At 55.4% G+C, this 111198-nt stretch carries 118 protein-coding genes, 1 tRNA gene and 3 pseudogenes (2 of these 122 running past the window's edge); 53 read left to right on the forward strand and 69 right to left on the reverse strand.

Annotated features, from left to right (window positions below):
• The 3 genes in view from ACXAET_RS20310 to ACXAET_RS20320 are tightly spaced (each overlapping or abutting the next) and all read right to left on the reverse strand, a layout consistent with a single transcriptional unit that may run on beyond the window.
• On the reverse strand, positions 1 to 370 hold the 5' portion of the coding sequence (locus ACXAET_RS20310; protein WP_475189722.1) for an ABC transporter permease. It extends 776 nt beyond the left edge of the window; the window shows 370 of its 1146 coding nt (coding positions 1-370); the start codon lies at positions 368 to 370; its stop codon lies beyond the left edge, outside the window.
• Positions 367 to 1293, reverse strand: a complete 927-nt coding sequence (locus ACXAET_RS20315; RefSeq protein ID WP_475189727.1) for an ABC transporter ATP-binding protein — start codon at positions 1291 to 1293, stop codon at positions 367 to 369. The genes ACXAET_RS20310 and ACXAET_RS20315 overlap by 4 nt, the downstream gene beginning before the upstream one ends.
• Entirely contained in the window at positions 1290 to 2243 is a 954-nt protein-coding gene (locus ACXAET_RS20320) for an HlyD family secretion protein (RefSeq protein WP_475190182.1), read from the reverse strand. Before ACXAET_RS20320 ends, ACXAET_RS20315 begins: the two co-directional genes overlap by 4 nt.
• Before the next feature lie 140 nt (positions 2244 to 2383).
• Between ACXAET_RS20320 and ACXAET_RS20325 the strand changes: the two are divergent.
• Positions 2384 to 3090, forward strand: a pseudogene (locus tag ACXAET_RS20325) (IS6 family transposase).
• Between the two features lie 385 nt (positions 3091 to 3475).
• On the opposite strand, the pseudogene ACXAET_RS20330 reads toward ACXAET_RS20325, so the two are convergent.
• A pseudogene (locus ACXAET_RS20330) lies at positions 3476 to 3622 on the reverse strand (transposase); the annotation flags it as partial.
• Positions 3623 to 3762: 140 nt separating this feature from the next.
• On the opposite strand from ACXAET_RS20330, the gene ACXAET_RS20335 reads away from it, so the two are divergent.
• The 3 genes from ACXAET_RS20335 (at position 3763) to ACXAET_RS20345 (ending at position 8535) form a co-directional block, all read left to right on the forward strand.
• Positions 3763 to 4041, forward strand: coding sequence for a sigma factor-like helix-turn-helix DNA-binding protein (locus ACXAET_RS20335; protein WP_475189731.1), 279 nt, complete (start codon positions 3763 to 3765; stop codon positions 4039 to 4041).
• A 207-nt stretch (positions 4042 to 4248) separates the two neighbouring features.
• Positions 4249 to 6093, forward strand: coding sequence for a dihydroxy-acid dehydratase domain-containing protein (locus tag ACXAET_RS20340; RefSeq protein WP_475189736.1), 1845 nt, complete (start codon positions 4249 to 4251; stop codon positions 6091 to 6093).
• A gap of 381 nt (positions 6094 to 6474) precedes the next feature.
• Positions 6475 to 8535: an adenylate/guanylate cyclase domain-containing protein gene (locus ACXAET_RS20345; RefSeq protein WP_475189740.1), complete on the forward strand. Its 2061-nt coding sequence runs from the start codon at positions 6475 to 6477 to the stop codon at positions 8533 to 8535.
• A gap of 207 nt (positions 8536 to 8742) precedes the next feature.
• Here ACXAET_RS20345 and ACXAET_RS20350 read toward each other — a convergent pair whose 3' ends face one another.
• On the reverse strand, positions 8743 to 9870 hold the full coding sequence (locus ACXAET_RS20350; RefSeq protein WP_475189745.1) for a linear amide C-N hydrolase: 1128 nt from the start codon (positions 9868 to 9870) through the stop codon (positions 8743 to 8745).
• Between the two features lie 461 nt (positions 9871 to 10331).
• Between ACXAET_RS20350 and ACXAET_RS20355 the strand changes: the two genes are divergently transcribed.
• Positions 10332 to 12278, forward strand: a complete 1947-nt coding sequence (locus tag ACXAET_RS20355) for a DUF3604 domain-containing protein (protein ID WP_475189749.1) — start codon at positions 10332 to 10334, stop codon at positions 12276 to 12278.
• Positions 12279 to 12687: 409 nt separating this feature from the next.
• Complete coding sequence (locus tag ACXAET_RS20360) at positions 12688 to 13095, forward strand: (R)-mandelonitrile lyase (RefSeq protein WP_475189754.1); 408 nt, start codon at positions 12688 to 12690, stop codon at positions 13093 to 13095.
• 186 nt (positions 13096 to 13281) lie between these two features.
• Here the strand turns inward: ACXAET_RS20360 and ACXAET_RS20365 are convergent, their stop codons facing one another.
• A complete protein-coding gene (locus ACXAET_RS20365) occupies positions 13282 to 13605 on the reverse strand; it encodes a hypothetical protein (RefSeq protein WP_475189761.1) in 324 nt (107 codons plus the stop codon).
• Between the two features lie 431 nt (positions 13606 to 14036).
• Here ACXAET_RS20365 and ACXAET_RS20370 point away from each other — a divergent pair, with 431 nt between their 5' ends.
• From ACXAET_RS20370 to ACXAET_RS20380, 3 genes are all read left to right on the forward strand, one after another.
• Entirely contained in the window at positions 14037 to 15242 is a 1206-nt protein-coding gene (locus ACXAET_RS20370; protein WP_475189766.1) for a TCR/Tet family MFS transporter, read from the forward strand.
• A gap of 371 nt (positions 15243 to 15613) precedes the next feature.
• Positions 15614 to 16390: an AraC family transcriptional regulator gene (locus ACXAET_RS20375; RefSeq protein ID WP_475189770.1), complete on the forward strand. Its 777-nt coding sequence runs from the start codon at positions 15614 to 15616 to the stop codon at positions 16388 to 16390.
• 90 nt (positions 16391 to 16480) lie between these two features.
• Positions 16481 to 17335: a class I SAM-dependent methyltransferase gene (locus tag ACXAET_RS20380; RefSeq protein WP_475189773.1), complete on the forward strand. Its 855-nt coding sequence runs from the start codon at positions 16481 to 16483 to the stop codon at positions 17333 to 17335.
• Between the two features lie 442 nt (positions 17336 to 17777).
• Here ACXAET_RS20380 and ACXAET_RS20385 read toward each other — a convergent pair whose 3' ends face one another.
• On the reverse strand, positions 17778 to 18545 hold the full coding sequence (locus tag ACXAET_RS20385) for a VOC family protein (RefSeq protein ID WP_475189778.1): 768 nt from the start codon (positions 18543 to 18545) through the stop codon (positions 17778 to 17780).
• 4 nt (positions 18546 to 18549) lie between these two features.
• The gene (gene rsgA / locus ACXAET_RS20390; protein WP_475189783.1) at positions 18550 to 19632 is read right to left on the reverse strand and encodes a ribosome small subunit-dependent GTPase A; all 1083 of its coding nucleotides are present in this window, start codon (positions 19630 to 19632) and stop codon (positions 18550 to 18552) included.
• Positions 19633 to 20345: 713 nt separating this feature from the next.
• Here rsgA and bchE point away from each other — a divergent pair.
• The 7 genes from bchE (at position 20346) to ACXAET_RS20425 (ending at position 26813) form a co-directional block, all read left to right on the forward strand.
• Positions 20346 to 21998 carry a magnesium-protoporphyrin IX monomethyl ester anaerobic oxidative cyclase gene (bchE, locus tag ACXAET_RS20395; RefSeq protein WP_475189788.1) on the forward strand — a complete coding sequence of 551 codons (1653 nt, stop codon included), beginning with the start codon at positions 20346 to 20348 and terminating at the stop codon, positions 21996 to 21998.
• A complete protein-coding gene (gene bchJ / locus ACXAET_RS20400) occupies positions 21973 to 22635 on the forward strand; it encodes a bacteriochlorophyll 4-vinyl reductase (protein WP_475189793.1) in 663 nt (220 codons plus the stop codon). The genes bchE and bchJ overlap by 26 nt, the downstream gene beginning before the upstream one ends.
• A 92-nt stretch (positions 22636 to 22727) precedes the next feature.
• Complete coding sequence (locus tag ACXAET_RS20405; RefSeq protein ID WP_475189795.1) at positions 22728 to 22979, forward strand: hypothetical protein; 252 nt, start codon at positions 22728 to 22730, stop codon at positions 22977 to 22979.
• Positions 22980 to 23180: 201 nt separating this feature from the next.
• Positions 23181 to 23609, forward strand: coding sequence for a hypothetical protein (locus ACXAET_RS20410; RefSeq protein ID WP_475189800.1), 429 nt, complete (start codon positions 23181 to 23183; stop codon positions 23607 to 23609).
• Positions 23602 to 23880, forward strand: coding sequence for a hypothetical protein (locus ACXAET_RS20415; RefSeq protein ID WP_475189804.1), 279 nt, complete (start codon positions 23602 to 23604; stop codon positions 23878 to 23880). Before ACXAET_RS20410 ends, ACXAET_RS20415 begins: the two co-directional genes overlap by 8 nt.
• Positions 23881 to 24345: 465 nt before the next feature.
• Entirely contained in the window at positions 24346 to 24966 is a 621-nt protein-coding gene (locus ACXAET_RS20420; protein ID WP_475189809.1) for a sulfotransferase family protein, read from the forward strand.
• A 74-nt stretch (positions 24967 to 25040) separates the two neighbouring features.
• A complete protein-coding gene (locus ACXAET_RS20425) occupies positions 25041 to 26813 on the forward strand; it encodes an adenylate/guanylate cyclase domain-containing protein (protein WP_475189814.1) in 1773 nt (590 codons plus the stop codon).
• Between the two features lie 550 nt (positions 26814 to 27363).
• Here ACXAET_RS20425 and ACXAET_RS20430 read toward each other — a convergent pair.
• Complete coding sequence (locus tag ACXAET_RS20430) at positions 27364 to 28602, reverse strand: L-rhamnose isomerase (protein WP_475189819.1); 1239 nt, start codon at positions 28600 to 28602, stop codon at positions 27364 to 27366.
• 12 nt (positions 28603 to 28614) lie between these two features.
• On the reverse strand, positions 28615 to 30717 hold the full coding sequence (locus ACXAET_RS20435; RefSeq protein WP_475189825.1) for a bifunctional rhamnulose-1-phosphate aldolase/short-chain dehydrogenase: 2103 nt from the start codon (positions 30715 to 30717) through the stop codon (positions 28615 to 28617).
• A gap of 187 nt (positions 30718 to 30904) precedes the next feature.
• On the opposite strand from ACXAET_RS20435, the gene ACXAET_RS20440 reads away from it, so the two are divergent.
• The 8 genes from ACXAET_RS20440 to ACXAET_RS20475 all read left to right on the forward strand — a co-directional run bounded on the left by ACXAET_RS20440 (position 30905) and on the right by ACXAET_RS20475 (position 39231).
• Positions 30905 to 31705, forward strand: a complete 801-nt coding sequence (locus tag ACXAET_RS20440) for a DeoR/GlpR family DNA-binding transcription regulator (protein ID WP_475189829.1) — start codon at positions 30905 to 30907, stop codon at positions 31703 to 31705.
• A gap of 38 nt (positions 31706 to 31743) precedes the next feature.
• Complete coding sequence (gene rhaS / locus ACXAET_RS20445) at positions 31744 to 32742, forward strand: rhamnose ABC transporter substrate-binding protein (protein ID WP_171097125.1); 999 nt, start codon at positions 31744 to 31746, stop codon at positions 32740 to 32742.
• Positions 32743 to 32809: 67 nt separating this feature from the next.
• Positions 32810 to 34342 carry a sugar ABC transporter ATP-binding protein gene (locus ACXAET_RS20450; protein WP_475189835.1) on the forward strand — a complete coding sequence of 511 codons (1533 nt, stop codon included), beginning with the start codon at positions 32810 to 32812 and terminating at the stop codon, positions 34340 to 34342.
• An 11-nt stretch (positions 34343 to 34353) separates the two neighbouring features.
• On the forward strand, positions 34354 to 35337 hold the full coding sequence (locus ACXAET_RS20455; RefSeq protein WP_475189840.1) for an ABC transporter permease: 984 nt from the start codon (positions 34354 to 34356) through the stop codon (positions 35335 to 35337).
• Positions 35334 to 36317, forward strand: coding sequence for an ABC transporter permease (locus tag ACXAET_RS20460; protein WP_475189845.1), 984 nt, complete (start codon positions 35334 to 35336; stop codon positions 36315 to 36317). Before ACXAET_RS20455 ends, ACXAET_RS20460 begins: the two co-directional genes overlap by 4 nt.
• Complete coding sequence (gene rhaM / locus ACXAET_RS20465) at positions 36317 to 36631, forward strand: L-rhamnose mutarotase (RefSeq protein WP_475189850.1); 315 nt, start codon at positions 36317 to 36319, stop codon at positions 36629 to 36631. The genes ACXAET_RS20460 and rhaM overlap by 1 nt, the downstream gene beginning before the upstream one ends.
• The gene (locus tag ACXAET_RS20470; protein WP_475189854.1) at positions 36628 to 38010 is read left to right on the forward strand and encodes an FGGY-family carbohydrate kinase; all 1383 of its coding nucleotides are present in this window, start codon (positions 36628 to 36630) and stop codon (positions 38008 to 38010) included. The genes rhaM and ACXAET_RS20470 overlap by 4 nt, the downstream gene beginning before the upstream one ends.
• Before the next feature lie 510 nt (positions 38011 to 38520).
• Positions 38521 to 39231, forward strand: a complete 711-nt coding sequence (locus ACXAET_RS20475) for a M48 family metalloprotease (RefSeq protein WP_475189857.1) — start codon at positions 38521 to 38523, stop codon at positions 39229 to 39231.
• A 248-nt stretch (positions 39232 to 39479) separates the two neighbouring features.
• Here ACXAET_RS20475 and ACXAET_RS20480 read toward each other — a convergent pair whose 3' ends face one another.
• A complete protein-coding gene (locus tag ACXAET_RS20480) occupies positions 39480 to 39734 on the reverse strand; it encodes a DUF6552 family protein (RefSeq protein ID WP_475189863.1) in 255 nt (84 codons plus the stop codon).
• On the reverse strand, positions 39724 to 40428 hold the full coding sequence (locus tag ACXAET_RS20485) for an SDR family oxidoreductase (protein WP_475189870.1): 705 nt from the start codon (positions 40426 to 40428) through the stop codon (positions 39724 to 39726). Before ACXAET_RS20485 ends, ACXAET_RS20480 begins: the two co-directional genes overlap by 11 nt.
• A gap of 98 nt (positions 40429 to 40526) precedes the next feature.
• Here ACXAET_RS20485 and ACXAET_RS20490 point away from each other — a divergent pair, with 98 nt between their 5' ends.
• Positions 40527 to 41405 carry a LysR substrate-binding domain-containing protein gene (locus ACXAET_RS20490; protein ID WP_475189874.1) on the forward strand — a complete coding sequence of 293 codons (879 nt, stop codon included), beginning with the start codon at positions 40527 to 40529 and terminating at the stop codon, positions 41403 to 41405.
• Between the two features lie 976 nt (positions 41406 to 42381).
• Here the strand turns inward: ACXAET_RS20490 and ACXAET_RS20495 are convergent.
• Positions 42382 to 42999 (reverse strand): response regulator, encoded by a 618-nt coding sequence (locus tag ACXAET_RS20495; protein ID WP_475189878.1) that lies wholly within the window; start codon positions 42997 to 42999, stop codon positions 42382 to 42384.
• A gap of 155 nt (positions 43000 to 43154) precedes the next feature.
• Between ACXAET_RS20495 and ACXAET_RS20500 the strand changes: the two genes are divergently transcribed.
• The 3 genes from ACXAET_RS20500 to ACXAET_RS20510 are packed head-to-tail and all read left to right on the forward strand — an operon-like array spanning position 43155 to position 45351.
• On the forward strand, positions 43155 to 43649 hold the full coding sequence (locus ACXAET_RS20500) for a putative pterin-binding protein (RefSeq protein WP_475189884.1): 495 nt from the start codon (positions 43155 to 43157) through the stop codon (positions 43647 to 43649).
• A gap of 43 nt (positions 43650 to 43692) precedes the next feature.
• A complete protein-coding gene (locus ACXAET_RS20505) occupies positions 43693 to 44856 on the forward strand; it encodes a PAS domain S-box protein (RefSeq protein WP_475189889.1) in 1164 nt (387 codons plus the stop codon).
• 27 nt (positions 44857 to 44883) lie between these two features.
• Entirely contained in the window at positions 44884 to 45351 is a 468-nt protein-coding gene (locus ACXAET_RS20510) for a dienelactone hydrolase family protein (RefSeq protein ID WP_475189895.1), read from the forward strand.
• A 158-nt stretch (positions 45352 to 45509) separates the two neighbouring features.
• Here ACXAET_RS20510 and ACXAET_RS20515 read toward each other — a convergent pair whose 3' ends face one another.
• From ACXAET_RS20515 to ACXAET_RS20525, 3 genes are all read right to left on the reverse strand, one after another.
• Positions 45510 to 45863, reverse strand: a complete 354-nt coding sequence (locus ACXAET_RS20515) for a hypothetical protein (protein ID WP_475189901.1) — start codon at positions 45861 to 45863, stop codon at positions 45510 to 45512.
• A 247-nt stretch (positions 45864 to 46110) separates the two neighbouring features.
• Positions 46111 to 47106 carry a TniB family NTP-binding protein gene (locus tag ACXAET_RS20520; RefSeq protein ID WP_475190185.1) on the reverse strand — a complete coding sequence of 332 codons (996 nt, stop codon included), beginning with the start codon at positions 47104 to 47106 and terminating at the stop codon, positions 46111 to 46113.
• Positions 47099 to 47446: a hypothetical protein gene (locus ACXAET_RS20525; protein WP_475190219.1), complete on the reverse strand. Its 348-nt coding sequence runs from the start codon at positions 47444 to 47446 to the stop codon at positions 47099 to 47101. The genes ACXAET_RS20520 and ACXAET_RS20525 overlap by 8 nt, the downstream gene beginning before the upstream one ends.
• Between ACXAET_RS20525 and ACXAET_RS20530 the strand changes: the two genes are divergently transcribed.
• From ACXAET_RS20530 to ACXAET_RS20540, 3 genes are all read left to right on the forward strand, one after another.
• Positions 47357 to 47719 (forward strand): GFA family protein, encoded by a 363-nt coding sequence (locus ACXAET_RS20530; RefSeq protein ID WP_475189906.1) that lies wholly within the window; start codon positions 47357 to 47359, stop codon positions 47717 to 47719. The genes ACXAET_RS20525 and ACXAET_RS20530 overlap by 90 nt on opposite strands.
• 31 nt (positions 47720 to 47750) lie before the next feature.
• Positions 47751 to 48287 carry an AAA family ATPase gene (locus ACXAET_RS20535; RefSeq protein ID WP_475189912.1) on the forward strand — a complete coding sequence of 179 codons (537 nt, stop codon included), beginning with the start codon at positions 47751 to 47753 and terminating at the stop codon, positions 48285 to 48287.
• A 579-nt stretch (positions 48288 to 48866) separates the two neighbouring features.
• Entirely contained in the window at positions 48867 to 49550 is a 684-nt protein-coding gene (locus ACXAET_RS20540; RefSeq protein ID WP_475189917.1) for an IS6 family transposase, read from the forward strand.
• Positions 49551 to 49599: 49 nt separating this feature from the next.
• Here ACXAET_RS20540 and ACXAET_RS20545 read toward each other — a convergent pair.
• From ACXAET_RS20545 to ACXAET_RS20595, 11 genes and pseudogenes are all read right to left on the reverse strand, one after another.
• Positions 49600 to 49851 (reverse strand): annotated as a pseudogene (locus tag ACXAET_RS20545) (IS6 family transposase); the annotation flags it as partial.
• A 251-nt stretch (positions 49852 to 50102) separates the two neighbouring features.
• On the reverse strand, positions 50103 to 51434 hold the full coding sequence (locus ACXAET_RS20550) for an aspartate aminotransferase family protein (RefSeq protein WP_475189924.1): 1332 nt from the start codon (positions 51432 to 51434) through the stop codon (positions 50103 to 50105).
• The gene (locus tag ACXAET_RS20555) at positions 51435 to 52493 is read right to left on the reverse strand and encodes a phosphotransferase (RefSeq protein ID WP_475189929.1); all 1059 of its coding nucleotides are present in this window, start codon (positions 52491 to 52493) and stop codon (positions 51435 to 51437) included.
• A 123-nt stretch (positions 52494 to 52616) separates the two neighbouring features.
• Positions 52617 to 52997 (reverse strand): tautomerase family protein, encoded by a 381-nt coding sequence (locus ACXAET_RS20560; protein ID WP_475189933.1) that lies wholly within the window; start codon positions 52995 to 52997, stop codon positions 52617 to 52619.
• A 117-nt stretch (positions 52998 to 53114) separates the two neighbouring features.
• Positions 53115 to 54098 carry a branched-chain amino acid ABC transporter permease gene (locus ACXAET_RS20565; protein ID WP_475189939.1) on the reverse strand — a complete coding sequence of 328 codons (984 nt, stop codon included), beginning with the start codon at positions 54096 to 54098 and terminating at the stop codon, positions 53115 to 53117.
• Positions 54095 to 54982, reverse strand: a complete 888-nt coding sequence (locus ACXAET_RS20570; protein ID WP_475189944.1) for a branched-chain amino acid ABC transporter permease — start codon at positions 54980 to 54982, stop codon at positions 54095 to 54097. Before ACXAET_RS20570 ends, ACXAET_RS20565 begins: the two co-directional genes overlap by 4 nt.
• Positions 54983 to 55047: 65 nt before the next feature.
• Positions 55048 to 56250, reverse strand: a complete 1203-nt coding sequence (locus tag ACXAET_RS20575; RefSeq protein WP_475189950.1) for an ABC transporter substrate-binding protein — start codon at positions 56248 to 56250, stop codon at positions 55048 to 55050.
• Positions 56251 to 56274: 24 nt separating this feature from the next.
• Positions 56275 to 57003 (reverse strand): ABC transporter ATP-binding protein, encoded by a 729-nt coding sequence (locus ACXAET_RS20580; protein ID WP_475189956.1) that lies wholly within the window; start codon positions 57001 to 57003, stop codon positions 56275 to 56277.
• Positions 56996 to 57766 carry an ABC transporter ATP-binding protein gene (locus ACXAET_RS20585; RefSeq protein WP_475189960.1) on the reverse strand — a complete coding sequence of 257 codons (771 nt, stop codon included), beginning with the start codon at positions 57764 to 57766 and terminating at the stop codon, positions 56996 to 56998. Before ACXAET_RS20585 ends, ACXAET_RS20580 begins: the two co-directional genes overlap by 8 nt.
• 186 nt (positions 57767 to 57952) lie before the next feature.
• The gene (locus ACXAET_RS20590; protein ID WP_475189962.1) at positions 57953 to 58735 is read right to left on the reverse strand and encodes an SDR family NAD(P)-dependent oxidoreductase; all 783 of its coding nucleotides are present in this window, start codon (positions 58733 to 58735) and stop codon (positions 57953 to 57955) included.
• A 94-nt stretch (positions 58736 to 58829) separates the two neighbouring features.
• Positions 58830 to 60320 (reverse strand): NAD-dependent succinate-semialdehyde dehydrogenase, encoded by a 1491-nt coding sequence (locus ACXAET_RS20595; protein ID WP_475189965.1) that lies wholly within the window; start codon positions 60318 to 60320, stop codon positions 58830 to 58832.
• A 109-nt stretch (positions 60321 to 60429) separates the two neighbouring features.
• On the opposite strand from ACXAET_RS20595, the gene ACXAET_RS20600 reads away from it, so the two are divergent.
• The gene (locus ACXAET_RS20600; protein WP_475189972.1) at positions 60430 to 61287 is read left to right on the forward strand and encodes a LysR family transcriptional regulator; all 858 of its coding nucleotides are present in this window, start codon (positions 60430 to 60432) and stop codon (positions 61285 to 61287) included.
• A gap of 192 nt (positions 61288 to 61479) precedes the next feature.
• Here the strand turns inward: ACXAET_RS20600 and ACXAET_RS20605 are convergent.
• Positions 61480 to 62161 (reverse strand): IS6 family transposase gene (locus ACXAET_RS20605; RefSeq protein ID WP_475189977.1). Its coding sequence is split into 2 segments (ribosomal slippage): positions 61480 to 61953 and positions 61955 to 62161, totalling 681 coding nucleotides; the frame shifts between segments, so codons are not numbered across the junction.
• A gap of 223 nt (positions 62162 to 62384) precedes the next feature.
• Positions 62385 to 63269, reverse strand: a complete 885-nt coding sequence (locus ACXAET_RS20610) for a LysR substrate-binding domain-containing protein (RefSeq protein WP_475189981.1) — start codon at positions 63267 to 63269, stop codon at positions 62385 to 62387.
• A gap of 94 nt (positions 63270 to 63363) precedes the next feature.
• On the opposite strand from ACXAET_RS20610, the gene ACXAET_RS20615 reads away from it, so the two are divergent.
• The 6 genes from ACXAET_RS20615 to ACXAET_RS20640 all read left to right on the forward strand — a co-directional run bounded on the left by ACXAET_RS20615 (position 63364) and on the right by ACXAET_RS20640 (position 68652).
• Entirely contained in the window at positions 63364 to 63789 is a 426-nt protein-coding gene (locus tag ACXAET_RS20615) for a tautomerase family protein (protein ID WP_475189985.1), read from the forward strand.
• A 4-nt stretch (positions 63790 to 63793) separates the two neighbouring features.
• Positions 63794 to 64990: a glycine C-acetyltransferase gene (locus tag ACXAET_RS20620; RefSeq protein ID WP_475190188.1), complete on the forward strand. Its 1197-nt coding sequence runs from the start codon at positions 63794 to 63796 to the stop codon at positions 64988 to 64990.
• A 44-nt stretch (positions 64991 to 65034) separates the two neighbouring features.
• Positions 65035 to 66039, forward strand: coding sequence for a DctP family TRAP transporter solute-binding subunit (locus tag ACXAET_RS20625; RefSeq protein WP_475189988.1), 1005 nt, complete (start codon positions 65035 to 65037; stop codon positions 66037 to 66039).
• Between the two features lie 78 nt (positions 66040 to 66117).
• On the forward strand, positions 66118 to 66810 hold the full coding sequence (locus ACXAET_RS20630) for a TRAP transporter small permease (RefSeq protein ID WP_475189994.1): 693 nt from the start codon (positions 66118 to 66120) through the stop codon (positions 66808 to 66810).
• Between the two features lie 3 nt (positions 66811 to 66813).
• Complete coding sequence (locus tag ACXAET_RS20635; protein ID WP_475189997.1) at positions 66814 to 68208, forward strand: TRAP transporter large permease; 1395 nt, start codon at positions 66814 to 66816, stop codon at positions 68206 to 68208.
• Positions 68209 to 68262: 54 nt separating this feature from the next.
• Entirely contained in the window at positions 68263 to 68652 is a 390-nt protein-coding gene (locus ACXAET_RS20640) for a hypothetical protein (protein ID WP_475189999.1), read from the forward strand.
• A gap of 188 nt (positions 68653 to 68840) precedes the next feature.
• On the opposite strand, the gene ACXAET_RS20645 is transcribed toward ACXAET_RS20640, so the two are convergent.
• The 4 genes from ACXAET_RS20645 to ACXAET_RS20660 all read right to left on the reverse strand — a co-directional run bounded on the left by ACXAET_RS20645 (position 68841) and on the right by ACXAET_RS20660 (position 72537).
• Positions 68841 to 68917: transfer RNA gene (locus ACXAET_RS20645), tRNA-Arg, on the reverse strand.
• A 64-nt stretch (positions 68918 to 68981) separates the two neighbouring features.
• The gene (locus tag ACXAET_RS20650) at positions 68982 to 70364 is read right to left on the reverse strand and encodes a sensor histidine kinase (protein ID WP_475190001.1); all 1383 of its coding nucleotides are present in this window, start codon (positions 70362 to 70364) and stop codon (positions 68982 to 68984) included.
• An 18-nt stretch (positions 70365 to 70382) separates the two neighbouring features.
• A complete protein-coding gene (locus ACXAET_RS20655; RefSeq protein ID WP_475190003.1) occupies positions 70383 to 71801 on the reverse strand; it encodes a dihydrolipoyl dehydrogenase family protein in 1419 nt (472 codons plus the stop codon).
• A gap of 4 nt (positions 71802 to 71805) precedes the next feature.
• The gene (locus ACXAET_RS20660) at positions 71806 to 72537 is read right to left on the reverse strand and encodes a TVP38/TMEM64 family protein (RefSeq protein WP_475190006.1); all 732 of its coding nucleotides are present in this window, start codon (positions 72535 to 72537) and stop codon (positions 71806 to 71808) included.
• 295 nt (positions 72538 to 72832) lie between these two features.
• Between ACXAET_RS20660 and rpmH the strand changes: the two genes are divergently transcribed.
• The 14 genes from rpmH to ACXAET_RS20730 all read left to right on the forward strand — a co-directional run bounded on the left by rpmH (position 72833) and on the right by ACXAET_RS20730 (position 85232).
• The gene (gene rpmH / locus ACXAET_RS20665) at positions 72833 to 72967 is read left to right on the forward strand and encodes a 50S ribosomal protein L34 (protein WP_005980833.1); all 135 of its coding nucleotides are present in this window, start codon (positions 72833 to 72835) and stop codon (positions 72965 to 72967) included.
• 25 nt (positions 72968 to 72992) lie between these two features.
• The gene (gene rnpA / locus ACXAET_RS20670; RefSeq protein WP_475190008.1) at positions 72993 to 73418 is read left to right on the forward strand and encodes a ribonuclease P protein component; all 426 of its coding nucleotides are present in this window, start codon (positions 72993 to 72995) and stop codon (positions 73416 to 73418) included.
• Positions 73415 to 73654, forward strand: a complete 240-nt coding sequence (gene yidD, locus ACXAET_RS20675) for a membrane protein insertion efficiency factor YidD (protein WP_475190011.1) — start codon at positions 73415 to 73417, stop codon at positions 73652 to 73654. The genes rnpA and yidD overlap by 4 nt, the downstream gene beginning before the upstream one ends.
• Before the next feature lie 67 nt (positions 73655 to 73721).
• Positions 73722 to 75338, forward strand: a complete 1617-nt coding sequence (locus ACXAET_RS20680) for an acyl-CoA dehydrogenase family protein (RefSeq protein WP_475190016.1) — start codon at positions 73722 to 73724, stop codon at positions 75336 to 75338.
• Positions 75339 to 75381: 43 nt separating this feature from the next.
• The gene (ttcA, locus tag ACXAET_RS20685; protein ID WP_475190019.1) at positions 75382 to 76275 is read left to right on the forward strand and encodes a tRNA 2-thiocytidine(32) synthetase TtcA; all 894 of its coding nucleotides are present in this window, start codon (positions 75382 to 75384) and stop codon (positions 76273 to 76275) included.
• Positions 76276 to 76345: 70 nt separating this feature from the next.
• The gene (locus ACXAET_RS20690) at positions 76346 to 77890 is read left to right on the forward strand and encodes a putative bifunctional diguanylate cyclase/phosphodiesterase (RefSeq protein WP_475190191.1); all 1545 of its coding nucleotides are present in this window, start codon (positions 76346 to 76348) and stop codon (positions 77888 to 77890) included.
• A 123-nt stretch (positions 77891 to 78013) separates the two neighbouring features.
• Positions 78014 to 79843: a membrane protein insertase YidC gene (gene yidC, locus ACXAET_RS20695; protein WP_475190022.1), complete on the forward strand. Its 1830-nt coding sequence runs from the start codon at positions 78014 to 78016 to the stop codon at positions 79841 to 79843.
• Positions 79840 to 80577 (forward strand): MOSC domain-containing protein, encoded by a 738-nt coding sequence (locus ACXAET_RS20700; protein WP_475190024.1) that lies wholly within the window; start codon positions 79840 to 79842, stop codon positions 80575 to 80577. Before yidC ends, ACXAET_RS20700 begins: the two co-directional genes overlap by 4 nt.
• The gene (gene yihA, locus ACXAET_RS20705) at positions 80574 to 81227 is read left to right on the forward strand and encodes a ribosome biogenesis GTP-binding protein YihA/YsxC (RefSeq protein WP_475190025.1); all 654 of its coding nucleotides are present in this window, start codon (positions 80574 to 80576) and stop codon (positions 81225 to 81227) included. Before ACXAET_RS20700 ends, yihA begins: the two co-directional genes overlap by 4 nt.
• Positions 81224 to 81592: a DUF2946 domain-containing protein gene (locus ACXAET_RS20710; RefSeq protein WP_475190028.1), complete on the forward strand. Its 369-nt coding sequence runs from the start codon at positions 81224 to 81226 to the stop codon at positions 81590 to 81592. Before yihA ends, ACXAET_RS20710 begins: the two co-directional genes overlap by 4 nt.
• Positions 81593 to 81659: 67 nt before the next feature.
• Positions 81660 to 83063 (forward strand): PepSY-associated TM helix domain-containing protein, encoded by a 1404-nt coding sequence (locus ACXAET_RS20715; protein WP_475190029.1) that lies wholly within the window; start codon positions 81660 to 81662, stop codon positions 83061 to 83063.
• 114 nt (positions 83064 to 83177) lie between these two features.
• Positions 83178 to 84041: an acetylglutamate kinase gene (gene argB, locus ACXAET_RS20720; protein WP_475190033.1), complete on the forward strand. Its 864-nt coding sequence runs from the start codon at positions 83178 to 83180 to the stop codon at positions 84039 to 84041.
• 19 nt (positions 84042 to 84060) lie between these two features.
• Positions 84061 to 84738, forward strand: coding sequence for a ferredoxin (locus ACXAET_RS20725; RefSeq protein ID WP_475190037.1), 678 nt, complete (start codon positions 84061 to 84063; stop codon positions 84736 to 84738).
• A complete protein-coding gene (locus ACXAET_RS20730) occupies positions 84735 to 85232 on the forward strand; it encodes a SixA phosphatase family protein (protein WP_475190039.1) in 498 nt (165 codons plus the stop codon). Before ACXAET_RS20725 ends, ACXAET_RS20730 begins: the two co-directional genes overlap by 4 nt.
• Positions 85233 to 85278: 46 nt before the next feature.
• On the opposite strand, the gene ACXAET_RS20735 is transcribed toward ACXAET_RS20730, so the two are convergent.
• The 30 genes from ACXAET_RS20735 to rpmC form a co-directional block, all read right to left on the reverse strand.
• On the reverse strand, positions 85279 to 86070 hold the full coding sequence (locus tag ACXAET_RS20735) for an amino acid ABC transporter ATP-binding protein (protein ID WP_068340703.1): 792 nt from the start codon (positions 86068 to 86070) through the stop codon (positions 85279 to 85281).
• A 12-nt stretch (positions 86071 to 86082) separates the two neighbouring features.
• Positions 86083 to 87381, reverse strand: a complete 1299-nt coding sequence (locus tag ACXAET_RS20740; RefSeq protein WP_475190043.1) for an amino acid ABC transporter permease — start codon at positions 87379 to 87381, stop codon at positions 86083 to 86085.
• 3 nt (positions 87382 to 87384) lie between these two features.
• Positions 87385 to 88617 (reverse strand): amino acid ABC transporter permease, encoded by a 1233-nt coding sequence (locus ACXAET_RS20745; RefSeq protein WP_475190046.1) that lies wholly within the window; start codon positions 88615 to 88617, stop codon positions 87385 to 87387.
• A gap of 124 nt (positions 88618 to 88741) precedes the next feature.
• Positions 88742 to 89758 carry an amino acid ABC transporter substrate-binding protein gene (locus ACXAET_RS20750; RefSeq protein WP_475190049.1) on the reverse strand — a complete coding sequence of 339 codons (1017 nt, stop codon included), beginning with the start codon at positions 89756 to 89758 and terminating at the stop codon, positions 88742 to 88744.
• Between the two features lie 208 nt (positions 89759 to 89966).
• Positions 89967 to 90674 carry an ATP12 family chaperone protein gene (locus ACXAET_RS20755; RefSeq protein ID WP_475190051.1) on the reverse strand — a complete coding sequence of 236 codons (708 nt, stop codon included), beginning with the start codon at positions 90672 to 90674 and terminating at the stop codon, positions 89967 to 89969.
• A 4-nt stretch (positions 90675 to 90678) separates the two neighbouring features.
• Positions 90679 to 91350 (reverse strand): HAD-IA family hydrolase, encoded by a 672-nt coding sequence (locus ACXAET_RS20760; RefSeq protein WP_475190054.1) that lies wholly within the window; start codon positions 91348 to 91350, stop codon positions 90679 to 90681.
• The gene (locus ACXAET_RS20765; RefSeq protein ID WP_475190056.1) at positions 91347 to 92390 is read right to left on the reverse strand and encodes an RluA family pseudouridine synthase; all 1044 of its coding nucleotides are present in this window, start codon (positions 92388 to 92390) and stop codon (positions 91347 to 91349) included. Before ACXAET_RS20765 ends, ACXAET_RS20760 begins: the two co-directional genes overlap by 4 nt.
• A 107-nt stretch (positions 92391 to 92497) precedes the next feature.
• A complete protein-coding gene (locus ACXAET_RS20770; RefSeq protein ID WP_475190059.1) occupies positions 92498 to 93304 on the reverse strand; it encodes a crotonase/enoyl-CoA hydratase family protein in 807 nt (268 codons plus the stop codon).
• Between the two features lie 75 nt (positions 93305 to 93379).
• Positions 93380 to 94690: a replication-associated recombination protein A gene (locus tag ACXAET_RS20775; protein ID WP_475190062.1), complete on the reverse strand. Its 1311-nt coding sequence runs from the start codon at positions 94688 to 94690 to the stop codon at positions 93380 to 93382.
• 4 nt (positions 94691 to 94694) lie between these two features.
• Complete coding sequence (locus tag ACXAET_RS20780; protein ID WP_475190064.1) at positions 94695 to 96080, reverse strand: trypsin-like peptidase domain-containing protein; 1386 nt, start codon at positions 96078 to 96080, stop codon at positions 94695 to 94697.
• Between the two features lie 299 nt (positions 96081 to 96379).
• Positions 96380 to 96802 carry a 50S ribosomal protein L17 gene (gene rplQ / locus ACXAET_RS20785; RefSeq protein ID WP_475190066.1) on the reverse strand — a complete coding sequence of 141 codons (423 nt, stop codon included), beginning with the start codon at positions 96800 to 96802 and terminating at the stop codon, positions 96380 to 96382.
• A 130-nt stretch (positions 96803 to 96932) separates the two neighbouring features.
• Positions 96933 to 97949 (reverse strand): DNA-directed RNA polymerase subunit alpha, encoded by a 1017-nt coding sequence (locus ACXAET_RS20790; protein ID WP_068340717.1) that lies wholly within the window; start codon positions 97947 to 97949, stop codon positions 96933 to 96935.
• 115 nt (positions 97950 to 98064) lie between these two features.
• Positions 98065 to 98454 carry a 30S ribosomal protein S11 gene (rpsK, locus tag ACXAET_RS20795; protein WP_475190073.1) on the reverse strand — a complete coding sequence of 130 codons (390 nt, stop codon included), beginning with the start codon at positions 98452 to 98454 and terminating at the stop codon, positions 98065 to 98067.
• Positions 98455 to 98469: 15 nt separating this feature from the next.
• Positions 98470 to 98838 (reverse strand): 30S ribosomal protein S13, encoded by a 369-nt coding sequence (rpsM, locus tag ACXAET_RS20800; RefSeq protein ID WP_068340723.1) that lies wholly within the window; start codon positions 98836 to 98838, stop codon positions 98470 to 98472.
• A 201-nt stretch (positions 98839 to 99039) separates the two neighbouring features.
• The gene (locus tag ACXAET_RS20805; RefSeq protein ID WP_475190076.1) at positions 99040 to 99684 is read right to left on the reverse strand and encodes an adenylate kinase; all 645 of its coding nucleotides are present in this window, start codon (positions 99682 to 99684) and stop codon (positions 99040 to 99042) included.
• On the reverse strand, positions 99681 to 101045 hold the full coding sequence (secY, locus tag ACXAET_RS20810) for a preprotein translocase subunit SecY (protein ID WP_475190078.1): 1365 nt from the start codon (positions 101043 to 101045) through the stop codon (positions 99681 to 99683). The genes ACXAET_RS20805 and secY overlap by 4 nt, the downstream gene beginning before the upstream one ends.
• 109 nt (positions 101046 to 101154) lie before the next feature.
• Positions 101155 to 101628 carry a 50S ribosomal protein L15 gene (rplO, locus tag ACXAET_RS20815; RefSeq protein WP_475190081.1) on the reverse strand — a complete coding sequence of 158 codons (474 nt, stop codon included), beginning with the start codon at positions 101626 to 101628 and terminating at the stop codon, positions 101155 to 101157.
• Between the two features lie 144 nt (positions 101629 to 101772).
• Positions 101773 to 102633: a hypothetical protein gene (locus ACXAET_RS20820; protein ID WP_475190086.1), complete on the reverse strand. Its 861-nt coding sequence runs from the start codon at positions 102631 to 102633 to the stop codon at positions 101773 to 101775.
• A gap of 172 nt (positions 102634 to 102805) precedes the next feature.
• On the reverse strand, positions 102806 to 103021 hold the full coding sequence (locus ACXAET_RS20825) for a DUF1127 domain-containing protein (protein WP_475190090.1): 216 nt from the start codon (positions 103019 to 103021) through the stop codon (positions 102806 to 102808).
• Positions 103022 to 103322: 301 nt separating this feature from the next.
• Positions 103323 to 103511 carry a 50S ribosomal protein L30 gene (gene rpmD / locus ACXAET_RS20830; protein ID WP_008757946.1) on the reverse strand — a complete coding sequence of 63 codons (189 nt, stop codon included), beginning with the start codon at positions 103509 to 103511 and terminating at the stop codon, positions 103323 to 103325.
• Positions 103512 to 103523: 12 nt separating this feature from the next.
• Positions 103524 to 104102, reverse strand: a complete 579-nt coding sequence (gene rpsE, locus ACXAET_RS20835; RefSeq protein WP_068340735.1) for a 30S ribosomal protein S5 — start codon at positions 104100 to 104102, stop codon at positions 103524 to 103526.
• 172 nt (positions 104103 to 104274) lie between these two features.
• Entirely contained in the window at positions 104275 to 104634 is a 360-nt protein-coding gene (gene rplR / locus ACXAET_RS20840; protein ID WP_068340737.1) for a 50S ribosomal protein L18, read from the reverse strand.
• 11 nt (positions 104635 to 104645) lie between these two features.
• Complete coding sequence (gene rplF / locus ACXAET_RS20845) at positions 104646 to 105179, reverse strand: 50S ribosomal protein L6 (RefSeq protein WP_475190098.1); 534 nt, start codon at positions 105177 to 105179, stop codon at positions 104646 to 104648.
• 11 nt (positions 105180 to 105190) lie between these two features.
• The gene (gene rpsH, locus ACXAET_RS20850) at positions 105191 to 105583 is read right to left on the reverse strand and encodes a 30S ribosomal protein S8 (protein ID WP_039523381.1); all 393 of its coding nucleotides are present in this window, start codon (positions 105581 to 105583) and stop codon (positions 105191 to 105193) included.
• Between the two features lie 13 nt (positions 105584 to 105596).
• On the reverse strand, positions 105597 to 105902 hold the full coding sequence (gene rpsN / locus ACXAET_RS20855) for a 30S ribosomal protein S14 (protein ID WP_068340744.1): 306 nt from the start codon (positions 105900 to 105902) through the stop codon (positions 105597 to 105599).
• Positions 105903 to 105921: 19 nt separating this feature from the next.
• Entirely contained in the window at positions 105922 to 106482 is a 561-nt protein-coding gene (gene rplE / locus ACXAET_RS20860; protein ID WP_475190110.1) for a 50S ribosomal protein L5, read from the reverse strand.
• Entirely contained in the window at positions 106475 to 106786 is a 312-nt protein-coding gene (gene rplX, locus ACXAET_RS20865) for a 50S ribosomal protein L24 (RefSeq protein WP_068340764.1), read from the reverse strand. Before rplX ends, rplE begins: the two co-directional genes overlap by 8 nt.
• A gap of 2 nt (positions 106787 to 106788) precedes the next feature.
• Complete coding sequence (rplN, locus tag ACXAET_RS20870; RefSeq protein ID WP_068340767.1) at positions 106789 to 107157, reverse strand: 50S ribosomal protein L14; 369 nt, start codon at positions 107155 to 107157, stop codon at positions 106789 to 106791.
• Positions 107158 to 107233: 76 nt separating this feature from the next.
• Entirely contained in the window at positions 107234 to 107464 is a 231-nt protein-coding gene (gene rpsQ / locus ACXAET_RS20875) for a 30S ribosomal protein S17 (RefSeq protein WP_068340771.1), read from the reverse strand.
• 4 nt (positions 107465 to 107468) lie between these two features.
• The gene (rpmC, locus tag ACXAET_RS20880; RefSeq protein ID WP_010437082.1) at positions 107469 to 107675 is read right to left on the reverse strand and encodes a 50S ribosomal protein L29; all 207 of its coding nucleotides are present in this window, start codon (positions 107673 to 107675) and stop codon (positions 107469 to 107471) included.
• Positions 107676 to 107964: 289 nt separating this feature from the next.
• Between rpmC and ACXAET_RS20885 the strand changes: the two genes are divergently transcribed.
• On the forward strand, positions 107965 to 108285 hold the full coding sequence (locus tag ACXAET_RS20885) for a hypothetical protein (RefSeq protein WP_475190125.1): 321 nt from the start codon (positions 107965 to 107967) through the stop codon (positions 108283 to 108285).
• A 107-nt stretch (positions 108286 to 108392) separates the two neighbouring features.
• Here the strand turns inward: ACXAET_RS20885 and ACXAET_RS20890 are convergent, their stop codons facing one another.
• From ACXAET_RS20890 to rpsS, 6 genes are all read right to left on the reverse strand, one after another.
• The gene (locus ACXAET_RS20890; RefSeq protein ID WP_475190130.1) at positions 108393 to 109013 is read right to left on the reverse strand and encodes a 2OG-Fe(II) oxygenase family protein; all 621 of its coding nucleotides are present in this window, start codon (positions 109011 to 109013) and stop codon (positions 108393 to 108395) included.
• Positions 109014 to 109089: 76 nt separating this feature from the next.
• Positions 109090 to 109491: a YybH family protein gene (locus ACXAET_RS20895; RefSeq protein ID WP_475190132.1), complete on the reverse strand. Its 402-nt coding sequence runs from the start codon at positions 109489 to 109491 to the stop codon at positions 109090 to 109092.
• Positions 109492 to 109618: 127 nt separating this feature from the next.
• Complete coding sequence (gene rplP / locus ACXAET_RS20900) at positions 109619 to 110032, reverse strand: 50S ribosomal protein L16 (protein WP_058283513.1); 414 nt, start codon at positions 110030 to 110032, stop codon at positions 109619 to 109621.
• A gap of 12 nt (positions 110033 to 110044) precedes the next feature.
• A complete protein-coding gene (gene rpsC, locus ACXAET_RS20905) occupies positions 110045 to 110755 on the reverse strand; it encodes a 30S ribosomal protein S3 (RefSeq protein WP_008758042.1) in 711 nt (236 codons plus the stop codon).
• Entirely contained in the window at positions 110755 to 111135 is a 381-nt protein-coding gene (gene rplV, locus ACXAET_RS20910; protein WP_039538267.1) for a 50S ribosomal protein L22, read from the reverse strand. Before rplV ends, rpsC begins: the two co-directional genes overlap by 1 nt.
• A 3-nt stretch (positions 111136 to 111138) precedes the next feature.
• Positions 111139 to 111198, reverse strand: the 3' portion of a protein-coding gene (rpsS, locus tag ACXAET_RS20915; protein ID WP_005980699.1) for a 30S ribosomal protein S19. The gene runs 219 nt beyond the window's last position; the window shows 60 of its 279 coding nt (coding positions 220-279); its start codon lies beyond the right edge, outside the window; it ends in the stop codon at positions 111139 to 111141.

A 111198-nucleotide genomic window follows, 5' to 3' on the forward strand; every position in this document is an offset into this window, starting at 1 on the left:
CATTAGGCAGTCCCAGCCCAACGGCAGGGCTGCGAGCAAGCCGCTGGCTTACATCGGTCGGGATAATCAACGCGGCACGCACTCGGGACTCGGTAATCGCGCGCTCGGCCTGCTGCGGCGTAGTCAGTTCTTCAGTGATTGTTACAACCTGCGTGGCCTGAACAATCTGAGCTAACGTGCGGGAAAGCTCACTTCTGGACTGATCCACCAATGCAACAGGCACGTTACGCAGATTGGTGTTGATCGCATAGCCAAAAAGCAAAAGCTGAATGAGCGGGATCATAATGACCATTGCAAAAGTCATTCTGTCCCGCCGCAACTGTAGCAGTTCTTTCTTCAACACGGCAGCGACGCGGCGCAGAGAGATCATTGTTCCGGGCCTCGCGTTGCACTGACAAAAACGTCCTCCAAATTCGGGCGTTGCGGCGTTAGCGACAGGCCAGCAAACGCGTCAAGCCGGGTTCGCAACATGTCCACAGGCTGAGGCTCGGACTTGTCTACGAGCACGCGCAGCCTAGAGCCGACCTGCGCGGTCGAAAGCACCTTGAGTTGGTTATCCAGCTCATGTTTGACTTTTCGCAGTTCTGGCCCTTCCACCTCCACCACATTGGCTTGTAAGTCTTCCATCAATTGACGCGGCGAGCCGTCCGCCTTTTTTACACCATGCTGCAAAATTGCCAGCCGGTGGCAGCGTTCGGCCTCATCCATGAAATGAGTGGATACGATCATGGTCGCACCTTGGTCGACAAGATCAAACAATTGTTCCCAGAACGTGCGGCGGGTCTCTGGGTCAACGGCAGATGTCGGTTCGTCCAGAAACAGCAGTTTCGGTTTGTGCATGACAGTTGCCGCAAGGGCCAGCTTTTGCCGCTGGCCGCCACTCATACTACCGCTGAGCTGGTTGACGTTGGTGATCAGATCGTATGTGTGCAACAGCTCGTCGATCCGAGTCATGGCTGTTTTTGTGGGAATTCCGTAGATTTCTGCAGCAAACCTTAGATTTTCCAGTACCGTCAGGTCTCGGTAATACGAGAATATCTGGGTCATATACCCGATCTCGTTTTTCAGCGGTTCAGCCGCCTCGGGCATAGACCGCCCCAGAACCGAAATCTTTCCGCTGCTTGGTGTCAGCAAGCCGGTCAGCATACGCATGGTGGTCGTCTTGCCGCAACCGTTGGGACCTAGAAACCCGTATATCTGGCCCTTTCGGATTTCGAGGTCCAGAACATTTACAGCCGTGTTTTCTCCGAACCGCCGGGTCAGCCCGTGCGTCGAGACAACAACATCACTCATGGAATAGGGACTTGCACTGGAACGCCGGCAGGCAAGTCAGGTGACGCGGCAGGCAGGTCAATTTCGGCCAGATAGACAAGCCGGGTTCTGTCGTCCTTGTTCAAACCATAATATGGAGTGAAAGACGCGTCGTCGCTGATCCACCTGACGATGCCATCCAGTGGCGTATCGAGGCCATCCACATGTACTTCTAGCGTGTCACCCGGTTTTAGGTTCACACGATGGGGCTCGGGCAAATAGACGCGCGCGTAAGGGGTCTCGCCCGTAACCATCACAGCAACCGGGCTGCCAGACACGACCCGCTCGCCAAGGTTCCAGGGTAAGGAATCAAGAACGCCGTCGCGGGTTGCTACAACCGTCAGGTTATCCAGAACGGTCTGCTCGGCTTCAACCAGTGCTTCAGCTGCTCGCACATTGGCTTCTGCGACCGCCAAGTCTTCGGGACGGGTTCCATTTTGAAGTTCCTTCAAGGATTCCCGAGCGCTCGCTACTTCGGCCCTTGCCGAATCTCTCAGAGCCAAATCATTTGCCACCTGCGCCTCAGTCACGACCGAGTTTTCTACCAATCTGACGTTCCGGATGTAAGTGGCCTCAGCATCGGCTAGACGTGCGACAGCGCCTGAAACCTTGGCCTCGGCGATCGCAATCTCTTCCTTACGTGGTCCAACTTGCAACTTCAAAAGCGTGGCCTGCGCTTTTTCAAGCTCGGCCTGTGCCAGACTAAGTTTTGCGCTCTGCAAGGTGGGATCGAGTTGAACCAGCGTATCGCCCGCTTTGACAACAGTCCCTTCAGCAACAGGTAAATTCACAACTATTTCGCTGGCAGTTGCGGTCAATGCTACTCGATCTCGTGCCAGAACGCCCAAGGCCACGCTGGTATCGGACCCAGAGCATCGATCCAAAAAGGCGGGAATAACTGCCGCCAGTATCAAAGGAAGCGTGATCGTCATACTCGACAAGGTTTCTCTCCGATTGCTGACCGTATGTCGCGTCTGTCCGGTCCTTTAAGCATACAATCGAAAAATCTAGTTTGTACACATTGTGGCATTGCCAAGTTGAACGCGCTTTCCCTTTCGGACAGCGCGGTACCATGACCAAAAAGACCTCACTGCCGCGAATGAAGGGCTTCCGTTTTCCTCGCGATTAATGGCCTATGCGGTGTGGGCATATCATCGATTTGCTCTCAGCACGGCGTATGTCGAAGAGCTCCTGGCGGAGCGTGGCGTCATCGTCAGTCGTGAAGCGGTCCATCTCTAGTTGAACCGTTTCGAGTCTCAGCTTGCGGTTTGCATCCGATGCGTCCGGCCCCGGCCGCACGATAAATGGCTTATGGACGAAGTAGGCGTCCCGATCAACGGCGTAAAAAATTGGCTGTGGAATGCAATCGATGGGAATGGAAATGTACTCGACATTTTGATCCAGCCTCACCGCAATGCAAAGGCTGCAAAGCGTTTCTTTGGCCGACTGGTTGCGGTCTACGATGAACCGCGTGTGGAGATCACGGACAAGCGGCGAAGCTATACCAAACCGATCAAGGCCAACGCGCCGGGCGACGATCGGGCGCACAAGGGGCTCAACAACCGGATCGAGGGGTCGCTCCGGCCGACGCAAAAGCGGGGAAAGATGACGGGTCGGTTCAAGTCACCGCGCCACGTGCAACGATTCCTCGGCGCCCACGACCAAATCAATACGATCTTTCGTCCCCGCCGCTATCGCCTTCCCACTCTCTCCTACCGCCATGCCAGAGTAGACGCGTTCAGGCTGTGGGACGGTCTTGCTGCCGAAATATCGGCCTGATTGCGCGGTCTCACGTTTAATCCAATCCACGTCTGACGACTTGGCAATACCCTCTGCATCCTATGGCCGGATATACTGCTGTGCCGGAATCTTTATATCCAGCATTCTCGAAATAGCTTTGCCCGGGACATAACAATCCAGCTGAAAGTAGCTTCGGTGTTTTAGAAAACGAAGCAATCTCACCAACTCCTGAGAAATTGACGTGCTTCGGCTCTAACTTCATTGATTCACAACCAGAACAGCACGGCGGCCGCCAGAGCGATGGCCGACAGGAAGACTTTGGGCATCCGTCGTATCGGGAGGCGACGCGCCGCCAATCCTTCAGGCGTCCGAACATGATCCGAGCGAATACACCCATATCGCTCCATCGTTTCCAGCGATTTTAAAACGTCTTTGACGGCCCATATTCACGCGGCGCATAGGACCATTATAACCCGTTGCGGTTGATGTAAATAATCCTACTCAGCACGCGACGATCATCAACTCTCGGCTTGCTTAGACTCTTTGGAAGGTAAGGCTGAAGGCGCGCCATCTGTTCGTCGGTGAGCCAGAATAGACTGCTCGTTATGAACCCCCCTGCATCTCGGGGGCTTGAACCAGGTCGCCGAGATGAAGACAATCAAATTGACGGGTCTAGAACTAGGTGTTTCTGGTGACTAACGGATTGCTAAATTGGTTGATCTGAAAGGTCTTAAAGATCTGACGTCTTTGCAGAAGTTGGAAACTGAAAGCCTACGCCGCAAATTTGTCGACCCATTGTCGGACCTACCAGTACCCAAGCGCGACATTGTTATCGCGACTCAATTGCGCGACCCGCCTGCGACGCAGGAAGTTCTTGGCAAACGGTATGGCATTTCAAAGGAACGGGTTCGCCAGTTGCGTGAACGCGGCTTCGAACGACTGCGGGAGAACTATTCTTTGAAGGACCTCGGCGCAAACTATTTCTCTTAGTTACCTACCCATAGCCTGTGTGACAGCCGTACAAATCCAAATCTCGTGTGACGGCCGGTTTATGCCGCATTCTTTTGACATCAAAAGCAGACTTCGCTTCTATCCTTCTGAAGACCAGACCAGGAAACCCCAACCTATCAATCCTCCGCCACGCCTGCCCTAAGTCGCGCACGCAAGGATGGCAGACAGACAATTTGGAAAAACGACATGTCAAAGAATCCCGTACTGCTAGACGAACATCCAGGGCGCAACTCACAGGCCTATGGAATTGCCCGCGAACTTGGCACCGACTTAGACCTTATTCATGCGCCATCCATCGGCGTCGTCGGCACCAAAGGGGACAGTCAGTGCTATCTTGGCGTCCAGCCCAAGGTTGAAGCCATCCATGCAACGCTGCGTGAACAGATCGGCAAGGAACCCGGCAAGATTGCCATGCGTCTTATTCAGCCCGAATACTCTGTTGCCACATCGGACGGGATCCGCAACGGGACGAAAGAGATGCGGTATTCACTGATCGGCCGCGAAGTCACCAATGACGGGTTCTGCGAGCATCTGTCCGCATCAGGTCTGGGTGGAACGATTGCTGTTGTAGCCTGCGACAAACCTCCGGTCGGTACGCTCGCAGCGCTGCTGGAACACAATCAGCCTGCCATCATGATGTCTGACGGGTCGATCCATCCGGCGCGTGATCCGGATTCGAATGAGCGGATCGACATCATCTCGGCCTATCAGGTTGCCGGCAATGAAGACGCCGAATACCGCCAGCGCATCGCGTGTCTTGCCTGCCCGGGCTATGGTTCGTGTGGTGGGATATTCACCTACAACACAATGCAGACCTTCATCGGTGTTGCTGGTATGCAGCCGTTACACATGGTTGCGCCACCTTCTGACGACCCTCGACGTATGGAGGAGTTTCCCGCTCAGCTCGTCGGCTACCTTGCCAAGATGATCGAAAACCAGACGCGTCCCCGCGACATTGTTGGACGGGACTCGCTGCGCAATGCTTTGATCGTTGCCATGGCAATCGGAGGATCAACAAATGTGGTTCTGCACGCACCGGAAATTGGCCGCGCAGCAGGTTTCGGGAACTTTTGGCGCGATATCGTCACACCGGAAGAGTTCAACGAATGGTCCCAGAAAATCGTGCCTGTCCTGACTGATGCGCGCCCCTATGGACGGTACTCGATGGTCGATATCGACCGCGTCGGCGGCGTGCAGGTGATTGTCAAAGAGTTGATGGACGCAGGAATGGTCAATGGCGACGTTCCGACCTGCACTGGTGAAACGCTGGCGGCGCAGATCGAACGGCTCGAAACCCGTGCGCCAGATGGAGACGTTATTTATCCTGTTTCGACCCCCTTCAAGGAAACAGGCGGTCTACGCCTGCTCGGTGGCAATCTGTCACCCGAATTCAGTGCTATCCTGAAGCTGGCGGGTGTCGAAGGTGGTTTGAAAAACAACGTGTTCAGCGGCAAGGCCCGCGTCTTTGAAGGTGAAGCCGGCCTGCTGGACATGCTTGATACCAATCCAATGGGATTTGATGACGGCGATATGATCATCGTTCGATATGAGGGTCCGGCCGGAGCGCCGGGAATGCCCGAGATGCTCGACCCGACTTCCCGCATCACGACGATCTGCCGCGAACGCGGGATCACCGTGGGTCTGATGACGGATGCCAGGTTCTCTGGTGGCTCGGTTGGGTTGGTTATCGGCCATGTCGGGCCAGAGGCTGCGCTTGGTGGACCGATCGCACTGATCGAGGACGGCGACGAAATTGTTGCGGATCTGAACGTCAATGAGTTGAACGCACCGGTCCTTGACGATCCTCAGGTCGTGTCCGCACGAAAAACCAAATGGGAGGCGGAAGTAGCTGCGAATGGAGGTGTTCACCCGAATTGCGGACTGGCCGATACGCGGCTGCTATACCGCATGCGCCAATCGGCGGTTTCCGCCGTCAAGGGCGCTGGCATTCACCCTGGCCGGGAGTTGTGGGTGAACTCACCCCGCGAACCGGAGTTGACAGGTTTCACACCACAAAATCGCTTTAGATAATGAGCTGAGAAGGTTTCCGTCGCGAAGTTCACTTCCGACCTTGGAAATTTCTTTGAGCTAACGGTTTAGACGGTCAATTTCACGATTTTCTGAAACGGGCAGATCCCGGGCGTGAATTGACCTTTTCAGATCATGATCAGGCAGTCGCTGGTTTTGCGCTCGCAGCGAATGGCAGGTTCGACGGGCTGCGCCGCAGGATGGAGATTATGAGATGAAGGTCCGGAAAGGGCCGCAGATACTGTTATGGTGTCTGCTTCGACGAAATTCTTGGCCTGCATCTAACAGTTGCGTGAGATATCGACGTTAGGCCTAAGAATATTTTGCCCTCCCCGCAGTCTCAACTCAATACTAACGCATAAGAGGTTTTTGTCGGAGACTTAGTTGCGGTTAAGCGTGGGCATCGCTGTGTCAATCCTGGTGGCTGTGTCCATCGGGGTATCGACGTTTATCGTTCATTTCCTGTGGTGGACAACAGCGCGCGACAATAGCCGTATGCTGGCGGCTGAAATCAACGGCCAGATTGCAAATACTGTGCGCATTGAAGTGGGCCTGACCCTCAGGTCGGCCGAAGCCGCCTGGGCAGCCGTGCGCACTATCTTCGTACAGAACGTTATAGCGACACGACAGGCCGACAAGCGAGAGTTTGTCTTTCTGTCACAATTGCAGGCGCAGCCAAATATCTCATGGATTTTTTTCGGCTGGCCCGATGGAAATTTTTTCGCGTCACATCGCCTGGGTGACGGCGGGCTTGAGATGATTGAAATCGACGAGGGTATTCGGGACGGAATGTTACGGAAAGACCGCTACATCTTCATTCCCGGTGACATCCAGTTCGAAGAAAGGACCTTTACCGAAACATCCTATGATCCGCGCGAACATGCCTGGTTTGAAAACTTCATGGGCCTCAACTCCGCCGGGTGGATCGAAGCGAGCGATCTTCCGGATAGTGACAAAACCATTTACGCCTTCGCCGGGCCAATAGATGTCAACCGAACGCGGCAAGGGATTCTGGCCGTTGCGATCGAAACGGACCGTTTGTCCCGCTTTCTTGCCACACTTGCACCAGGCGAGTTTGGCGCGGCATTTATTCTGAACTCTGATGGCAAGGTCATTGCAGTACCCGACGCTGAAGCGGATGAGATTACTCCGGCGCGCATGGGTGAGGGCAAGCTTTTCGAAGCCGCCATGATATCGGGCGAAAAGCTGTTGGCCGACCCCCAAACGAATACCTCGGGCAATTTGACGAAACGTATCGTCATCGACGGTGTGCCTTATGCGGTGGCGTTGACGCCCCTTGGGTTTTACGGTTGGCGCGTTGCAACAGTCATACCCGAAGCGGCCTTTCTTTCGGGCATCGATGAAACGCTGATTGACCTGATTTACGTGTTGATCGTTGTGGTGGTTTTTGCAACTGGGCTGGCGATCTGGCTGATCCGCAGAGTTGTGGCAAATCCGTTGGCTCGCATCGCTGAAGATCTAGGCAAAATTGAACGCTTTGACGTCGAACGGATTGCGCGCAGACCCTCCAACCTGTCTGAGCTGGCCAATCTTTCTGCGGCGACCGCCAGTATGGCGGCAGGTTTGTCTGCGTTCCGAAAGTACGTGCCCACGGATCTCGTGCGTATGCTGGTTGCTGAGGGCATCAAGATACAACCAGGCGGAGAAATTAAACAAATTTCCGTTTTGTTTTGTGATGTTACGGGGTTCACTGGTCTGTCCGAAAAACTTGGTCCCAAGATTGTCCAACTCATGGAGCCCTTTTTCAGTGCGGCCTCTTTGGCCATTACTCAAAACAGCGGAACGATCGATAAGTTCATTGGCGATGCAGTTATGGCGTTTTGGGGCGCACCGCGCAAAGATACCAACCACGCTGAAAATGCCTGCCGCGCAGCGTTGGACCTTGTCGCTGCCGTGGATGCGTCCGAAATTAAAGATGAGGCCGGCAACACCCTGCGCGTCAGGATCGGGCTCAACAGCGGTGAGGCTCTGGTCGGAAATATCGGCTCAGAACAGCGTCTGAATTATACCGCGATTGGTGATGTCGTGAACGTTGCCAGCCGGTTAGAAAGTGCAAATAAAGACTTTGGTACGCTTATCCTGATCGGAGAGGAGACGAGACGTCAGGCCGCCGGCTCGATTGTGGTCCGTGAACTGGACACGCTTGCCGTGTTCGGACGCACCGAAGAACTGATTGTCTATGAACTGATCGCGATGCAGGATGGGTTTGATGGATCCGTTGCTTGGATTGAGCTGTATGAACAGGGACTTGCACATTACCGGGCGGGGCAGTTCGAAAAGGCCGTTGCAGCATTCGAGGCCGCAGATCAGGCCCGAAACGGGGATCCCGCCTCAGTCGCAATGATGGCCAACGCCCAACGTTTGCTAGACAGGCCACCAATCGAGGACTGGCGTGCTGTAACGAGAACCAAAAAAGATATTTAGATTGCATTCGATCAAGTTTGAGCGTTTCGATCTCGGCGTTTTACGCACATTTTATATCTAGGGTCAGGATTCATCACCTAGTAGATAAAGAAAGCGGCGACACGCTGTGACCGATCTCCAAAGGTGTTCCTCTCGGCCATAGCGTGTCGCCGCTTTCTTCATTTACTGGCTGTGAGTCCTGAGCCTAGGACAGTCAGACTGAAATTCTCAACTGCCTGTGAGATCAATCGCCTCGACGGACGGGTCGCGGGAGCTATCCAACGGTATCCTGGTCACCGCGAGATCTGTGATTGAGAAATCAATGGCGCCGACATCGACCATACGTACATTCCGGTTCCATTGCGTGTGATAATATATCCGTTTGTTTGTTAGATCACTGGCTGCTGTCCATTGTGTTGCGCTGTAAATCAGGTCGTCAGTTCCGTCTGTAGCGGCATCGCCTTCAGCGGCAGTTATCGGAACGTTGAAGTTGTCGAGAATTCGAAATGCTTCGCGCACCGTATCAAACCCACCCTCGGTGTCCCGAGCGGTCTGACTGAAGGCAACGGCTCGGACAAATCGGGACGGGGGCGTGAAGTCTCCGGGCAGACCCAGCATGCCACTGCCAGCACCAAGCGGTGCAAAGTTTTGACCCGCTGCCTCCACTGGTGGGAGAGCCACAGCCGACAGGTTTAAGTAATTGTTCAGATTGGTGACGTGCCAGTCATAATTCGGAGCATTGGTGATTACCCCCAAAGGGGCTTCAAAAATCGTCGGCTTACCTGAGATATACTGAATAACGATCGCTTCGCCGCTCGGATCTGACACCATGAAATGGAGTGGCGGTGGAATACCAATTGCTGGTTCCACAATTGGCACAACGCGTATCCCATCAAGAGCGGACCGTACATCAGCAACAGTGCTATACTGCGTCGCGATAAAACCCGCAAAGTCAGACGAACTCATAGAGATTGAAGCAAATCCCGGTTCATAAGTCTGATACTCGGTGAAACCCGGTAGATAGAATGTGCCTACAACCAGGCCTTCTTCGTTCATCACATCACCGAACAGTGGCTTTCCGAGTGCGGTGATGCCCGCGACCCCATAGGTCGTGGTCCACTGATGGCCTGGCGCGCCATCAGGCATCGCGGAGGCCTTCATGTCAGTCCCTCGAGGAATAACAAGTATTTCAGGGGTAAGATCGAAGGTTCCCCATTCGAGAGTACGCGCGAAAACTGTAGTACCGTCCGCGCCTGTGAGGGTGATGCCTGTGCAGGCGTATCCAGAAGATACAAATAGGCATGAAACAGTGATTGCGTTCAAAACGACATGCTTCACTCGGGCAAAGGACCACACGGTGTCTACTCCTTTTTTCAGAATGGGATTTTCGGATCAAACTTAGTCCCATCACATTCGCAGCAGAGCAGCGGCAAAGCGAGTCAAATTCGCTTTTGGGGCTCCTCGGGTTGAGCTCTAACAACGCAAAGAAAACCCACACAAATTCGTATTGGCCAATTTGGCTGCACAGGTCGAAAAGAAGTCATTCAAATCTGCGAGCCAAGTGGTCCTTTTGTCCGCAGAACGGTCATCGGCAAACCACAGCCAACGACGACAGCGAGCCCACCGTGACCAATGCCACGGCCTGGACGAACACGTGGCCTGCTGACGTTGCGGACATCCTTCGAAATGACGCGGAGGACCGCGTGTGCCGATTAGCTGTGTTTACGTCAGTTATCTCGGGCGATGATCGTTGCCACATCGACTTGCCGCAAGGTAATCTGCTGCCATCACCTTTTTCTGCTTTTGGGAGGAAAGTCATGAGAAAGCGTATCCTGACCCATTTGGTCATCATACCTGCCCGAACGCTTACGCCGCTTGCTGCCTCGGTCGTAATTGCCAGTCTGATTTCCGGTGGTCCGGGGGCCGCGCAGGAATACACCACGGAGCAGGCGGACACGGAGGCCGTTCTCGCACCAGACGCATTCTCGCCTTATGCGGGCCGGCATTTCCCACAGCGGCCGCTTTGGGGCGACTCGCACCTGCACACGATGGTCTCGGTGGATGCCGGCACCATGACCCGCCTCTCGCAGGAAGATGCCTATCGTTTCGCGCGTGGAGAGGAAGTCACGACTACCCACGGGTTGCGGGCAAAGCTGTCCCGCCCGCTGGACTGGCTCGTGGTCTCCGACCACGCTGAAATGTACGGGCTGATGCCGCAGCTTCTTGCTGGCGATGCCGAGGTGCTGTCGACAGATCAAGGCAAGGCCTGGTACGAGGCGCTGACCTCAGGTGATGCCCAGCAAGCCTTCGATACCGCGATGGAGATTGTCGCGTCTCTGTCTGACGACGAACCGCCGATCGACAACCCCAAGGCGATCCGGCACGCTTGGGAAGACTACACTGCGCTGGCGGACCGCTACAACGAGCCGGGCGTATTCTCGGCGATCATCGGCTATGAATACACAACCGAGGGCGCCAACAACCTACACCGCAACGTGCTGTTCCGCGACGGCGCGATCCGAGCGAACCAGACCCGTCCCTTCTCTCAATATGACAGCAAGAACCCCGAGGATCTCTGGAGATACCTGGCCGACTACGAGGCGCGAACCGGGGGCGAAGTGCTCGCGATCCCGCATAACGGCAACCTTTCAAATGGCCGGATGTTCTCGATGGCTGCCTACGACGGCTCGCCGCTGACCAAAGAGATCGCGCAGGCACGTGCCCGTTTCGAGCCGCTCTACGAGGCCACCCAGATCAAAGGCGACGGTGAGGCACACCCGTTCCTCAGCCCCGACGACGAATTCGCCGATTTCGACAGCTGGGATGCCGCTAATCTCAACGGAACCGAGGTGAAGGAACCAGAAATGCTCGCCGGAGAATATGCTCGCGAAGCCCTGAAACGCGGCCTTGCGATCGAAAAGACTCTCGGCATAAATCCGTTCAAGTTCGGTATGGTTGGCTCGACAGATTCCCACACCGGCATGGCCACTGCACAGGAGGACAATTTCTTCGGCAAGCATTCGGGCGTAGAACCAGAGCCAAATCGCTGGGAACATGTCGTAATCGAGGCGCCGGACCCGGATCTGACGATCTATGGCTGGAAACAGGCCGCCGGCGGCCTAGCCGCGGTCTGGGCGCAGGAAAACACCCGCGCGGCGATCTTTGACGCGATGATGCGCAAGGAAACCTACGCCACGACCGGTTCGCGCATGATGGTTCGATTCTTTGGTGGATTTGCTTTTACCGAGGAAGATGCCGCAAGCCGCACACCGGGCGACGAGGGATACGCTAAAGGCGTCCCAATGGGTGGCAACCTCTCAACCGCGCCCGAAGGCAAGGCGCCGAGCTTCCTCGTAGTCGCGCTAAAGGACTTCCTGTCCGGCAATCTCGACCGCATCCAGATCGTCAAAGGCTGGATCGACGCCGAGGGCGAAACGCAGGAGAAGGTCTACAATGTGGTCTGGTCCGGCGACCGTGTGCTGGACGAGGACGGCAAGCTGCCTGATGTCGGTAACACCGTCGATGTCGCAAACGCGACCTGGACCAACACAATCGGTGCCTCGGAACTCATCGGCGTCTGGGAAGATCCCGATTTCGACCCAACGCAATCGGCCTTCTATTACGCGCGGGTCATTGAGATACCGACGCCGCGCTGGACGGCCTATGAGGCGGTTCGCTTTGGAATTGAGATGCCTGAAGAGGTGCCGATGATTACCACCGAGCGCGCGTACACTTCTCCGATCTGGTACACGCCTGCGGACTGATATCTGACTTCATACGGAAATTCTGAGGGCCACTGGCGACAGTTTCCCCAAGATCGTGCTTCCTCGATCTTTGAGATGTACCAGTCGCATCACGACGTCGGCAAAGCTTGCAATACAGTCATTGCCCGAGCAAGCCGAAAGACCAAAATGCGAAGTTTGCAGCAGCTGCCCGCCGAGGTGCTAGCGGCTGCATTGTCCCGCTCCTCGTTAGTCGGTTGTGGTTGCAGCGAAGGGGCGGTTCGAATTTCGCGCCTCGGACGTAGTTCCTGTTCAAATCAATGACTGGCTCCAGTCGCTTTGTGGACATCCGACGGTGGCGCTCAGGTGACCGCGTCGACCCGGCGCGCCTCTGGGGTTGAAATCGGAAATCTGCTAAGTCCCCAGGTGCAACGCAACGAGGGAGCACATCATGGAAATTCACCGCGCCGGGGACCGGCCTTCTCAATTTCCCGGCAATGAGTATTTCACCGGTACGGTCCGCTTTGATCCCGTTGTGACAGGAAATGACCCCTCGCCGGTCAAGATTCTTACAGTGACTTTTGAGCCCGGCGCACGGACAGCTTGGCACACGCACCCTGCCGGTCAAACGCTGCATGTTTTGTCGGGCCTGGGCCTGGCTGCGTCTGAGGGGCAGCCAGTGCAGGTGTTGCGGCCTGGCGATACGGTGTGGTTCGCGCCGGGAGAGCGGCACTGGCACGGCGCGTCGCCAGACTGTGCGATGACCCATTTGGCTGTGCAGACGTCTGTCGAGGGCAAGACTGCGGATTGGATGGAGCATGTCTCAGACGAGGAATACAGAGCAGCGCGCGCAAAATGAAGCGCGTGAGCCCTACCGCGCAAGTCGCAGCAGAATAACGCCTCTAGAATCCGTCCTGACTCATTCTTCACCCATTCAAAGGGGTACGAATTTTTCTTGTGACAAGCGCGGTCCTCGTTTTGTTTCTGAGAGGCCCGCACAGCGCATTTTCACTTTTTTGGGTTTTGAGCCTCCTCAGCCACCCATTTACCCTGCAAAATCCCATCGCTGCAGAACGTCTCTCGCTCGCGCCATTTTCTGCGCGTTGGCCACAACCTCATGCGCTCCGTCGCGCACCGCCCCATTGAGCAGAAAAAGCTCCTCGTGCCCACATGCCTTGCAGGCAGCTTTCTCACCCGTAATCACCGTATCCGGCGATCCACATTCCGGGCATCGTGCCTGGACGTCATCGTTGAACATATCGCGACCTCTCTTCCGTTTACCGATTGCCAGAACCGGGTCCGCCCGCCAGCATCGCCGATTGGCGCATCCGCTTGAACTCGTCTGGGGTGACGGTTCCGCTGCTGACATCGATACCTCTTGGGATCCGGGCTCTCTTGTGCCCGATCGCGCGAACGCTGCCCCTTGTGATCTCCAGACAAGTCGACTCGTAGCATGTCAGCCCGCTTGTATTGATTTGGATGGCAGTCTGACCGTTCGCGTCAGTGACCAATGGAGCTTGGGGCGGTGGGCTGCACGCTGAAACCAGCAACGCGAACCCAAAATAAATCCATCTGTTCATTCCAAATTCCCTTTTTCTCTAAAATAGGCCGGTCGCTGTTCAGTCAAGTCTGTCGGGTGTCAGCTTCGAGCGCATAGAAGACGCTCACGAAATATCATTGGATGACCGCACTGAACCCAAAGCAGCGGCTCACTCCTTTGCAGTTTTTTGGTGGGATCTACATCTAACATAGAAAACTGTTTTAGCTTGCTTTGCCTGTGTTCCCGTTCGATAGGGCGGTATGTTCAAAAACCGTGCTATTGTCTTCATTCTACTAACACTGCTGATCGACGCCATCGGCATCGGTATAGTGTTCCCGATTATGCCTGACTTGATGAACCGGGTTGGCGCGGGTGATACTGGGCAAGGTGCGCTCTGGGGTGGTTTGCTGATGGCTGCCTACGCAGGAGCGTTGTTCCTGTGTGGCCCAATTGTCGGCAGCATTTCAGATGCAGTTGGCCGCAGGCCAATATTGATCACCGCGCTTGTCATGCTGGCACTGGATTATGTGATCATGGCTATGGCGGACAGTTTTTGGCTTCTTCTTCTCGGGCGGACCCTCGCAGGCCTTGCAGGGGCGACCTATATCACTGCGACGGCTTACATTGCCGACATATCTTCTCCTCAGGAAAAGGCGGCGAATTTTGGCCTTATCGGCGCGGCGTTTGGGATCGGCTTTGTACTAGGACCAGCTGTGGGTGGCATCGCTGCAGAAATCAGCATCGCGGCACCGTTTTGGATTGCGGCGGTTCTATCGGCAAGCAACGCCTTGTTTGGTTTCTTCGTGCTACCAGAAAGCCTGACGCCGGACAAACGCCGCGCATTTGGAAAACGCGACCTCAACCCATTCAAGTCGATTTTCGATGCTTTCCGCTTACCAGGCCTAGCTGTGCCCCTCCTTTGTATTTTTATCTTTGAGTTTGCCAATATGGTCTACCCAACGCTTTGGGCATTCTGGACGCGCGAAGTATTCGACTGGCCGACACTCTATATCGGACTGTCGCTTGCGGCCTACGGCGTGCTGCTAGCTTTGGTCCAAGGGGGGTTAATGCCTATTTTTATCAGGTGGATCGGAGATTTCCGCACGCTGATGTTAGGCATGATTTCGGCGCTGATCGGGATGATCGGCTTTGGCTTCACCAGTTCGATTGTGGCCCTGATCATCTTCCTTGTTCTTGCGGCGTTATCTGACCTTGTACCAGCGTTGATGACAGCGATGGCATCGAACCAAGTAAATGAAGATCGGCAGGGCGTCGTGCAGGGCGTTATTGCTTCGCTGTCATCCGTTGCTGCAGTTTTATCTCCCTTGGTGATGACCGGATTGTTTCAGAAATCCGTTGATGCAACAGGTTTTTACTTCCCTGGTGCACCGTTCCTTTTCGCGGCCGCACTGGTTCTGCTTATGATGCCGCTGGTGATCCGATTGCGGGGGCATGCATCCGTTTGAAGGTCAATCATTTCAGACCAAGTTTGCTTCGGCGCGTCAAAACGGCTTTGTCCGCGTTACGGCCATTGGCGCCTCTAGGGCAAAGGGCCGGTTCCACCGTGTGCGACCGCGGCAAGCACATAGACCTTGCGAATACCGCAGTGCACCCGAGGTCGACAACGAGCCCATATTGTCAGGTGCTGAACTTTGAACAAGTGTCGGCTATATCAATTTCCTCGCAAACAGACCGTGTTTGGATGATGGAATCCCTTCTGCAATTGGGATGTCTGCCTTGAGACCTTGTTGCCTGACCAGTCGCCAATACTGACTGCACTGGGTTGTAGGCACGATCCAAGTGGTCCAAGAACAATTCGCGAAAAGGAGAATGGACGTTGGACTTGTACCATGGTTTCCACGAAATCGAAAGCGACCTTCAGGAGAGCAAAGCAGTCGACGCGGTTTGGACGTTTTTCGGCTCCAAAACCAGCTGTCATTGCATCGTGCCGGACGGGCGCGCCGACTTAATTCTAAGCTTTGATGTTGGTTCCACAGGATTGATCAGAAATGTTGTACCGATCATTGCACCACCTTTTATGATTACGCATTCCGTCTTTTCGCGTGCGCATCAAGGCTATGTTGGGATTAGGTTTAAGCCTGGTTCCGGCGGAGCATTTTTCACCAAGTCTCTGCGTTCAATGATGGGAGGATTGTTTGAAGGGCAGTCTGCGCTAAGCCGTGTGCCTGGACTGCGCGACCTTCAGGTTGAATACCAGAATGTCAAATGCCTGTTGGACTTTCTCAACCTGAGCCTAGCTAAGCAGTCTATTGGCGTCATATCCTCAGACGTTGCAGAGACGCTCACATTTATTGGTGAAAACCCCGGAGAGGCGCGCTTAGGCAACCTAGCGAAAGCGTTGGGCACGCCGGTGCGCACACTCAGTCGTCGGTTCACCCACAGTGTGGGCCTATCTCCGAAGCAATATGCGCAGATCGTGCGCCTTCGGCAAGCCGTTGACATGTTGTCCAAAGATGGAGCCGTATTTGCCGATGTGGCTGTGAACTGTGGATTTGCTGATCAGGCTCACATGACCCGAGAGGTGAAGCGCTTCATGGGCCACACGCCACGACAACTTGCTAGTCTGGCACGAGACGGCGCGCTCTTGAGTTGACCGATTTGTTCAAGACAGTCGCGCCAGCCGGAGGTTAGTGAACTGGTCAATGAGGCATTCAGGGCATGTTCCCAGCAAAGTGAACGAGAGATGAAACTCCTATTTGAAGAACTGTCCGAAATCTATCAAAAGCCAGAATTGTTTTCCGCCTACACGGCGGAAACTCTATGGACTGAACCACATCTGGCGCAGCAAATGCTCAAAACGCATTTAGACCAGAATACACCGCTGGCGTCCCGTACGCTTCCTGTTGTCGATCAAACCGTCGCCTGGCTGGATGATCGGATTGGTCTGGACGGTAAAAAGGTCTGTGATTTGGGCTGCGGTCCCGGCCTTTATGCGGAACGATACGCGCAAAGTGGAGCGTTTGTAGAAGGGCTCGATTTTTCGGCAAATTCCATAGCATATGCGATCAAAAACGCCACTTCAGATCGCGGTTCGCTGTCGTTTCGACGAGCGAACTATCTCATTGACGAACTGCCTTCCGGGCAAGATCTGATAACATTGATCTATTGCGATTTTTGCCCTCTTTCACCATTTCAAAGAAGCATTTTGTTGAGCAAGGTCCGGAATGCCCTTTTGCCGAATGGCGCGTTTGTTTTTGATGTGTGCTCAACAATGGCCTTTGAAGAGGTTTCTGAAGGCACCGTGCTCTCGCGCAGTCAAGCGAATGGCTTCTGGACTGCGAATGATTGTTTTGTTTTCCAGAGCACATGGTGCTATCCGACCGATGCCGTGTCGCTCGATTTATTCACGATCGTGGAAGAGGGTAAGATCTGGCGCATCTACAATTGGTTACAGTACTTTTCTCCGGAGAGCATACAGGCCGAGTTGCAGGCACATGGTTTTAAGGTTGAAAACATGAGTAGCGGAATTGGTGCAAACGATGAAACTGCCGACACAATAACCATCGTGGCTAGACCATTGCAGACTTGGATTGGTTAGATGTGGCACCACTACTATTGGCAAATCGAAATGGCGCCGGCATCTGAGTTGATATGTATCAATCTCATCTACTAAGACCGGCTTATTTTTTTGATGTTCGAAGCGTACGTTAAGGAGTATCAGTATGTCCATGTCCCCAATGCTTTTTGTTTGCTTTTTCTTTGCAGGCTTCGGTGTGTTCCTTCTGGGCGCCGCTGCTATTTGGTGGGTGTCGATTCAAGCCACATCTGCCAAAACCAGCGCGCGCGTGCAGAGCCGAGGGCATTCAGAACAACAACCGTCTTGAAGCATCCAGCGCCCTGTTTGCTATTGGTTTCGACCGCACAGACCCTGTGTCGGCACCGGTCCTTTTCTATCGGACTTGTAGTGCAGGGATTGATACGCTCTGCAACATTCGTTGCTTTGGACTTACATCTGCAGTTTCTCGCAAAAAGGCGAGCAACTAGAAAGTGGTTGTCTGCTCGACTCCGAGAGCAAACGGCGCGCCGTCTGGATCACACAGGATTGGGTCATGGGATTGAACAGTTTCATTCACATCCACAGAAGCCGGACGCGCCCCTTCGGTCTCCGCCACACGGCGGGCATCGGAGACTGAAGAAACCTTGATGCACGGGACCCAAGCCGCGTTTGAACCGGTTGACCAAGACGCGGTATCTTGGATTGCAACAAGATCTCCCCGAGGTCCGAAAAGAGCGACGCAATCTTTGTGTCGACCGGGCGAGGCCTGCCATTCGAAGAGTTCGGCATAGAATGCCTGCGGGAAGTCATCCCCGTTGCCAACATACACTTCAGGGCCGAACTGCCGACGCGGCACAGGGAAGCTGTGCCGTGACAGCGAAATCCCCAATAGAGCGCCGAGTGGATCGCGGACGAGTGCATTGCGCCCGACGCCCGGCACCTCGAATGGCTCCCGAACGACACTGCCGCCGAGCGTGCCGACGCGCTTGACCGCCTCGTCTACATCGGGGACTTCGATGTATGCGATCCAGCCATTTTCTTGCTCCGGAGGTGTCTCGGCCAACCCGGCGCCAGCTTCGTCACCGGAAAGGGCAAGGATGAAATCCTTCTCACCGCCACCCCAGGTAAAATCCGTTGCCCGCTCGACCTGATATGTCCAGTTTGCAACCTGTTCATAAAATGCCATCGAACACGCCCTGTCCGATGTAAAGAGATCGTGCCATACGACTTGACCTGCTTTCGGCTGTGACATCGTCTTACCTCCTGACATCTTTGAGCTTTTTAACGCCGCGAACCATCTTCCCGAACGCTTTGTCGCGCGACCTGCGTTCCGCAAGGCTCGCGGAATTGAACGCGTCTTCGACCATGAGCTTGCGCCATCTGCCAAGTCGAACGGCATCGAGAACGCCGTCATCAATAGCCTTCAGAACAGCGCATCCCGGCTCGGTCTCGTGCTGGCAGTCGTTGAATCGACATCGCGCGGCCAACTCCTGAATATCGACAAAGAGATCATTAATCCCGTCTGCTGCATCGGTAAGCTGCAATTCCCGCATGCCTGGAGTGTCCAGGATCAGACAGCCATTGGGCATCGCATGAAGCTCGCGCCGCGTCGTCGTATGCCGACCCTTTGCGTCGTCCTCGCGAATAGTCTGGGTCTCAATGGATTGGCTCTCGAGCAACGCATTGGCCAATGTCGATTTCCCAACGCCGGACGAACCGAGGAATGCCACTGTCCTGCCGGGTTTGCACCAGGCCGCCAGCTCTGTCCGGGGCGCGTCTCCGCGGGCATCAAGCGCGACCACGTCGATTATGTCCGATACCGCGCGGGCCGCGTCGATGTAGCTTTGCGGGTTCGTCACGAGGTCGGTCTTTGTGACAACGATGACGGGCGTGATCCGTGCTTCCAACGCCAAGGCGGCATAGCGTTCCAGCCGGGCCATTTTGAAGTCCTGATTGCAGGACGTGACGATAAAGGTCGTATCAATGTTCGCCGCGATCAGTTGTTCCTGCCGGTTGGTTCCGGGTGCGCGCCGTTTGATGAGGCTTATACGCTCGAGAACCCTGCTGGATCGGGGGCGCGAGGGGTCCAGCATCAGCCAGTCCCCGACAGTTACATCGGCTCTAGGTGGAAGTATCGTATCGATGCTGTCACCGACAACGTGCAGCCCATTGCGATGCACTTCGACAACGCGAACGGGAGGTGTCAAAGCCAAGTCTTCCACACTGATCTGTTGGGCGAAAAAGGGTTGCCATCCCAGTGCCTGAATAGGGCTGAGATTGGCGTGTAATCCGGCGTCGCGCGCGCGATTTGGAAGGAAGTCTGAGTAGTCCCTTGTCATGGGGTGTTCACTTTCATGTCTTTGGCCCAAGTAAGAATCGGGCGCTGGTGGTAGGGAATGAATGCGCACATCAACACTGCCGTCAGCTATAGAGTGACGGCATTGCTTCAGATGTTGAATGTGCTACGGGAGGCGCGCTGCCTCCCTTCCTTACCAGGACATGAAATCTCCATTTCAGCTGATGTGTGCATAGGATGAACCCGTGCACAACACAACAGTTGACGGCTGAATTGGAACTTTTCTTCAATTAGCTTTAGCGACCATTCAGCGGGGAAAAAGGGTATGTCCGCTCTGTCCGCTCGGCCGTCGTTCGAGCGAATTGTAGCGAATGACAGGTTCGAGCCCAACTCGGTCGTCGCTGTTCCATGCTGTGAGCGCACGACGCACGATGTTCGCTGCGGATGCGGCTGGCTAATTGCTGTGTGCCCGAAGAAGAAAGTTGTCATAGAATCGCCATGCGGCAATACTCCTGTACCCAAATCCACCGATTTCTGCGCAAAGCCAGCATTGGCGCTTCATTTTTGAAGTCTGAAATTGAACACTTGGACAGTCATATACCTTTGCGCTGGTACGCGCTTCCAGGACCCGGAAAAGTTGGCCAACCGAATAGGCTCGACCGGCACTGCAACAAATAAATTGCCCGTCCTTGATTTATGTCAATTACAATAGACATAAAATGTGTAACAAAAAATTGACACTTCTTGTGAGGCCACATGCGGATTCTATTTGTTCACCCGAACTACAGATCAGGCGGAGCCGAAATCGCTGGAACATGGCCACCTGCTTGGGTTGCCTATCTGTCCGGCCACCTGCGGCAAAGCGGTTTCCACGATGTCCACTTTGTTGATGCAATGACCGATGACCTCTCTGATGCTGACCTTGCAGAAAAGATGGAGGCCCTAAAGCCTGATGTCGTTGGCGTCACCGCCATTACACCATCAATCTACCGTGCTGAAGAGGTCCTCAAGATTGCACATGACATCGTCCCCGATGCAGTTCGGGTGATGGGGGGCGTTCATGCGACGTTCATGTATAAACAGGTCCTGTCCGAAGCCCCTTGGATCGATGTCATCGTCCGCGGTGAGGGAGAGGAGATCTGCACGGAACTGATGTTGGCCATCGAAGATGGCCGCTTTCCGGCGGATCGCCACAAGATCAATGGCCTTGCGTTCATCGAAGGCGACCAGATCGTCGCGACGCAGGCCGCGTCGACGGTTAAGGATCTGTCCAAGATAGTACCGGACTGGACAGTTTTGGAATGGTCGAAATACACCTACATCCCCCTTGGGACGCGCGTTGCGATCCCCAATCTGGCGCGCGGCTGCCCATTTACCTGCTCTTTCTGCAGCCAATGGAAATTCTGGCGCGACTACCGTGTGCGCGACCCCAAGGACGTCGTAGATGAAATCGAAGACTTAGTCGAAAATCATGGCGTCGGTTTCTTTATCCTCGCAGACGAGGAGCCGACCATCAACAAGAAGAAATTCGTGGCCTTCTGCCAGGAATTGATCGACCGGGGCCTTCCAAAAAAGGTCAAATGGGGCATCAACACTCGCGTCACTGACATCTACCGCGACCGCGACTTGCTGAAATTCTACCGCGAGGCGGGTCTGGTCCATGTGTCCCTTGGCACTGAGGCCGCCGCCCAGATGAAGCTGGATATTTTCAACAAGGAAACCAAGGTTGAAGAAAACAAAGAGGCGATCCGTCTGCTGCGCGAGGCTGACATCCTGATCGAAGCGCAGTTCATAGTGGGACTGGACAACGAAACACCCGAGACGCTGGAAGAGACTTACAAAATGGCATGGGATTGGCAGCCCGATCTGGCCAATTGGTCCATGTATACGCCTTGGCCTTTCACGCCGCTGTTTCAGGAGCTTAAGGATCAGGTCGAGGTTTTCGACTTTAGCCGCTACAACTTCGTCACCCCCATCCTGAAGCCCGCCAAGATGGAACGCGGCGAACTGCTGGACGGGGTCATGAAAAACTACCGCCGCTTTTATATGAAAAAGGCATTGTTCCACTATCCATGGAGGGGCACCGGGTTCCGGCGGCGGTACCTGCTGGGGTGCCTCTATGCCTTTCTCAAGGCCGGGGTGGGCCGGACCTTCTACGACTTGGGCAAGGTCGGCTACACCGGCCCACAATCGAAAAACAAATTGAATTTCCACTTTGATGAAAGCCGCACCATCGCCGAGGCGCAAATGGAAGACTGGGAGGCCAGCGCGGACAAAGCCGCCCGAGCGAAGGAACGTCGCGCCGCCGTGAAGGCACAGACGATTGAACGCAAGCGCGACTTCAAAATGCCCAACGGTGCTGAGGTAAAAGCCTGCGGTGGTGGTGATCAGCAAATGGAGGACGTCTAAGGAAGTCCGGACCAGAACGGGGCTGATCGGCCCCAACGCGGTGCTTCAACTGCTGCCTGTGCTGGAACGTCTGGGCGGGCGTGAGCGGCGCGATCAGATTTTGGCGCGAGCAGGCATTTTTGATATTCCTGATGGGAGCGACATGATCCCAGAAGCCATGGCGGCGCGGCTTCACCGACAACTGCGGTTGGAAGAGCCGGAATTGGCCCCGGCGCTTGCGGCTCATGCGGGGATGGCCACGGCAGATTACATTCTGGCCAACCGGATTCCCCGGCTCGTGCAAATTGTGCTCAAAGCCAGCCCCCCCGCTTTTGCCGCCCGGACACTGGCTAAGGCCATCGCGCGTCATGCCTGGACGTTCGCGGGGTCGGGCGCGTTTACTGTCTTGGACCCGATGACATTCGAGGTGACTGACAATCCCCTGATTGCGGGTGAACGGTCTGATGTTTGTCTGTGTCACTGGCATTCGGCGGTTTTTGAACGGCTCTATCAGACTTTGGTGGCCCCGGATGTGACCTGCCATGAGGCAACATGTCATGCACAGAACCCGGAATTGCCTTGCCGCTTTGTGCTGCGTCGGAACACAACAGCGGCGCGTTTGGCCGAAATCAAATCATCCAGCGCTACGGCGCAGTAGAACGATACCAAGAAAGACCGAGACATCCTTGCCCCTACCGCGCGCGCAACGTGCCGTTCTGCCGCCAGTTATGCTGGTATTGCGGCTGCAACATGAAGATGGCCTCGCGGGATACCCCGACTGTGCAATATGCCAAGACGTTGAAGCAGGAAATCGCGCTGATGGAGGCGCACTTGCCTGGGCGCATGACGATCTCCCATTTGCATTGTGGCGGGGGAACACCGACGGCGCTGCTGCTGCAAGACCTCGACGGCCTGATGAGCGCGGTCGCACGGCATTTCACGATTCAGCCGGATGCGGAACTCGCCATCGAAGGCGACCGCGCAGCCTGTCAGATGAGATGATCACGACGATTGGAGAACTCGGCTTTAACCGTGCCAGCTTTGGTGTGCAGGAATTTGACCCGGGCGTGCAAAAAAGCGATCAACCGTATTCAGCCGCCTGCCATGGTGGCCCATGCGGTCGAGGTGCTCCGCTAGGCAGGGGTAGCTGGGATCAACTTTGATCTGATCTACGGGCTGCCGCATCAGTCTACTGACACATTGATGAATACGATCCGCCTGTGTAATGAAATCACGCCAGACCGGATTGCCCTGTTTGTCTACGCCCATGTGCCGTGGATGGCCAAGAAACAGCGTCTGATTGATGAGGCCGCTTTGCCTGATGTACCCGCGCGCCACGAGCAGTCGGAAAAGGCTAGCGCGGCCTTGAAAGACGCGGGCTATGTCGCGATTGGACTTGATCACTTTGCCCGCGAGGCCGATCCGCTCGCGGTAGCGGCGCGGAACGGGACTATGCGGCGGAATTTTCAGGGTTACACGACGGATCAGGCGGGGGCGATGCTTGGCGTCGGCACCACGTCCATCGGTTGCACACCAGGCGCCTATGTCCAGAATATCACCGAAACGGGGGCTTGGGCGCGTGAGGTAAAGGCCGGGCAATTGCCCACAGCAACGGGGGGTGGAGTTGACTAAGGACGACCTGTTGCGTGCCGAAGCTATCGAAGATCTGATGTGCAACGGAAAGGTTGACCTAGCGGAAATTGCAGGCAGGCATGGCGCATCGCTCGACACCTTCGCTGATGCACAGATTGCTCTCTCAGCGTTCGCAAAAGACGGGTTGATAAAACGTTTCGGTGCCAAAGCGATTGTGACATCTCTGGGCTTGCCGCTCATCCGTGTGATCGCATCGACCCTTGACGACTATCTGCAAACACAAAAGGCGCGCCACGCTGTTGCGGTTTAGGAAATCAAGTTTGGAACGCTGATTCCTTCGGCTTTGGTGGTCCATTGGTTCGGGAAACCGAATGCGATATTGTTGACTTTATCGGCAGCTTGGTCGTTGGCTCCGACTGCGACGCATGAAGTATTGCGGAGATACCCAGAAGCCGCTAGCGCAAAGGATCAGACTGGCAGTCATTGTGATGACCGGGCACACAGCTGGGTCGCTTACGGCTGGGGGCGAAATAGTACGTTAACGCCGGACCGATCATTGGTGCGCTACGCAGAGAAGGTCGGCAAAGAGCCCACCTTGCACGTCGTAACAGATGGCCGTGGACGCTTATCTTTGAAACTATTGCTAGAACCGCCATAGTTCTACGCAAAGGACAGGTTTGCCTTTTTTAAAGTTGAACCGTTGGTGGTTTTGCCTCAGGCTGATTTAACATCTAGCGCAGCTGCAGTGTTGCGGGCAATCTGCGGGGAACCTGCCATGTCCTTGAAAGTTGTGGGCGCCGGAATCGGACGCACAGGCACTATGTCTCTGAAACTCGCACTGGAGCGGCTGGGGCTTGGGCCGTGTCACCACATGGTTGAAGTTCTGACGCACATGCCTGTGCAGTTACCGTTGTGGCAAGCGGCTGTTGCAGGACAACCTGATTGGGATGCGATTTATCGTGGTTATCAAAGCGCCGTCGACTGGCCAACCGCCCGTTTCTATCGTGAGCTGCACATAGCCTATCCAGACGCGAAATTCGTTCTCGGTTATCGCAGTCCCAAGAGTTGGGCCGATAGCTTCTCGCACACCATATATTTGGCTCTGTCCGACATCAGCAAAGCCCCGGAAGAACAGCGCGACTGGCTGCGAATGGTCACCGAGCTTCTGATACAAAACGGCATACCTCCTGGCCTCGATGTCGCCGAGCTGGAAGCGGCGTTTAAAGCGCATGTAGACGCAGTCAAAGCCGCAATCCCAGCAGAGCAGTTGCTGTTATTTCAAGCGAAAGATGGTTGGGATCCACTGTGCAGTTTTCTCGATCGTCCAGTTCCTGATGAGCCTTATCCCAAAACTAATGATCGAGCGGAATTCTGGGAGCACATTAAGGGGAACTAGCTGACCGGCGAGGTCGGCTCTTGTGCAGCATTTGCATTGGACAGTACTCTGCATCATCGATACGCAGCATGCACATGACTGAGAACAGGAAGCTAGCAGCCATAATGGTTGCCGACATTGTCGGCTTCAGTCGCCTCACTGGCGCTGACGAAGATGCCATGTTGGCAAGATTACGCACTCTGCGAAGCGATGCTATTGACCCGACAATTTCGGTGCATAGTGGACGCGTGGTCAAACGAACCGGCGACGGCGCACTTGTGGAATTCCGCAGCGTCGTTCAGGCGGTGCGCTGCGCTATCGAAATCCAGGAGATCATGGCTGAACGCAACGCAGGTGTGCCTTTAGACCGGCGGATCGAGTTTCGCATCGGGATTCACCTCGGTGACGTGGTCGAAGAAGGTGACGGCGACCTTATGGGCGAAGGCGTCAACATCGCAGCCCGACTCGAGGGGATCGCGGATGCTGGGGCGATCTGCATCTCAGAAGATGCCTATAGGCAGGTCCGCTCTCGGCTCGACCTGTCCGTTACTGATATGGGCGACCAGAGACTTAAGAATATTGCCGAACCTCTGAAGGTCTATGCTTTGAACGTGGGAAGCGCGAGCAAGCTGCTTGGTCCCCAGACTGACACATTGACCCCGCCCAAGCCGCAGGACAAGCCGTCCATTGCGGTTCTGCCCTTCACCAATATGTCCGGCGATGCGGACCAAGAGTACTTTGTTGACGGCATGGCCGAGGACATTATCACGGCATTGTCCAAATTCGAACAACTCTTCGTAATCGCGCGCAATTCCAGTTTCGTTTACAAGGGGCGCGCTGTCGACATAAAGCAGGTCGGGCGCGAGCTTGGGGTGCGCTACGTTCTTGAAGGCAGTGTGCGCCGCGCGGGTGACCGCGTGCGCATTACGGGGCAGCTGATTAACAGCGAGACTGGCAGTCACCTATGGGCGGACAAGTTCGATGGCCGACTTGATGACGTTTTTGACTTGCAGGACAAAATCACGGAAAGCGTCGTTGCCGTCATCGAACCCACGGTTCGCAAGGCGGAAATCGAACGCGCTCGCGGCAAACACCCAGATAACATGGGCGCCTATGATCTTTTGCTACAAGCACTGCCTCATCTTTACCTCGTTCATCCGCAAAGCAACCTCGAAGCGCTCGATTTCCTGATGCGAGCGATCGATCTTGACCCCGAATATGCGCCGGCGCTGGCGCATGCTGCTTGGGGTCTCGTGCAGCGCATTACCCGCCCATGGGAGAGTTACGGTGCCGACGACACGAAACTGGCCGTAGAGTTGGCACGGCGGGCACTCGCTGCAGGCAGTGATGACGCACAGACTGTGGTTCTGGGCGGGTTCGCACTAACCATGTTGCGCGTGGACTACCTTGCTGGCCTTGACGCTGTCCGACGTGCGGTGGACATGAATCCTGGGTCAGGTTTCGTGAACGCGATGGCCGGCTGTGCGCTGGTTTTTGGTGATGACAACGAAGCTGGTCTGCGACTGCTCGACCGTGCAATGATGCTTGGCCCTAAAGACCCCAGTTTCTTCAGTCACTTGCTTGTGGCAGCCTTTGGGCATCTGTCTATGGAACGGGCTGAGAAAGCCCTCGACTTGGCGCTACGATCGATTGCTCTGAACGCGAACTGGGATTCGACATATATTGCACTGATCACTGCGTACATAATGCTGGGGCGCTCGGAGGATGCCAGAGTTGCCGCCGGCAAACTACTTGCTATTTACCCGGAAGCGCGCGCCTCGGGTTATGATCGTTCCTTGCCGGTCCGAAACGATGCGTTTCGTGCCAAGGTCGTCACCAGCCTCAAGCAGGCAGGTATACCTGAGTGACAGTTTTGGGATGAGGCGGCGGGAAAGCCGCATTGCCTTGGATGGCCGCTGTCATTCAAAAAAACCAGTCGGTTATTCCTCCAAATCAAGGGGCGGGCTCGTCCCGCATGTGAGACATCGAAAACCTGCGTGGCGAACGACTGGTTAAGACTCGGCTCATTCGGTGCAAATCGAACGACAGCTTTTGGGAAAATTGAGCTGCGCCACAGCGACGAGGTGGCTGTCGGCCCGGCAACTAAACGATAACCTATGCTCCGGGTGCATCAGTCCGGTTCGCCCCGCGACACGGACATAGGCGTCGAGCAACGGAAGTTCCAGTTCCCGCAAAACGACCGTTACCAGAGATCGGGCCAGTTGCTTTCGGTGTTGCTGCGAATGACGGCATTTCACCCCGTATGGAGAAACGCGGACGGCCCACACCGGACGCTCAGCGCATCGTCCGGATGCTGCAGTGGCAGCCCGCATAGCCGCCATTCGCTATGGTCGCTCGATTTCGGTCGTATTGGAGGTCCGCATGGCAGACGAAGCTGCCTTTGGGCACAGACATAACTTATCCGCGTCCGCTCACGCTCGCCTGATAGGTCTCCAACGAGCCTGAAAGGGCCAGGCCGTAAGGCGCGTCGTGCCTTTCGCAGAACTCCTGCCAGACTATTCCATAAGGCAGGTCTTTGAGCTCTTCGGTAAAAATGAGACGCTTTGTAAAATTCAGCGTTGCTTCCGCGTCTTTGAGCTCAGCCTGCGGCATGAGCAGGGAACGCAGCAAAGCTTTCTGCATATTCCGTGTCCCGATCACCCAAGCAGCCGTTCGACTGATCGTTGCGTCGAAAAAGTCGAGCCCGATGCGTGTCCGGTCAAGCAGGTCGGCGAACACGAGTTCGTTCGCCATTGCTTGAATGTCATCATTCAGCAGGATCACATGATCGCTGTCCCAACGCATGGGGCGCGAGACGTGAAGGAGGATTTCATCAAGCGAGAGGGCGACCGCACTGAGTTTGTCCGCGATGTTCTCGGTGGGATGGAAATGCCCCATGTCGAGGCAGAGAAGCGTGCCTTTGCGGATCGCATAACCCATGTAGAATTCGTGGCTGCCGACCGTACAGGCCTCGACCCCGATCCCGAAGAGCTTGCTTTCGACCGCGTCGACCATCTTTGCGGGCTCTTGTTTCTCATCGCACATGGCGTCGAGCGATGCCTCGAGGCGCGCACGCGCTGCCATACGGTCCACAGGGATGTCTTTGTAGCCGTCTGGTACCCAGATGTTGTTAACAGCCGAAGAGCCAAGCTCCTCCCCCATCTTTGCCGCGATGTTGCGCGTGCGACGGCCATGCTCGACCCAGAAGTCGCGGATGCCTTTGTCAGGGTGGCTTAAGGTGAGATTGTCGTCGGCTTTCTCATGCGCGAAGAAAGTCGGATTGAAATCGAGACCAATGCCCTGATCCTTGGCCCAATCGACCCAAGAGGCGAAGTGGTGGTATTCGATTTCGTCGCGGTCGGGCGTTTCGTCCGTGTCGAGGTAAATGGAGTGCAGGTTAAGCCTGTGTGTGCCGGGGATTTGACCGTAAGCAAATTCGAGGTCAGCTCGGAGTTCATCCGGTGTTCGGGCGCGGCCCGGGTGGTTGCCTGTCGCCTGAATACCACCTCCAGAGGTGCCGCTACGGGTTTCGAACCCCACCACGTCGTCACCTTGCCAGCAATGCATCGAGATCGGGATCGTAGCAAGCCGGTCAAGCGCTGCTTCAGTATCGGTGCCCCAATCGGCAAAAACTGCCTTTGCGCTTTCGTAGGTCATAAGATTCTTCTCCTAGCGCGTAAAGGCCTGAACGTTGCCGGCGTCGACATTGACGATATTGCCAGTTGATTTCGCGGACTTGTCCGATGCAAAGAAATAGGCCGCCTCGGCGATGTCCTCAGGCAGGACCGAACGCTTTAGCATCGAACGCTGGCGATACATCTCTTCCAGACCACCCTTGTCGGTGCCGTAGGTCGACGCGCGTTGGTCGAGCCACTCACCCTCCCAGATGCGCGACCCACGAAGGACGGCGTCAGGGTTGACGACGTTGACACGGATGCCGGCCTCAGCGCCTTCAAGCGCAAGACAGCGCGCCAGATGGATTTCGGAAGCCTTAGCGGTGCAATAGGCTGACGCATTCGGGCTGGCTGCGAGCCCGTTCTTCGAAGCGATGAAGACGATCGAGCCGCCAATACCCTGAGTCCGCAGAACCTTGAACGCCTCGCGACTGACAAGGAAATAGCCCGTGGACAGGATTTCCATGTTCTTGTTCCAAAGCGCGAGCGAAGTATCTTCAACCGGGGCAGACGAAGCGATACCAGCGTTCGAGACGAGGATATCGATGCCGCCAAACTCGACGGCTGTCTCGGCGAAGGCCGCGAAAACGGCGTTCTCATCAGTGACATCCATCCGGACGCTACGAACGACATCATCGGAGTAGCGGGATTTCAGGTTCTCTTCGACGGACCCGAGGGCGTCCGCGTCGATATCGGCCAGGACGACACAGGCCCCCTCGGACAGGTAGCGTTCCGCAGTAGCCGCACCAATGCCGCCGGCTCCGCCAGTGACGAGCGCAATGCGTCCGGCGAGCGATTTCGGCGTGGGCATACGCTGTAGCTTGGCTTCTTCAAGCAGCCAGTACTCGATATCGAAGGCTTCCTGTTCGGGCAGGCCAACGTATTCACTGACAGATGACGCGCCGCGCATCACGTTGATGGCATTGACATAAAACTCCCCCGAAATGCGCGCAGTGGCCTTGTCTTTGGCAAACGTGATCATGCCGACGCCGGGAACCAGGTAGACGACCGCATTCGGATCTCGGATCGCCGGGCTGTCGTCGTGCTTGCAGCGTTCGTAGTAGGCGGCGTAGTCGTCTCGATAGGCGGCGACCTGAGATGGCAGGCCTTCAAGAACGGCGTCCACATTGTTCTCTGCCGGGTCAAAGTCCACGACCAGCGGACGAATTTTCGTCCGAAGGAAGTGGTCGGGGCACGACGTGCCGAGCGCAGCATGCGGTCGCATATTCTTGGCATTCACGAATTCGAGGACGGTTTCGCTGTCATCGAAATGGCCAACCATGTGCTGTTTGCCTGAAACCATTCCGCGGATCGCGGGCATCAGGCGCGCGGCTACGGCCCGGCGGTCAGCTGGCGCAAGGCTGTTGTGAACCGCTCCGCCGAAAGCCGCGACATCAGCCGTTTTGGCCTCGAACCAGTCCGTCGCTTTCTGAATGATCGCGAGAGATAGCTCGTAACACTCCTTGGCGTCATCCGCCCAAGTGAAAAGGCCATGCGATTCAAGCACCACGCCCTTGGCATCTGGGTTCTTCTTGCAAAAGTCTTCCAGCCAGAGCCCGAGTTCATAGCCCGGTTTTTTCCATGGTAGCCAGCCGATCTCGTCGCCGAATATCTCTTGCGTCAGTTCTTTTGAGTTCTTCGAAGCGGCGATGGCGATGATCGCATCCGGGTGCAGGTGGTCGACGTGCTTCTGCGGGACATAAGCGTGGAGCGGTGTATCGATCGAGGCCGCGCGCGGGTTGAGCCTGAACGTGCAGTGCGGGAGGTATCCGACCATCTCGTCTTCGAACTCGACGCCGCGGTAGAGACCTTTCAACGCGACCAGCTTATCCATGTAAAGCGTCGCGAACCCGTCCATCTTGATGGAACCAATGTCACCGCCCGAGCCTTTGACCCAGAGGACTTCGACATCCTCACCAGACAACGGGTCCTGCTCCATCACCTTGGCCGACGTGTTGCCGCCGCCGTAGTTGGTGATGCGCTTGTCCGAGCCCAAGAGATTGGAGCGATAGAGAAGCTTTTCCGACTCGCTCATCGTTGCTGCTGCACAGTTGTCCCAGAGGTTCTCAAGTGGTTGTTTCTCTAAGGTCTTCAACATCTGGCCCTCCCGGCTGCGTCCAAAATTCGGATGTGCGTTGTCGATGAGGGTGAGCGAGATGCGTTGTTTTGTCAATCATTAACGATCAATTTCAATCATGCTGCATTGCAGAATGACTGAAAGTGATTGAAATTGATTGACAGATGATGCGAATCTGGACATCGTGGAGTACCAAGGGAGGCGAAAATTGCACGAAACTGAGCGTCATACTGTAATCTTGTCGGCGGTTCAGGATCGCCCATTCGCCAGCGTTGTCGATCTTTGCGGGCTAACCGGCGCGTCCGAGGCCACCATTCGTCGCGACATTTCCACGCTTCACATACAGAAAAAGCTGCGCCGTGTTCGCGGGGGTGCCGAAGCGATTGCACCGCCACAATTCGTCGGCCTCGCGGGGCGGACGTTTGCAGTGAATGAAACAATACGAATAGACGAAAAGCAGGCGATCGCACAAGCTGCGGTCGAACTTTGCAAAGATGGCGACCCGATCATCATCAACGGGGGCACCACGACCTTCCAGATGGTGCACCCGCTGGCCAACAGGCGGATGCAGGTCTTCACCAACTCGTTTCCGATTGCCGAGCACCTGCTCAAGCACTCGAAGAACACGGTCATGCTGCCAGGTGGTGCGATTTACCGCGAGCAAAACATCATTCTTTCCCCGTTTGAAAATGACGTCACGCGCAACTTCTATGCGCGTCGCATGTTCATGGGTGCTCAGGGCATTGGCCCACTGGGTCTGATGGAGGGCGATCCGTTGCTCATCCAGGCTGAGGAAAAATTGATGGGGCAAGCGGACGAGCTGATCGTTCTGGTCGACAGCAGCAAGTTCGACGCTCGCTCCAGCCTCGTGCTCTGTCCGCTGGATCGAATTGACACTGTCATCACCGATGCGGGGATCTCGGATCGCACTGCTGCGATGCTGGAAGCCGCTGAAATCAAACTGATCGTGGCGGAAGGGAATGCCGCGGCCGAAACCGGTTCGACTTAAGCGAACCATTCACTATCGCTCGACGGGGAGGATTATCCATGAGCATTACCAGAAGACTGTTTGGCGGCACCGCGATAGCAGCCGCAATGCTGGCCGGAAGTGCTGTGCACGCACAAGACGATATGCGTATCGCGCTCGTGGTTAAGGCACTGGGTATTGGCTTTTTTGAAGCAGCTGCGGAAGGCGCTGAGGAAGCGGCGGCTGAGCTTGGCAACGTCGAGATCATCTATACCGGGCCGACCGACACCACCGCTGAAGGCCAGATTGAGGTCATCAACTCGCTGATCGCCCAAGGTGTCGACGCCATCGCGATTTCCGCCAATGACCCAGATGCTGTCTCGCCCGCGCTCCAGCGGGCTATGCAGCGCGGCATCACGGTTATCTCGTGGGACTCGGGCGTCAACGAAGAAGGTCGGATGATGCACCTGAACCCGTCTTCGACCCCGCTGATCGGAAACACAATCATCAAGCTTGCCGCCGACCACATGCCCGATGGTGGCCAGGTGGCTATCCTGTCGGCATCTGCAACCGCGACAAACCAGAACGCCTGGATTGCAGCCGCGGAAGAGGTGCTCCCGAACTACGAGGGGATCGAGCTGGTCGCCACGGTTTACGGCGATGACCTGTCCGACAAGTCCTACCGTGAAGCACAGGGCCTTATGGCATCCTATCCGGATCTCAAAGCTATCATCGCGCCAACCACGGTCGGCATTCTTGCGTCGTGCCAGGCCGTATCTGACGCTGGCAAGATCGGAGAGATCAACGTCACCGGACTTGGCTTGCCGTCCGAGATGGCTGGCTGCGTCGAGTCTGGTGCGACGGAGAGCTTCGCCATCTGGAACCCGATCGACCTTGGCTATTCGGCAACGATGATCGCGCACGCTCTTGCCGCGGGTGCCGCGACGGCTGAACCGGGCGCGGAAATCCCGACGGGTCGTATGGGTTCTGTCACGCTCGATGACACGAACGCCGCCGCGATGTCGGATCCGTTCACCTACGACGCGTCCAATATCGATCAGTTCAAAGACATTTTCTGATCGTCGAAGTTGATCGGCGCAGCATGACCGCTGCGCCGACATTCCTCCGAAATGGCAGCTGACCCTGATGTTGATGGAAGCAGAGAAAAAGTCCGAGCCCGCCAGCGCTGAAAACGATATGCCGGCACTTGCGCTGAACGGAGTGACAAAGACGTTTCCGGGCGTCACCGCATTGTCTGAGGTTTCGCTAGAACTCTTCCCGGGCAAGGTCACGGCATTGGTTGGAGAGAATGGCGCCGGAAAGTCCACCGTCGTCAAGATCCTGACCGGCATCTATCAGCCGAACGGCGGCCAAATCGAAATCGATGGATCGCCCATTCGGTTTCCGACGGCACAGGACGCTGGCGACGCGGGTGTCACCGCAATCCATCAGGAAACGGTCCTCTTCGACGAATTGTCGGTGGCAGAGAACGTGTTTCTCGGCCACGCACCACGAGGGCGCTTCGGCTTAATCGATACCTCTGTGATGATGGACAGGGCCCGCGAAATTCTTGAGGGCATCGGCGCCAACATCGATCCCAGAACGAAACTCAAAGACCTTGGCATCGCGAACAAGCACCTCGTGGCAATTGCCCGTGCGCTATCGATCGACGCACGTGTGGTGATCATGGACGAGCCGACCGCCGCGCTTAGCCAGAAAGAAATCGAAGAGCTTTATGAGCTGGTCGAGGAACTGAAATCTCAGGGCAAAGCCATTCTCTTTATCAGCCACAAGTTCGATGAAATATTCCGTATCGCCGACGATTACACGGTTTTCCGGGACGGTGCGCTCGTCGGGAACGGCGCGATCGCCGATGTGACCGAGGCCGAGCTCGTCAAGATGATGGTGGGCCGGGATGTCAGCCAGATTTTTCCCGACCGGGAGCACAATACCGGTGACGAGATTCTCCTGGTCGAAGGCTATGAACACCCCACCGAGTTCGCGGACATCAGTTTCAGTCTGCGCCGTGGAGAGATTTTGGGCTTTTACGGTCTTGTGGGCGCGGGGCGTTCAGAGTTCATGCAATCGCTCTTTGGCATAACCCGTCCCTCGGCCGGTGAAGTGACCATCGACGGCGAGCGAGAAATCATTCGCTCCCCTGCCGACGCGGTTGGTAAGGGCATTGTCTATGTGCCAGAAGATCGGGGCCGACAGGGCGCCATTACAGCGCTTCCGATTTTTCAGAACGTCACGCTCCCATCGCTTGGCCGTACTTCCAAGAATGGTTTTCTGAAGCTGGCTGAGGAATTCAAGCTTGCGCGGGAATACACTGAACGGCTCGACCTGCGTGCAGCCTCGCTGGACACCGACGTGGGCAATCTGTCCGGCGGCAACCAACAGAAGGTTGTGATCGCAAAGTGGCTCGCCACCCAGCCAAAGGTCATCATCCTTGATGAACCAACCAAGGGCATCGACATCGGGTCCAAGGCCGCGGTGCACGAGTTCATGGCGGAACTGGCCGCTCAAGGGTTGGCGGTCATCATGGTCAGCTCTGAAATCCCCGAGGTTCTAGGCATGTCTGATCGCGTCATCGTCATGCGCGAGGGCCGGATTGCCGCGGAACTTTCGGGCGACGACATGGCCCCGGAAACACTCGTGCGGCACGCGGCCGGAATCTAAAGGTGCGAACCATGCCGAAGCAAATCCTCATGTCCCGCGAAGTGCTGCTGACCGGCGCAATCGCCCTTCTTCTCGCGATCATCGCCACGCGCTTCCCCGCGTTCATTACGCCATCGAACCTGGCCAATGTTTTCAACGATACCGCGCCGCTGATCCTGTTGGCCATCGGCCAGATGATCGTGATCCTGACGCGCTGTATCGACCTGAGCGTCGCGGCAAACCTCGCCCTGACGGGGATGGTCGTTTCAATGATCAACGTCGCCATGCCGGGGCTGCCTGTGCCGATAATCATCTTCGTCGCGGTTGCCTTCGGTGCACTGCTTGGAATGGTGAATGGTGTCCTTGTCTGGAAGCTGGCGATCCCCCCGATCGTTGTCACCCTCGGGACGATGACAATCTTTCGTGGCACGATCTTTCTCTTGTCCGATGGCAAGTGGATCAACGCGCACGAGTTCAGCGATCCGTTCAAGGCTTTCCCCCGGGCAGAACTTCTTGGTCTGCCGCTGATGAGCTGGATCGCCATCGCAGCAGTCATTTTCTTCTCCATCGTAATGTCCCGAACCACCCTTGGCCGGGCGTTCTATGCCGCCGGGGGCAACCCGCACGCGGCGACTTACGCCGGGATAGATGTCGGTCGTACCCAGTTCTGGGCTTTCACCATTTCGGGCGCGCTTGCGGGTTTGACCGGATATCTCTGGGTGTCTCGCTTCGCGGTCGCCTTTGTCGATCTCGCCGGAGGGTTCGAGCTCAGCGTCGTTGCAGCCTGTGTTATCGGCGGAGTCGCCATCATGGGAGGTATCGGCACGGTTGTCGGAGCAATGCTCGGTGCGTTGTTCCTCGGCATCATCAGCAACGCGTTGCCGGTCGTAAACATCTCTCCTTTCTGGCAACTCGCAATTTCCGGAGGCGCGATCATCATCGCAGTCGCCCTGAATGCACAGGCGAACCGTGAGAAGGGCCGGATCATCCTCAAGCGCGCGGAGCATGCGACATGACCGACACCACCCGCTTTATTCCGGATCGTCTGCAATCGCCGCTGGAACGGCGTCTGAAGAGCTGGGAGACTCTGCTGCTGGCTGTCGCCATCGCGATTTTCATCGTGAACAGCTTCACATCGCCCTATTTCCTGAACGCTTGGAACCTAAGCGATATGACGTTCAACTTCACGGAAAAGGCGATGATCGCTTTCGCGATGGCGCTTTTGATCATTGCCGGCGAGATCGACCTTTCCGTGGCCTCGATAATCGCGCTGGCGTCGACGGCCATGGGCGCCGCGGTGCAGGTTGGCGTGGGCACGCCGGGGCTGGTACTGATCGGTCTCGGTGTCGGGTTGATCTGCGGGGCTTTCAACGGCTTTCTTGTCACAAAGATGGGACTGCCATCCATCGTGGTGACCATTGGCACGATGAGCCTCTTTCGCGGCATCAGCTACATCGCTCTCGGTGATCAGGCCTATCGAGGTTACCCGTCGGATTTCTCGTTCTTCGGACAGGGCTACGTGTTCTGGGTGATCTCGTTTGAGTTCGTACTCTTCGCCATCATCGCCCTCATATACTTTGTCATTCTTCACAAAACGAACTTCGGTCGGGCGGTTTATGCCATAGGAAACAACGCGATCGGCGCAGAGTTCTCGGGCATTCGCGTCGCCCGTGTGAAATTCATCCTGTTCCTGTTGACCGGGCTCATGTCCGGTGTTGCTGCCATCTGTCTGACCTCGCGACTGGCTTCGACCCGCCCATCCATTGCGTTCGGTTGGGAACTAGAGATCGTGACGATGGTGGTACTGGGTGGGGTCAGCATCCTTGGCGGATCCGGATCGATCCCAGGTGTCGTGATCGCGGCTTTCGTAATGGGGCTGGTCACCTTCGGCCTTGGCCTGCTCAACGTACCAGGCATCGTGATGTCTATTGTGATCGGACTCCTCCTGATCGGGGTCATTGCATTGCCGCGCCTTTGGGAAAAGTGGAGAGCGTGATGGAGAAATATGCGTTCAAGATGCACCTTAATCCCGGGATGAAGGCCGAGTACAAGACGCGCCACGACGAGATATGGCCAGAGCTTGTGACCCTTCTGAAAGAGGTGGGGGTCTCGGACTATTCCATCCATCTCGACGAAGCGACGAATATCCTTTTTGGCGTTCTCTGGCGCACAGACGATCACGGAATGGATGATCTTCCGTCCCAAGACATCATGAAGAAGTGGTGGGCGCACATGGCCGATATCATGGAAACACATGATAACAATGAGCCGGTCACTGTTCCGCTCACAAACGTCTTTCACATGTCATGACCAGCGGACACGTCGCGGTTATCGATATCGGCAAGACAAATGCCAAACTGGCGCTCGTGCGGCGTTCAGACCTGTCCGAAGTTGCCGTCGTCACCAGGCCAAATACCGTCCTGCCGGGCGCGCCGTATCCTCACTTCGACGTCGAAGGCCATTGGCAATTCCTCTTGGATAGGCTCGCGTCCTTCCATGCGGAGTACGGGATCGAAGCCATCACGATCACGACACACGGCGCAGCGGGCGCTTTGATCGCTGCGGATGGATCGCTTGCGGCGCCAATTCTCGACTACGAGCACACAGGTCCGGACGAATGCGCGAAGGCTTATGACACGATCAGGCCGCCTTTTTCAGAAACAGGGTCGCCCCGTTTGAAAATGGGTTTGAATCTGGGGGCGCAGCTTCATTGGCAGTTTGCACGCGATCCACTGCTAAAGGAGCGCGTCTCTCACGTCGTGACCTATCCTCAGTTCTGGGCGCACAGACTAACCGGCGTCTTCGCTACTGATTTCACGTCGCTGGGCTGCCATACGGACCTATGGAATCCCTACAAAGGCCAGTTTTCATCTTTGCCGGCCAAACTGGGTATCGCGGACAAGATCGCGCCACCGCGCAAACCCGGTGATATTCTGGGCAGTGTTACTGCGGAGGTCGCGCAACATACAGGTCTGCCTGTGGAAACACCTGTCTATTGCGGCATTCACGACTCGAACGCCTCTCTTCTCTCGCATCTCGTCGCTCAAGAGTCCCCTTTCAGCGTGGTCTCGACCGGCACTTGGGTGATTGCTATGGCAGTGGGGGGGCGATCGGTGACCTTGGACCCGTCATTCGACACACTGGTCAACGTGAACGCATTTGGTGATGCCGTGCCTTCCGCCCGCTTCATGGGGGGACGGGAACACGATATTGCTCTCGGAGGATCAGCTGTTCAGGCTGTGGAGTCTGACATGTTAGAGGTGCTGGGAAGCGGCAGCATGCTTTTGCCTGCTGTCGTGTCCGAGACAGGCCCGTTTGCCGGGACTCGTGCAAGGTGGGTGGGGGACGAGCCGTCGTTGGGGACAGGGAAACGAAGCGCCGCCGTCGGCTTTTATCTTGCCTTGGTCACGTCCTATTGTCTTGAGCTCATTGGTCACGACGGCCCAGTAATTGTTGAAGGACCGTTCGCTCGAAATGTGGCGTATCTGACGATGCTTGGAGCGGCATCGCATTCGTTCGTGGTGCCCATGAATAGTGCAACGGGAACGAGCCAAGGAGCAGCCCTTCTCGTGGCGCCGGGTGATTTTCCACAAAACCAAATACCCGTAGTTCCAGTCACTGACTCACGGATGAGCGAGGCTCTTTCGAGTTATGCGGCCACGTGGAATCACAGGCTTGCTAAAGTCTGACCGGGCGATGTGCGCTCCGGGCTAAAGAATAAGACCTTCGATGCGACTGGTGCAAATGGCGGCTTTGGGCCGTCCTCATCTGAACAACACGGATCTGCCGCCTAAATGCTGCGCTTGCTCCGATGTCGGGAGCAACAGCTTCTTTTGCGCCGAAGCATTCGGGCGAAGAGCCGAAAGAAGAGGTTCGCCTCAAACCACTTGTTCCAACATGGACTAGGAAGCCGAATACAGATTTGAAGCCGTCGTCCAGCCGAAATAGCGGCCTTTGATGCGGCGTTCAATGCGGTTCAGATCGTTAGTGGTGGGATCGTGGACCGGTTGGGCGTTCGGCCCAATGTCATTTGCGGTTCTTACCATTTTGGCGGTATCTGAAGCGTGGTGTCATCGTACTCAACCCCCTCTGTTATTGAATAACAATTTGGACAGGCCCTAAGGTTCGGACCTGGGTGTCGATGTATCGACAACTACGAACTCTATTCCGGCTCTCAAAAAGGGTAGTAACGTATGTCAATGAAGCGGGTTGTCTTGGTATTGGCTATTTTGTTGCTGGCGGGATGCGTGTCACCGGCGACTCCGCCATCGGCACCCATCCCAAATCCGGGTCGCGCGAGTGCACAAGTTAGTTCACAGCAGGCACAAGTGAGATTTCAGCAGGTCGCCTCTCGAATTGAACCCGTCGCAGAAAGAGAATGTCGCCGCCAAACTCGGGGAGTGAATTGTGACTTTTTGATCCGGATTGATCCAAACAAAAAAGCACCCTCAAACGCGTATCAGAGTTTGAGCAAGTCTGGACGCCCCGTTATCACAATGACCCAAGCGCTGACACGTGATGTGAACAATGCCGATGAACTTGCATTTGTTATGGCGCATGAAGCCGCGCACCATATTCAAGGCCATTTGGCGCGCCGTGCTCAAAACGCAGCCGCAGGTGCAGTTATTTTGGCGGGTCTGGCAACAATTGCCGGGACTGGACCGAATGACATTGCCGCAGCACAAGACCTTGGAGCCTTTGTCGGTGGTCGCAGCTATTCGAAAGACTTCGAGCTGGAAGCTGATCGGCTAGGCACGATTATAGCCTACAAAGCGGGATATGATCCACTCAAAGGTGCGCTCTACTTCGCACGAGTTCCTGATCCTGGTGATCGGTTTCTCGGGACGCATCCTCCCAATGCTCAACGATATTATGCGGTGCAAGACACAATGGCCCAGATCGGTCGTTGACCAATTTGAGTTTATGACTTGCACGGCCGTCAAGCGCGAGTACGAGCAATCTACTCTCTCGCACAGGCAGCGAATGGCAGGTTCGATCAGCTGCACTACAGCATTCACATGTCGCGTTTAACGGCAGGAAAGGCCACTCCTCACCGTTGGCCCGTCAGGCCTGGCTTTGATCGATGCCGCACCACCATATGACCGTTTCGAGCCCAATTTCGCAGAATACTACACAATGCTCGAATGGCTGCTTTTGCTCATCTGCCGCCAACCATACCAGCAATCATTGCGCCCAGCGCGACAAGGTGGACAAGCATAAGCGCCTTGTCATTCCATAGTGCGCCAACGGCGAACCAACCAACGACACCGACAAGAAACATGTATAGGTTCCATGGTGCCCAGCCAAACCCCGTTGCAGTGTATCCCATGATCTGAACGGCGGATGCGCCCCACTTGACCGCGAAGACAAGGCGCTCGCGCGGCGATCCAAGGACCAAGGCATCAGACTGCACGGGTCAAGCCTCCGTCGATACGCAGGTTTTGTCCCGTCATGTAGCCACCACCTTCCGAGGCGAGCCACGAAATAAGAGAAGACACTTCCGACGCCAACCCGTAACGCCCCATGGGAATACGCGCTTTGCGGTCTTCGGTTTCGGGCAGGCTGTCGATGAAGCCCGGAAGGACGTTGTTCATGCGAATGTTCTCTGACGCATATTTGTCCGAGTAGAGCTTCGTGAATGCAGCAAGACCGGCCCGGAATACCCCCGACGTTGGGAAAAGAGGGTCGGGTTCGAATGCCGCGAAGGTTGAGATATTGATGATTGCTCCGCCGCCCTGCGCCTGCATTGTAGGTGTGACAAGCCTTGTCGGGCGGATCACGTTCATCAGGTAGACTTCCATCCCTTTATGCCATTCGTCGTCGCTGATTTCGAGAACCGGACCCTTCGGTCCGTGGCCAGCAGAGTTCACCAAGACGTCAATACGGCCCCAACGATCCTTCGCGCCTTCGAGCAAAGCGTTCAGCGCTTCTCCGTCTAGGTTAGAGCCGGTCACGCCAAAGCCGCCGAGTTCGCCGCCGAGCGCCTCACCCTTGCCGGACGAGGACAGGATGCCAACCTTGAACCCATCTTCCGCCAATTTGCGGGCTGCATCCGCTCCCATGCCGCTGCCGCCCGCTGTGATCAGAGCTACTTTTTCTACTGACATAACTAGTGCCCTTTCATGATTAGACTTTATATGGCTCGCTCAATGAGAAAGTTCGATTGAGAATTGATGTTACATAACAGTAGAAATACTATTGCAAAATGACTGACCTTCCCCCGCTCAATAGTTTGCGTGCTTTCGATGCAGCAGGCCGTCGCCTTAGTTTCCGAGCCGCCGCTGATGAATTGGGCGTCACGCAAGGGGCCGTGGCACAACACGTGCGTCAGCTCGAAGCGCATCTTGATGTGGCCTTGTTTGAACGGGTGCCGAAGGGCCTGCGGTTTACATCGGTCGGACGCAGCTTTCACAAACGGATCGCTGACGTGTTCGCAGACCTTCGATCCGCAACGGCCGAATTGAAGCCAGAGCCGAACAAAGTCCTTATCAGCGTCACCCCGACTTTCGCTGCAAAATGGTTGATCCCCAACCTGCCGGATTTTTCGGCAGCACACCCGAATATTGATTTGCGGATCATGGCCACTGAGAAAGTCTCGAGCTTTCATAGCGACGGGATAGAACTTGCAGTGCGCCAAGGGTCGCCACCCTTCGGCGCTTCACTGGACGTAACGCTTTTGTTCAAGCAATCGCTCATCGCGGTAGCCGCGCCAAAATTCGCGGCCAAAGACGGTAATCTTCTTGATCCAGAAACCCTCACTAAACTGCCGAAGATCCATGACACCCATGATCTATGGCCCAGCTATCTTGCGCAATTAGGCGTCGAGGACCAGTCTCCCCGTGACCTCCGCTTGAGCCAAACGTCACTTGCGGTCGACGCAGCCATCGCTGGACAAGGCGTGGCCTTGGTAAGCCGGTTTCTCGTAGCTCATGACATTGAAGCCGGACGCTTGGTCGAGGTTGGCGCAGCCTGGGACGTGGGCAGAAATGACTTCTATGTCCTCATGTCGCGAGCCACTAAAAACCATGAGTCGGTGGCCAACGTTGTGGCGTGGCTCAAGTTGCGCTCTGCCGAAGATACCTAAGTGCCTTGAATGTAAAGCAGTCATTCGCATCATTCGGGCGAATGGTAGCTTTTTCCGCATGTGAGACGATCAACAGCAGTGCAGCGAACATCCGGTTCGGATTTGGGCGTAGTCGGCCGACCCTAACGGCCGCTTCTGTTGTTTCGGTTTGTTCTTTTTGCGCTTGCAGCGAACGACTGGAACCAGCCCGATTCATTAGAATAACAACGCGTTCTGGCGCAATAAGTACCGGCGCGGGCTGCACTGCCGTGCTTATTTTTGGGGCCAGCGGGATTTAGACAAGCCAAACGCCTCTGGCCATCAGGGTGAGGGCGCTGCCCTCCCCCTCGGGCAACCCTATTAGACAACACCGTGTCCTCGGCTGAGCCTGCGGGCCGCACCACCCCTGTCGAATAGCATTGCCTCGCCCGCTCCCGCGTTCGCCACGTGGCAGATCAGCAGAAACAGGCAGCTTCGCTGTCTGATCTGCAAATCAGCCCTGATTTCCCAAAAGGGAAGCCAGATCAAACGAAACTCTTAGCGGGAGAATTAAAATGGGAGATTTGGGTCAGTTTGAGACGCAAAGGTCAAATTCAACTGATGTCCAACATCGGGGGTGCCTTCTAATGTCGAACGTTCACCCCGTTTCTAGTCCAACTGTGACGGTTGGGTCAGGTTCGTGTGACGTTCAACAGGAATGTCGGGCGACACATAGTTTTGCCATTAGGCAAAATCTAAGCTATTGAATTTGCTAATTCTTGGTTGTTTCTTTCGCGTAACCCTTACCATTTGCGACTCAAAGATCTGCCATAAAACCCGAGTGTCCTTTTCAACCGTCGTTGCTCTCCTTTTATTGGTCGGCAGGACAAAGCTCGAAGTCTATTTAGACTCCGCGCGCAACACAGGGCACTTTTAGTGGAATGAGAAATTCGCCAAGCAACCAAATGCGAGTTTGAAACAGAAAAGATAGAACCTGTTGTGGCGTTTGTTCTGCCGTTTAGAACAACTGCTTCTCTTTCGCCAGTAGCGCGGCTTGCGTTCGATTGGAAACGCCCAATTTTGCCAGCACGTTTTTTACATGCAGCTTTACCGTAACCTCTTGGATTCCTAGGTTTCGGGCAATTTCCTTGTTGGAGAGGCCGATGCAGAGCTGTTCCAGCGTCTGCATCTCCCGGCCGGACAGGGTGGCAAAAACGCCAGATGACACCACTGGCTCATCTGCCTGTCCGAAATCAAAGGGAAAATACCGTTCGCCTGACAGTACAAACTTGATGGCGTTGACCAGCGACACGGCTTTCAACGACTTGGGAATAAACCCGTTTGCACCGTTCTCCATTGCCTTGTTGGCAACCTCCCGGTTGGCGACACCTGACATCAGTGCAACCTTAGTCGCAGGAAAGGCCTGACGAGCGCGACTGAGGCCATTCAAACCGTCCATTCCCGGCATGTGATAGTCGAGGATCAGCAGATCGATGGAATCCAGACCGCGCATCAATTCCAACGCTTCTTCCAAATTGGCAGCGGTTTGAACTTTGAAGTCGTCTACGGTTTCCAGATAGGCCGCGATTGTGTCGCGGACCAGATCATGGTCGTCAGCTAAGAGGATATTAGGCATGTCCACAGTGTCCTTACGCTGAACGCATTCACAACCAAAAAATCAGGCCAAATCATGACGGAACTATACTTTGGTATAGTTGCCTATGCCAATGCTCTGATGACCGTGGGGGATCAATAGTTATAACCTAGTTTACCTGACCCGGAGTCTATTCAATGGCACAAAAACACTACTCGCGAATTTACGTCGTGCTGTTCATGCTATTGCTGAGTTTAGTCACTCCGGCCACAGCTCGGGCAGAGATGACGTTGGCAGTAACAACATCAGGCTCTAACTCCGCAACCGTCGAATTCAGCCTTCAAGATCTTGACGCAATGGACCAGGTGACATTCAGCACCTCAACGATCTGGACAGATGATAAAGTTACGTTCTCGGGTGTGCCGCTAAAAGCCCTGCTTACCGAATTGAACACAGACGGCACCAGTATCGAGATAGTGGCCTTAAACGATTACAAGGTCACGATGCCACTGGCTGAACTTGAAAACGACGCTCCGATCATCGCCACTCGCATGGATGGCGAGACGATGTCTGTTAGGGATAAGGGGCCGTATTGGGTTGTTTTCCCATACGATCAGGATCCCAAATACCGGGCTGAAACGATCTACACGTTCAGCGTATGGCAGCTTAAGCATTTGAAAGTCGTAGATTAGCAAGCTGAGTGTGCTTACGGTGACCTCAAGCAGGAGGTTGCAATTGAAGCCAGAGTTGAACCGATACCGTCTCTTGGTATTGGCAGGCATCTGCCTGTTGATCATCTTGTTCGCAACAATGGTCTCGAACCTGTTAACACAGGTACGCGACTTGTCGAGTGCTGATGAAGACAACATACAGTGGAGCATTTCGCAGCTTGATATCGAGTTTGCGAACCTCGACGCCGTTCTAACCGAGCAAATTGCTGCACAGACAGGCTTCTCTGACCAATTACAGTTGCGTGCAGATATTGCCTTAAGTCGTTTGAACGTTGTCAATTCTGGGCGGGCTCGCGAAATCTATGGTGACATTAGCGAAGCGGCAGAATTGATTGAGCAAATCGAGGTCTTTGGGGACGATGCCGTTGCAATTTTGGATTCGTCCGAGCCACTGGACAAAACTGATCTACTTGAGCTGAAACGCTTGGTTCGTGACGTTCGCCCTGTTGTTCGAGAGCTCGCATTGCTGGGTGTCCGGATAGTTGCCGAGCGTTCCGAAGCCCGTCGCGCTGAATTGGCCGGCCAATTGTCTCGAACCGGGGGAATTGCAGTCGCTTTACTGATCCTTATGGCACTCCTGTTACTCTTCATGGATCGACTTTTGCAGCGCTCCGTTCGCAGGGACGCGGCTCTATCTGCATCGTCAAAGCAACTTGCATCGACCGTCGCTGCATCACTAGATGCGATTGTAACTTCAGATAGCTCCGGACGTATTATCGAATTCAACGCTTCGGCCGAGCGTGTTTTTGGTTGGACCCGAGACGAAATTGTTGGGTTGACGATGGAGGACACCTTCATCCCACAGCGTATGCGCGATGCGCACCACAATGGCATGAAGCGTTACCTAGAAACGGGCGCGCCACGTGTCGTTGATGCCGGCCGTATCGAGCTTGCCGCTTTGCGCAAAAGTGGCGAAGAGTTCCCGGTCGAATTAAACGTTACAACTACTCATGATGGTGATGACACCAAGTTCATTGCCTACATCCGTGACATCAGCGAGCGTAAGATCAACGAGCAGAAGCTGATTGATGCCCGCGACCGAGCCGAGAAGACGGACAAGGCCAAATCACAATTCATGACAGTGATGAGCCACGAAATGCGCACCCCCCTGAACGGTATCCTGGGTGTGCTTGATCTGCTTAAGACTATGGCCGCAGATCGGTCATAAGGATACTCGCCGGAAACACGGTTATCGATGGCAGGCGCTGAGCGCGCCTTAATCGATGCAAACGCCGCTCTGAGGGCTTTGCGGCAACGATCTGATGTGAGTTCAGGACCGATCCTTCTAACAGGTTACTCTCGCGGGGGCGTTGTCGCTCTCATGCAGGCCGGAAACGATCCGGAGAACACCGCAGGTGTCATCAATTTCGTTGGAGGATGGATGGGAGAGGGCTTTGGTGACCCCGAAATCAATCCTACACTCTTTCGGCGTGTTGGAAACTTCGACGGCCCGGTTTTGTCGATTTATGGTGAGAACGACACATTTTACAGCTTAGAGCATTCCCAGTCGAACATCGCCGCAATGGAGGAAATGGGAGCCCAAAGCGAGGTCCATGTTGTGTTTGTCCCAGGCCAACTTAATGGCCACTGGGTGATGTTTTGGCCACCTCTTTGGGAAGAGATTGTCAGCGACTACACCCGGCGTATCGAAAGCCGACTTTGATAAGACCGCCCCGAATGGCAGAAAAGTCCGCACTGCGGTCGTCTTCGAACCACGTCTCAAATGGCAGGTTTTCACAATCAACGCATGAATGTCAGCGTCGTAACAAAGTGAGAACGTCTCCGAATGGGTGTTATGTGAAGCGATCTCTGGTTGTATCGTCACCCATCTGAGTCCTCATCACTCCAGTGCCCCAATTCATAAATGCCCTGTTTTTTCATACGACGTATAAAAGCAAGATAGCTTATCACCTGATCGACCTCATCCATGTCTCCGGTGGCATAGGCAACTGCAATCATCTTGAACTGAGCCTCAGGATCCTCCGCTACTTTTTCGTCACACCGATCCGGACTATTTTCAGTCCCAAATGAAGCGGTCCGTGCTTTGTCCACTTCACCCCTCATCTCATTGAGATAGGTCTTCTTACTGAGTTCGGGGGCGTTCTCGCCCAACTTAACCACGGCCTCCCAAATTGGATTGAGCCGTTCAAAAAGATCATTTCGACCATCAATCATGTCTCTTCACCTCGTAGTTTAACAGTTGCTTGTAGTTGGCCTTTAGAAAAAACTGACAGCGGCCTACGCTCCTTAAATACTTGTTACGATCCGTTGCCTGCAGACTGCCCGGGCTGCAGGGCCTCTCTGGTTACCAGATCCGAGCAGAAATCACGTGGCGTGCTCCTGTAAAGCCGGGCCAAACGAGCTACATAACTTGACGGGGTCTCCCCTTCTGTGAAGGGGAGAATTGGGCTCAGCAGGGGCTTCATGCGTCTTCTCCATCTTCAGGCCCGTCTCCGTCGTCCAGGAGCTTTCTTGGATTGATGCGCCCGTAGTCCTCGGCGATGAAGACATTCATCCAGGCTTCAGCTCCATTCCGTTCGCTGTAGACCTCAGCAAAATGCCGAATGCTCAGTTTTGCTTCGAACCCTTCTGTAAACAGCGCATTCGAAACCGCGAGGACAACAATCTCGGCCAAAAGCCCAAACTGATAGTCCGCCGCATGAATCAAACGCATGGCAAAGGCTTCGTTCCTAACCGAAGCATCTACATCGATCTGCGCCCGATCAGCGTATCTTTGAACGATCTTGATGACATGCTCGACATCGCGCACCGCGTGCAATCGTTTGAATTCTATTGGATCAACCCGCCGAGCGAGCTGCGCATCCTGGTTTACGATTTTCTTGAGATCCGGCATCCCGGACAGCAGCAGTCCTACCGGCCAGACGGAGTTCTCCATCAGGGACTTCAGGGTGTTGACCACTGACTGGCGCTCTTTTTCGGTTTGGTAACGGGCCAAATCTTGCGCCTCGTCGAAACCAAGAAAGAGCGTCCGCCGCAATTTGAGTTGCACTTTGACCTGATCCCAGATCGCCGGACCTTGCTTGTTGCCAGCGTAGGGGTATCCCAGCGCCCGAAGCGTAGCTGCACCAACGAACTTCATAGTTGCCGGGCTTGGCACCTGAAGGTCAACAAACTCGCAGAATTCCTTCTCCGGGTCCGTCGCCAGCGCGTGCCTGTATTTATGCTTGAGATACCGAACGGCAGTAGTTTTTCCGCTCCCGGACGGCCCCACCAGCATGATGCTTCGAGCTTGGAATGCGACACCATCGGCCTCATCGGCGCGTCGCTGTTCAAGAATGCTGCCAAAACGCGCATCTAGCTTGTCGTATTCTGATAGCGGGATGTAGAGCTGCCTCAAGCTTTGCACTGTTTTGCGAATGATTTTGTCAAACTGAAACTTCTTGGCGTGTTTATTCATCGTCTTTCTCCTCGGACTCGTCTGATCCGCTCTGATCGCCGTCGCCGTCCAGCTCGTCACTGAAGAGCCACTCCCTCTCGTCCTCCTCTGGCAGTATTGGTTCTTCCTCGGGCAGCGGACCGGGAAGGTAGGGAATTTCATCCGACAGGAATCCGGTGCCCTGATCCGGAATCGGAGCGTTCGTGTCGGAGGCAATGTCTGGATCGAACCCCAAAGACAGCCGAGGCGAAAGCTCTCGTTCAAGCGCTGAGTGTGCGGCGCAGTAAGGATTGTCGTCGAAGGTGATCTGCCTCGCCCCACGGCGTGCCACTGCCAGCAATGTCGCAAGCATTCCGGTCATTTTGAGGCCTCCATCGACATTCCCCGGACGTCACTTCGGGTTGAAGGCGAGGATGCAGTGCGCTGGTACCAATCATCTGAAAAGGTGCGACGGGGCTTCTGCAGCATCTGTGGATCAACACTGTTCTGGGATCCGATCCAACATGACTGGACGGCTGTGGCTATGGGCATGTTCGATGGAGCAACGCATACGTCTCTCGCGATGCATATCTTTGTGTCCGAAAAAGGGGACTACTACGAGATCGCAGACGGCCTTCCTCAGAATGAGCGGTAACGCGACACAGAATTGGTCTTGGGACACAGTGATGGGACAAAAGCTGATTTTGCTGACAGGCTGTTCTGGTGGGGGAAAGTCGACTTTGCTTCAGGCGCTCGGCAAACGTGGGCACACTACGGTGCCAGAGCCTGGTCGACGGATCGTTGCGGATGAGCTGGCCCGCGCGGGTCACGCTTTGCCGTGGGTGAACATGCACGCATTCGCCTTGCGAGCCGTTGAGGTTGCAAGGACCGACTTGCACGCAGCGCGTGAGTCAGAAGGTTGGGTCTTCTTTGATCGCGGCTTAGTTGATGCTGCGGTTGCCTTAACGAGTTCTGGTGGACCCGACCTATCAGAAACACTTGGAACATCGCGGCAATATGCAAAGCACGTTTTCGTAGCCCCTCCATGGAAGGATCTTTTTACGCAGGACGCTGAGCGCAGGCACGACTTCAGTGAAGCACTTCAGGAGCATCGCCGCATTGTGCTCGCACTCGATACGCTTGGCTACTTGAGAACGGAGCTGCCAAGAGTATCAGTGCAACAGCGCGTTGAATTCGTTCTGAGCATGTGCGGTGCAGCTTAGACCAGTGGTCCGCTTAGAAGTCGTCATGCTCTCGACTCTGCACCCGCAGCGAATGGCGGCAATGCGGGCTGCGACCGCAGCATCGGTGGTGGGCAACCAAGGTCTCTTATGGGCCGATGGCGAAGCCGGCCTGCGTGTTTAGATTTCTACGGCTTCGGAAATCGTCAATGCAGCTTCAAGATAGGCGCCTAGGTATCCAACGGTGCTGTCCATCTTCGTATCTGAGCTTGAGAACCATCGCTGAGGCATTCTGCCATTGTTATCAACACAATTCGAAGCCCTGACACACTTGATGTTCGGGTTTCAGGTAACTCGCGGCTCTTCACTCTAGAACTACGAGGCTTGGAATAAGCCATCAGCCCAGAAAGTACCCAACACATCGGTCTGGGCGAATAATCATTTTAGGCAACGTGGTTGACTGGCAGGCCGGGATCAGAGTTGTTGACACTTGCCCGTTGTGATGCCCATGCCCACCAATCGGATAAAGCGGATGTGTCGCAAACTCTGGGGTCTAGTTGACGAGCATGCGTGATCTGAGGTTTGTGTTCGTCGAATAGTTTTCGAACAGGTTGTTTGAACATGATCTCATTGAAGGGCTGTCATTTCCCCAAGGATGCAGTTTTGTACGCTGTGTACTTCTATCTGCGATACACGGTGTCGTATCGGGACTTAGAAGAAATCCTGGCAGAACGCGGCCTTCAGGTGGACCATGCCACTCTCAACAGGTGGGTTGTGAAGTATTCACCGATGATCGCAGCAAGAGCGCAATCGAAGAAACGCCCAACGCTGAGCTCCTGGCGCATGGACGAGACATATGTTCGTGTTCGCGGCAATTGGATGTACCTTTACAGGGCCGTCGACAAGGCAGGAAATACCCTTGATTTCATGCTGTCTGAGCGGAGGAAACGCCCAGCAGCAGCCAGGTTCTTTGCCAAAGCGCTGTCTTTAAATGGAATCCGGAGCAAGATCGTCATCGACAAAAGTGGAGCCAACGCAGCGGGCATTCGAGAGGTGAACAAAATCCTTAATCGGTTTGGTTGCCCCACCAAAATTCAAACAGTCAGGTCAAAGTATTTGAATAACCTGATCGAGCAGGATCATCGGTTTATCAAGCGTCGCGTGCGGCACATGTGCGGGTTCAAATCGTTCAGATCCGCGTCGGCTACTTTGGACGGCATTGAGGTCGCCAACATGATCCGAAAGCAGCAATTCCCCAGCACTACGACATCTGGCTTTCGGCTATTTGCCGAGATCGCAGGATGAGTGTGTCCGATAAGTCGCTGGTTTGGCCATTCCAAAAGTTTGCGACACATCCTTTCACCTTGATGTAAGTCTCGTCCATTCTCCAAGAACGGTTGAAGGATCTTTTGTGACGACGCGCGGCCTCAGCAATTGCGCCGGAATATCTTGTTACCTAGCGGTTCAATGTTGTGTGGTCCACCGAAGCACCACGCTCACCCATAATTTCCTCCATGTCACGGTATGAAACACCATATCGAACGTAAAAGAACACTGCGAATAGGATCACATCTTTCGGGTATTGCGCGCCCTTGAAGGAAATCATGCGTAGTCTTTCGGCTGATGAACACCAGCGGCTATTCACTCTCTGCATTCTCGAGCGTCAATCTTCAAAGTTTGCAATAGAACACCTACCGCAATCTCAGATTGAAACGAACCTACAGCCATACCGCGCGTACGACGATCTGAGATGGAAACCTGTGGCGCTTCTGATTGATCGAAGATGACTTCATTGATGTCACCTACGTCCGAATGCGAACATGGGAAATCGAACAACAGTTACTGTAACAACACCTTTTATTGTATATTCATCATACCAAAAACCTTACGACAAGCAGACAAAAATTGGTCAGCATTGCTGCGATCAAAAATGAGAGGAGGCCGAATCTTCAGTACGTTGGCTTCCTTTGAACAGGCAGAGATCAAAACGCGCTCGTGCCGAAGGCCGTTCACAATGGCCGCTGTTGTCTTGCTGTCGGGAGTCATTCCGTCTCGGTTGGAGACAATTTCAACGCCGATAAACAGGCCTGCCCCACGGACGTCTCCAATGAATTCATAGTCCCTTGATAACTCTCGTAGACCAGCCTGAAGGTACTGCCCGATAGTCTGCGCGTTGTCGCCCAGACGATCTTCCTCAATGACATCGAGCACAGCCGTGGCCGCAGCAATTGCAACCGGGTTGCCGCCAAAAGTATTGAAGTATCTGGCCTTCTTTCCAAATTCCTGGATCAACTCGGGGCGGATCGCAAGACCGGCTACTGGATAGCCGTTGCCCATTGGTTTTCCCATGCTCACAAGATCAGGAAGAACACCATGTCGCTGGAAACCCCAAAATGTAGCGCCCGTACGACAAAATCCTGACTGAACCTCGTCGGCGACAAAAAGAGCTCCTGCAGAATGAGTAGCATCGACAGCCTGTTTCAAAAATCCCTGAGGGCCATCAAATACTCCATCACTTGCAAAAATTCCGTCGCAAATAAATAGTGCCGGTTTGATGCCATGGCGCTTGAGATCTGCGAAGGCCTCCGCAACCGACGCCGCAAATTTTTCGGCCATCTTTTCCCCATATCTGTAGGCATTCGGGGCGGGTACGGTGCGCACATGTGAGCCAAGATCGACATGAAGACCCAACGACGGAGAAAACTGTGCTACGGAATGAGTCAATCCGTGATACGCGGTTTCCGTGACCACGATGCCGACACCGCCTGTAGATGCCTGTGCAATGCGGACAGCAAGATCGTTTGCCTCTGAACCTGTGCAGGTGAACATAAGATGCCCGATTTCCTCAGGGAGGGTTCGCAAGAGCCGCTCGGAATAGTTAATAATTCCGTCATGTAAATAGCGGGTATGTGTCGCCAAGGTGGCAGCCTGGTTCGTAATCGCTTTGACCACCTTTGGATGGCAATGGCCGATCGATGTTACATTGTTATAGGCATCTAGGTAAGCGTTCCCGTTGTCATCAAAGAGAAACGCTCCCTCTCCTTTTACCAGATGCAAGGGATTGTCGTAGAATAACCGGTAGGCCGGTCCGAGCGAAGACTCGCGCCGATCGATCAACTGTGCCAGAGCAGAATCCAGTTCGGTAACGCCGCGTTGAAACGCATTCACCATGCTTTTGTCGGGGGTCATTCAATTCTCCATTTCGCAGGCCGCCATCAGCGCCTGAGTCACTTGCGCCCGTGGCAGCTGACCAAAGGTCCGAATAGCATCCTTCACATTCGCTGCGTTGCGTAGGATATACGCGGCATTCTCGGGATAACGTACGGCGCGCCAGCTACTGATGATGATTGCGGCAACCAATCGGGCCACGATCAGATCGCGCAAAACTTTAACCTCTGACCATTCAAGAGGTCTGACGGAATGATAGGAACTTACAAGACGCCCGATCGAGCGGACAGGATCGCTCGAATGTGCAAGATAAGACGCGGCCACAGCCACATCAATAATTAGGTACGTCTTTACCATGTCACCAAAGTCCAGGACTCCTGTGATCCGGTTTTTCGTATTGGTGTTTGCTAAAATATTATGGTGATTCAGATCATTATGTATCACTTGACGTCTCAGGTGAGCGAGCCTGGGCGAAACACCCACCTCGAAGTGATCAAGCTCGTGCAGAACAATTTGCGCGATTTCAGGATCTTCAATTGCGTCTGCAAGGTCATGAAGCTGTGACAGGTTTTTGATATCCCAAAGCATCTGATGTTCGGCTTCGGGATGATCGAATGTCTCCAATGCCAATCCAAGCCGCGCGGCAAGCAAACCAATTTCAGACTCGATCCATGTCTCTTGCCCAAGCTTGCTAATCGTCTCCCCTTTTAGCCAGGTCAAAAGCCTGACCATGCAGGTCTCGCCAGATGGTAGCTTCAGCCTCTGAATTGCGTTGCCGTCACGGGCAGACACAACACGGGGTATTGGAAGACTTGCATCAACACGGGCCACATGTTCCAATGCAGCGCTTTGAAATTCAGTATTCCCCGGTTTTTCAAACGAATTGGAAATCTTGAGAATGAACCCATCACCAGTATCCGTTACAACACGGAAATTTTGATCTCGTTCGCAAGCTATCTCAACCACGGAACCTGCCACGTTCCAGTGTTCAACCAACATACGCTGAGCTTGCTCAGGGGTCAGTTGGGGTGCCGGATTCGATAGAAGGTGGGACAACATAGATTTGTAGTAGCGCTTCATGTCTTATCCCCTCGTAAGGAATTCTTCTGCGCGCATCTCAATACTACTGATGAAGAGCAGTACGAGATCGGACCGCCACGCGCTCAGGCGAACCGATCGATGCAAGGTATTGTTCAAACAGAACTAGGCGTACTGGGCGTCGCCATTTCCTAGTGACCAATTCTCCTTTTCACCTTCGAGAATGTTCACAAAAACGTCTTCCTTTCGAATCCCCGGCCTTTCTCCAAGCAATTCCACAATGCGACGGTAGAGCGCTCTCTTCTGATCCTGCGATCTTGTATTCATCGCGCTGATTTGGATGTAGACGACATCCTGAGTTCGCTGGACACCAAGATAGCTCGGACTGTACCGAAAATTTGCATCGTCGTGTTCCGTGATGGTCATAAATTGATCGTCCGCAGGAACACTGAACGTTTCATGCATTGCTTGGGATAGGCCATCAAATATCGCCTTCTTGTATGCGTCGGGCTTCCCAGTTTTCATGTTGATGTGGAGCAATGGCATAATGTGTCCTTTCTTGATTTTCATAATTATAGCAGGGCATTAGAGGTTTTTAAGGCAGACGATTTCTATTTCAGAGATCGAGATTTCGAATAGCTGCCCGAGACGCGAATTGCTTGCTTACAGACGCTTCCTTAGATATTTCTGGATTACGCCAACAATTCCTTCTCGAAACAGAAGCACTGTAACAACGAAAACCAGTCCTTGAATGATTGTCACCCAGGCCCCGAAACCGGCAAGGTAGTTCTGCATTGTCACAACGATCGCTGATCCAACAATCGGCCCGGCGATTGTCCCAACGCCTCCAATCAGGGTCATCAGCACAACTTCACCGGACATCGACCAATGAACATCTGTGAGAGACGCTAGTTGAAAGACGATTGCCTTTGTGGCTCCAGCTACTCCCGCTACCGTCGCTGATATGACAAAAGCGAGTAGTTTATATTGCGACACTCGGTATCCCATGGAGATTGCCCTATCTTCGTTTTCACGTATCGCTTTAAGGACTTCGCCAAACGGCGAGTTCACCACGCGGTACAAGAAGATCACACCTGAGAGTGCTATCGTCAGAACAACCCAGTATAATGTCATATCAGACTGAAGACTTAAAAAGCCAAATAAGTCTCCGCGTGGAACCGCCTGAATGCCGTCTTCTCCGCCTGTGAACGGTGCCTGTAAGGCGAAAAAGAAAACCATTTGTGAAAATGCCAGCGTCACCATTGCAAAGTAGATGCCTTGGCGTCGTATCGCCAGCGCTCCGATTGCAGCACCAAGGCACATGGACGAAAGCGCACCAACTAAAATTGCCAATTCAGGTGTGAATCCCCAAACCTTTGCTGCATGAGCCGAGATGTAGCTAGCACCACCAAAAAAAGCCGCATGGCCGAAGGACAGGAGCCCACCGAAACCGAGTAAAAGGTTAAATGCACATGCGAAAAGCGCGAAGCACAAGAGCTTCATCACGAAAACTGGATAGAGGACGTATGGCGCCAAAATGAGCGCAAAAACGATTATCGCTATCGCCAAGGCTACTTTCAACCGCTTGTTGTCGCTAACACGTGCTGCGTGGTCTTCGGATTGCTTCGGTGTACCGCTGACGGTCATGTCATTCTCCCGAATAAGCCTTGAGGTTTGAGTAGGAGGACGAGGGCCATGATGACGAAGATAACGACCGAAGACGCCTCAGGATAAAACAGCTTGGTTGCACCTTCGACCAGACCGAGGCCGAAGCCGGTTAAAATTGACCCCAAAATCGACCCCATTCCGCCTATGACCACCACGGCGAAGACGACGATAATCAAGTCCGCGCCCATGTTTGGATTAACCGAATAGATTGGCGCAGCGAGAATTCCGGCAAATCCCGCGAGACTGACTCCGAACCCGTATGTTAATGTGATCATTAGCGGCACGTTGATACCGAACGCGCCAACTAATGCCGGGTTCTCGGTTGCTGCACGTAAGTAAGCTCCGATTTTCGTTCTCTCTATAACGAACCATGTCACCAGGCATACCATTGCGGATGCTAAAACGACCCAGGCTCGATAGTTCGGCAGATACATGAAACCAAGGTTCGTTCCGCCACCTAATTGGTTGGGGATTGAATACGACAGGCCTGATATGCCGTATTCATTCCTCAATACGCCCTGTATGATAAGTGCCAGGCCGAAGGTCAGTAGCAGACCGTAGAGGTGATCAAGATGGTACAGCCGAGAAATCAAAAGCCTCTCAAACAGCAAACCTGTAGCGCCGACTATAATCGGGCTGAGCACCAATGCCCCCCAATAACCGATACCCAGGTAAGATAGCAGGAACCATGCCACGAATGCGCCAAGCATGTATTGCGCGCCATGAGTGAAGTTAATTATGTTAAGCAGCCCAAAGATCACAGCCAATCCCAGGCTGAGTACAGCATAGAACGACCCGTTGATAAGTCCGAGCAACAGCTGCGCGAAAAGCGCTTGAGGTGGTACCCCGAGTATGTCCAGCATTTGATTTTCCGTTTTTCCGAAGATGGTTGCCCCCGGCAGCGTAGTGCTGGAGGCTTCGCATGGCGTTATTGAACCAAGGTGCAGCCGCCTTCCGCCAAAGGTCGAAATGCTGTTTCTGCTGGAATAGTAGCCAGAACGTTGTAGTAGTCCCAAGGCTCCTCAGATTCAGTCGGGGATTTGACCTGGAAAAGGTGCATATCATGAATATGTCGTCCGTCAGCGCGAACGGTTCCTTCACCGAACAACGGGTCTTGTGTGGGAATGGCCTTGATCTGGTTCATCACCTTGTCAGACTCTTTTGATCCAGCGGCATCTACGGCCTTCAAGTAATGCAAGACCGATGCATACACGCCTGCGTGGACCATCGTCGGCATGTTACCGCCGTGGCGTTCTGCGAAACGTTCGGACCAGGTCCGCGTTTCCTCATTCAGGTCCCAGTAAAAGGCTTCGGTTAGTACTAAACCCTGCGCCGTTTCCAATCCCAGTGCATGAACATCGGTCAGAAAGATCAATAGGCCTGCCAAGGTTTGTCCGCTTTGTGTTATTCCGAATTCGTTCGCCTGTTTGATGGCATTAGTCGTATCCGCACCTGCGTTGGCCAGGCCGATGACTTTTGAACCAGAACTTTGCGCTTGCAGAAGGAACGAAGAAAAATCCTGCCCCGGAAACGGGTGACGGACCGATCCAAGTACTTGCCCGCCGGACTCTTCGACAACCGCAGCAGTATCGCGCTCCAACGCATGACCGAACGCGTAATCTGCTGTAAGGAAGAACCAGCTATCGCCACCTGTACCGACCAAAGCCTGCCCAGTGCCGTTAGCAAGTGACCACGTATCGTACGTCCAATGCACCGAGTTCGGGGAACACGCTGTTCCTGTTAGATCAGAAGTCGCAGCACCCGATACAAGAAGGACCTTGTTCTTTTCTCGGGTGATGTTGTTTAACGCCAAGGCGACCGAGGATGTCGGCACATCGACGATGACGTCCACGCCCTGGGTATCATACCACTCGCGCGCAATATTTGATGCCACATCTGGCTTGTTTTGATGATCTGCGGAAACAATGCTCACATTGAGTTCATGCTGGTCTGCCGCAAAGTCTTCGACTGCCATCCGTGCTGCAATGTCAGATCCTACGCCGGAAAGGTCGGAGTAGGTGCCGGAACGATCATTCAATACTCCGATTGTGATGGAGATCGGTTCAGCGTTTGCCGTCATCGCCGTTAAAAACGCGGCTAAAGAAAGTGCTGTGGTTACAGTGTATTTCATTTTTCTTCTCCCGTTGGATTACTATCAAACACCCAAATACGCTTTGATTTTTTTGGCGTTTGGCTCGACTTCATCGCGCTGGAAGCAGTCAACTATTCTGCCTTCTTCCATGACGTAGTGCCTATCCGCGATCTGAGATGCGAAGCGGAAATTTTGCTCGACAAGAAGGATCGTGAAGCCCTTTTTCTTAAGCTTGGTTATGGTTTCCCCAATTTGGTTAACAATAACCGGGGCCAAACCTTCAGTAGGCTCATCAAGCAATAGAAATTTTGAACCAGTCCGCAGTATTCGACCGATTGCCAACATCTGTTGTTCGCCACCTGATAGTTTCGTTCCCTGACTGAACCGACGCTCCAAAAGATTAGGAAAGGCGGCGAATATTTCAGAAACTCGCATTCCGCCTGGTTGGATCTCAGGAGGAAGCAGCAAGTTCTCCTCGACGTTAAGATTGGAAAAAATTCCACGCTCTTCAGGGCAGTAAGCAATTCCCAGTCTTGCAATCTCGCGAGATGGCCGTCCGATCAATTCGGATTGCCGATAGAGAACTGAACCCGAACGGTGTTCGAGGAGACCCATTATGCTTTTCAATGTTGTCGACTTGCCTGCGCCGTTGCGGCCGAGGAGAGTGACAACTTCACCGTCTTGGACATAGAAATTGACTCCATGCAGGACATGACTCTCACCATACCAACCATTGAGATCAGTCACGCTGAGCAGTGTAGAATAGCCAGGTTGTGCTTGGGATTTATGCATCTTCGGCTCCTATGTAGGCCTCGATGACGCGCGGATCGCTCGATACGGTCGAGTAGTCGCCCTCTGCAATCAACTCGCCGCGGGCAAGCACCGAAATACGATCTGATAGCGCAGCGATAACCGAGAGGTTATGTTCGACCATCAAAATTGTTCTGTTGCTCGAAATCCGGAGTATTAGATCTGCCGTCCGCTCGACATCTTCCTGGCCCATACCAGCCATAGGCTCATCCAGAAGCATTAGCTTGGGATTCAAAGCCAGAGTAGTTGCGATCTCTAATGCGCGCTTGCGTCCGTAAGGAAGCTCTGTAGCTTTTGAATTGCTGAATTGCGCCAGCCCAACTTCGTCCAGCAAATCCAATGCACGGGAGTCATACTTCGAAAGCGCCTTCTTCGAAGTCCAGAAATCGAAGCTGGCGCCGCGTTCCCTTTGAAGCGCGATCTTGATGTTCTCAAGCGCAGTCATTTGCGGAAAGATCGCCGAAATCTGAAAGGACCGAATAATACCTTCCCTGGCGATATCCGCTGGTGATCCTGAAGTTATGTCTCGTCCCTCATAGAGAATCCGCCCAAGGCTGGGTGCTAGAAACTTGGTCAGCAAGTTGAAACAGGTCGTCTTTCCGGCACCGTTTGGTCCAATCAATGCATGGATCGAGCCACGCTTGACCTTTAGGTTCACACCCTTAACGGCGAAAAAACCTTTGAACTCTTTCGTAAGATTCTCGGCTTCAAGCAGAACATCAAATGTGTCCAAGCGATCATTCACCGTTGCGCCCTCCAGTGTTTCTTGTCGGAGCGAACACCCCCTGTTTGCGTTGTGTTTCGCGGCGTTTCATAAAACTGGGGTATTTTCTCTGTTTGCTCATTTCTTAGGACTACCAAGCACAGATACATTTAGATAGCTGATGAATGAATATATCTGTGATCAATACTTGAAATGGATGTGCGTTTCCTAGATTCCCCATCCGCCGTCGACGTCGATGTCTTGGCCCGTAATATTGCGGGCCGCTTCGCTTGCCAGGAACACGACAGCATTTGCAACATCGAGGCTCGACGTGACGCGCTTTAGGGATTGAGCTTGAAGATATTCGTTGCGGATCATCTCTTCCGGAATTCCTCGTTCTGCCGCGCGTTCACGACAGAGAAGTGCCATTCGGGGGCCATCTACGATCCCTGGATTTACGCAATTCACATTTATGTTGTGAGCACCCAGCTCGATCGCAACCGTCTTGGTCAACCCGCGCACCGCCCACTTGCTGGCGGCGTAACCAACTCGGTTGGGGTATCCGGCTGTTCCGGAATTGCTACCTATGTTGATGATTTTTCCCTGACCGCGAGCGATCAAAAAAGGCGTCACATACTTGATAGGGAGGAACACACCCGTAACGTTTATCTCCATGACGGCCTGAAAAGCGAGTGGATCCACGTCCTGCACTGGCGTTTCGATCGGCCCGGGTACGCCGGCAACATTTACGAGTCCGTGGATGTTCGGTCCGAGTGTTTCGATCGCGTATAAAATCATCCGTTCGACTTGGGACGCACTTGTCACGTCCGTTTCCACCGGCACCGCGCGTCGCCCCAATCGCTCTATTTCGCAAGCCACGTGACGCAAAGCGACCTTGTCCCGCGCTGCGAGCACGATGTCATGCCCCGCCTCGGCCAGTGCACAAGAGACGTCCCGACCTATGCCCTTGGCGCCCCCGGTGACGACGACAAATGACTTTGAATTTTCCATCACGTACTCTCGTTTCTTGAAGCGGAACTGGAAGGAGGTGGTTGTTTGGTTGGCACAGAGGCCCTCAGGTAAGTCGCAGAAACTCGCGTCGTCGTTACCCTTGGATTCCTCCTACGCAGATGTATTTTAACTCGAGGTAGTCATCTAATCCGGTGCGACCGCCTTCGCGTCCAAGCCCGGACTGTTTGATGCCACCGAAGGGTACCGTTTCATCTGAAATGGCGCCCGTATTCACTCCGACCATCCCGCACTCCAAAACCTCAGCGAGCCTCCAGACACGCGACAAGTCAGCGGTAAAAAAGTAGGCTGCAAGGCCGTACTCCGTATCGTTCGCCCAATCGACAACTTCGGCCTCATCGTTGAAAGATATCAGGGGCGCAACGGGTCCAAAGGTTTCTTCCAACATCAATTGTGAAGAGGTTGGAACATCGGCTAACACAGTGGGCTGATAGAATAGCGGCCCCATCTCAGACGTGGTGCCGCCGGCCATTATGCTGGCCCCTTTGGAAAGGGCATCATGGATGTGCTCCTCAACCTTCGCAACCGTGCGCGCATTGATGAGCGGACCAATACTGACGTTCTCTCCGAAACCATCACCTACACGCAAATCGCCAACCGCTTTCGCGAGTTTCTTGGCAAAAGTTTTATAGATTGAACTTTGAACAAATACTCGATTAGCAGAAACACAGGTCTGGCCGGAGTTTCGAAATTTTGCTGCAATTAAGCCCTCGACCGCGCGGTCTAAGTCGGCGTCATCGAACACAATGAACGGGGCATTCCCCCCCAGCTCCAGGCTAAGTCGGAGGACACGGTCCGCACTTTGACGCATAAGGGTTCGTCCTACAGCCGTCGATCCTGTGAAAGAAATCTTTCTCATCTTTTCGCTCGCGCACATTGCTTCACCGATCGCTGCACTATCGGTACCTACAATGAGGTTGACTGCACCGTCGGGTAGCTTGGCTCGCGTGGTCAATGAGACAAGGGCTATCGCCGACAAAGGTGTAAGTTCGGATGGTTTTAGTACGGCTGTACAGCCTGCTGCCAAGGCCGGTGCAAGCTTCCTTGCAATCATCGCGATCGGAAAGTTCCAAGGAGTTATCAGACCTGCGACGCCAACCGGCTCCCGTACAACCAAAATCCGAGCGTCACGCCGGTGGCCCGGTATGACTTCCCCTTCAATTCTTTTGGCTTGCTCTGCGAACCAAGCAAAGTACGAAGCTGCATAGGCTACTTCCCCGCGCGCTTGCGAAATGGGCTTGCCAGATTCCAAAGTGACGATGGTTGCCAAGTCCTCCGCATTCAAAACAATCAAATCATGCATTCTGCGCAGGAACTCGGCTCGCTCTTTGCCGGTATGTGCACGCCAATCAGGCTGGGCACCATATGCCGCATCAATTGCTTGTTCGGTTTCCGCACGGCCCATTTCCGGCAAAAAGGCAATCTGTTCAGCCGAAGAGGGGTTTCGAACATCGAACAAAGAAGCAAAAGCCTCGCTTACCCATTTTCCCGCAATGTGTCCTGCAGGCTGAAGAAGGGAGGTGTCTCTCAACCTAGCGGCAACGCGTTCTGATACAGCAGGGATCAAATTCGAGCTCCTACGAGAAGATTGCCCTACGAACTACAGGGCTTTACATGATGCTGAACTAAACATTACAATAACGAATGTAAAATGATCTTAGAAATTGAGGATTGAAATGTTAAATCGCCCCCTCGACCTCGATGCTGTTCAGACATTCGTGCGGATCGCAGAATATGGAAGCTTTACGCGCGCCGCCGAAGCAACGAGAACGACACAATCCGCAGTCAGCCTGAAGCTAAAACGACTTGAAGAACGGGTGGGCTGCAAGCTGGTTGAACGGACCCCGCGACACGTTCAGCTTTCCGCAAAAGGCCACGCGTTTCTAGTGCATGCGCAATCCTTGCTAGAAGCACAGGAACGCGCATTCACGGTGTTCGACGGCAAGCGGCGTCATTTATCATTGGGTATCAGCGATCACGTCGCCGGTCCCGATTTGCCTGAACTGGTCGCTAGAATGCACAGGCAAGACCCTAAGCTCGTGATCGAAATTCAGATCGCAACATCAGGAGATTTGCTCAAAAGTTATGATCGCCGCGAGCTCGACGCCGTCCTCTTGCGCCATGACTCAAGTAGAGAGGACGGGAAGATAATTGCTCACGAGAAGTACGCATGGTTTGCTGCAACGGACTGGTCGCCACGGGTTGGAGAACCGCTACCGCTTGCGACGATGCCGGAACCTTGCAGTGTTCGCCACGTGGCCGGTCAATTGCTAGACGAAGCAGGCTTGGCTTGGAAGGAAACCTTTATCGGGGGCGGTATTGCTGCGGTATCTGCTGCAGTCATAGCGGGCCTTGGAGTCGGAGCCTTGGCAAAACGTATGTTACCATTGGGCGCTATAGACGTCGGCCAAAGACTAAACCTTCCCGAGTTGCCTCGCCTGCCCATTGTCCTTCATTCGCGTGTGAGCGATGAATACAGCCTTCGAGCGATAGACGCGCTCACCGCAGCATTCAAAACAGCCGCTCACGACTAACTGACCATGAATTCCCAAGGAACCAGGCGCATTGATTTGCCCTCCGAAAAAGACGGTCGCTTTGAGAAAGGCCTTGAGACATCAATCCATCGCCACCCATTGCGTTGGATAGCCGACGTCGCAGCGAGGCGAGCGCGCCGGTTCTGTTGCAAAGTTTCCGTTGGAATAAGAGAACGTGCTGTAGCAGCTGGTTTAAGAGGCAAGTTCCGCGAACAGGCGAAACGGACAGAGTCCTGGCGTGATTTGACCTTTACGGATCATGTGCGCCACTTCGATTCCGTCGAGGGTTGCCGCCGCTGTAGCGAACGCCTTGAACCCTAGCATTGGCCGGATGCGTCTCTTGATGAAACGATGGTCCTGTTCCACGATATTGTTGAGGTATTTCCGCCTCACCATCTCAATCGGGATCGGGCAGCCAAAGCCTTTCAACATCTTGTTGATGGCCTTGATGCCAGCCGTATTAGCTCCGCTTTTGTCGATGACAATCTTTCTTGGAAGGCCGTTAACCTTCAGTGTCCGGGCAAAGAATTTTGTGGCGGCAGGCTTGTTCCGACGATGTGAAAGCATGAAATCGAGAGTTTTGCCGTGTTTGTCGACCGCTCGATAGAGGTACACCCAAGCGCCTTTTACCTTGATATAGGTCTCGTCCATTCGCCAGGAGCGGTTGCATTGGCCTCTTTCGACGACTCGCCGCTTCAGCGATTGCGCAAGAGTATCGTGTTACCCAGCGGTTCAGCGTGGTGTGATCGACGGAAACGCCTCGCTCTGCCATGATCTCCTCCAGATCGCGGTAGGAAACGCCGTATCGAACGTAGAAGAATATCGCGAATAGGATCACATCTTTCGGATACTGTGCACCTTTGAAGGAAATCATGAGCTGGCTTTCGACTTGATACGACCGACAAGTCATTCACTCGTTAATTCCGAAAGCGTCAATAGCCGAAAGTTTGCAACGAAACCACCAACAAACGATATTGGTGGGGACAGATTTGTGCGCCTACTTGCACAGACAGCTATCTGAGATAAACACAAGACCGACTATACCGGTGCCACGCAACAAGGCCGACGCTCAATCACCAGAAAGAGGATCAATCGCTTTAGGCACCGAAAGCAAACCGGGCTACCCGATCTTCTGAAAATTGTCGCATCCAATACTCTTCCAGCTTCTTCACAGCTTCATCTGACCTGTTCGGATGACTGTATATGTGGAGGTCAATACCTGGCAGCTCCGGCAAATCAACATAGCTGATCAGGCTTTCTCTTTTGCGATTCAGGAGATCAGCGGTGCGCACGGCAAATCCCATGCCAGCTTCAGCCGCCGCTGCGACGCAGGCCAAGCTTGGACTGGTTAGTTTGACATCATACACAAGACCGGCATCGGTCAGGGCCTTTAATGCAGCTTTTCTAAACAGGCACTTTCCTTCGACAAGGACCAACGGGATCGGTTCTTCTTTTTTGAGCCTGCCGCCTGGCTTTCCCAGCCAGATCATATCATAGGACTTCAAATGCTTCGATTGACTGCTGGTCGCTCTTCGATAGGCAATAACGATGTCCAGTTTGTCACGCTCGAGCAAGTCCAATAGGACATGGCTGCGCTCAACCAGCACTTCAATACGGATATTTTGAAACTGCTCCGCGAAGGCACTTAAAGCCTGTGGGAAATAGTCCTCTGCCAAGTCCTGAATGATTCCAAGTCTGACCCGCCCCGACAAACTGTTCTGTTTGGAATAATGGATGGCCGCATCATTCTGCTTTAGGATCGCTTTTGCATGCTCGAAGAACTCACTTCCGGCTGTTGTAAGGACTTTGCTGCGTCCCACCTTTTTGAACAAAGCAACTCCGACCTGTTCTTCCAACTTGTCCATTTGCAAGCTGACGGCAGGGGACGTTCGCCCTACCTCATCAGCAGCCCTCTTGATGCCTCCAAGCTTCACAACAGCTACAAAAGACCGAAGGCAGTCCATGTTCAGATTTGTACTCATAGTTTAGAGTTTTAAAACTGTTTGATAAAAAAAGCAAACTTTTCTTATCTTTATAACTGTGTCAGCCTTTCCAGAAACCGAAAGGAAACACACAATGCCGTTCATAAGCCTACGAGTCTCCAGGCCGGAGCTGACAGCAAAACAAACCGATCAGTTGATCGAGCGTATCACGGTTTTGATGACCGATGTGATGCTTAAGAAGGCGGAGCGCGTCACCGTTCAGATCAGCTTAGAAGATCCCGATCTTTGGGCAGTTGGCAGAAAGCGCGTTGTCGATATGAAAGGCTGCGCGGTCCGAATGAGCATTGATGTAACAGCAGGTACGAACCTGATCCTCGACAAGGAGGACATGGTGGCTGAGACGACGAAGATGCTGGACGATGTCCTGACGATAAATCCGGACGCTACCTACATCGTGATTAACGAAATTCCCGGGGAATCCTGGGGCAAAGGCGGCATCATGCTTGCCGACCGGAGCAAAGCTGATCGCGAGGCTTCTCGAGCGGCAAAGAAGGGCTGAGGTCTTGAGTGCTACGATTTTCGCACATTTGAGCCAGCAGCTCGAAGAGCTTTCAAACGACGGGCTTCTCAAGTCCGAGAGGGTACTCGTTTCCAGCCAGGCTGAGAGCATTCACGTTGATGGTAAGGACACAAGCTTGATCAATCTGTGTGCAAATAACTATCTAGGTCTTGCCAACGATGCTGAACTTGTCGCTGCCGCCAAATCTGGAATGGACAACTACGGCTACGGCCTTGCAAGCGTACGCTTCATATGCGGCACGCAGGACATCCATAGAATGCTAGAGACCGAGATTGCGTCGTTTCTAAAAAAGGACGATGCAATCCTGTTTGCCGCTTGCTTTGACGCGAACGGAGCTCTGTTTGAACCGCTTCTTGGAGAGCAAGACGGCGTTGTCTCAGATAGCCTGAACCACGCATCGATCATCGACGGCATTCGACTGTGCAAAGCCAGGCGATACCGTTACGCCAATAACGACATGGATGCGCTCAGATCGCAACTCCAACAGGCCCGCCATGACGGCGCTCGATTTCTTATGATCGCTACAGACGGCGTCTTTTCCATGGACGGCACATATGCACATCTTCCGGAGATCTGTGCGCTCGCGGAAGAATTCAACGCTCTCGTTATGGTGGATGACTGCCATGCAACCGGATTCATTGGTGAGGGCGGCAAAGGCACGCCTTGGTGTTTTGCCGAGATTCAGAAAGTTGATATTCTGACGGGCACGCTCGGCAAGGCATTAGGTGGTGGTCTGGGAGGCTACATCGCAGGGCCGCAAGTGGTGATAGATATCTTACGCCAAAGGGCGCGGCCTTATCTGTTTTCCAACAGTCTTCCGCCAGCCATCGTGAGTGCTAGCTTGGCTGCACTCAGACGCGTCGCCAGAGCCGATGATCTTCGTCAAAAACTGAGAGAAAATACCAATTATTGGCGACGCGGGCTTACCGACGCGGGCTTCAATATCCCGCAAAGCACACATCCCATTGTCCCCGTTATGACCGGAGATGCGTCTGTAGCCACAAAACTCCAAAACGGCTTGTTCGATGCCGGTGTTCTCGCAACCGCCTTTTCATTCCCCGTGGTGCCCAAGGCCAAAGCGCGGGTGCGCACGCAGATAAACGCCAGCCTGACTGTCGCACAACTCGATGATGGGCTCGCTGCATTTGAGGCCGCTGGCAAGCAAGCAGGCTTAATCTAGTGGTTTCTCACAAACCCTTACCACGACAACAGGAAGGAAGAAAAATGTCTAAATTAAAGATAACTTTAACCGCAGCTGCTCTCGCTATGGGTTTCGCCATTCCAGCATTTGCAGATTGCGATCCGGGCGAAGAGGTCATCAAGTTCAGTCATGTGACGAACACAGATCGTCACCCAAAGGGTATCGCTGCCAGTCTTCTGCAAGATCGCGTTAATGCGGAGATGGATGGAACCGCCTGTCTGGAGGTTTATCCACAGTCGACACTTTATAATGACGATCAGGTTCTGGAAGCGCTCTTGCGCAACGATGTACAGCTTGCTGCACCTTCTCTATCAAAATTCGAGGTGTTCACAAAACAGTTCAGAATCTTCGATCTACCTTTCTTGTTTCCGAACATCGATGCTGTCGATGCTTTTCAAGCATCTGAAACAGGGCAAGCGATGATGTCCTCAATGGAACGCCGCGGCATTGCTGGTTTGGCGTATTGGCACAACGGAATGATGCACATGTCAGCAAATGTGCCGCTACTGCTGCCGTCCGACGCTGACGGTTTGAAATTCCGTGTGCAGCCTTCGGCTGTTCTGATTGCAAAAGCCGAAGTGATTGGCGCAAGCCCTCAGCCGATGGCCTTTTCGGAAGCCTATGGTGCGTTGCAGACCGGTGTTGTGGATGGTCAGGAAAACACGTGGTCAAACATCTATGGCCAGAAGTTCTTTGAGGTTCAGGACGGGATTACTGAGACCAATCATGGTCTTCTCGATTACCTTGTCGTGACAAGTGTGGATTGGCTCGAAAGTCTGGAGCCCGCGACACGGGACCAATTCCTGAAAATCCTGCAGGAGGTCACTGAGGAACGCAACTCCAAATCGACTGAGATCAATGAACACGCGCGTCAGGCGATACTGGAGGCAGGCGGCACCATTCGTCAACTCACGTCAGAACAGCGTGAAGCATGGGTCGATGCAATGAAGCCTGTATGGGACCAATTCGCTGAAGACATCGGCCAAATGAACATCGACGCCGCTTTGGCAGTTTCCTCCCAAAACTGACCGCCGCAGCGCCGACGATTGGGGGAGCGAAGGGTCTCCCTCAATCCCGGTGTCGATTCTTACTTGTGAGCTCTTTTCATGAACACGTCTAATAAAATTCCACTTCAACGCTCCGTTGCCGGAATGTTCGATCACGTTGAGGAGTTGGTCATCGCGCTGCTGCTCGGACTGATGACATTGGTGACATTCCTCAATGTCATTCTCAGATACGTTTTCAACAGTTCCATTATCTGGGGGCTGGAATTCGTCCTAGTCTTGTTCGCATGGCTCGTGCTTTTTGGCATACCGTACGGTTTTAAAAAGGCCTCTCACCTCGGTGTCGATGCCTTCATCAATCTGTTTGGAGATAAAGCCAAGCGGCGGTTTGCGCTGGTAAGCTGTTTCATCTGCGTCATTTATGCGTTACTTCTTTTGAAAGGTGCCTGGGACTACTGGGCGCCATTTGCAGGCCTTTCCACGTTGCGCAGCGATTTCAATTTCAGTGAAGGTCTCTTTGTCGATACACGCGATCGAGCCTTCTATACAACAGAACAAATCCCCATGCCTGGCTTCTTGCGGTTTCTCGAAGACCTTATCAATCAGGGTGAGGAATACGAAAATCTGCCGCGCGTCATACCATACGCGATACTCCCGTTTGCCATGCTGATGATGCTGTTCCGGATCGTGCAGATCAGCTTCCGAATTTACGTCGGCACCCAACCTACGCTGATTGCAAGTCATGAAGCCGAAGAAGCAGCTGCGACTGCCTCACAAAAAATCAACGAAGGCTAAGCCATGCTCGCAATTCTTCTGTTCGTTTTAATCGTCGTCTTTTTGATGCTTGGTGTACCAATAGCTGTTGCGCTCGGGCTCAGTTCCATCATCTTTCTGCTGGCGTTCTCGGACACCACGCTCGCTTCTGTGGCACAGTCACTATATCAAGCGATGGCTGGCCACTATACGATTATGGCGATCCCATTTTTCATCGTTGCATCCAGTTTTATATCCAGTGGGGGCGCTGCTACAAGGATCGTCCGGTTTGCCATCGCTTGCGTTGGTCACTTTTCAGGCGGTCTGGCGATCGCGGGTGTGTTTGCCTGTATGTTGTTTGCCGCGCTTTCTGGTTCATCACCCGCAACCGTTGTCGCCATCGGTTCAATCGTCATCGTGGCCATGCGCCAAGTAGGGTATACAAAAGACTTCGCGGCGGGCGTTATCGCAATATCCGGCACTCTGGGTATCTTGATCCCACCTTCGATCGTCATGGTTGTCTACGCAAGCGCCACAGATGTCTCGGTCGGTCGAATGTTCCTTGCAGGGGTAATTCCTGGTCTCCTCGCCGGGTTGATGCTGATGTTCACCATCTACGTAATTGCGCGGGTCAAGAACCTCCCGAAAGGCGAGTGGAAAGGATGGGGAGAAATCTCGACCAGCTTCAAAGAGGCTGGCTGGGGTCTGTCTTTGATTGTGGTGATCATGGTTGGAATATATGGCATTCCGGGTGTTACGGGTGCAATCTTCACACCCACTGAGGCTGCCTCTGTAGCTGCCGTCTACGCTTTTTTTGTCGCTACTTTCATCTACAAAGACATAGGACCTCTTGCCGATAAGGATGGTTCGGGCAAAGTCAGCCTACTCAGGAGACCAAGTGCCATCGTCACTGCGTTTTTTCACCAAGATACGATCAAAACTCTGGTGGAGGCAGCCAAGCTCTCTGTACTGCTGTTATTCATCATCGCAAATGCCTTGATTCTGAAGCACGTACTGACTGACGAGCAGATCCCGCAGCAAATTGTGGATGCGATGCTATCGTTCGGTCTGGGCCCGATCACGTTCTTGATCATCGTCAATATCATACTTCTAATCGGCGGTCAGTTCATGGAGCCGTCAGGGCTAATCATTATCGTCGCGCCGCTGATATTCCCGATTGCTCTAAGCCTGGGTGTCGATCCAATACACTTGGGGATTATCATCGTGGTCAATATGGAAATCGGGATGATCACACCACCGGTAGGTCTGAACCTCTTTGTGACATCAGGTGTCGCAAAGATGCCGATGATGTCTGTTGTGAAGGCGTCTTTTCCGTTCCTGGCCGTGCTCTTCGTCTTTTTGATATTGGTGACTTACATGCCTGTCATTTCGACCTATTTGCCGACCATACTGATGGGGCCGGAAATTGTGATTCAGTGATGGTAACACAGTTCCGGCGCTATGCGCTGCCGGAAGTCGTTTCGACCAAGAGCTATGTGGCGCTTTCGACTTACCTGGAACGTCCAGTTCAGCCTGGCATTTCAAAGCTATCGCAATGATAGCAAGCGGACGTTGACCAAAAAGATGGTTTTGTCCTGCGTCATTCATGTTGAAGCTGACCGCGGCGAAAGCACGGTTTCGGATCTGGGGCTGATCGGCGTTTTCAATGACTGGTTTGGTGACATGCGCGGCACTGCAGCGGTGGCGACGCCGCATGTGCGAACGGATGCTGCGTCAGCGAAGGCTGGAAATCGAATGACTGCAAAGGCCGCTTACCGTGAACTCCCGAACGCCGTGTCTTTGCGATTGCAGCGAATGGCCGGTCTGACGGGCCGCACTGCAGAATGTCGATCAGCAGGTGAATGGCAGGTTTGGGCCGAGTGATGGCTAGTGGCCAACCTAAAGAGCTGCACCAAACTCCACTGCCAGCAACTGATCTGCAGCTCTGGGTACCATTCTATTTCCAGAAGAATATTTGAATTGAGGGGTCTTCTGATGTCGAACGTTCATCACGTTTCTGGTCCAACTGTGACGGTTGGGTCAGGTTCGTGTGACGTTCAACAGGAAACCAGTGGCGGACCGAGGAGGATTCGAACCCCCGACCCCTTGATTCGTAGTCAAGTACTCTATCCAGCTGAGCTATCGGTCCGCGTTGGTGAAGCGGTGTTTAGACCTAGCTCTTGGGACGTGCAAGCCGATTCTTCAAAAAAGGTCTAAAAAGTCACGTCGCCTCGCGGCAGCCTAAATTCGAACGTGGTGCCCTCTGGACCCGTCTCTTTCAAAACAAGGTCACCGCCATGTCCGCGCACCAACTCTTGCGAGATTGCAAGACCAAGGCCCGACCCCCCTTTGCGCACCCCGCCCTGAAACGGTGTGAACAGGTTTTCACGCGCTTTGGGTGGCAAGCCGGGGCCGTTATCCTTGATTTCGATGCACCAGTCATTTTCACCCGCATAGCCGGTAATCGTAATTTTTCCGGGTTTTCCGGACGCAGCCAGCGCTTGCAAGGCGTTTCTCACCAAATTCATCATGACGCGGAAAATCTGCTCTGGGTCCGCGCGCGCCACAAGGTCCTTTGGCACGTCGTTGACAATCTCGACGCAGGCATCGCCGATGGCAAGCTTCTCGCTGGACACCACGTCTGCGGCGACATCACGCAAGGGTACCATGGTCAAGGTGGGTGCGGGTTCTTCAGCGCGGCCAAAGGCCAGCGTACTTTCGCACAGGGACACAGCCCGCGTGATCGAGTTCACCAGTTTCGGTGCCATTCGCCGCACCAAGGGGTCGTCGCTGGTTTCGATCCGGTCAGTGAACAACTGCGCCGAGGTCAGGATGTTGCGGAGGTCATGGCTGACCTTGGCGACCGCACCGCCCAATTGCGCCAGACGTTCACGCTGTTTCAGGGCTTGGGTCAGTTCTGTCTGAAGTTTCTGAAGCGCCTCTTCAGCCTCACGCAGTTCGGTCACCTTTGAATTGGGCGAGATGATACCGCGCGCGTCCTCTGGTGCGCCCGCATACCGCTGCATGTAGCCCACAACGCTTTTAATCGGCTTCACCAGAACGACCCGAACGGCAAGAAACAGGAAAAACGCAGTGATAATCGAGATAACGAAGGATAGGCCTAGAATGCGTAGCCCATAGTCGGTCATCGCGGCACGTAGCGGCATGCTGTCTATGGTGACTTCGATCAACAGACCTGCGCCCTTCACCGGTTCCCCAATAACCCGAATGACTTCGTTTTCCGGGGTGAACAAGCGCGACAGAGCATCCTTGATCAGAATCCACGGCCCGGCGTCGCGCAGGTCGTAGGTATGGGCGATGGGCTCGGGAATGGGTGAGGACAGCATTAGCTGACGCACCTCGTCGCGCCGCAACACCACATTGTAGACACCGGCATTGGCCAAAAGCTCGGCCTCAAGGTCTTGTGCCAGCATGTCGTCGGCCAGCAGGGCCAATGAAGCGATCTGAGCGCGCTCAAGCCGATTAAGCAGGAAATCTTCGCGGAACCGCGCAATCGAGGGTACAAAAATCAGGACTTCGGCCAACATTACGAAGACCGTGGTCAGGATCAGAAATCGGCCCGACAGCGAGTTCAAATTGCGCTCCCTTTCCGATCAGGGCATCCAGCGTTGGATGAACCCGACCACTCGTTTAACTGTCTGATTCTCAAACAGCCTTGGCGTGAAATAGGCTCCCGCGACGCGTTTGTTAAGCTCTCCGATCGTCGGATAGGGCGAAACCATTGCGGCGATCTGCCCCATTTTGAGGTTATTTGCCAAAGCCAACGACCACAAGTTGATCAACTCTCCGGCCTGATGGCCAACAATCGTGGCACCCACCGGGCGGCCCTTTACGACCATGACCTTGATGAAACCTTTAGTCTTCCGCTCCGAGATCGCACGGTCGTTGTGGTGATAGTCAAAGCGCGCAATCTCGACCTTGTCACCATGTTTATCACGTGCCTGTGCTTCGGTCAGTCCGACCTGCGCCAGTTCCGGATCGGTATAGGTGGCCCATGGAATGTGCTCCGTTTTGACCTTTGACGGCAAACCAAACAGGGCCGAGCGGATGATGACCCCGGCGTGATAGCCCGCTACATGGGTGAATTGCATGCCACCCGCGACATCTCCGATAGCATAGACTTTCGGGTTCGTAGTGCGCAGCGACGCATCAACCTTTATTCCGGTGCGGGTTGGTTCGATCCCTGCGACCTCAAGATTCAAACGGTCGATGTTGGCCTTGCGCCCGGCCGCCAGCAACAGATGTGAGCCCGAGAATACTTCTCCGTTCTCGGTTACAACTTCAATGACGCCCTTGTTGTCGCGGACCTGTGCGACCGTCGCATTTTCATGAATGGCCACGCCCTCGGCACGAAGAGTATCCAGCACAACAGCGGCCGCCTCGGGGTCGTCTTTGCCCAGCGCTTGCTGGCCTTCAATCACGGTCACGTCACATCCAAGACGGATATGCGCCTGTGCCATTTCCATGCCGATTGGACCACCACCGATAATCAAAAGGTGCTCAGGCCTTTCGCGCAGATCAAAGATCGTCTCATTGGTGAAGTATGGAACCTGCTCCAGCCCCGGAATCGGCGGCACCAAAGGCGAGGAGCCCGTGGCAATGACAATCCTGCGTGCCGTAATCAGTTGATCACCAGCCTGTACCTGTGTTCGAGAGACAAAGCTGCCATATTCACGGATCACCGTGACACTGAACCCCTCAAACCGCTCCTGGCTGTCCATCGGCTCAATCTGGGCGATCACGTCATGAACGTGATCTTTAGCGGCCGCATAATCCACCTGCGGGACAACATCCGCTACCCCAAACACAGAGGCGTTCGCCTGACCATGGGCCGCTTTGCCACTGGCGATCAATGCCTTGGACGGCACACAGCCGAAGTTCAGGCAATCACCGCCCATCTTGTGACCTTCCAGCAGGACGACCTTCGCGCCCATCTGGCTGGCACCTGCGGCCACGGACAAACCGCCCGACCCAGCCCCGATCACGAGGATATCCGTTTTCAGGTCTTTCATGAAATCAGACGTCCTTCTTGCCGCGCAAAGCTTTGATGACAATCGGTAACGCGGCCAACGCGCACAGACCCAGAATGGGGCCAATTACAAACGGCTCCCACAACAGCGAGACATCCGGTGTTTCACCCCGGTCGAACACGCCACCCAACCCCACACCGATCCAGGTGTAGACGATGCCACCAGGAATAATGCCCAGCGCCGTGGTGATCAGAAAATTGCGAAACTTCACGCCAACCAGCGCCGGCACTAGGTTGGCCACGAAAAATGGCACAACGGGAACAAGGCGCAACAGAAACAGAACCGGAATTTCGTTCTCGCGCAGGCCGTCCTTGAGTTTCTTGACCGTCCCCTCCGAGGATTCCAACCGTGCCGTCAGCGATTCACCCAAGCCCCACCGCGCCGCCAAAAAGATCGCAGACGCACCTATCGTGGCGGCGAAAACGTTGAAGACGGTCCCTGAAAACAAGCCAAACAGGAACCCGCCGGTCATCGAGGCCACGGCCGCGCCTGGCAGTGAAAAGGCGACAATCAGGATGTAGACAGAGACGAAACCAGCGGCCAGCAACCAAAAATGCGTATCACGCCACACCAACAGCGCCTCGCGGTTATCGCGCAGCGTCTCAAAGGTGAGGTAGTCGCCCAGCGTGAAAAAGCCCACCGTGGCAACGGTGAGAATCACCAGCAATGGAATGTGTCGCGCAAGCCCGTTGCGGCGGACTTGTGTAATATCGCTCATGGAACTGTCCGGTTTTCTGCGTTTCATTAAAACACAACATGCGACGTCCGGGGTCCAAGCAACAGGGACTTCACGCCGCCTTGATGTTTAGGTCGCTGAAAGTGAGGGTTTTGGGCCTTAGACCCTACGTTTTGAAACCTTTTGCGGGATGCGGTGACAGAATTGTTGCAAAAGGCGCCAAAACTCCCACCTAGGGGTTTGACTTAACCCCCGCCACCCAGTAGAGGACGGGCTTCGAACACCACGGGCAGGCGAATCCGCGCCGCACCCGACCGTATAGATTGGAGACGGAGCGATGAAACGCACCTATCAGCCTTCGAACCTGGTTCGCAAACGCCGCCACGGTTTCCGCGCGCGCATGGCCACCAAGGCCGGCCGCAAGATCCTGAATGCACGCCGCGCCCGCGGTCGTAAATCGCTGAGCGCGTAAACCGCTCACCGATCAGGTTATGAACATGACGCCGCCGGAGGCCCCTGTGGATGGTAAGAACCAGCCCGGGGATATGCCCCCGGCGGCGTCCGTTTGTGCGCCTCATCCCTTGACTGTGCTCAGGAAACGATCCGATTTCCTGAAAGCTGCGCGCGCGAACAGACAGGGCACATCCTCGATGATGGTACAGGCCCGCAAACGTGCGCCCGATGAGGCCAGCGGAATTCGCGTTGGCTTTACCTGTTCCAAAAAAGTTGGAAATGCTGTTGCGCGTAACCGCGCCAAGCGCAGGCTGCGCGAGGCCGCGCGGGCTGTTCTGCCCGTCAATGGGCAGGACGGTTGGGATTACGTACTGATTGGCCGGGCCGAGGTAACTGCCGTACGTTCGTTCGACCTGATGCTTGCAGATTTGCGATATGCCCTGCGTAAAATCCACGGGGCCGGAACATGACTCTGCTTGCGCGTATTTTTGCCCTGCCGGTGCGGGCGTATCGGTTGGTGTTCAGCCCTTGGGTCGGCTTCAATTGCCGGTATCAGCCCACATGCTCAGCCTATGCACTCGAAGCGTTAGAGAAACACGGCGCCATAAAAGGCGCGTGGCTGGCCGCCCGGCGGATCGGGCGCTGCCATCCTTGGGGCGGTGATGGATACGATCCGGTTCCAGACCGCAAAGACGATCCTGCGTGACCCCTGGTCAGGCTTGACCGGCGGCATCCACCGCTGAACACTTGGACCCGAACTGCCTGAGGTCCTGATGACATCTGACGCGCGCCACTCTCTGCCCACCCATGACGTTCTGAACCAACCACCTGCACGCGGGGATCAGGACCTGTGGGCCACAGACCCGGTGCTGCAAACGAATGTTGGATTGGCCGGGGGACGCACCGACCCGCTGATTTCTTACGCACAAACTATTGGTCAAGCTGAGGTGCGAGAGCTTGGCCGCGAAGCCAACCTTCATCCGCCAGAGCTGAAACAGTTCGATCCCGGTGGTCGGCGATTAGATGAGGTGCGGTTTCACCCCGCCTATCACCACCTGATGCGCCTGTCCCGATCCGCCGGCTACGCCACCCTGCCGTGGGACGGAGAGCCGGGCGGCCATGCAACCCACGCGGCCATGGTCTATATGGCCAGCCAGATCGAACCCGGCCATTGTTGTCCGCTAACCATGACCTACGCCGCGATCCCCACAATCGCCGCCTATGATGACGTAGCGTCGGTTTGGCGCCCAAAGCTGACGTCGCCCCGGTATGACCCCGCGACAAAACCCATCGGCCAAAAGACCAGTGCTACGCTGGGCATGGCAATGACCGAAAAACAGGGTGGCTCGGACGTGCGGGCGAATACAACGCTTGCCCTGCGGGATGGCGATCACTGGAGGTTGCGCGGGCATAAGTGGTTCTGTTCGGCCCCGATGTCGGACGGCTTCCTGACACTGGCGCAGGCCCCAGAGGGATTGACCTGTTTCCTCGTCCCCCGGTGGCTAGAAGGCGCGCGCAACGCAATCCACCTGATGCGCCTGAAAGACAAGCTGGGCAACAAGTCCAACGCATCGGCGGAAATCGAATATCACGATGCACTGGCCTATCGGTTGGGCGATGAAGGCGCAGGGGTCCGTACCATCCTGGAAATGGTGCATCACACGCGGCTTGACACGGCAATGGCCCCGGCTGGCCTGATGCGCGCCGCTCTGTCCGAGGCGCATCACTGGGTGACGCATCGGACCGTTTTCCAACGCCGGTTGCTGGACCAGCCCCTTATGCGTGCGGTTCTGGCTGACTTGGTGCTGGATTGGGAAGGTGCCCTGACGCTGGGGATGCGCGTGGCGCGGTCTTTCGATGGCCATACCGCCGAAGACCGAGCTTTCGCCCGGATCGGTGTTGCGCTGGCTAAGTTCCTGAACACAAAACGCTGCCCTGTGGTTGTAGCAGAAGCTTTGGAGGTGTTGGGCGGCATGGGGTATGTCGAGGACACGCCTTTACCTCTTCTCTACCGAGAGGCGCCGCTGAACGGAATATGGGAAGGGTCAGGCAACGTGATCTGCCTTGATATCCTTCGAACCCTCTCGCGCGAGCCTTTGGCCGCGGAAGTGCTGGGGGCCGAGCTGGATGCCGCAAAGGGCGCAGATCGCGCATATGACGCCGCGCTAAGGGCGCATCGTGAGCGCTGGCCTGCCCTTCCGGCTGAGGCCGAGGCGCGCTGGTTCGCTGAACGCACTGCTTTGTTGCTGACCGCCTCACAACTTTTGCAAAACGGCGCTAACGCGGTCACAGATGGTTTCATCGCCACCCGCCTTGCAGGCGAGAGTGGGCGCATTCCCGGATCGGTGGCCGGGCTGGACACGGACGCTCTGCTAAGGCGGTTGGGCTGACGCCGCACTTGCCCGGTCGCACCAACTGCTGTAGGGGCTGCGCATGTTTGACGACGCTGATGATATCCACCCGCTTTTTGCTGGCGCGCCCTCGACCACCGAGTTCAAGAAGCTGCGCAAACGCATCATACGCCAGACCCGCGAAGCCATCGAGCATTACGGCATGGTGGATCCGTCCGCCCACGAAAAAGATGGCAAACCACCCCGCTGGCTGGTCTGCCTGTCCGGTGGCAAAGACAGCTATACCCTGCTTGCGGTCCTCTACGAACTGAAGTGGCGCGGGCTGCTGCCTGTCGACCTGCTTGCCTGCAACCTGGACCAGGGCCAGCCCGGATTTCCGGCAACCGTCCTGCCAGAGTTTCTGGAGCGCATGAATGTGCCGCACCGGATCGAATATCAGGACACCTATTCCGTGGTCGTTGACAAGGTTCCGCAGGGCCGCACCTATTGCGCGCTGTGCTCGCGTCTGCGCCGCGGCAATCTGTACCGTGTCGCACGTGAAGAGGGGTGCTCGGCCGTGGTACTTGGTCACCATCGGGATGACATCCTCGAGACCTTTTTCATGAACCTGTTCCATGGCGGGCGTCTGGCAACGATGCCGCCAAAGCTGGTAAACGAAGAAGGCGATCTTTTCGTGTTCCGCCCACTGGCCCATGTAGCCGAGGCCGATTGCGAGAAATTCGCCACCTCGATGAATTATCCGATCATCCCTTGCGATCTTTGCGGCAGCCAGGACGGATTGCAACGCCAGCAGGTTAAACAAATACTGGATCAGTGGGAAAAGAACAGCCCAGGTCGGCGGCAGGTGATGTTCCGGGCACTCACCAACGCACGGCCCTCGCACCTGCTGGATCCGAAACTGTTCGACTTTGCCAACCTGGGACTTAACCCCAGCAAAAAAGACGAAAATTCAGACGAAATACCTCAGCTGCGTTAACGTCTCTCTCAGATTGGTTTTCTACGGTGGCAAAAGACGTGAGATGCCCAACGCAAAGGCCCGAAAACCGATGTGGAAACATATCAAACCCAAACGCCGTATCGATGCGCTTGCGTCCATACTCAGCAATCCAGCCGCGCTGGCGTTCTTGCCTGCCATAAGCCTGGCTGCGTTCTGGTTGGGTGGCGAACGGGCGCTGGTAGTCGTTGCGCTTGGCCTGCCGTTGATTTGCATTGGCGCGGCTGCGTTTGACGCTCGGTCCGGCAAGCGAAACAACCTTCCTCGCCTGCCGGGTGGGCTGATGGCCATAGATAGTTTTGCCACAGAGTTGGAAGCGTTTTTCAAATCTGCCCTGTCCAACGGATCAGAGTCCGCTTGCATTCTTATTGCGCTGGATGACTACCAAGGTTTTCTGGACCATCACGGAAATTCAGCAGCAAATCATTTGGCAGATCAATTCAGTAACCGTATTCTTACCGTGATCCGCACCCAGGACCTTGCAACACGGCTGGAATCCAACAAGATTGCAATTGGCTTGCACCCCTCTCACAATTTGGACCTCGAAGCTTGCATCCAAATGGCGGGGCGCATTCAGGCTGTTGTGGAAGAGCCCTTTGCGCTGAACGGTACAGGTGTTTACACCTCTTGCTCGATCGGATTTTGCCTTGCGTCCAGCGTGGCCGCGGGCCAGTACGAGGAATGGATCGACGCCACCTCAGCCGCATTGAGCGAGGCGCAACGCAACGGGCCTTCGACCATTCGGGCATTTTCAAGCGAAACGCAGCGCAGATCACGCCTGCGGGCCAATCTGCGCAGAGAGTTTGAGGCGGCGCTGGACAATGGTGAAATCCGTCCCTGGTTTCAACCTCAGGTCTCAACCGATACCGGACACGTGACCGGGTTTGAGGCACTGGCTCGCTGGGAGCATCCGCAAAAAGGGATTTTGGGTCCGCGGGTCTTCCTGCCCTTTGCCGAACAGGCCGAACTGATGGGAAAACTCGGCCAGACGATGCGACATCATGCGTTTACCGCCATGCGTGACTGGGACCGTGCCGGGGTCTCAATACCGCGAATTGGGGTGAACTTTTCGTCAGACGAATTGCGCGATCCCGCGTTGATTGATCTTCTGAAATGGGAATTGGACCAGAATGACCTGACGCCGGATCGACTGGCCGTTGAGATACTTGAAACCGTGTTTTCCCGCAGGCCAGACGATGTAATCACGCGAAACGTGACTGGTATGGCCAAGCTTGGCTGCTGCATTGATCTGGATGACTTTGGCACAGGGCATGCGTCGATCGCGTCGATCAAGCGCTTTGACGTCAAACGCATCAAAATCGACCGATCCTTTGTTGCAAAAGCCGATCGCGACGCCAGTCAGCAGCAACTTGTAAGCGCAATTCTGACGATGGCTGAGCGGTTGAACGTAGAAACGCTGGCCGAAGGGGTCGAGACCCGTGGTGAGCATGCCTTGATGGCGCAATTGGGCTGCGACCATGTTCAGGGCTTCGGTATTGGCAAACCTATGCCATTCGAGAACACACTTGGTTGGATTGCGGAATATCAAAGTAAGATCACCGCAATGCCAAAAATTGAGCGAAAGACCGGCCCGTAATCGCCAATTTACAGCATAGAAACGCAAACCGTGACGAAATGTCGGGCGAATTCGCTTGACCTTTGGGCCTGCACTCTGTTGAACCCACCGAGTGTGTTTCACTGCTTAAGGTGGCTGTCCCCGATGGACGATCAGAACAAGAATCTTATCCTTGCAACCGCGCTCAGCTTTCTCGTGATCCTTGTTTGGTTCGTGCTGTTTCCTCCTCCGGAACCAACGCCTGCACCCAACGAGACTGAGATAGCCACTGTTGAGGGCAATGAGGTTCAGACTCCCAGCGCCGCGGGCACTGGCACCGTTGGTGAGGTGACGACCACCGCCGAGGAAACGCTACCCGAAGAGCAGGCCGTACGCATTGACATCGATACCCCCCGTCTGAAGGGCAGCCTGTCGCTGTCGGGCGGCCGGATAGATGAGCTGTTTCTGAAAGACTATAAGGTCTCCATCGACGATGGCGCCCCCATTGTGGAGCTGCTGTATCCGGTAGGTTCGGAATCGGCCTATTACGCCCTCTACGGTTGGGCTCCGGGTGCTGGCGTTGCCGGCGCGGATGTACCCGGCCCGAACACGCTGTGGACCGTGGAAGAGGGTGAAGCGCTGAGCGTCGACACACCAATCACCCTGAGATGGGAAAACGAAAAAGGATTGACCTTCCGCCGTATGATCTCGGTGGATGAGGATTACATGTTCACGGTCACTCAATCGGTCGAAAACAACTCGGCGACCGAAGTTGGCATGGCACCTTACGGCATCCTCGCCCGTCATGGCATCGGTGAAGATGGGGATCTGCCCGGTCTGAAAAACTTCTTCATTCTGCATGAAGGGGTGATCGGTATGGCGGATGGCACGTTGACCGAGATCGACTATGACGACGTACGCGACTTCGAAATCGACCCGAATGAGCGCGCCCACGCCGAAGTGTTCCAGATCGAAGAGAATGGCTGGATCGGGTTCACCGACCACTACTGGATGACCACGCTGATCCCCGAGCCGGGGACTGCATTCAAGGCCGCCGCAAAGTTTGACCCGCGCCGCAAGATCTACCAGACCGAAACCGTTCTGCCGACCCTGACCGTCGCCCCGGGCGCCACGGAAGAGGTGACCACGCAGCTATTCGCCGGTGCGAAGGAATGGCAGACCATCCGCGAATATCAGGCACAAGGTGTGTACAAGTTCATCGACAGCATCGACTGGGGTTGGTTCTTCTTCCTGACCAAGCCGATCTTTTGGCTGCTGCACAACATCAATGTTCTGATCGGCAATATGGGCTGGTCCATCATCGGCCTGACACTGATCATCAAGGCGATCCTGTTCCCGCTGGCGTTCAAATCCTACGTCTCGATGGCGAAGATGAAAGAGCTCCAACCGCAGATGGAGGCCCTGAAAGAGGCCGCTGGCGACGACCGTCAGAAGATGCAGCAGGGCATGATGGAGCTCTACAAGAAGGAAAAGGTGAACCCGGCTGCAGGCTGTCTGCCGATCCTTCTGCAAATTCCGATCTTCTTCTCACTGTACAAGGTGATCTTTGTAACGATCGAACTGCGTCAGGCGCCTTGGTTCGGGCCATTCCAGGACCTCAGCGCACCCGATCCGACCTCGATTATGAATTTCTTTGGATTGCTGCCCTGGGCCGGTCCGCAACCTGAAAGCCTGATGGCGCTGATCTTCATTGGTATTCTGCCGCTGTTGCTGGGCATTTCGATGTGGTTACAGCAAAAGCTGAACCCGGCACCAACCGACGCGACGCAGGCAATGATCTTTGCGTGGATGCCATGGGTTTTCATGTTCATGCTAGGTAGTTTTGCCAGCGGACTTGTGGTGTACTGGATCGCGAACAACACGATCACCTTTACCCAGCAATACCTGATCATGCGCAGCCAAGGCTATAAACCGGACGTCTTTGGGAACATCAAGTCCGGCTTCAAGCGGTCGTCAAAAGCGGATGATAAATGACGGGTCAGGTTACCCAAATTTGGCGGCACCCGATTAAAAGCCATGGTCGCGAAGCCGTTCAAACCGTGAACATGATCTCCGGGCAAACAATGCCCGGAGATCGCGTTTGGGCCGTCGCGCATGAGGCATCCAAGGCGGACGGCTCAGACTGGGCCGCGTGTGCCAATTTCAGTCGGTGCGCGAAAGCACCGCAGTTAATGGCGATCTCGGCAAGCGCGGATGGGGATGTAGTCACACTGTCTCACCCGTATCGTCCCGACTTGACATTTGCCCCTGACAGTCAGCCACACGTTTTTCTGGAGTGGGTCAAACCTTTGATGCCGGCAGACCGAGCAGCCTCGGCCCGGATTGTCCGGGTGCCGGGGCGCGGGATGACCGACAGCGATTTCCCTTCGATCAGCCTGTGCAATATGGCGTCTCATCGGGCGGTTGGACAAAAGCTGGGGCAGGACCTTTCGATCCACCGCTGGCGCGGCAATATCTGGATTGACGGAATACCTCTATGGGAAGAGTTCGACTGGTTGGGACGCGACGTTCAGATCGGAAAGGCACTATTCCGAGTGCGCGAACGCATCACCCGCTGCCTGGCAACAACAGCCAACCCGGATACCGGCCAACGCGATGCCGACACCCTTGGTGCGCTTGAAACGTGGGGTCATCAGGATTTTGGTGTTTATGCCGAAGTAGTCCAAGGCGGTGAGATATCGGTTGGGGACAAGGTACAGATTATATGAGCACCCTACCCTTCCCGCTGGCATCTGAACCCGACGACATTGCGTTGGAGCGTGGACGAAAACTGTTTGCGGGTCCGTCCGAGTTCATAAAAGGCGTGGTTGCAATGGACGGCCTGCCTGCGCCCGACAGGTTAGAGGTGTGTTTTGCGGGCCGGTCAAACGTGGGTAAATCCAGCCTGATCAATGCACTGACGGGCACCAAAGGGTTGGCGCGTGCCTCGAACACACCGGGCCGCACGCAGGAGATCAACTTTTTCACCCAAGGCCCCGAGCTTTATCTGGTTGACCTGCCCGGCTATGGGTATGCCAACGCGCCGGTGAAGGTGGTGGAGAAATGGCAGCGGCTGCTGAAACAGTATCTGAGCGGTCGTCAGACGCTGCGACGGGCCTTTGTCCTGATTGACTCGCGCCACGGGGTTAAACCAGTCGACGCCGAAATTATGAAACTGCTGGATACCAGCGCCGTTACTTTCCAATGCGTGATGACCAAGGCCGACAAGGTCAAGGCCAAGGACCGCGAAAAAGTGCTGGACCAGGTGCGCGGTGCGCTGTCGAAGCACCCCGCCGCGTTTCCGGAAATCGTGCTGACCTCATCTGAAAAAGGTGACGGAATACCGATCCTTCGTTCGATCATCGCATATTTGGAATGACCCTGCCGGTTCGCCTTTTCACCTTGGTGACAACGCTGGCAGTCTTACTGACCAGCGTCATCCCCCAAGGCTGGATGCCGACGACGGGCGGTGACGGCAAGGTGCTGTTGGTTTTGTGCACCGGCGATGGCCCGGTTGAACAATGGGTCGATCTGGGTCCAAGCGGCCCCATCCATGATGAGATGGACCAGCGTGTCATGTGCCCCTTTTCCGGTCTCACCACCGATGTTTCCCTGCCCTTGGTTGGGGATGTTGTTTTGCTGACAGCTTTGATTCAACCTCTTTGGGTTCATCGGGACTTTACCCATCGGAATGCCGGATTTTATCCCCTCTATGATGCACGGGCACCGCCGTTTTCCTCTTGATTCGCTGAAAGATTTACGCGTGCGCGCAGACTCTGCGCGCGATAACTTTTCGAATCCGGAGATCACAATGGCACTGGACAGCCAAACCGTGGGGGACACCCCGGCGCAAAACACTGCAGCGCAAAAATTCTACTTCGCCGCCTGGCGGTGGCATTTCTACGCGGGGATATTTGTCATCCCGTTTTTAATCACTCTGGCATGTACCGGGTTGATGATGATGTTCATCACCCAATTCGACGGCCGTGACGGTGAGAAAATTGCTGTTGCGGCACAAGGCTCCGCCCTGCCTGTGTCACAACAGGCCGATATCGCGCTGACCTCAGTTCCGGGATCGGTTGTAGAATGGATCGGCCCGAAAGCGGCCGATCTGGCAACTGTGTTTCGCATAAAAACCGAAGAGGGTCAGCGCTTGGTGGCCGTCGACCCCTATGCCGGAGAGGTACTGCAAGTCTGGGATCGCCGCGCAGGGTGGTACGATCTTGCAGAAAACATCCACTCGACCCTTATGATCGGCACAACCGGCGACCGCATAATCGAGATCGCTGCCGGGCTTAGCCTGCTGCTGGTTTTTACGGGCTGGTACATGTGGTGGCCGCGCGGGAACGCTCTGGCGGCTTTTGTGCCTAACTTGCGCGCGCGAGGACGGGCCTTGTGGAAATCTTTGCATTCTGTCACCGCATTCTGGATGTCGGGACTGCTGGTCGTCTTTCTAATCTCGGGCATGTCGTGGGCCGGAGTTTGGGGCGGAATGTTCGTACAGCCCTGGAGCAGCTTCCCAGCCGAAAAGTGGGATAACGTGCCCCTTTCGGACGAAACCCATGCCAGCATGAACCACGGGCACCAAAATGACGTCCCATGGGCGCTGGAGCAGACGCCAATGCCGGCGTCGGGGTCAAAGGCCGGTACCAACGGTGTGCCACAAGGTGCTCTGGTGGATATCGATGCCCTTGTTGCGTTGGGAGCCGAACTGGGGATGACCGGTCGCTTTCGCGTGGCTTATCCAAGGGGCGAAGACGGTGTCTGGACACTGAACCGCGACAGCATGAGCAGCGATTCTACAGATCCAGCGAATGATCGCACCGTTCATGTGGACCGGTACACCGGCAGGATTCTGGCGGATGTTCGGTACGCGGATTACTCGCTGATGGGCAAATCCATGGCGCTTGGCATTCCGCTTCACATGGGTCTGATGGGCACGTGGAACTTTATCCTGAACCTGGTGTTTTGCCTCTCGGTCATTTTTGTCTGTGTGTCTGGCGTTGTAATGTGGGTCAAGCGTCGGCCGCAGCGGTCAGGGCGTCTGGCAGCACCGCCGATGCCAGCAGAGCTGCCGCTGTGGAAAGGGGCTGTCATGATCGGCCTGTTCACGGCGATGGCCTTCCCGCTGGTTGGTCTGACCTTGCTGGCGCTACTGGTGATTGACCTGCTGCTGGTCAGCAACATTCCGGCCTTGAAACGTGCGGTAAGCTAAATCAATCTGGGCTGCGCTAAACGGTGCGGCCCATTCTCTGATGCTGTTTCCGCTATCCGGACTTGGCACCAACCGGCAAAGGCCCTAACACGGGAAACCAGAGGGACCACAGCCATGAAGACAAGAGAAATGAACCGGGACTGGATCGCCACCGCCGCCACGTTAAACAGCGCATTACCGTATCTCCAACGCTATGATGGGGCGATTGTCGTCATCAAGCTGGGCGGTCACGCCATGGGCAGCGACGAGGCGATGGAAAGCTTTGCTCGTGACGTGGTTCTGATGCGTCAGGTGGGCGTAAACCCGGTGATCGTGCATGGCGGCGGACCGATGATCAACGCGATGCTGAGCCAGTTGAATATCCAGTCCGAATTCGTGAACGGCAAACGCGTCACAGACAGGGCCACTGTCGAAGTGGTTGAGATGGTCCTGTCCGGCCTTGTCAACAAACGCATCGTTCAGGCAATCAATAGACAGGGTGGCACGGCTGTCGGCCTGTCGGGCAAGGACGCAAACCTGATCACCTGCGATCAGGCGGACCCCTCCCTGGGGTTTGTCGGCGCACCATCTGAGATGAACCCAAAGATTCTGCAAGATCTGTTCGCGCATGATGTGATTCCAGTAATCGCCCCCCTGGGTGCGGGCGAGAATGGCGAGACTTTCAACATCAACGGCGATACTGCTGCTGGTGCCATCGCGTCCGCGCTCAAGGCAGACCGGCTGCTTTTGCTAACGGACGTCTCGGGCGTGAAGAACGCAGGTGGCGAGGTCGTGACCGAGCTGAAGGCCGGTCAGATCCGTGAAATGACAATGGATGGCACGATCGCAGGTGGCATGATCCCAAAGACGGAAACGGCGCTGGACGCGCTGCACAGCGGCGTTCGCGCTGTGGTCATTCTGGACGGGCGCGCACCAAACGCCGTACTGTTAGAGTTGTTTACCGAACACGGTGCCGGTTCACTGATCCGGCCAGACTGATCAGCGCAGCGGAGGAGACATGACCGGACCAAACCCGACCTCCTCTTCCATTGCCTACGACCATGTGGACCAGGCGATACAGACCGTCGACCTGATCGTCATGGGGGCGCTGCATCCGCGGCTGACGGGTGCAAAGCAACTGGAAGGCGGGACCTTGATCTTGCTGGGTGCAGGGCGGGCGTTTTGGCCACAGCTGAAATCCGCACCGGAGTGGCTGAGCGAACACCCTGTAGACAGGTGGTCGTGGCGAGTCATCGGTGAATTGGCGCGTGATCTCGGGGCCGAGGCGTATTTTCCGTTCGGCGGCCCACCCTACGCCCCGTTTATCGATTGGGCGCTGAAATCTGGGCGTACTTTTAGTAGCCCCGTAGGCGCACTGGTGCACGACACGGTAGGTATGATGATTTCCTTCCGTGGCGCGCTGCATTTTGCCGAAGAGTTTTCAATTCCGCAGGTGACCGGTGTTTCTCCGTGTACAACCTGCGACGCTCCATGCGCCCAAGCCTGTCCGGTGGGCGCATTGAACAACCACAGTTTTTATGACGTCGACGCTTGCCACGGCCACCTGAACACAGCCAAAGGCCAGACCTGCATGACCGGGGGTTGCCTTGCGCGGCTGTCCTGCCCGCTCAGCGAAGGTGCGGGGCGCGATCCCGAACAATCCGCCCATCACATGAGGGCTTTCCACCCGTCATGACCCGTATGCTAATCCTGACCCGCCACGCAAAATCCAGCTGGGGTGATCTGTCGTTGGATGATCATGACCGCCCACTGAACAAGCGCGGGCGCAAGTCGGCCCCGGCGATTGCCGCATGGCTGCGTGCTAACAACTGGTTGCCTGACGAGGTGTTGAGTTCAACCTCGGCCCGCACCCGTGAAACATGGGATCTGATGAATCTGCGGTCGGAATCGGTCAGCTTTCACCGCACGCTCTATCACGCTGATTCAGAAGACATATTGCGCGATCTGTCCGGTGCCACAGGCAAAACCGTGCTTTTGCTGGGTCACAATCCGGGTATCGGAACTTTTGCCAACCGTATCGTCCGGCAAAAACCTGATCATCCCCGGTTTCTTGATTACCCGACCTGCGCAACGACCGTGATCCGGTTCGATACGACCGACTGGGCCAAGGTGCGCTGGAAAAGCGGCGCGGTGCAGGGATTTGTCATTCCACGCGAACTTTTGGAATGAAAAAAGGCGGGGCAAAACCCCGCCTTCTTTTCTGGTTTTATCGGGATTAGTGGCCCAAAATCTGGCTCAGGAACAGCTTGGTCCGTTCGCTTTGCGGGTTGTTGAAGAACTCTTCCGGTTCATTCTGCTCCACGATCTGACCCGCGTCCATGAAGATCACGCGGTTGGCCACCTGACGGGCAAAACCCATCTCATGCGTCACGCAGAGCATTGTCATGCCTTCCTCGGCCAGTTCGATCATGGTGTCGAGCACCTCTTTGATCATCTCTGGGTCAAGCGCCGATGTGGGTTCATCGAACAACATGATCCGCGGCATCATGCAGAGCGAGCGGGCAATCGCCACACGCTGCTGCTGACCGCCCGAAAGCTGGCCGGGATACTTGTCGGCCTGTTCAGGGATTTTTACCTTTTCCAGGAAATGCATCGCGCGCTCTTCCGCCTCTTTCTTGGGCGTCTTACGCACCCAGATAGGGGCCAGCGTGCAGTTCTCCAGAATGGTCAGGTGTGGGAACAGGTTGAAGTGTTGGAACACCATGCCAACCTCGGACCGGATTTTGTCGATGTTTTTCAGGTCATTCGACAACTCGGTCCCATCTACAACGATCCTACCCTGCTGGTGTTCCTCCAGCGCGTTTAAGCAGCGGATCAGGGTGGATTTGCCCGAACCCGACGGCCCGGCAATAACAATCCGCTCGCCTTGATTCACGGTCAGATTGATATCACGCAGAACGTGGAAAGACCCGTACCACTTGTTCATACCGTTGATTTCGATGGCGACCTCGTCGCTCACCTGCATTTTGGAGCGGTCGATTTCGCGGTCAATTGCAAGTTCAGACATGTGTTGAACTCCTTAACGATGATCTGTGGCAAGGCGACGCTCAAGCCACTGAGAATATTGAGAGATGCCGTAACAGACGACGAAGAACAGAAGCGCAGCAAAGCCGAGAAGCTCCCAATAGACGCCATTCCATTGGGTCGATGCCAGAATCGGCCCGCGGATCATGCCCACAAGGTCAAACATCGAGATAACCGAAACCAGCGTGGTGTCCTTGAACAGGCCCACGGCCACGTTCACGATACCGGGGATCGAAATCTTCAACGCCTGCGGTAGGATGATCAGTTGCATCGCCTGCGGGTAATCAAGGCCCAGACTGTCTGCTGCCTCGTACTGCCCACGCGGAAGGGCTGCCAGACCACCACGGATCACCTCGGCGATATAGGCGGCCGAGAACATGGTGATCATGATCACAACCCGCAGGAACAGGTCGACCGTGCTGTCAGGCGGGAAGAAATACGCCAGCATTACCGAGGCCACGAACAGCAGCGTGATCAGAGGCACGCCACGGATAAACTCGATGAAGATGACGCAGACCCACTTGATCAGCGGCATGTTCGATTGGCGGCCCAAAGCAAGAGCGATCCCAAGCGGCACCGACAAAGATACACAGGTCACACCCAGCATCATGTTCAGCATGAAACCGCCAAGATCGCGGCTGGGAACCGCCGTGAGCCAAGCGTTGTCTGACGCGCCTTCCGGTATCAGGGCTCCGCCGACGTTCCAGATGACCAGCGCAGTCACGATGGCCCCAAAAAACCCGGCGGCAAAGCTGTTGCTGCCCAGTTTCCGGAAAACCAACGAGGCCCCAACACAGCCGATCAGTGCGACCAGCGGTACAAGGATGGTGCCACCCCAAATCAACCAAAAGGCCAGGAAGGGATAGACTGCCGTGAACAACAGCATCTTGCGCGGCAGATCAAAGAAAAGCACCGGCGCAAAAGCCACCAACATCAGCACAAAAGCCAGATTTGGCCGCCAATAGGCCTCCTCGGGGTATTTGAATCCATAGATCAGTTGCGGCCACCGCTCGGTCAGAACCGCAAAACACGCACCGGTCTTACCGGCGAGAATCTCGCGGCATTCGGACAGAGAGTTTGCTTGCCACACACCGTTGAAAATCCATGGCATCGTGTTTTTTACAAGCACGTAGATCAGCAGCAGAGACAAAACCGTCAGAACAGTATTGGTAACGCCCGAGAACAGATTCTCGCGCAACCACTTGACGATGCCCGTTTCATTTGCAGGCGGTGGCGCTGGTGGGATGGTACCCTCGGCCACGAAAGCGATTGGGTTGGTTGTTTGATCACTCATGGCTCAGCGCTCCTTCAACTTAACGGAGGCATTGTAGATGTTCATACCCATCGAAATCAGCAGCGACGCCGTAAGATAGAACAACATCAACAACAAAACGCATTCGATCGCGCGGCCCGTCTGGTTCAGTGTGATACCGCCCAATGTTGCGGTGATATCCGCATATCCAACGGCAATCGCCAGCGACGAGTTCTTGGTGATGTTCAGATACTGCGAAATCAGCGGTGGGATGATAACCCGCAAGGCCTGGGGTAGGATCACCAGGTTCATGATGCGTCCCTGGCGCAAGCCCAGCGCAGCCGCAGCTTCAGTCTGTCCCTTGCTGATCGCCTGAATACCGGCCCGAACGTTCTCGGCGATGAAAGCACCTGTATAGATCGACAAGGCAAACCACAGAGCAATCAGCGGGCCACCGACCTTGATGCCGCCGCTGAAGTTGAAGCCTTTCAATTCAGGAACATTCCAAGTCAGGCCCATCAGAAACATCAGGATGCCAAACGGGGCTAGCCAAACCGCAAGTTTAACAAGCGTCGTTTTTGGCCGTACACCTGTTAGTTCCTGTGTTTTCGTCGCGCGCTTCTCGATCTCTCTGGACGCAAACCACGAACCACCCAAAACCACCAAAACCAAAAGCCAGTTCAGGAAGGTTGCGCCGAACAGTCCGCTAGAGAACTCCGGACGGGGGATATACACGCCACGGTTGGTGAACGCGAACAAATCCAGCACCATGCTGGACGCCGGATCCTCGCCCCGAAAGGCGCGCGGGCTGGGCAAAACGGCGGTCATGATGAAGAAGATGATGAGGATCCAGATCAACACCGGGATGTTCCGGAAAATCTCGACATAGATCGCCATCAATTTGGATACGAGCCAGTTTTTGGACAGGCGCAGAACACCAGCGATAACGCCGAAAATCGTGGCCGTGATACAAGCAAGAAACGCCACCAAAAGCGTGTTCAGCAAGCCAACGATAGCAGCGCGTGCATGCGAGGACTGGCTGTCATATTCAACCAATCGCTGGTTGATGTCGTACCCGGCTGGATCGCCAAGGAATTCGTAAGAGATGTTGAGCCCGGCGGCCCGAAGGTTCTGGATCAGGTTGTTCCCAAGATACCAGATAGAAAGCGCAATAACGATTGCCGCGATCACTTGAAAGGTAAGAGACCGATAGCGGGTATCGTTTATAAGCATCGACAACCGAAAATCGGCTTTCGGCGGGTCTGTCATGGTTGACATACTGTGGAATCCCCGTGCATTTCGGGTGCGTTATGTCCGGCGAGGTTTTCCCCGCTCTTGCGACACCCGTAGCATTATGATTTGAAAAAGGGCGCAGGTTGCCCGGCGCCCTTTTCCGTGGATTTTAGCGGAACGGCGGTGCGTACAGCAGACCACCGTCAGTCCACTGTGCGTTCAGGCCGCGTGCCAGACCGATCGGAGTTTCCTCACCGATGTTCTTGGCAAACACCTCGCCATAGTTACCACCGGATTTGATCGCGCGCTGCGCCCATGTTGCGTCCAGCCCCAGCATCTCACCCAGGGTGCCTTCGGTACCCAGCAGGCGGTTTACTTCGGGATTGTCGGTACCGGCTGCCATCTCGTCGATATTCGCCGAGGTCACGCCCAGTTCTTCCGCTGCGATCAGTGCGTTCAACGTCCAACGAACCACATCGCCCCACTCGTTGTCGCCGTGACGGACCAGCGGGCCCAGCGGCTCTTTCGAGATGATTTCAGGCAGGATTACGTGATCGCCCGAGTTTTCAAACGTTGCACGCGTGGCGGCAAGGCCGGATGCGTCAGTCGTGTAAACGTCACAAGCACCAGCCAGATACTGCTGTTGCGCTTCGGCGTTGGTTTCGATCGGAACCGGCTCGTAGCTCATGTTGTTGATGCGGAAGAAATCCGCCAGGTTGAGCTCGGTCGTGGTACCGGTCTGGATGCAGACGGTCGCACCATCCAATTCCTTGGCCGAGCTTACGCCCAGAGCCTTGGGAACCATGAAACCCTGACCATCATAGTAGTTGATGCCGACGAATTCGAATTTCAGATCGACGTCACGGCTGAAAGTCCAGGTGGTGTTACGGGCCAGCATGTCGATCTCACCCGAAGCCAGCGCGGTAAAGCGTGTTTTACCGGTGGTTGGAATGAATTCAACAGCCATCGGATCGTCCAGAACGGCGGCTGCGACTGCGCGGCAGACTGCCACGTCAAAGCCCTGCCACTCGCCGTTGGCATCAGGGCTGGCAAAGCCGGGTACACCGGTTGCAACGCCGCAGTTCAACTTGCCGCGTGCTTTGACATCGTCGGCGGTCCCTGCCGCAGCTGCGCCGGCAGCCAAGCCGGCGATGGTTGCCACGCCCAAGATTACGGATTTTTTCATTTTTACCTCTTCCTGATTTGCCGTCCCAGTCTAGGGACGGTTCTGTCCAGCACCTTTGGCGCTAGAAAGGTTTCCCCAAAGGTGTCTCCCCTTTAGTGGGCATGAGTTTGGGCGTAATCATAAACAAACGTCAAGGGCCGGATCAGGGAAAACGATGAGTCATCTCAAAGATGACTCGTCAGACGTTGGAAAATTGAGCTTTGTGGGATCAAACCGAGAGGTCAAAGAACTTTTTGGCGTGCAAAAACGCAGTCCTTTTTGTTTCTGAAACAGCGTGCGCCTCATCATCATGGCCCCATTGTTCAATCTGCCAAAGCTCGTCGAGCCGGGAAATTTGCCAGATTTCTTCCGCGGTACGCCAGTTTTGGGCCGCAGCGAACCCAAGGATCAGCGATCCAGACAGGCTTACAAGATCGTGAAAGGCAGCCAGCTGGAAATCGTTAAGTTCATGAACACGTTGCCTTAGCGGGGTCAGCGCCGTTTCCGATTGCGGCTGATGAAGCACACCAATCACGGGCCGTAACCGTGCCGAAAGCATGTCAGCTGCCCAGTCAAGGGCCGGGTCCCACTGTTCGGCCTGACGCTCTTGCAACTCTTGCGGGTGCGTCGCGCGGTAGCACAGCAAATCCGAATCGCCATAGTCTGCAAGCATGTCCGCAACTTCGGCGTGTTGCTGCCGCACCTTGTCAATCGCGGCATTCGCCGACCGTGTGAACGGCATCGCTGTCGGGTCAATCACATCTTGCTGAGCGTCCCATTCCGCGGCGACCTCTTCGGCCATGGAACGCGTTGGCAGGATCAAGGCAGCCTTGGCCGGGGTTTTGACACGGCGGCCGTCCAGTTCGACGGTGTAGCCTCCTTCAGCTCCGATCACCGCACACTCGGTCCAAAATCGTTTCGGCTTCCAGTCGCTCATGTCTTCAGGTCCAGATTGCGTCCAGCACCCTTGGCAGCTGGTCAAAGGTTTCAATCACACAAGTTGCCCCGTCCAGCGCTGATCGATGGTGGTAGCCCCAGGTCACGCCGACGCTCGGGACTCCCGCCGCGCGCGCCATGTCCATATCGAACCGGGTGTCTCCGACCATCACCGTGTTGGCTACACCCACCCCTGTTTCACCGCGCGCCGTGTCGATCATCGAAGGATGCGGCTTGGATGGATGATGGTCCGCGACCTGTCGGGTCACGAAATAGCGCTCTAACCCATGTGCCTCAATCAAAGCATCCAGACCGCGCTGGGACTTTCCGGTTGCCACGCCCAACAGAATTTCGGGGACGGCATGCAAAGCCTCAATGGTATCGCGCGCACCGGGGTAGAGCGGTGAACTGGCGGCGCCCTGTTCAAGCCGATTTGCGTGATAGGCCTGTTTATAGCCCTCAACAAGCAGCCGCTGATCAGCATCGGTACACTCGGGCACCAGACGCGCCATGGCATTGGGCAAGGACAGCCCCACGATGGATAAGATCGCCTCTCGCTCAGGGACGGGCAGCGACAGGGCATCGAAACTGGTAGTCATCGCCGCCACGATGCTGCCCTGGCTGTCGACCAACGTGCCGTCGACATCGAACAGCACCAAACGCAAAGGTGCGCTCATTGCAGGTCCTCAAACGGATCGCCAGCCGCCAGATCCTCAGTCCATCCGAAGGTGTCCCAGCTTTGTTTCATATGGTCTGGCAGTGGTGCCGTGACGGTGATGGTCTTGCGGGTTACTGGATGCTGGAACGACGCTTGCCGGGCGTGCAGGTGCAGCTTTTTGCTGATAATCCCGCCAAGTTGCGCGCCCCAGCCATCGCCCAGATTCTCTTGCCCCGATCCACCGTATTTCCCATCACCGATGATCGGATGTCTGATCGCAGCCATATGCGCCCGCAACTGATGTGTGCGGCCCGTGATCGGCTCCATCGCCACCCACGAGGCGCGCCCTGCCACCCGATACAATGTTGCATAGAGTGTATGCGCCCGTTTCGCGCCCGGCGTGTCGTTGATTTCGTTCAGATGCACGGCGATCATCTTTTCGCCCTCACCCTGCTTGCCGTGACCCGAGGCCTTGACCAACCCGGTCTTGATCTCACCTAGGTATGGCGTCGGCACCCCTGCCACCAGCGCCCAGTAGATCTTGCGCGTGTCGCGGTGACGGAAAGCTGCGGTTAACCCCTTGGCGGCATCGCGCGTACGCGCCATCAGCAGAACGCCCGAGGTGTCCTTGTCCAATCGATGCACGAGGCGGGGGTTCTCATCATATCCAAAGCGCAGAGCCTCGGACAGGCTGTCCACATGGCGCGTCTGACCACTTCCGCCCTGCACCGGAAGACCATGCGGTTTATTCAGCGCCAACACATGATCATCGCGGTAGATCACGCAGGACTGGATCATTTTGGCGTCGGCCTCTGACACAGCCTTTTTGACCTCGGCAGGCGTGTGATCGGCGTCAGGCAATGGCGGCACGCGAACGACCTGCCCAGCCTCAAGCCGGGTCGAGGCCTTGACGCGACTACCTTCAACACGCAACTCGCCCTTGCGGCACATCTTTTCGATGCGACCCTGACTGACATGGGGGAACAGACGACGCAGCCAGCGGTCAACCCGCTGGTCGCCGTCACCTTTTTCCACGGTGATTATCTGTACGCCGCTCATGCCGATATCTCCTGCGCCGCACGGACCATCCGCGCGACCAACCAGTCTGTAGGTACCCTAGAAAACATGCGCGTCTGTGGCGCGCAAAGGGCCAAGAGTCAAGGCGGTCAGATGTTCGTGAAATCCCCGTGCCGACCGGCCCCGTCGCGGAAACGACCCGCCCCGGCCGTGCCTTCGCGGCGGATCGCCTCAAGACCATTGGCCCATTCAACCTTGAGCGCATCCCGTACCGGCATACCGCGTGTCTCGATGATCGACCGGCGATCGGCCCGTACAGCCGCTTGCGGGAAACGGGCAATTTCACGGGCCATAGACTCGGCACTTGCCCGAGCCTCACCATGCGGTACAACCTTTTCCGCCAGACCGATGCGATAGCATTCCTCTGCTTCGACCTTGCGTCCGGTCAGGGCGATCTCAAGCGCTTTGCCCTGTCCGACAAGCCGCGGCAAGCGAACCGTGCCGCCATCCATCAGTGTAATCCCCCAGCGGCGGCAATAAACGCCCAGATACGCCGTTTCCGCCATCACTCGGATATCGCACCACAGGGCAAGCTCCATACCGCCCGCCACAGCGGCACCTTCAATTGCCCCGATCACCGGTTTGGACAACTCCAAACGAGACGGCCCCATGGGGCCAAGCGTCGAGGGCGCAGACCCAATCGGGAAGGCATGTTGTTCAAAATAGGCCTCGCCCAGCTCTCTGTCTGCAAGAGTGGCCGCCAGTTTCAAATCCCAACCGGCACAAAAATTACCACCCTTGCCCCAGAATACGGCAACCTTGGCCGGGCTATGTTCAAACTCCAGAAATGCGGCGACCAGTGCTTTGGCGTGTTCCGTGTCTACAGCGTTGCGGGCTTGCGGACGGTCATGGATGATGGTCCAGACATCTTCGGTTTTTTCGATTGAGACAGTCATGCGGTTCCTCCCTCGGGTCTCAGGCCCCAAAGGAAACGCGTTTTGCCTCACCTGTCGCCCCTTACGCGGCGGAACTTAGGTGTTACGCTGCGCGCGCAGCTTGGCAAAGTAGTCCAGTCGTTTTTTCAACTCACGCTCAAATCCGCGTTCGACCGGTTGGTAGAGCTCGGGCCGCTCCATCCCGTCCGGGAAATAGTTCTGACCCGAAAACCCATCTTCGGCGTCGTGATCATACGCATAGCCCGCGCCATATCCCTGATCCTTCATCAACGAGGTCGGCGCATTCAGGATATGCTTTGGCGGCGGCTCGCTGCCCGACTGTTTAGCCAGCCGCATCGCTGCCTTGTAGCCCACATAGGCCCCGTTCGATTTCGGGGCGAGCGCCAGATAGACCAGCGCCTGCGCCAGCGCCAGCTCACCCTCAGGGCTGCCAAGCCGCTCATAGGTTTGCCAGGACTGCAGGCAGATCGCCTGTGCTTGCGGATCGGCCAGACCAATATCCTCAATCGCCATCCGGGTGATACGGCGCGCCAGATACCTAGGGTCCTCGCCCCCCGTCAGCATTCTTGCAAACCAGTACAGGGCGGCATCCGGATCAGAGCCCCGTACTGATTTGTGAAGGGCTGAGATAAGGTTGTAATGCTCATCGCCTGATTTGTCGTATTTCGCCGCCCTGCGCATCAATCGTGTCGACAGAGCGTCCGGGTCGAGGGGCGCATCGACCTTCCACGCCGCGATCTGTTCAATCAGGTTCAAGAGCGCCCGCCCGTCGCCATCCGCCATTTCCTGCAGCGCCTCGCGCGCGGGGCCAGTCAACGGCAAGGCGTGATCGAGTTCCTTCTCTGCCCGCTGCGTCAGGCGTTCCAGATCGGCAAGACTAAGCCGTTCCAGCACCAGAACCTGCGCCCTGCTGAGCAACGCGGCGTTCAGCTCAAAAGACGGGTTTTCCGTCGTTGCCCCAACCAGTAGGATCGTGCCATCCTCCATATGCGGCAAGAACCCATCCTGCTGAGCTTTGTTAAAGCGGTGGATTTCGTCCACGAACAATAGCGTCCCCTGCCCGTTCTGCCGCCGGATCCTGGCCGCCTCGAACACTTTCTTCAGATCGGGTACACCCGTGAAAATGGCGCTGATCTGGACGAAGTGCAGATCGGTTTCCTGCGCCAGCAGCCGTGCGATTGTGGTTTTACCCACGCCCGGTGGCCCCCAGAACAACAGGCTGGACAAACTGCCCGAAGCCAGCATCACCCCCAGCGGCGCGTCTGGACCCAATACCTGCTCTTGCCCAATCACCTCGGACAGCGACTGTGGTCGCAACCGATCGGCTAGCGGGCGATGGGCAGAAGATGTAGGCTCGGTCGCCCCGGTATCGAACAGATCACCCAAGGTTCTAAAGCCGGAACCGCAGGGAAATGGGACGGCCCCCGCGCAGAATATCAAAGACCAACCGACGACCGGGGTTGGTCAGCGCATCCACCACATCGCGGGGATTTTCAACTTTTACGCCGTTGATGCCGTTGATCACATCACCCACACGCAGGCCCGACCGACCGCCATAGCGGTCAGCATCCACCACAACCACGCCGGTCTGCGACAAAAGCAGACCCATCTGGGCAATCACCGCCGGATTGATGCGCGCGACCGTCAGGCCCGGCATCACTGTCCGATCATCCAGCGCGGTTTCCTCAGCTGGTGGAGACTCGGGTGCTTTGATCAAGGCAACTTCAACATCGGCTTGTTCATCACCGCGCAGCCGGGTCACGACTGAGGTGCCACCAACCCCCGCCACGGACATGCGAAACTTCATCTCGGCGGGCGAGTTCACCTCATCCCCGTCTACATGGGTCACCACGTCGCCCACCCGCAGACCCGCATCAGCCAAAGGACTAAGCGGATGAAGGTCGGAAATCACCACGCCCTGCGGCATAACCAGACCTAATGATTCCGCGATATCGGCGCTCATGTGCTGCCCGGCCATACCAGCCCACGGGCTGATGAAACTGTCATTGCCCTGCTGCGCTTGTCGCAGAAACTCTGCCACCAGGTTCGCCGGAATGGCAAAACCGATCCCATTAGAGCCACCGGACCGGGTCAGGATAGCGGTGTTGATTCCAATCAGGTCGCCGTTCACGTCGATCAAGGCCCCGCCGGAGTTTCCCGGATTGATGGCCGCATCAGTCTGAATGAAGTAGCCACGCGCATTCCCCGTGGCAGCACCTGTGCGGGCAAGTCCGGAGACTATACCGGACGATACAGTCTGCCCAACCCCAAACGGGTTGCCAATGGCCAGCGCCAATTCACCGACTTCGACATGGTCCGAGTCGCGTAAATCCAGGAATGGCAGATCCTTGGCCCCGTCCAACCGAAGAATGGCGATATCGCTTTCCTTATCTCCCAGCACCACTTGCGCCGAATACTCTCTGCGATCTGTTGTCACCACGCGAATCTCGGTGGCTGATCCTACCACGTGGTAATTGGACACCACGTAGCCATCTGCCGACAGGATCACACCCGATCCAAGAGAGTTTTGAACCCGCGGGCGCGGCTCGCCAAAACCCCCGCCAAAGAAATCTTCAAAAAACGGGTCCGAGAAGAAGGGGTTGGCCCGGCCTCGTCGGACAATCTTGGCATAGATGTTGACGACCGCCGGCGACGCCTGTTTGACCACCGGCGCAAATCCTATGCTGATTTCGGCCTGCGATTGCGGAACGCGGGTGTCAGCAGACGCCATGGAAGCGCAGGCAAACAAGAAAGCGATAAGTGTCGCGCGGAACATAGTGACCTCAAACTACAGAGTTGTGATGGATATGCGCGTCCGCGAAACGTAATGCAAGCATAGGGAGGGGGTTCGACACAGCGGCAATGCTGGCCGCATGTGTTTTTTTTGCAGCGCCATCAAACTATCACGTTTGGTGGTGTCAGGGGTCCGGTCGATGTCTCATTTGAAAGAAGACGCTGGTCCACAACACAGTCGCGCACGATGGGATGCAGCGATCAATTGTGCATCCTTGTCCTTGGAAAAGAAAAAGCCCCGCGTTGGGATTGCGGGGCCTGATTTGGAAAGCTTGGGCTTTCTTATTCTTCGTCTGCGGCCTCTTCGGCGGCAACGCGGGCTTTATCAGCCGCGCCTTTGGCGTCGACGTCGCGATCTACAAATTCGATGATCGCCATCGGAGCCATGTCGCCGTAGCGGAAGCCAGCTTTCATGATGCGGACGTAACCACCCTGACGCTCGGCGTAGCGGGGACCCAGAACTTCGAACAGCTTTGCGACGTCTTTGTCTTCTTTCAGCTGTGCTGCGGCCTGACGGCGGGCGTGCAGGTCGCCGCGCTTGCCAAGGGTGACCAGCTTTTCGATGATCGGGCGCAGTTCTTTTGCCTTGGGCAGAGTTGTTTTGATTTGCTCATGTTCGATGAGCGAGCCGGCCATGTTTGCAAACAGAGCCTTACGGTGCTCATGAGTACGGTTCAGGCGGCGGTAACCACGTGCGTGACGCATTTTCTAGTTCCTTCTTTCGCGTTTTGCTTTGTCTGGCCGGCGATGCGTGTCACCGGCTCTCCTTGGGGCGGAAGTGCCCATACAGTCCCCGGATAGTCCCAATTCGGGCCGGGCATTGGGGAAGACGCGCTTAGAACGCGTCTTCGAATTTCTTTGCCAGATCTTCGATGTTGTCCGGCGGCCAATCCTCGACATCCATGCCAAGGTGCAGACCCATGCCAGACAGCACTTCTTTGATCTCGTTCAGCGACTTGCGGCCGAAGTTCGGAGTGCGCAGCATTTCGGCTTCGGTTTTCTGGATCAGGTCGCCGATGTAAACGATGTTGTCGTTCTTCAGGCAGTTTGCCGAACGGACCGACAGTTCCAGCTCGTCCACTTTCTTCAGCAGCAGCGGGTTGAATTCCAGACCATCGTCTTCGTCCTGGCGACCAGCCGACTCTGGCTCGTCGAAGTTGACAAAGATGGACAGCTGGTCCTGCAGGATACGAGCGGCAAACGCCAGCGCGTCCTCAGGCGTGATCGAACCATCGGTATCGATCTTCAAGGTCAGCTTGTCATAGTCCAGAACCTGACCTTCACGGGTCGGCTGAACGTCATAAGCAACCTTTTTGACCGGCGAATAGATCGCGTCGATCGGGATCAGGCCGATGGGCGCATCTTCGGGCTTGTTCTTCTCGGCCGAGACATATCCCTTGCCAGTATTGACGGTCAGTTCCATGAACAGATCCGCGCCATCGTCCAGGTGGCAGATGACGTGATCGCGGTTCAGAACCTCGATACCGGCGCTTTCGCTGATGTCGCCCGCCGTGACAACCGCAGGACCCTTCGCATTGATCGACAGGCGCTTGGGGCCTTCGACTTCCATGCGCAGCGCAACCTGCTTGAGGTTCAGGATGATGTCGGTGACGTCTTCACGAACGCCCGCGACCGACGAGAACTCGTGCAATACATTATCGATCTGAACGCTGGTAATAGCCGCACCCTGCAGCGAGCTCATCAGAACACGGCGCAGCGCGTTGCCCAGAGTCAGACCGAAGCCACGCTCCAGCGGTTCGGCAACCAAGGTTGCCTGGCGCGCAGGATCGTTGCCCGGCTTGCCTTCCAGCTGGGTCGGCTTGATCAATTCTGCCCAATTCTTGTGGATCATGTAATCCCTCCATTCCTGTCCGCGCCCCATGACCAACAAGGTGCAGACGCCCGAGGTTTAAAATGACGTGCTGGGGCCGTGCAAAAACGCGGGCCCCAGCTCAATTCAAAATTCCTTACACACGGCGGCGCTTAGGCGGACGGCAGCCGTTGTGCGCCATCGGCGTCACGTCGCGGATCGACGTGATGTTGAAGCCTACGGCAGCCAGCGCGCGCAGTGCTGATTCACGACCCGAACCGGGGCCCTGAACTTCGACTTCGAGCGTCTTGACGCCATGTTCCTGCGCCTTCTTGCCTGCGTCTTCTGCAGCCATCTGAGCGGCGTAGGGCGTCGACTTCCGCGATCCCTTGAAACCCATGGTGCCAGCGGACGACCACGAGATCGCGTTGCCCTGCACATCCGAGATCAGGATCTTGGTGTTGTTGAAGGTCGAGTTCACATGGGCAACGCCCGATGCGATGTTCTTACGCTCTTTACGCTTAATGCGTGTCTTGTCACGTGCCATCAGTCAGACCCTCCCTTATTTCTTCTTACCGGCAATGGCCTTTGCGGGGCCTTTGCGGGTACGTGCGTTGGTGTGGGTACGCTGACCGCGAACCGGCAGGTTGCGGCGGTGACGCAGACCGCGATAGCAGCCCAGGTCCATCAGGCGCTTGACGTTCATCTGAACTTCACGACGCAGGTCACCTTCAACGGTGTAGTTGGCATCGATATGTTCGCGGATGGCCAGAACTTCGGCATCCGACAGTTCATTGACGCGACGAGACGCTTCAATGCCCACGGCTTCGCAAATCGCTTTGGCCGAGGTGTTGCCGATACCGGTGATATATGTGAGGGCGATAGGTACCCGTTTGGCAGTCGGGATGTTTACGCCGGCAATACGTGCCACGTGTCACTTTCCTTTTTGTTGCGGTTCCGTAGCTCCAGAACCTTTTTTCACAACACTTGACCGTGGCAGTGAGGCCAGAGGGTCCAGCATTTGTACGAGGTGGTTAAAGCGCGCCGGACGAATCCCGCACGCAATCATGATTCCCATAGGGATGTGGGTCGATATGTACTTTTGAAGGGGCCGTCAAGCCCCAACACGCAGTCAGCCCAAAATCGCCTCGATCGAGGCGGTAACTTCTTCGATGCTGGCCAGTCCATCCACAGGACGCAGGTCGCCTTTAGCATAGTAATAGCCAATCAACGGCGAAGTCTTTTTGTAGTATTCCATAAGGCGTGTACGCAGGCTGTCTTCGTTGTCGTCTGCGCGACGCTGGAAGTCATTTTCCTTACCGCAATTGGTGCATTTACCATCAGCCGGAATTGGCTTGGTGATATCGTTGTAGACTTCACCACATCCGCCACAGGTCGAGCGCGCCGTGATACGCCGAACCAGCGCTTCATCATCAACGCGCATCTCGATCACGGTATGCAGCGACTGACCCAATTTCGCCAGCAACGCCGCCAGCGCGTCAGCTTGTGCCAAGGTGCGCGGGAAGCCATCAAAGATAAAGCCAGCGCCGGTTTCCGAGGTCAGCTTCTCTTCGATCAGGCCGATCACGATTTCATCGGTAACCAGCTTGCCCGCGTCCATGATCGCCGCAACCTTCTTGCCCATCTCGGTGCCTGACGTCTTGGCCTCACGCAACATGTCGCCAGTGCTCAACTGAACCATGCCGCGAGTTTCAACGAGGTGGCGCGCCTGCGTCCCTTTACCGGCCCCCGGGGGGCCAAGGAGAATGATATTCATCGACGAGCGGGTCCCTTCCTGCCGCGTTTCTTACCTTTGCCGCGTAGTTGGGACTTTTCAATCAGCCCTTCGTATTGATGCGCCAGAAGGTGGCTCTGAACCTGTTGGATCGTATCCATGGTCACAGAGACGATAATCAGAACCGAGGTGCCGCCGAAATAGAACGGGATCGCAAACTGGTTCCGAAGGATTTCAGGCAACAGACAAACAGCTGCCAGATAGGCCGAGCCCAACACCAGCACGCGGTTCACCACGTATTCCAGATATTCCGAGGTCTTCTTGCCTGGGCGGATACCCGGCACAAAGCCATTTTGCTTTTTAAGGTTGTCTGCCACATCGTCCGGCTTGAACGATACGTTGAACGTATAGAAATAGGCGAAGAAGACGATCATTGTTGCAAAGAACAACAGATACAGCGGCTGACCGGGGCCAAAGTTCGCCAACAGCCACGACATCACCGGACCACTGGTCGCACCGGACGAGAAGGTTGAGATCGTGACCGGCAGCAGCAGCAGTGAACTTGCAAAAATCGCCGGGATCACGCCTGCCGGATTCACTTTGACGGGTAGATGGCTTGAACCACCCTCATACACTTTCATACCGGCTTGTCGGCGCGGATACTGAATGTGGATTTTTCGCAAAGCCCTTTCCATGAACACCACGAACGTGATTACGGCAATGACCATCACGATCACGCCAACGATCACGGCGGGGCTGATTGCACCGGACCGACCCGAGGCAAAGAACTGCGCCAATGCAGCCGGAACTTCGGCGATGATGCCCACAAAGATGATCAGAGAGATGCCGTTGCCGATGCCGCGCGCGGTGATCTGTTCACCCAGCCACATCAGGAACATTGTACCACCGACCAGAGTGATCATGGTCGACATTCGGAAAAACAGGCCCGGATCTGTCGCAAGATCACCCGATTCCAACGAAACGGCCAGACCGTAAGACTGCACGGTCGCCAATGCCACGGTACCGAAACGGGTATATTGGTTGATTTTCTTGCGGCCCTGCTCGCCCTCTTTCTTGAGTTGTTCGAGCGCGGGAACCATCGAGGTCAGCAGCTGCACGATGATCGAGGCAGAAATGTAGGGCATGATACCAAGGGCAAATATACCCATTCGCCCAAGTGCCCCACCGGTGAACATCGAAACCATGCCGCCGATGCCCTGCCCCGCCTGCTCCATGAACTCACGCAGGGCCTGACCGTCAATCCCAGGCACCGGAATAAAGGTGCCCAGGCGATAGACGATCAGCAAACCCAGCGTAAACAGGATGCGGTTGCGCAGATCGGTGGCTTTTCCCAGGGCAGACCAGCTTGTATTGGCTGCCATTTGTTCTGCTGCTGATACCATTAATCGGTCTCTCTTATGTAAACGCCGCCCGGAACCGTTTTCCGGCTCGGGCGGCGTTTGGGAAAACTCTGACGTCTATGTAAGCGGGTCTTGCCCCGCTCACAAGCGCTTACTCTGCCGCAGCGGCTTTTGTGACCGTCAGTGAACCGCCCGCTTTCTCAACCGCCGCAACGGCAGCTTTCGAAGCACCTGTCACTTCCAAGTTCAGTTTTGCACTGATTTCACCCTTGGCCAAAACGCGGATACCGTCCAGCTTGCGACGGACCAGTCCGGATGCAACCAGTACATCTTCGGTGATCGCAGCTTTGGCATCCAGCTTGCCGGCGTCGACGAATTTCTGGATCAAACCCAGATTGATAACGGCAAATGCCTTGCGGTTTGGCTTGTTGAAGCCACGCTTGGGCAGACGCTGATACAGCGGCATCTGGCCGCCTTCATAGCCGTTGATAGCGACACCCGAACGGGATTTCTGGCCTTTGATACCACGGCCACCCATCTTACCTTTGCCCGAACCGGGACCACGGCCAACACGTGTCCGTTTCGGTGAGGCGCCTGGATTGTCGCGCAATTCATGCAGTTTCATATCGCTTCTCCTAAGCCGGATATGACCCCGAAGCGTAATGGGTCAACCACGGCGTTTCTTGATTTTGATTCTGTGGGACCGAAGTCCACCGGAGGCGTATAAGCCCACTGTTCCCGCTTGGCAAGCCCACAGCCAACACCAATATCACTCCTCGACGCTGTCCACGCTCTCCTCCGCCCCGTCATGCGGCTGGACCGGTGCTGCAAGCGGGTCGATGCCATGTTTTTCAACCAACTTACCGATTAGGCTGTCGGGGTGTGGCTTGCCGCCGTACCTGTTGTGCATGATGGCCCGCATTCGTCGGCCGTACAGATGGATCGAGACCGTATCCTCGTGCATGAACCGGTAAACTCCGGCACCCGGCCGTGCCAGAGCGCGCCGACGCGTGTAGTTTAGAGGATAGAAAACGTGCTCAGGCAACGTGTGTTTGATCTCACCCGTCTGCCGTAGCGCCCAAGTAAGCGCCTTGGGCCCCCACGCGCCCCAAAACACCTCGGGAACGTTCACTGGGGTTCCATTTCTCTCAGCTTCTTCCAGCGGTTTGCGGTGACGCGGGGGCATCCAGGGAAGAATACGGTAGGGATCGCGGGTAAATTCAATCAGTTTACCCAGCGTTTCACTATCTTGCGGCAGCGCAAGCACGCCATTGGCCACCTCACCTTCGAGATACCCATAGTAATGACCGTCCGGTGTCGTGAATGGTTTCAGGCAATAAGCATCCGTATCCGCCCAGATCAGATCAGGCTCCTGCGCCAACATCCGGTATCGAAATTTATCCGAATGCGGCGCGGGGCTGCCGGTTCTGCTATGGGTGACGAACTCGGAATCCGGCAGAACTTCACGCGCGTCCCTTTGTTCTACACCGTCAGGAATGTTCGTTACGTTGCCGTAAGTGTAAAGGCGCACACTTTGACCAACATCCAAGAAAGATTTGATACACAGTTGCTCGAGAAAGCTCAGCGGACCGTCGACCCACAGCATTCCGATCTGATACTCTCGCGCCATAAAAGATGTTACCGTTGGATTGATGCGTCTATGCTGTCTCAATAGCATTTGCCTGATACAGCGTGACGTCACAATCCCGCTTGCAAAAAATTCCTTTTCCGTTGCGCGATTGGCGCCAAGACAAAAAGAGACGCCAACTGGCGTCTCTGGGTAAACGACAAAGTTCGCAAATTCACGAACAGAAGGTGTGATCGCGTGCGATGTCCTTTATGTCGCAGCGACGCACGCCGATATCGTTCAGCTCGCGATCTGTCAGACCTTGCAGCTCAAGGTATGTGCGGCTGTACTCAGCACGCAACGCACACGATTTCCTCACCTGTGCAACGAATTTGCGGAGGCTGGCAGTGACGCTGAAACCGCGACCAAAAGATGTTGCAGTATATGCCATAAGAGAGTCCTTTCCTGACCGGAGCGAATTCTCCGGGTTATTTCTGTTCCGTTATGGGGACAGCGATCAGATAGGCATGTCGGATACCGCTAACAACTGAAGTTTCGGTCTAGCCGCTATGCGCCAAGGGAATGGCCGGCTTTGTATTTTTTGATCCGCCGATATGCACCTCAATTGATCTCGGGCACCCGGTTGAAAAGTCGCGTCCTCGGGTCCTGATCAACGCGGTGACCGGCGTGCTGCAAACAAAAACGCCCCCGAACGGATCGGAGGCGTTTCTTTTGCTTCGAAGGAGTGGCGCTTAGCCGCGCTCTTCGATGATCTCTACCAGGTGCGGGATCTTGTTGACCATGCCGCGAACGGAAGGCGTATCTTCCAGCTCACGGGTCTTGTGCATCTTGTTCAGGCCGAGACCGATCAGGGTCGCGCGCTGTTCAGCGGGGCGGCGAATCGGAGAACCGATCTGCTTGACGACGATTGTTTTTGCCATGACGTGCTCTCCTTACGCTTCAGCTTCAGCAGGCGCGTCGGCGGCAGGCGCTTCGTCCCGCTTGGGCAGGATGTCGGCAACTTTTTTACCACGACGTGCCGCAACCGAACGCGGGCTCTGCTCTTTTTGCAGGCCATTGATCGTGGCGCGGATCATGTTGTACGGGTTCTGCGAGCCCAGCGACTTGGACACAACGTCCTTGACGCCCAGCATTTCGAACACGGCACGCATCGGACCACCGGCGATGATACCGGTACCTTCAGGTGCGGTGCGCATAACCACTTTACCGGCGCCGTGACGGCCTGTCATGTCGTGGTGCAGGGTCCGACCTTCGCGCAGTTGAACGCGGATCATCTGACGCTTGGCTTGTTCAGTTGCCTTGCGGATGGCCTCAGGTACTTCTTTCGCTTTACCTTTGCCAAAGCCCACGCGGCCTTTCTGATCACCGACAACCACCAGAGCGGCGAAGCCAAAGCGCTTACCACCTTTTACGGTTTTCGACACACGGTTGATTGCGACCAGACGATCTGCAAATTCCGGTGTTTCTTCACGGTCGCGGCCACGGCCCCGACGGTTTTCACGTTCTGCCATTTGGCATCCCTTTTCTCATGTGGCGCATCAGCGCCGTTTTATTCAATCCAAGTGAGCCTCGGCATTGCCGAGGCCCCCGGATCATCGGGGCGGATCGAAACCCGCCCTCAATCTTTGATATCGCGCATCCTGATCCGAAAACCGGTTCCCACTTTTCGGGATGCGCTTAGTCTTAGATCTTCAGACCACCGTCACGCGCAGCGTCGGCCAGAGCCTTCACCTTGCCGTGGAACAAAAAGCCGCCACGATCGAAATAGGCCTCTTCGACGCCTGCCTTCTTTGCACGCTCGGCGATGGCCGCGCCCACTTTGGTGGCCGCTTCGATGTTGTTCTTGCCAACAACGCCCAGATCTTTTTCCAGGCTCGAGGCCGAAGCCAGGGTCACGCCACGCACATCGTCGATCAGCTGAACAGAAATGTTCTTGTTCGAACGATGCACGGACAGACGCGGGCGACCCGCGTTGACCTTGCGAAGTTTGTTCCGAACGCGCAGGCGGCGCTTCAGAAACAGGGTTCTTTTGCTATTTGCCATTGTGTTCGTCCTTACTTCTTCTTGCCTTCCTTGCGGAAGATGAACTCGCCCTTATAACGGATACCCTTGCCTTTGTACGGCTCGGGACGGCGCCAGTCGCGGATCTTGGCCGCAACTTCGCCAACCAGCTGCTGGTCGATACCTTCCACAACGACTTCAGTCTGCTTCGGTGCGGTGATGGTGACACCTTCCGGAGCAACGAAATCAACATCGTGGCTGTAGCCCAGGTTCAGCTTCAGGGTGTTGCCCTGCATCTGAGCCCGGTAACCAACACCCTGGATCTCCAGCTCTTTCTTGAAGCCGTTGGTCACGCCTTCAATCAGATTGGCAACCATGGTGCGGCTCATGCCCCACTGCTGGCGCGCCCGCTTGGACATGCCACGGGGGTCGATTTTGACCACGTTGTCTTCAACCGACAGCGTTACGTCGTCGGTCGCGGTGAAGCTGCGGGTACCTTTCGGACCTTTGACTTCGATGGTCTGGCCAGACACAGAGGCAGAAACGCCGCTGGGCAGCTCGACCGGTTTTTTACCAATACGAGACATTGCAGACCTCCTTAGAAGACGGTGCAGAGCACTTCGCCGCCAACATTGTTGGAGCGAGCGTTCTGGTCCGACATCACACCTTTCGGAGTGCTGACAATCGACACACCCAGACCCTGACGGACCTGCGGGATGTCATTGACGCCCATGTAAACGCGACGACCGGGTTTTGAGACCCGCTTCAGCTCACGAATAACAGGGGTGCCTTCGTAGTATTTCAGGCTGATTTCGATGGCCGGATGACCGTTTTCGCCGGTCGTCTTTTCATAGCCGCGGATGTAGCCTTCGTCCGCCAGCACGTCCAGAACCCAACCGCGCAGCTTGGATGCCGGAGTGGAAACGGTGGACTTGCCGCGCATTTGCGCGTTGCGGATACGGGTGAGCATATCGCCGATAGGATCATTCATATCTATGTCTCCCTTACCAGCTCGATTTCACCATGCCGGGGATCTGACCGGCAGAACCCAGCTCGCGCAGCGCGATACGGCTGACCTTCAGCTTACGGTAGTAAGCGTGGGGACGACCGGTCAGCTGACAACGGTTGTGCAGACGGGTGGCCGAGCTGTTGCGCGGCAGTTTCGCCAGTTTCAGACGCGCCTTGAAACGCTCTTCCATCGGGCGGCTCTCGTCATTCGCGATTTCTTTCAGCTCGGCACGCTTTGCGGCATATTTGGCCACCAGGCGTTCGCGCTTCTTCTCGCGTTCGATCATTGCTTTTTTAGCCATGTCTCAATCCTCCCGGCGCTTATGCGTTGAACGGCATGTTGAATGCTTTCAACAGTGCCTTTGCTTCAGCGTCGGTTTTCGCTGTGGTGGCAATTACGATGTCCATGCCCCAGACTTCGTCGACTTTGTCGAAATCGATTTCCGGGAACACGATGTGCTCTTTCATACCCATGGCAAAGTTGCCCTGACCATCGAAAGACGGTTTCACACCGCGGAAGTCACGAACGCGCGGCAGCGCGATGGTGATCAGACGATCCAGGAATTCATACATCCGGTCGCCGCGCAGGGTCACTTTCGCGCCCAGCGGCATATCTTCACGGACGCGGAAACCCGCGATCGATTTCTTCGCCTTGGTTGCAACCGCCTGTTGACCAGCAATCGCAGTCAGATCTTCGACGGCAGCTTTCGCTTTCTTCGAATCTTTCACGGCTTCGGCACCACAACCGATGTTCAGAACGATTTTGTCCAGCTTGGGCAGCTGCATGTCGTTCTTGTAGCCGAACTCTTCTTTCAGAGCGGCACGGATGGTTTCAGCGTACTGAGCTTTCAGACGCGGGGTGTAGGTTGCGTTATCAAGCATCGATCACGTCCCCTGTGGTCTTGGCGAAGCGAACTTTCTTGTCACCTTCCATGCGGAAGCCAACGCGGGTTGCTTTGCCGTTTTTGTCCAGCAGCGCCAGGTTCGACAGCTCGATCGGGTTTGCCTGAGGCAGGCGACCACCTTGCGAGGTTTGCGACTGACGGGTGTGACGGATGGCAATGTTGATGCCTTCGACAACAGCTTTACCGGCTTTCGGATCGACCGAGGAAATGGTTCCCTCTTTGCCTTTGTCCTTGCCGGCCAGCACGACGACCTTGTCGCCTTTGCGGAGTTTAGCAGCCATGATTACAGCACCTCCGGAGCCAGCGAGATGATTTTCATGAAATTCTTGCCGCGCAGTTCACGAACAACGGGGCCAAAGATACGGGTACCGATCGGCTCATTGTTGTTGTTCAGAATGACGGCAGCGTTGCGATCGAAACGGATCGCGGTGCCGTCTTCGCGACGGACTTCCTTGGCGGTGCGTACGACGACGGCCTTACGGACGTCCCCTTTCTTTACGCGGCCGCGCGGGATGGCTTCCTTCACCGAGACGACAATGACGTCGCCAACGGAGGCGTATTTACGCTTGGAACCACCCAGGACCTTGATGCACTGAACTCGGCGTGCGCCGGAGTTGTCAGCAACATCCAGATTGGTCTGCATCTGGATCATGTGGTTTCTCCCGACCTGTGGGGGCTGTTCTGTTTAGGTCCCCCAGGGTTTCGACAAATGGAAAAGTCCTGGTGGCTTACGCCTCCAGAACCTCCCAACGTTTCGTCTTCGATTTCGGTGCGCATTCGATGATGCGGACTGTGTCACCGACCTTGAAGGCGTTCTTTTCATCGTGAGCCCGGTATTTCTTGGACTTACGGATAGTTTTCTTCAGAACCGGATGCGTAAAGCGGCGCTCGACGGATACGGTTACTGTCTGTTCATTGGCGTCGCTGGTCACGGTGCCTTGCAGGATACGCTTGGGCATCTGATTACTCCTCGGATGCCGCAGCAGCGGCCTTTTCGTTCAGAATGGTTTTGACACGGGCAGCATTGCGGCGGGCCGCTTTGATACCAGCAGTGTTTTCCAGCTGACCGGTTGCCTGTTGAAAGCGCAGGTTAAAGCTTTCTTTCTTCAGGTTGGCCAGTTCCTCGCGGAGCTGGTCCGGGGTTTTGTCACGCAGTTCTTGGGCGTTCATCGCCTTTTTCCTTTGCTCAAAACACCAGAAGGCCCCCTTGCAGGGTCACCTTGGACCTGGTGGATGAATGATAGACATACGAATCGCCCGACAACGCCGGGAGACCGCAGGATGCCGCCGTATAAGGGTTTGAGGGGTAGGTGGCAAGGGAAAGTTTCGGCAGGTGCACAATGTTCGTGAAGCCTGGGCCGGACGCGAGTTGCTTTCTGTGTGTTCACTTATAGCTTGCACGACCAAAACAGCACAAGTAGCTAGGTACCGCAAATGTTATTTCAAAGTGAGTAACGTAATGAAAAATGTACTCTTAGCCACTGCTCTGGCATTAATTGCAGGTTCCGCGCAAGCCCAAGCAATTTCCGGTGACAAGGTTTGCAACAAGGCGAATGCTGACAGCCGTTTGAACGGTATGTCCGTCGAACAGTGCCTCTGCTTAGCGGGTATCGCCCAGAAGAACATGTCCCGGGAACTTTACGAATTGTGGGCGCAGGCAATGTATTATGGGGAATCGCGAGAAAAGGAGATGCTTGCGCTCAAGCAATCCCAAAACAAAACCGTAAACCAAATGAAAAAAACAAAGCGCCAGTCACAAAAAAACTGCGGTATCAATTGAATCTGTGATTCGAGCCGGTTTAGCAAAAGTAACGGCGATGTAACTGCCTAATCCATTACCATTTTTTCCGAGCGATCTCTGAAGCATCTTTGGATCGCTCGGAAATGCTATTCCCACTTGTAGTTAAAGCTGACACTGATCCGCTCGTCCTCGGCCATGTTCATCGGCACCTCGTGGCGCAGCCAGCTTTCCCATAGTAGGACATCGCCCACCTGCGGTTTCATATAGATGAACGGCTGCAAATCCCGCCGTCCGCCCTTTTGGCGCGTCGGCGCGGCCATCATGCGGCCTGAACGCGGGTCCTCTAGCTTCAACGCGCTGGCACCGTCAGGCATGGCCACATAGGTCGTACCCGAGATCACGCTGTGCGGATGCAGGTGGCTGGAATGCATGCCCCCTTCAGGCAGGATATTGATCCAGATATCCTCCAGCTTCAGCGCGCCCTCGCCCAGATCGAACTCCAGATCCTTGGCAAAAGCCGCTACATGTTGATCCAGCGCTTTGACCAAATCGGAGAAGATCGGGAACCGCCAGGGTAGATCGGTCAGCGAGGCATAGCTGGTATAGCCGGGGTAACCGTTCTCTTCACACCATTCCTGCCCGGCCTCGTCATCCTCGGCGATGACAAGGCAAGAGCTTTCCAACTCTCCCGCTTCGATCTTCGGATCGAATTCGGACAAAGCTGCGCGATAGAGACGGGTTACGAAGAGTGATTCAATCTGTGGCATGGGCGTCCCTTAACGCAATTAGCATCAAGGTGCGATAGCTGATGCGCTCGCCGCTACTCCGAAGAAGTTCCCGATATCACAAATCAATATAAGGCAGAGGATCAGAGTGATGCGCGATCAGTTTCCAAGCCCCGCCTTCGTTGCGATAGACATTCGTGCCGCGTAGCCGGACGCTGGCACTTTCGCCCTGCCCCGAGGCTTCTGCGACGTGATGAACGGTTGCAAGGCTATCGCCTACCACAACATGCCTTTTGAGAACCTTGATCGACCCGCCCAGATGCGCCTGCCCCTGCGCCACCCAATCCTGATCGGTCACTTTCCATCCAACGTGAAAAAGATCGGCGGACGGCCCCATATACACGACGTCATCCGCATGCGACCAGAACGCTTCCATCGGTCCGACATCGCCTTTGAAAAGCGCGCTCAACGCTTCAAAGAAGCCATCATCAATCGCTTCAACCTCTGATTTGGAAACCATTTGGCAACTCCTTGTTTGAACTCAATTGTGAAACCGTGAACTTGAACGGAGCGTAACTCAAACGACCCAAAAAACAAAAAAACCCCACCGGATCGGCGGGGTTTTCTGACTTAGTCGAAAGACAGGCTTACCAGTCTTCGCGGACCACAACGCGGGTCTTGATCGGCAGCTTCATCGCAGCCAGGCGCAGGGCCTCGCGGGCGATGTCGTCATTGACGCCGTCGATCTCGAACATTACGCGGCCAGGCTTGACCTTGCATGCCCAACGGTCGACCGAACCTTTACCTTTACCCATACGAACTTCGATCGGCTTAGCCGTGACCGGAGTGTCGGGGAAGATGCGGATCCAAACACGGCCCTGACGCTTCATGTGACGCGTCATGGCACGACGTGCAGCTTCGATCTGGCGTGCAGTCACACGCTCAGGCTCAAGAGCTTTCAGGCCGTAGGTGCCAAAGTTCAGATCAGAGCCGCCCTTGGCGAGACCCTTGATCCGGCCTTTGTGCATCTTGCGGAATTTAGTACGCTTTGGTTGAAGCATATCTTTCCCTCCTTAGCGACGACCGCCACCAGCACCACGAGGTGCAGGGCCGTCCTGGAGTTCCTGTGCTTTACGGTCACGTGCCTGCGGATCGTGCTCCATGATCTCACCTTTGAAGATCCAGACCTTGATCCCGATGATCCCGTAAGGAGTCATCGCTTCGGCATGTGCGTAATCGATGTCGGCACGCAGGGTGTGCAGAGGCACGCGGCCTTCGCGGTACCACTCGGTCCGTGCGATTTCGGCGCCGCCCAGACGGCCAGCAACGTTCACCCGGATACCCAGGGCGCCCATGCGCATGGCGTTCTGAACCGAGCGCTTCATTGCGCGGCGGAACGAGACGCGGCGCTCCAGCTGCTGAGCGATGGACTCGGCAACCAGCTGCGCGTCAAGCTCGGGCTTGCGCACTTCGACGATGTTCAGGTGCAGTTCGCTGTCGGTCATACGAGCAAGCTTTTTGCGCAGAACTTCGATGTCTGCACCTTTCTTGCCGATGATGACACCGGGACGTGCTGTGTGGATCGTGACGCGGCACTTCTTGTGCGGACGTTCGATGATCACACGGGCAACACCGGCCTGCTTGCACTCTTTGTTGATGAACTCACGGATCTTGAGGTCTTCCAGCAGAAGATCACCGTAGTCCTTGGTGTCGGCGTACCAGCGGCTGTCCCAGGTGCGGTTAACCTGCAGGCGCATGCCGATCGGATTTACTTTATGACCCATTAGGCTTGCTCCTCAACTTGACGCACCTTGATGGTGATCTCCGAGAACGGCTTCATGATCTTGCCGAAACGGCCACGGGCACGCGGACGACCGCGCTTCATGACCAGGTTTTTGCCAACCCAGGCTTCGGCGACGATCAGCTCGTCAACGTCCAGGTTGTGGTTGTTTTCGGCATTCGCGATTGCGGACTGCAGGCACTTCTTAACGTCCTGCGCGACACGCTTGTTGCTGAAAGTCAGGTCGGTCAGAGCCTTCTCAACTTTCTTGCCGCGGATCATTTGCGCAACCAGGTTCAGTTTCTGCGGGCTGGTGCGAAGCATGCGCGTTTTCGCCATTGCTTCGTTTTCAGCCACGCGGCGGGGGTTCTTTTCCTTGCCCATGACTTACTTCCGCTTCGCTTTTTTGTCTGCGGCGTGGCCATAATAGGTGCGGGTCGGCGAGTA

This window comes from Ruegeria sp. AWH4_226 (assembly GCF_056159225.1).

What these genes read in the sequence shown, in the direction of transcription:
- ACXAET_RS20750 (WP_475190049.1), bottom strand. Translation starts at nt 89,758, where the DNA reads ATGAAAAAATCCGTAATCTTGGGCGTGGCAACCATCGCCGGCTTGGCT.
- rplR (WP_068340737.1), bottom strand. Translation starts at nt 104,634, where the DNA reads ATGGCAAATAGCAAAAGAACCCTGTTTCTGAAGCGCCGCCTGCGCGTT.
- ACXAET_RS20380 (WP_475189773.1), top strand. Translation starts at nt 16,481, where the DNA reads ATGAAACTCCTATTTGAAGAACTGTCCGAAATCTATCAAAAGCCAGAA.
- rplV (WP_039538267.1), bottom strand. Translation starts at nt 111,135, where the DNA reads ATGGGCAAGGAAAAGAACCCCCGCCGCGTGGCTGAAAACGAAGCAATG.
- ACXAET_RS20655 (WP_475190003.1), bottom strand. Translation starts at nt 71,801, where the DNA reads ATGAAAGACCTGAAAACGGATATCCTCGTGATCGGGGCTGGGTCGGGC.
- yidC (WP_475190022.1), top strand. Translation starts at nt 78,014, where the DNA reads ATGGACGATCAGAACAAGAATCTTATCCTTGCAACCGCGCTCAGCTTT.
- argB (WP_475190033.1), top strand. Translation starts at nt 83,178, where the DNA reads ATGAAGACAAGAGAAATGAACCGGGACTGGATCGCCACCGCCGCCACG.
- rpsE (WP_068340735.1), bottom strand. Translation starts at nt 104,102, where the DNA reads ATGGCAGAACGTGAAAACCGTCGGGGCCGTGGCCGCGACCGTGAAGAA.
- ACXAET_RS20625 (WP_475189988.1), top strand. Translation starts at nt 65,035, where the DNA reads ATGTCTAAATTAAAGATAACTTTAACCGCAGCTGCTCTCGCTATGGGT.
- ACXAET_RS20735 (WP_068340703.1), bottom strand. Translation starts at nt 86,070, where the DNA reads ATGTCTGAACTTGCAATTGACCGCGAAATCGACCGCTCCAAAATGCAG.
- ACXAET_RS20470 (WP_475189854.1), top strand. Translation starts at nt 36,628, where the DNA reads ATGACCAGCGGACACGTCGCGGTTATCGATATCGGCAAGACAAATGCC.
- ACXAET_RS20740 (WP_475190043.1), bottom strand. Translation starts at nt 87,381, where the DNA reads ATGAGTGATCAAACAACCAACCCAATCGCTTTCGTGGCCGAGGGTACC.
- ACXAET_RS20455 (WP_475189840.1), top strand. Translation starts at nt 34,354, where the DNA reads ATGCCGAAGCAAATCCTCATGTCCCGCGAAGTGCTGCTGACCGGCGCA.
- rplP (WP_058283513.1), bottom strand. Translation starts at nt 110,032, where the DNA reads ATGCTTCAACCAAAGCGTACTAAATTCCGCAAGATGCACAAAGGCCGG.
- rpmH (WP_005980833.1), top strand. Translation starts at nt 72,833, where the DNA reads ATGAAACGCACCTATCAGCCTTCGAACCTGGTTCGCAAACGCCGCCAC.
- ACXAET_RS20640 (WP_475189999.1), top strand. Translation starts at nt 68,263, where the DNA reads ATGTGGCGCTTTCGACTTACCTGGAACGTCCAGTTCAGCCTGGCATTT.
- ACXAET_RS20610 (WP_475189981.1), bottom strand. Translation starts at nt 63,269, where the DNA reads ATGAGTACAAATCTGAACATGGACTGCCTTCGGTCTTTTGTAGCTGTT.
- rhaS (WP_171097125.1), top strand. Translation starts at nt 31,744, where the DNA reads ATGAGCATTACCAGAAGACTGTTTGGCGGCACCGCGATAGCAGCCGCA.
- ACXAET_RS20515 (WP_475189901.1), bottom strand. Translation starts at nt 45,863, where the DNA reads ATGATTGATGGTCGAAATGATCTTTTTGAACGGCTCAATCCAATTTGG.
- ACXAET_RS20715 (WP_475190029.1), top strand. Translation starts at nt 81,660, where the DNA reads ATGGCACTGGACAGCCAAACCGTGGGGGACACCCCGGCGCAAAACACT.
- ACXAET_RS20370 (WP_475189766.1), top strand. Translation starts at nt 14,037, where the DNA reads ATGTTCAAAAACCGTGCTATTGTCTTCATTCTACTAACACTGCTGATC.
- ACXAET_RS20550 (WP_475189924.1), bottom strand. Translation starts at nt 51,434, where the DNA reads ATGACCCCCGACAAAAGCATGGTGAATGCGTTTCAACGCGGCGTTACC.
- ACXAET_RS20520 (WP_475190185.1), bottom strand. Translation starts at nt 47,106, where the DNA reads ATGAATAAACACGCCAAGAAGTTTCAGTTTGACAAAATCATTCGCAAA.
- ACXAET_RS20485 (WP_475189870.1), bottom strand. Translation starts at nt 40,428, where the DNA reads ATGTCAGTAGAAAAAGTAGCTCTGATCACAGCGGGCGGCAGCGGCATG.
- rpsK (WP_475190073.1), bottom strand. Translation starts at nt 98,454, where the DNA reads ATGGCACGTGACAAGACACGCATTAAGCGTAAAGAGCGTAAGAACATC.
- rpsC (WP_008758042.1), bottom strand. Translation starts at nt 110,755, where the DNA reads ATGGGTCATAAAGTAAATCCGATCGGCATGCGCCTGCAGGTTAACCGC.
- ACXAET_RS20500 (WP_475189884.1), top strand. Translation starts at nt 43,155, where the DNA reads ATGGCACAAAAACACTACTCGCGAATTTACGTCGTGCTGTTCATGCTA.
- rpmC (WP_010437082.1), bottom strand. Translation starts at nt 107,675, where the DNA reads ATGAACGCCCAAGAACTGCGTGACAAAACCCCGGACCAGCTCCGCGAG.
- ACXAET_RS20825 (WP_475190090.1), bottom strand. Translation starts at nt 103,021, where the DNA reads ATGGCATATACTGCAACATCTTTTGGTCGCGGTTTCAGCGTCACTGCC.
- ACXAET_RS20315 (WP_475189727.1), bottom strand. Translation starts at nt 1,293, where the DNA reads ATGAGTGATGTTGTTGTCTCGACGCACGGGCTGACCCGGCGGTTCGGA.
- ACXAET_RS20600 (WP_475189972.1), top strand. Translation starts at nt 60,430, where the DNA reads ATGTTAAATCGCCCCCTCGACCTCGATGCTGTTCAGACATTCGTGCGG.
- bchE (WP_475189788.1), top strand. Translation starts at nt 20,346, where the DNA reads ATGCGGATTCTATTTGTTCACCCGAACTACAGATCAGGCGGAGCCGAA.
- rplE (WP_475190110.1), bottom strand. Translation starts at nt 106,482, where the DNA reads ATGCTTGATAACGCAACCTACACCCCGCGTCTGAAAGCTCAGTACGCT.
- yidD (WP_475190011.1), top strand. Translation starts at nt 73,415, where the DNA reads ATGACTCTGCTTGCGCGTATTTTTGCCCTGCCGGTGCGGGCGTATCGG.
- ACXAET_RS20710 (WP_475190028.1), top strand. Translation starts at nt 81,224, where the DNA reads ATGACCCTGCCGGTTCGCCTTTTCACCTTGGTGACAACGCTGGCAGTC.
- ACXAET_RS20760 (WP_475190054.1), bottom strand. Translation starts at nt 91,350, where the DNA reads ATGAGCGCACCTTTGCGTTTGGTGCTGTTCGATGTCGACGGCACGTTG.
- ACXAET_RS20525 (WP_475190219.1), bottom strand. Translation starts at nt 47,446, where the DNA reads ATGACCGGAATGCTTGCGACATTGCTGGCAGTGGCACGCCGTGGGGCG.
- rplX (WP_068340764.1), bottom strand. Translation starts at nt 106,786, where the DNA reads ATGGCTGCTAAACTCCGCAAAGGCGACAAGGTCGTCGTGCTGGCCGGC.
- ACXAET_RS20435 (WP_475189825.1), bottom strand. Translation starts at nt 30,717, where the DNA reads ATGTTGAAGACCTTAGAGAAACAACCACTTGAGAACCTCTGGGACAAC.
- ACXAET_RS20890 (WP_475190130.1), bottom strand. Translation starts at nt 109,013, where the DNA reads ATGCCACAGATTGAATCACTCTTCGTAACCCGTCTCTATCGCGCAGCT.
- ACXAET_RS20560 (WP_475189933.1), bottom strand. Translation starts at nt 52,997, where the DNA reads ATGCCATTGCTCCACATCAACATGAAAACTGGGAAGCCCGACGCATAC.
- ACXAET_RS20425 (WP_475189814.1), top strand. Translation starts at nt 25,041, where the DNA reads ATGACTGAGAACAGGAAGCTAGCAGCCATAATGGTTGCCGACATTGTC.
- ACXAET_RS20495 (WP_475189878.1), bottom strand. Translation starts at nt 42,999, where the DNA reads ATGCCTAATATCCTCTTAGCTGACGACCATGATCTGGTCCGCGACACA.
- secY (WP_475190078.1), bottom strand. Translation starts at nt 101,045, where the DNA reads ATGGTATCAGCAGCAGAACAAATGGCAGCCAATACAAGCTGGTCTGCC.
- yihA (WP_475190025.1), top strand. Translation starts at nt 80,574, where the DNA reads ATGAGCACCCTACCCTTCCCGCTGGCATCTGAACCCGACGACATTGCG.
- ACXAET_RS20410 (WP_475189800.1), top strand. Translation starts at nt 23,181, where the DNA reads ATGAATACGATCCGCCTGTGTAATGAAATCACGCCAGACCGGATTGCC.
- rsgA (WP_475189783.1), bottom strand. Translation starts at nt 19,632, where the DNA reads ATGACAAGGGACTACTCAGACTTCCTTCCAAATCGCGCGCGCGACGCC.
- rpsH (WP_039523381.1), bottom strand. Translation starts at nt 105,583, where the DNA reads ATGAATGATCCTATCGGCGATATGCTCACCCGTATCCGCAACGCGCAA.
- ACXAET_RS20535 (WP_475189912.1), top strand. Translation starts at nt 47,751, where the DNA reads ATGGGACAAAAGCTGATTTTGCTGACAGGCTGTTCTGGTGGGGGAAAG.
- ACXAET_RS20405 (WP_475189795.1), top strand. Translation starts at nt 22,728, where the DNA reads ATGAAGATGGCCTCGCGGGATACCCCGACTGTGCAATATGCCAAGACG.
- ACXAET_RS20805 (WP_475190076.1), bottom strand. Translation starts at nt 99,684, where the DNA reads ATGAATATCATTCTCCTTGGCCCCCCGGGGGCCGGTAAAGGGACGCAG.
- ACXAET_RS20460 (WP_475189845.1), top strand. Translation starts at nt 35,334, where the DNA reads ATGACCGACACCACCCGCTTTATTCCGGATCGTCTGCAATCGCCGCTG.
- ACXAET_RS20360 (WP_475189754.1), top strand. Translation starts at nt 12,688, where the DNA reads ATGGAAATTCACCGCGCCGGGGACCGGCCTTCTCAATTTCCCGGCAAT.
- ACXAET_RS20490 (WP_475189874.1), top strand. Translation starts at nt 40,527, where the DNA reads ATGACTGACCTTCCCCCGCTCAATAGTTTGCGTGCTTTCGATGCAGCA.
- rpsN (WP_068340744.1), bottom strand. Translation starts at nt 105,902, where the DNA reads ATGGCTAAAAAAGCAATGATCGAACGCGAGAAGAAGCGCGAACGCCTG.
- ACXAET_RS20765 (WP_475190056.1), bottom strand. Translation starts at nt 92,390, where the DNA reads ATGAGCGGCGTACAGATAATCACCGTGGAAAAAGGTGACGGCGACCAG.
- ACXAET_RS20820 (WP_475190086.1), bottom strand. Translation starts at nt 102,633, where the DNA reads ATGGCGCGAGAGTATCAGATCGGAATGCTGTGGGTCGACGGTCCGCTG.
- ACXAET_RS20385 (WP_475189778.1), bottom strand. Translation starts at nt 18,545, where the DNA reads ATGTCACAGCCGAAAGCAGGTCAAGTCGTATGGCACGATCTCTTTACA.
- ACXAET_RS20340 (WP_475189736.1), top strand. Translation starts at nt 4,249, where the DNA reads ATGTCAAAGAATCCCGTACTGCTAGACGAACATCCAGGGCGCAACTCA.
- ACXAET_RS20575 (WP_475189950.1), bottom strand. Translation starts at nt 56,250, where the DNA reads ATGAAATACACTGTAACCACAGCACTTTCTTTAGCCGCGTTTTTAACG.
- ACXAET_RS20510 (WP_475189895.1), top strand. Translation starts at nt 44,884, where the DNA reads ATGGCAGGCGCTGAGCGCGCCTTAATCGATGCAAACGCCGCTCTGAGG.
- ACXAET_RS20580 (WP_475189956.1), bottom strand. Translation starts at nt 57,003, where the DNA reads ATGCATAAATCCCAAGCACAACCTGGCTATTCTACACTGCTCAGCGTG.
- ACXAET_RS20770 (WP_475190059.1), bottom strand. Translation starts at nt 93,304, where the DNA reads ATGACTGTCTCAATCGAAAAAACCGAAGATGTCTGGACCATCATCCAT.
- rplO (WP_475190081.1), bottom strand. Translation starts at nt 101,628, where the DNA reads ATGAAACTGCATGAATTGCGCGACAATCCAGGCGCCTCACCGAAACGG.
- rhaM (WP_475189850.1), top strand. Translation starts at nt 36,317, where the DNA reads ATGGAGAAATATGCGTTCAAGATGCACCTTAATCCCGGGATGAAGGCC.
- ACXAET_RS20725 (WP_475190037.1), top strand. Translation starts at nt 84,061, where the DNA reads ATGACCGGACCAAACCCGACCTCCTCTTCCATTGCCTACGACCATGTG.
- ACXAET_RS20755 (WP_475190051.1), bottom strand. Translation starts at nt 90,674, where the DNA reads ATGAGCGACTGGAAGCCGAAACGATTTTGGACCGAGTGTGCGGTGATC.
- ACXAET_RS20420 (WP_475189809.1), top strand. Translation starts at nt 24,346, where the DNA reads ATGTCCTTGAAAGTTGTGGGCGCCGGAATCGGACGCACAGGCACTATG.
- ACXAET_RS20450 (WP_475189835.1), top strand. Translation starts at nt 32,810, where the DNA reads ATGTTGATGGAAGCAGAGAAAAAGTCCGAGCCCGCCAGCGCTGAAAAC.
- ACXAET_RS20630 (WP_475189994.1), top strand. Translation starts at nt 66,118, where the DNA reads ATGAACACGTCTAATAAAATTCCACTTCAACGCTCCGTTGCCGGAATG.
- rplN (WP_068340767.1), bottom strand. Translation starts at nt 107,157, where the DNA reads ATGATCCAGATGCAGACCAATCTGGATGTTGCTGACAACTCCGGCGCA.
- rnpA (WP_475190008.1), top strand. Translation starts at nt 72,993, where the DNA reads ATGACGCCGCCGGAGGCCCCTGTGGATGGTAAGAACCAGCCCGGGGAT.
- ACXAET_RS20895 (WP_475190132.1), bottom strand. Translation starts at nt 109,491, where the DNA reads ATGGTTTCCAAATCAGAGGTTGAAGCGATTGATGATGGCTTCTTTGAA.
- ACXAET_RS20320 (WP_475190182.1), bottom strand. Translation starts at nt 2,243, where the DNA reads ATGACGATCACGCTTCCTTTGATACTGGCGGCAGTTATTCCCGCCTTT.
- ACXAET_RS20700 (WP_475190024.1), top strand. Translation starts at nt 79,840, where the DNA reads ATGACGGGTCAGGTTACCCAAATTTGGCGGCACCCGATTAAAAGCCAT.
- ACXAET_RS20355 (WP_475189749.1), top strand. Translation starts at nt 10,332, where the DNA reads ATGAGAAAGCGTATCCTGACCCATTTGGTCATCATACCTGCCCGAACG.
- rpsQ (WP_068340771.1), bottom strand. Translation starts at nt 107,464, where the DNA reads ATGCCCAAGCGTATCCTGCAAGGCACCGTGACCAGCGACGCCAATGAA.
- ACXAET_RS20365 (WP_475189761.1), bottom strand. Translation starts at nt 13,605, where the DNA reads ATGTCAGCAGCGGAACCGTCACCCCAGACGAGTTCAAGCGGATGCGCC.
- ACXAET_RS20540 (WP_475189917.1), top strand. Translation starts at nt 48,867, where the DNA reads ATGATCTCATTGAAGGGCTGTCATTTCCCCAAGGATGCAGTTTTGTAC.
- ACXAET_RS20730 (WP_475190039.1), top strand. Translation starts at nt 84,735, where the DNA reads ATGACCCGTATGCTAATCCTGACCCGCCACGCAAAATCCAGCTGGGGT.
- ACXAET_RS20885 (WP_475190125.1), top strand. Translation starts at nt 107,965, where the DNA reads ATGAAAAATGTACTCTTAGCCACTGCTCTGGCATTAATTGCAGGTTCC.
- ACXAET_RS20780 (WP_475190064.1), bottom strand. Translation starts at nt 96,080, where the DNA reads ATGTTCCGCGCGACACTTATCGCTTTCTTGTTTGCCTGCGCTTCCATG.
- ACXAET_RS20565 (WP_475189939.1), bottom strand. Translation starts at nt 54,098, where the DNA reads ATGACCGTCAGCGGTACACCGAAGCAATCCGAAGACCACGCAGCACGT.
- ACXAET_RS20590 (WP_475189962.1), bottom strand. Translation starts at nt 58,735, where the DNA reads ATGGAAAATTCAAAGTCATTTGTCGTCGTCACCGGGGGCGCCAAGGGC.
- rplQ (WP_475190066.1), bottom strand. Translation starts at nt 96,802, where the DNA reads ATGCGTCACGCACGTGGTTACCGCCGCCTGAACCGTACTCATGAGCAC.
- ACXAET_RS20790 (WP_068340717.1), bottom strand. Translation starts at nt 97,949, where the DNA reads ATGATCCACAAGAATTGGGCAGAATTGATCAAGCCGACCCAGCTGGAA.
- ACXAET_RS20430 (WP_475189819.1), bottom strand. Translation starts at nt 28,602, where the DNA reads ATGACCTACGAAAGCGCAAAGGCAGTTTTTGCCGATTGGGGCACCGAT.
- ACXAET_RS20615 (WP_475189985.1), top strand. Translation starts at nt 63,364, where the DNA reads ATGCCGTTCATAAGCCTACGAGTCTCCAGGCCGGAGCTGACAGCAAAA.
- ACXAET_RS20690 (WP_475190191.1), top strand. Translation starts at nt 76,346, where the DNA reads ATGTGGAAACATATCAAACCCAAACGCCGTATCGATGCGCTTGCGTCC.
- ACXAET_RS20555 (WP_475189929.1), bottom strand. Translation starts at nt 52,493, where the DNA reads ATGAAGCGCTACTACAAATCTATGTTGTCCCACCTTCTATCGAATCCG.
- ACXAET_RS20745 (WP_475190046.1), bottom strand. Translation starts at nt 88,617, where the DNA reads ATGTCAACCATGACAGACCCGCCGAAAGCCGATTTTCGGTTGTCGATG.
- ACXAET_RS20635 (WP_475189997.1), top strand. Translation starts at nt 66,814, where the DNA reads ATGCTCGCAATTCTTCTGTTCGTTTTAATCGTCGTCTTTTTGATGCTT.
- ACXAET_RS20475 (WP_475189857.1), top strand. Translation starts at nt 38,521, where the DNA reads ATGAAGCGGGTTGTCTTGGTATTGGCTATTTTGTTGCTGGCGGGATGC.
- ACXAET_RS20680 (WP_475190016.1), top strand. Translation starts at nt 73,722, where the DNA reads ATGACATCTGACGCGCGCCACTCTCTGCCCACCCATGACGTTCTGAAC.
- rplF (WP_475190098.1), bottom strand. Translation starts at nt 105,179, where the DNA reads ATGTCTCGTATTGGTAAAAAACCGGTCGAGCTGCCCAGCGGCGTTTCT.
- rpmD (WP_008757946.1), bottom strand. Translation starts at nt 103,511, where the DNA reads ATGGCAAAAACAATCGTCGTCAAGCAGATCGGTTCTCCGATTCGCCGC.
- ACXAET_RS20660 (WP_475190006.1), bottom strand. Translation starts at nt 72,537, where the DNA reads ATGAGCGATATTACACAAGTCCGCCGCAACGGGCTTGCGCGACACATT.
- ACXAET_RS20570 (WP_475189944.1), bottom strand. Translation starts at nt 54,982, where the DNA reads ATGCTGGACATACTCGGGGTACCACCTCAAGCGCTTTTCGCGCAGCTG.
- ttcA (WP_475190019.1), top strand. Translation starts at nt 75,382, where the DNA reads ATGTTTGACGACGCTGATGATATCCACCCGCTTTTTGCTGGCGCGCCC.